This window comes from Blautia sp. OF03-15BH, assembly GCF_003463065.1.
Classification (GTDB): Bacteria; Bacillota; Clostridia; order Lachnospirales; family Lachnospiraceae; genus Limivivens.
This window is the reverse complement of the sequence record NZ_QSCM01000003.1, coordinates 1-115343: the sequence shown is the minus strand read 5'-3', so window position 1 is coordinate 115343 and position 115343 is coordinate 1. Positions and strand designations below refer to the sequence as shown.

Genomic DNA, 115343 nt, shown 5'->3' with positions numbered 1-115343 from the left:
GAGCTTTTCTGGATACCAACGGTGCTCATCAGGAGACAGACGTATATGTAGAGATCCCGTCAAAGAAAAATTCCTTCTTCAAGCGGGAAGAAGTAGCAGATGTGAAAGCAAAATGGCTGGAGACCCTGAAAGATCTGAATTGCTGTTCTCAGAAGGGACTGGTGGAAATGTTCGACAGTTCCATCGGTGCCGGAAGTGTTCTGATGCCTTATGGAGGAAAGTATCAGCTGACAGAGACACAGGCGATGGTGGCAAAACTTCCGGTTCTCAAAGGAAAAACAGATACCGTTACCATGATGAGCTATGGCTTTGATCCGTATCTTTCCAGCTGGAGCCCCTATCACGGAGCTGTTTATGCAGTTCTGGAATCCGTATCCCGCATTGTGGCCGGAGGTGGAGATTACAGTAAGATCCGGTTCACCTTCCAGGAGTATTTCCGTCGTATGACAGAAGATCCCAAACGCTGGAGTCAGCCTTTTGCGGCTCTTCTTGGTGCCTACAGTGCACAGCTTGGTTTCGGGCTTCCGTCTATCGGTGGTAAAGACAGCATGTCCGGAAGCTTTAATGAGATCGACGTTCCGCCGACACTGGTATCTTTTGCTGTGGATGTGGCAAGTGATAAGAATATTGTGACGCCCGAATTGAAAAAAGCAGGTAATAAGCTGGTTCTTGTGAAGATCCAGAAAGATGAGTACGATCTGCCGGATTATGCACAGGTTATGGATCAGTACGGAAAATTCCACGAGGATATCAAGGCTGGAAGAATCGTATCTTCCTATGCGCTGGATGCCAAAGGTCTGGCAGCAGCTGTGAGCAAGATGGCATTCGGAAACGGACTTGGCGTGAAAATCGAGCATTCTGTGGATAAGAGAGATCTCTTTGAAGAAGGATTTGGCTGCATCGTGGCTGAAGTTCCGGCTGAGAAGGTTGGTGAACTGGCAGTAACCTATACCCTGGTCGGCGAAGTACTTGCAGAGCCGGTTCTTTGCTACAGCGACATGAAACTGACGCTTGCGGATGCAGAGACGGCATGGAAGAGCACACTGGAAAAAGTCTTCAAGACCGTATCCGGTGAAGGAACAAAGGGCGAAGAGTATCCGGATACCTGTTATCAGGCAGAGAAGGTATATGTTTGCAAGAATAAAATTGCGAGACCGCGTGTATTTATCCCGGTATTCCCCGGAACCAACTGTGAGTATGACAGTACCAAGGCATTTGAGCGTGCAGGTGCCGATGTGGATGTCAAGGTATTCAAAAACCTGACTGCAGAAGACATCCGGGATTCTGTAAATATCTTTGAAAAATCCATAGATCAGGCTCAGATCATCATGTTCCCGGGTGGATTCTCCGCAGGTGATGAGCCGGATGGTTCGGCAAAATTCTTTGCAACTGCTTTCCAGAATGCAAAGATCAAAGAAGCAGTTATGCGTCTTCTGAATGAAAGAGACGGACTGGCCCTTGGTGTCTGCAATGGTTTCCAGGCACTGATCAAACTGGGACTGGTTCCCTATGGCGAGATCCGTGGCCAGAAAGAGGACTCTCCGACACTGACATTCAATACCATTGGCCGTCACATTTCCAAAATGGTTTATACGAAGGTGGTCAGCAACAAATCTCCGTGGCTGGCACTGGCTGAACTTGGAAAGACCTATGCGATTCCTGCTTCTCACGGAGAAGGCCGTTTTGTAGCGGATGAAGAATGGCTGAAAAAGCTTTTCGCAAATGGCCAGGTTGCTACCCGTTATGTGGATGCAGATGGCAATCTTTGTGTAGAGAACGAAGAGTGGAATGTAAACGGTTCTTATGCAGCCATTGAGGGTATCACGAGTCCGGATGGCCGTGTATTCGGAAAAATGGGACATGCAGAGAGACGTGGCGATTCTGTAGCTATCAATATTTACGGCGACCAGGATATGAAGATCTTTGAGTCTGGTGTTGCTTACTTCAAATAAGAATAATTTCCAGTGAGGCCTGGGCTTCACGGAAACGAAACAGCCCCTTAGCTGGATAGATCCGGCGAGGGGCTGTTTTTTGCTTTATAATTATGCAACAAAATGAAGCATTTTTAATAAATAATGTCTGTTTTTGACGCACTTTCATAAGAAAAATATTTTGTGCAACATATTGTTGCATATGCAATAAATTTCTTGAATATTCTAAAAATATACATTATAATCAACTATTATAAAAAGAATGATTTTGACTCGTAGTTTTCTGCAATCGGGACAAAACAAGAAGGAGCAAGTGTATGGATAAGATAAAAGTTTATCACGACGTCCTGTGGGCAGAAAAACAGCCTTTCGCAGACGAACGGGATAAGAAAAAACTTCTGGAACTGGTGGCGGAACAGAAAAAAGAGAGAAAACTGGATATTTTTGCTTTTTGTGTTACAGATGAAGAATGTCACTTTCTGGTGTCCGGTGACTCTGAAAGTGACTTGAACCAGGCGGCCGTAAGCGTGATAGATCAATTTTCCACTTATTATGAAACCTGTCATAACGGAGAAAACATGTGCCTTGTACGGGAAAACAGAAGCCAGAAGCTGATGGATCTGGAGGAACTCATAGAAGACTGCTGCAGGATCCATAAAATTGCTACAGAACAGAAGCTGGCAGAGAAACCGGAGGATTACTGGTGGAGCAGTCTTGGAGAATACCGGAGAAGCTATCCGATCTGGGAGAGTGTTGTAAATCCACATTTTGTATTGGATTATCTGGATGGAAACAGGACAAGAGCTCTTGGAAAATTCCTGAAGCTCCATCGTTCTACTAAATAAAACGCTGAAAAGTCCCGGATATGACGCAGGAAAGAGAAAAATTGTAAATAATGGTAACTATTCAGACCCCATCTCGATTCCGCTTCGCTACATCTCGATGTGGCTTCTCGCCAAATAGATTTTCAATCAAAAGTGTTCATTCATGCGAGCATGACTCACACTTTTGACAGAAAATCTGCTTGGCTCTGAATAGTTACAAATAATAACACAAAACAGGCCGGAAGTGTTATACTAAGAGTCAAAGAAACGGCAGAAAGGGGAAGGTGTATGAGTCTGGATAATGAGATAACAGGAGTCGATCATCTGGGGATACTGACAGGAGATCTGAAAAGAGATGTGGCCTGGTATGAGGAAAAGCTTGGTTTTGAAAAGCTGCAGCAGAGGATCGTGGTGATGAACGGGAGAACGGAGATCGCTCTTCTCAGAAAAGGAGATCTGGTGCTGGAACTGGTGGAGCCGGCAGGAAGGCTGAAAGAAGAGGCAAAGCTTCGGGGAGCCGGAAAATGGGACCATTTTGCAATGGAAGCACCGGAGCTTGCGAAAGAGGCGGCGCTGGCAGAAGAGAAAGGATTGAAGGTTCATCCATCGACACCAGATGGTCTTACCTGGTATGAGCATCTGGGAGAAAAAGGAGTACGAGGGATCAATTTTTATGGACCGGGCGGGGAAGTTCTGGAGCTCTGTCGGGAGGAAGCAGTTGACTATCATGGAAAGACGGGGCTTTCAGGCTGGTCCCATCTGGCTTTGAAGGTGGAAAATCTGGAACGAACAGAGGCTTTTTACGGAAAAATGGGTTTTCAGGTCAGGAGCAAAGGCTATCTTCCGACACCGGAAGGTGACATTCGGATCCATTATCTGGAAAAATGTGGTTTTGTCATGGAAGTGCTTGAGATGACAGGTTCTGGTCTGGAAGAATTGAAACAACGAAAAGAGGGACGGCTGGATCACATTGCTCTCCGGGTAAGAGATATCAGAGAAGCCTTTGACGGAGCAAGAAAAAATGGTTATCCGCTGTTGAATCACACGATCCAGGAACTGCCTCTTTTGGAAAAAGGAATCCGTTTTTTCTTTGTCATCGGACCCGACGGAGAAAAAGTAGAATTTGTTGAAAAAATTTAAAAAATTCCCTTGACATTTCTAAAAGTCTATAGTATACTGAGTGAGCGTCAGGAAGTGATAAAACGAAATGACAAATGACATGGGGTCTTAGCTCAGCTGGGAGAGCATCTGCCTTACAAGCAGAGGGTCATAGGTTCGAGCCCTATAGGCCCCATGAATCTGGCGGAATAGCTCAGTTGGCTAGAGCACACGGTTCATACCCGTGGTGTCGAGAGTTCAAATCTCCCTTCCGCTACTACAAGATGATGGCAGATCTGTCATCATCTTTTTCAAATTGCAGGTATAGTTCATCGGTAGAACGCTAGCTTCCCAAGCTGGAGAGACGGGTTCGATTCCCGCTACCTGCTTTTGTTATATCATCTATTTAATGAAGGAGTGTGAGTGATACATGGACGACAGTTCCGATGGAGATAATCATAAGGACAGAACAACTGCTTCATGTAGCATTATGAATAATTAAGGGGTATAGTCTGCAGAGAGATCTGGAGGCTATACCTTTTTGTGTATCTGACGGAAAACACGGTGAGTGCAGCCGTCACAAAATTCATGATGTGTAAATGAAAAAGGAGAAATTATGTTTGAAGCAGTTATTTTACAGGCGCTACTTATTTTTATCAATGCCGTTTTCGCCAGTGCGGAGATCGCAGTGATTTCCATGAATGAGACCAGACTGAAGCATATGGTTCAGGAAGGAAACAAACAGGCAGAAAAGCTGTCTGCCCTGATAGAGCAGCCGGCAAAGTTTTTATCAACGATCCAGGTGGCCATTACACTGGCGGGACTTCTCGGTGGTGCTTTTGCGGCGGATCATTTTGCAGATCCACTGGTTTTTAAACTGAAAGAACTGGGAGTGGCTCTTCCGGATCATGTGCTGCGGTCGGTGGTGGTTCTGCTGATCACTTTGATTCTGACGTATTTCAGTCTTGTGTTTGGTGAACTGGTACCAAAAAGGATCGCAATGAAAAAAACAGAAAAAATGGCACTGGAAATGTCAGGCATGCTTTACCTCGTTTCGGTGATCTTTGCACCGTTGGTCTGGCTTTTGACAGCCTCTACAAACCTTGTCCTGAAACTTATGGGGATCAATCCCAATGAAGAAGAGGATGTAGTGACAGAAGAAGATATCCGTATGATGCTGGCAGAAGGAAATGAGCAGGGAACGATCCAGGACGAAGAACGCTGGATGATCAAAAATATTTTTGAGTTTGACGATACGACAGCGGGACAGATCAGCACACATAAACGGGAGACCATCTGTCTTTATATGGAAGACAGCGAAGAGGAATGGGCCGGAGTCATCCAGCAGAGCAGACACACCTACTATCCGATCTGCGGAGAAAATCAGGATGATATTGTTGGAATCCTGAATACCAAGATCTATTTTCGCTCAGAACAGAAAGACCGGGATCTTATTATGAAGCAGGCGGTGGAAAAACCGTTTTTTGTACCGGAGGAAATGAGAGCCAATGCTCTTTTCAACCAGATGAAACAAACCCGTAATTATTTTGCGGTGGTGCTGGATGAATATGGCTGTATGTTCGGTATTGTGACGATCCATGATCTCATTGAGACACTGGTGGGAGAACTGGAGGATGAAAAGGGACCGGCAGAACCGGCAGACATTGAAAGGCTGGATGAAAATACCTGGAGGATCCAGGGAAATACCAGTCTGGAAGATGTGGCGGAGTGTTTTGGCGTGAAACTTCCGACGGAAACCTATGACACGTTCAGCGGTTTTGTTTCAGAGATCATAGGCCGGATACCGGAAGAAGGAGAACACTTTGTATGTGAATCGGAGAGCTTGCAGATTGAAGTGATGAATGTGAAAAATCATATCGTAGATTATGCTCTGGTGAAAAAAAGGCAAGAAGAATAGAAGGAATGATCGATTTTTGTGCAAAACTTAAGAAAACTTAAGAATTTTAAGGAAATTTTCTCCGATATTTTATGGAAAACCCATAGACATTTGAATTTAAAAGTGATAAGATAAGCGACGTAATTTAGATGAAATGGTGCGATTCTTTAAGAAATCGCTAATGAGGAGGAAAAAGACTATGAAGAAAAAAGTTATGGCATTAGTTATGGTTGCAGCTGTTGCATCTATGATGGCAGTTGGTTGCGGAAGCAACAAAAAAGAGACTGAGAAAGCAACTGAGGCAGCTACCACTGCAGCAACCGAGGCAGCTACTGAGAAAGCAACTGAGGCAGCTACCACTGCAGCAACCGAGGCAGCTACCGAGAAAGCAACTGAGGCAGCTACCACTGCAGCAACCGAGGCTGCTACTGAGGCAGCAACCGAAGCAGCTACTACTGAGGCAGCAACTGAGGCTTAATAAAAATACGAAAAGACCTTCCGGGAGACCGGGAGGTCTTTTTTTGGTGCGCCTTGTGGCGGAAAAGCGGGGATTCTTTTACGGAAGAGAAAAAAGGATTGACAAAACCGGAGGGAATGAATAAACTGATTATTGAGAGGAAAAGGCAGAGAACGGAAAGAGTAGGAAAAAAGATATCCAATCAGAGAGAGACTGTCGCTGGCTGAAAGCAGTCTTGGAGGATCATTTTCTGAAGTGCATCCGGGAGCTGACCGGGAGAACGGTAAAGGCCCAACCCCGGTACGTTGAGCATACGTTACATGCAAAGAGTGAAAATCTTTTGATTTTCAGTAGAGTGGAACCGCGGATCATTTCGTCTCTAAAGAGATGGAGTGGTCTTTTTTGATTACAGGAAAGGAGCGAAATCATGCGGGTAGGAATGGGATATGATGTCCATCGATTGGTGGAAGGCAGAAAGCTGATCCTGGGAGGTGTGGAAATCCCCTATGAAAAAGGTCTTCTGGGTCATTCAGATGCAGATGTCCTGATCCATGCGATCATGGATGCTCTTCTGGGAGCAGCAGCCCTTGGGGATATCGGTAAACATTTTCCGGATACAGATCCCAGATATAAAGGGATCTCCAGTGTGGAACTGTTAAAACAGGTGGCAGAGCTTCTGGATGAGAACAATTATGTCATTGAGAACATCGATGCTACAGTGATCGCCCAGAGACCAAAACTTCGTCCCTATATGGAAGAGATGACCAAAAACATTGCAGGAGCACTGGGGATCGAGGAAAACAGACTGAACCTGAAGGCGACAACGGAAGAGGGGTTAGGCTTTACCGGAAACGGTGAAGGAATGGCTTCCCAGGCCATTTGTTCTCTGGTGGGGCTTATGGATTATGCCGGTTCAGACCGTGATGCGCTTTCGGGCTGCAGCGGCTGTACGAACTGTAGAAAATAAAAGTATAAAAACCCTGAAAGGGCACAATCGAAAATATCGTTGAAAAGAGGAAATGGAGCATGAAATTATACAACACACTGACCAAAAAGAAAGAAGAATTTGTTCCCCTGGAGCCGGGCAAAGTGAAAATGTATGTCTGCGGACCTACGGTTTATAACTTTATCCACATTGGAAATGCCCGCCCCATGATCGTTTTTGATACAGCACGCCGTTACATGGAGCACAAGGGCTATGAAGTCAATTATGTATCCAACTTTACCGATGTAGATGACAAGATCATTGCGAAAGCCAATGAAGAAGGAGTTTCTTCCAAAGAGATTTCAGAGCGCTATATCGCAGAGTGCAAAAAAGATATGGAAGGCATGAATGTAAAACCGGCGACTACGCATCCAAAGGCGACAGAAGAGATCGGCGGGATGATCGATATGATTTCTACATTGGTAGAAAAAGGATATGCCTATAATGTAAACGGGACCGTTTATTTCCGTACCCGTAAATTCTCCGAATACGGAAAGCTTTCTCACAAAAATCTGGATGATTTAAGAAGCGGCGGACGTTCTCTTCTGGTGACTGGTGAAGATCAGAAGGAAGATCCGCTGGATTTCGTTCTCTGGAAACCGAAAAAAGAAGGAGAGCCCTCCTGGCCCTCTCCCTGGAGCGACGGCCGTCCCGGATGGCATATCGAGTGCTCCGTGATGTCCAAAAAATATCTGGGAGAAGAGATCGATATTCATGCCGGCGGTGAGGATCTGATCTTCCCGCATCATGAAAATGAGATCGCCCAGAGTGAGTGCTGCAATGGAGTTCCCTTTGCACGCTACTGGCTGCACAATGCGTTCCTGAATATTGATAACCGGAAAATGAGTAAATCTCTTGGAAACTTCTTTACTGTCCGTGAGATCGGCGAGAAATATGATCTTCAGGTGCTGCGTTTCTTCATGCTGAGCGCACACTACAGAAGTCCCTTAAACTTCAGCGCAGAGCTTATGGAAGCTTCCAGAAACTCTCTGGAGCGTATCCAGAACGCAGTAGGCAACCTGAACCATCTGCTGGAAAATGCCGCTGTTGAAGAGCTGACAGGAGAAGAAAAAGAACTGACGGCACAGCTTTCCTCCTACGAAGAAAAATTTGATGCTGCCATGGATGACGATCTGAATACGGCAGATGCCCTGGCTGCTATTTTTGAACTGGTGCGTTTTGCCAATTCTCATGCAGAGGAAGGAAGCTCCAAGGCATTCCTGCGTGCTCTGAAGGAAAAAATCGTTTCCCTTGCAGATGTACTGGGAGTGATCGTAGAGAAGAAAGAAGAAATGCTGGATGCAGACATCGAGGCGCTCATTGAGGAACGTCAGGCAGCCAGAAAGGCAAAGAATTTCGCAAGGGCAGATGAGATCCGGAACGAGCTGCTTTCCAAAGGGATCGTGCTGGAAGATACACGGGAAGGTGTCAAATGGAAAAGAGCGTAATGGATCTTCCTGAGATCCTGAAAATGCAGTTTGGAGGCGAGATCGCGGATATCCGCACATACTCGCCTCTGGCCCTGGCCTATATCGGAGACGGCATTTACGATCTGGTGATCCGGACCCTGATCGTTCGTCATGGCAGCTGCCAGCCAAACAAGCTTCATAAAAGAACCAGTGCCCTGGTAAAGGCTTCTGCCCAGTCTGCTTTGATCGACAAACTGATGGATAAGCTGACAGAAGAAGAACTAGCTGTCTATAAAAGAGGGAGAAATGCAAAATCCTATACCATGGCGAAAAATGCAACCATGAAGGATTACCGGAAGGCAACCGGTTTTGAGGCTCTGATGGGATATCTCTATCTTCAGGGTGAGACCGAACGGCTGGTATCCCTGGTCAGAGAGGGATTAGGAAACGACTGGACAGAGGAAAAGAAAGAAGAGGACAGAGTATGAGATATGAAGAACTGACCATTGAAGGAAGAAATGCGGTTCTGGAAGCATTTCGCTCCGGAAAAACGATCGACAAGCTGTTTGTGCAGGATGGCTGCAAGGATGGCCCGATCTTAAGCATTACAAGAGAAGCGAGAAAGCATGATACCCTGATCAAATATGTGACGAAAGAGCGGCTGGATCAGCTTTCAGAGACCGGTAAACACCAGGGCGTGATCGCTTATGCGGCGGCTTATGAATATGCTGAGGTGGAGGATATCCTGAAAAACGCCAGAGAAAAGGGAGAAGAGCCGTTTATTTTCCTTCTGGATAATATTGAAGATCCTCATAACCTGGGAGCAATCATCCGTACGGCAAATCTGGCCGGGGCTCACGGAGTCATCATTCCCAAAAGAAGAGCAGTTGGCCTTACCGCTACCGTGGCAAAAACCTCTGCAGGGGCACTGAACTATACGCCGGTGGCAAAGGTGACAAATCTGGCTGCAACGATCGAAGAACTGAAAAAAGAAGGCCTCTGGTTCGTCTGTGCGGATATGGGCGGAGAGAGCATGTACCGTCTGAATCTGAAGGGGCCCATTGGTCTGGTGATCGGAAACGAAGGAGAGGGTGTCAGCCGTCTGGTAAAAGAGAAGTGCGATTACATTGCTTCCATTCCCATGAAAGGTGATATCGATTCTCTGAATGCTTCTGTGGCAGCAGGTGTTCTGGCTTATGAAATTGTACGTCAAAGACTGAATTGAACGTACTAATTAAAAAACAAAAAAAATTTGAAAAAAGTAGTTGACATTTTCGGAGAGTTATAGTAGTATACTTAACTGTAGCGAGCAATCGCAAACAACTAAATAAGCTGCTGTAGCACAGTCGGTAGTGCGTCGCATTGGTAGTGCGGAGGTCACGGGTCCGATTCCCGTCAGCAGCTTTGTAAATTGTTTGTGACGCTTTATACAAGCTGCTGTAGCACAGTCGGTAGTGCGTCGCATTGGTAGTGCGGAGGTCACGGGTCCGATTCCCGTCAGCAGCTTTTTTCATATATAAAAATAAAAGCAGAGAGCTGTCTGGAGAAACCAGGCAGCTTTTTTGGCAGAAAGGAAACCGTATGAATTATCGTTTGATCCTGCAATACGACGGAAGCCGTTATGATGGCTGGCAGAGGCAGGGAAACACAGAAAAGACTGTTCAGGGAAAAGTAGAAGAAGTATTGTCAAGACTTCTGGAAGAACCGGTAGAAATTGACGGGGCAGGAAGAACGGATGCCGGTGTTCATGCGCTTGGACAGACGGCTAATTTCCACACAGAGCGAAAGCTTGACCCGGAAGAACTGAAGGCAGCACTGAATCAGTTCCTGCCGGAGGACATCGGTGTACTCCGGGCGGAAGAGGTGCCGGAACGCTTTCACAGCCGCCTCAATGCACGCGGGAAAACATATCGTTACCGGGTAGCGACAGGAGAAGAGAAAAACGTCTTTGAGCGGAAACAGATCTATCCGTTGGATCAGCCGCTTGATGTGGATGCCATGCGTCGGGGAGCAGCTCTTATGATCGGAGAAAAAGACTTCCGGGGCTTTTCTTCCATGAAAAAAACGAAAAAATCCACGGTCCGTCGTCTGGAATCCATAGAAATCCGGGAAGTATCAGGAGAAGTGCGTCTGGAATTTACCGGGAACGGTTTCCTTTACAATATGGTACGGATCCTTACAGGCACCCTTCTGGAGATCGGAATGGGAAAAAGAGAGCCGGAAAGTGTGGAAACGATCTTCCGGGAAAAGGATCGAAACCTGGCCGGTTTTACCGCTCCGGCAAGAGGACTTACTCTGGTGGAGGTTTTTTACCAGAAAAATAGTTGAAAATCCTGGTTTGACAGGCTATAATGAAATGATTGCGGGAATGTCCGTGTGCATGATACGGGCGATTCGGTGCGCATGAACGGAAAACAAGCAAAAAGAAAAGGAGAAATACATGCAGAAAATTCTGAATTTGATCACAGAAGAAATGATCCAGGCTTTTCAGAAGGCAGGCTATGACGAGAAATTTGCAAAAGTTACCCTGTCCAACCGGCCTGATTTATGCGAATATCAGTGCAATGGAGCTATGGCAGCTGCCAAGACCTATAAGAAAGCCCCCATCATGATCGCAAATGCGGTCGTAGAGGCTCTTTCCGGATCTGAGATCTTTTCTGATATCCAGGCAGTGAATCCGGGCTTTATCAACCTGAAGCTGGATCCGGAATTCCTTGCTTCTTATCTTGATAAGATGCAGGCAGATGAAAATCTTTCTGTGGAAAAAGCAAAAGAACCGAAAAAGATCATCATTGATTACGGCGGGCCGAATGTGGCAAAGCCTCTTCATGTAGGTCATTTAAGATCTGCCATCATTGGCGAAAGCATTAAGAGAATGGGACGTTTCCTGGGCCATGAAGTCATTGGAGATGTCCATCTTGGTGACTGGGGGCTGCAGATGGGTCTGATCATTGTAGAGCTGAAGAAGAGAAAACCGGAGCTGGTCTATTTTGATGAGAGCTATACCGGAGAATATCCGAAGGAAGCTCCCTTTACCATTGGTGAGCTGGAGGAAATCTATCCTGCAGCCAGTGCTTATTCAAAAGAACATCCGGAATACAAAGAAGCAGCCATGCAGGCAACCTACCTTCTGCAGCACGGACACAGAGGTTATCAGGCCATTCTGAAACACATCATGGAAGTTTCCGTGACAGATCTGAAGAGAAACTATGCAAACCTGAACGTTTCCTTTGATCTCTGGAAGGGTGAGTCGGATGCGCAGCCGTACATTCCAGCGATGGTGGAGAAAATGAAAGAACAGGGTCTGGCATACGAAGATCAGGGAGCACTGGTCGTGGATGTCAAGGAAGAGACCGATACAAAAGAGGTTCCGCCCTGTATGATCCTGAAATCGGACGGAGCATCCCTTTATACCACCACAGACCTGGCTACCATCGTCCAGCGTATGGAGGACTATCAGCCGGATGAGATCCTTTACGTTGTGGATAAGCGTCAGGAAATGCACTTCATCCAGGTATTCCGCTGTGCGAGAAAAGCGGGTATCGTAGATGAGAACACCAGACTTTCCTTCCTTGGCTTCGGTACCATGAACGGAAAGGACGGCAAGCCCTTCAAGACAAGAGAGGGCGGCGTCATGCGTCTGGAGAACCTGATCCGCGATATTGATGAGGAAATGTATCATAAGATCATGGATAACCACGAGATCGATCCGGAAGAAGCAAAGGAAACGGCGAAGATCGTAGGTCTTTCCGCTATCAAATACGGTGACCTGTCCAATCAGGCCAGCAAGGACTATGTCTTTGACCTTGACCGCTTCACTTCCTTTGAGGGAAATACCGGTCCTTATATTCTTTATACCATTGTCCGGATCAAATCCATCCTGAATAAGTATCAGCAGGCAGGAAACAGTCTGGAAGGAATTTCCATCCATAAGGCTGCCAACGACAGTGAGAAAGCGCTGATGCTGGAGGTTTCCCGTTTCAACAGCGTGATGGAGAATGCGTTTGATGAGATCGCACCGCACAAGATCTGCTCCTATATCTATGATCTTGCGAATGCCTTTAACCGTTTCTACCATGAGACAAAGATCCTTTCTGAGGAAAAGGAAGAGCAGAAAGCTTCCTGGATCGCTCTTCTGAAGCTGACCAGAGACGTTCTTGAGAAATGCATCGATGTTCTTGGTTTCTCAGCACCGGAGAGAATGTAAGCAACCGGGTGTTATGTCTGGGTACCTTATCCCGTTTTTCGGGGTAGGGTACTTTTTTTGCTTTTTGTGCAAATTCACGAAATATTTTATCTGGATGTAAAAATGCAAATGGTTGAAAACAGCAGGATTCGTTCAGTCTGCGAATGGACAAAACATACGCATTGCGATAAAATAAAAACAGAAAAAGGGAGGTGGGAGGATGAAAAGGGGAACCATGATCGGCGGAACCTATCAGGTGATGAAAACGCTGGGAGCCGGCGGTCAGTCTGATGTCTGGCTGGTGCTGCATAAAAGAACCTGCGCCCTTATGGCTTTGAAAAGGATTCCTCTGAAAGCGCAATGGCCCAGGGGAGAGCTGGACTATGCCAGACACCTGGAACATCCCGGACTCCCAAAGATCTATGATATTTTTCTGGCAGAAGGCTGTGTCTGGATTGCCATGGAGTATCTGGAAGGAAAAACGTTGGAACAGCTGAAGCAGGAAAGGGGGCGTTTTTCGGAAAAAGAGCTTCTGCAATGGCTGAAACAGCTGGCGGAGATCCTGGCTTATCTTCATTCACGGACGCCGCCTTTGATCCATGGGGATATTAAGCCGTCAAACCTCATGATCGATCCGGAAGGAAAGCTGATCCTTCTGGATTTCGGCGCCTGCCTGACTGCGGAAGGAAAAAAGAAGGAACGATACGGGACACGGATCTTTGCTGCCCCGGAGCAGCTGGATGGGACATCGGAAATGGATATCCGCAGTGATTTCTACAGTTGCGGGAAAACCTTCCGTTTTTTGAGCGGAGGAAAAGAAAGCAGGAGTTTTCGGCGTTTTCTGGATGTCTGCATGGAAGCAGACAGGGAGAAGCGTTTTCTGAATGATCAGAAGCTGCGGCGAAGGCTTGATCAAGTCTGCCGGAGAGGAAAGAGGATCAGCCTTTTGTTTTCCCTGCTCGCGGTTTTCTGTCTGTTTTTTGGGAGTATCAGTCATTTTCGCCGCCGGAGTGAGGCGGCAGAAGAACAATATCAAATCTTAATGGAGAGCAGCCGGACAAAAGAGCTGGTGTCTGCGATCCGTCTGTTTCCCGGTCGGGAAGCAGCTTATCGGAAATTATTGGAAATGGATCTTCTGGATCAGGAATTTACAAGAGAAGAAAGCCAGTTGCTGGAAGAGACCCTGGAAGCATGCGGATCCAAGCTGGAAAAAGAGGCTTACGGAGCTTTGGCTTATGAGCTCGGCATTGCCTACTGGTATTATTTTCAGCAGGCGGAAGGAAGGAGCTATGCCGGGATCTGGTTTGAACGGGCGTTAGCGGGAGAACTGGATACGGATAAACGGAAAAAAGCGGAAATTTACCGGGAACTGGGGGCATACTGTGAAAAAAAGACACGACAGGAGCTTTCGGGGGAAGGAGAGATGGACTGGAACCGTTTTTTTGATGCCATACGGGAATGCTGTGAAGGAAATAGTCAGGATGAAGTGCCGCTGGTTTTACGGGAGCGGCTTCAGGAGGAACTACTGGCATTGACATATGAGGGACTTTTGCATTTCCGTAATGCCGGAGTTTCAGAAGAAAGCGTGAATGTCCTGATCGAAGCTTTGAAAAATATGGCGGATGGAAAAGAAGAGGCTTTTTCTGCTGCCGAGGCGAGTGTTCGAAGTATTTACGGAAACAGCGGAGCGGAAGCAGATGTGTGTCAATGAAGAAGAGCGATCGAGGAGGCGGAACATATATGAAAAATAAAAAGTGGATGACAGCGGCCTGTACAGCGGCACTTCTGGGAGCACCGCTGCAAAACCTGTCTTTTCTTGGAGAAAATTATTTTCTGGAGAGCAAAGGAAGTGAAAATCAGGAAAAGATGGAAGAAACAGAAGGGGAAGAGAAAACGGAGATCCTGTGCGAAACGGAACCTGAGTCAGAAAGTGAGACCGAGAGTGAAACCGAGAGCGAATCAGAAAGCGAAACAGAGACCGAGACAGAAAGCGAAACAGAGAGAATCAGTGAAGGTGAGACAGCGTCTGAAGAAGAAACGGTGACAGAGTCCGAGGCGGAAAGTACAGCTGCCGAAGAGCAGCAGACGGAGCAAGAGACAGAGCCGGGGGAAACAGAAGTCATGACGGAGCCGGGATCTGAGGTGGAATCGGGAACAGAAACAGGATCAGAAACGGAAGTATGGACGGAAGTTCCAGAGTCAGAGGAAATAACGGAAGCGACGGAACAGGGATCCGAACTTGTGACGGAATCAACAACAGAAGCCGTGACCGAACCGGGAACTGAGATGGAAACGGAAGCCGTGACTGAGCCGGGAACTGAGATGGAAACGGAAATGGAAACAGAGTCGGAAACCGAATCAGAACCGCAGACGGAATGCAGCACAGAGCCTGTAGAGACAGAAACCGGGACAGAGACAATGACGGAAGCCCCGGAAACGGAGCCGCCTACGGAAGCAGAAACGGAGCCACCTGCGACCGAATTGCCAACGGAAGCCCCGGAAACGGAGCCACCGGAGACTGAACTGCAGACGGAAACCCCAGAAACGGAGCCACCGGAGACGGAGTTGCCAACGGAAGCCCCGGAGACGGAGCCACCGGAGACTGAATTGCCGACGGAAGCCCCGGAAACGGAGCCACCGACGACCGAGCCATCGCCTGTCCCACCGGAAACCGAACCGGAGACCGAACCTCCGCGCCGGCTGATCGTTGAACAGATCACGGTAAATCTTTCCGGTGGAGAGAAAATTTACGATGGGACAAGTCGGATCCCTCTTTCTGTGAAAACCAGACAGGAAGGGAAGGGAAATGTGAACCTGGAAATCCATGGAGAAGCGGAATCGGCTGACGCAGGTGTCTGGAAAGTCCGGCCGATAGCTGCTCTTCTGGGAAAAGATGCAGGGAAATTTCAACTGGAGCTTCCTAAGGGAGAACTGACCGTCCGTATAAAGAAACGTCCATTGACGATTCAGATCAGCGATGCAGTGAAAACCTATGGTTCCCCTTTCAGCATCCAGGGACTTGAATTCACAGAGGGAGCGCCTGTGCAGGTCAGCGGATTTATGAAGGATGGAAGTCCGACATCTGAAGTTCCGACGGGGTTTGAACTTCCGGAGATCGATTTTGACCGTTCTGTCATTCAGACGGACAGCCCGATGTATCAGAACGGTGAACGGTGTTCTTATGCGGGCGCACTGGTTCCGTCTGTCCGGGGAGACGGAACGGTTTCCGGAAATCCTACCGGAAATTATTACTTTGATCTTTCGCTCTGTAAAAAAGGAACCATTACTCTTCTGGAAGGAAAAAATCCTTCCTATCAGGTGGAAGTCCGGAATGGAAAAGGCTTTTATGACAAGGAAGGGATCTTCTGGGTATCAAAAGGAAGCGTGCTTCTTGCCAGACCGGATAAAGGAAGCGGATTTAATCAGACCGCTTTTTCTGATGCCGTGACGGAAAACGGAGAATGGGTCTTTTCACTGGAACAGAGAGACCGGGCTGGAAATCTTCTTGCAAATTCTGAAAAGAATGGCTTTCGCTACCGCATCGATGACAGACCTCCGGATATAAAGCTTACCGGAGAAACAGGAGTGGCAGGAAACCGCATCTTTCGGAAAAACTGCACATTTTCCGCAGAAGAGATCCGTGATGAAGAAAGTGGTCTGGACACGGTGGAATACTGTATTCTCTCTCTTGAAAATAAAGGGAAAAAACAGGGTTATGCGACTTATGCTCCGGGTTCTGCCATCTGCGTAGACCAGGAAGGAATCTGGCAGGTCCGTTTCCGGCTTCGGGACCGGGTGGGAAATGAAAGGAAGCTCCATTCCGCTGCGGTGGTGATCGACCGTACAGATCCCCGAATCTCGGTCCGGGGGCTTGAGGAAGGAAAATCTTATCAGAAAGAGGAAAGGTTTCAGGCTGTTGTAGAGGACAAACATCTTTTTTCAGAAAAAACAGTCTGCGAGGTGAAAAACCAGCAGGGAAAAACTGTGCTTACACCGGGACAGGAAACGGCAGAAAACAAACAGACACTTTCTTATGATTTTTCCACAGGCCGGCTGGCTGACGGAAACTATACGCTTTGCGTACAGGCAGAGGATCAGGCAGGAAATCAGGTAAAAAAGACGGTGCCTTTCCGAATCAACCGTTCCGGTTCTGCTTATATGCTTTCTTCGGCAGCCGAACAGATCAGAAAGACCTACTACATCCGTTCGGCAGAGAATCTGTTGGTGACAGAACGAAACAGAGACCGGCTTTCGGCAAAAGCGATCGTTTGTGTAAAAGATGGAAGCTTTCGGGTCCTTCAGGAAGGGAGAGACTATCAGACCGCGATCCGCAAGGATGGAGACCGCTGGATCTATCAGTATCAGATCTTCCGGAAATGCTTTCTGGAGGAAGGCGTTTACACCCTGGCTTTTCAGTCCGTGGATCAGGCAGGAAACCAGAGCGACAGCAGAGAGAAAAGCACCTTTCTGGAGTTCTGTGTGGATAAAACCGCTCCTGTAAGCTATTTGACAGGGCTTTCGGAGGAGATGGAAGCAGGAGAGGCAGAGTTTACCATACAGGCCAGAGACAACGGGAAACTGGCTTATATGGAACTCTGGAGAAATGGAAAAAGGCTCTTCTGGACGACGGAGGAGAAAGAAGAGGTGGTGGTAAGGCTTTCAGACGGAATCACCGATTTCCGGATTTTTGCCGTAGATCAGGCGGGTAATGAAAGCTGGTCAGAGAACTATCGGGTCTATGTAGGTGCGGAAGGAAAAAAACAGAAAACAGAAGATTCGGGAAAAAGAGAAACAGAAGTCTGGGGGCAGAAGAGGCAGACAGAAAGCATTCAGAAAAGAGAAGCAATAAAAAAACAGATCCGGAGAAAACAGGCAGAATGGCTGAGAAAAAAACAGGTGAGCAAAAGTGCATGGAGAGAAGAAGCAGGAGAACCATGTTCCGGTGATGACTGGTACCTGAAAAAGAAGGAAGATGGAGAGGAAACCATTACGGATACACTTTTTTCGGAAGAAAATGAGAAGGATGAGAAAGAAAAATCCGGGATGAAAAAAGGAGCATGGATCATAGGGCTTCTTACGATATGGATGGGAGGTGTCTCCTGGATCATACGGAAATTTCAGTAAATGGATTTTTAGGGAAATTTGTGATATGATAGGCAGAAAATGAAAGGATTTACAAAAGTGAAAAAAATATCTGCTTATCAAGTGCTGGATGTGATTTTTCCGGTAGCCCTTCACTACGGGATCATGCTTTTGACGGCGATGCTTACCGGGAATGATCTGGATGCGGCAGCACAGACAACGCTGGCGGCTCTTGCGGCATTTCCTCTTTTGTGGCGGCTGTATAAAAAAGAACCGCGGTCAAAGGGAAGCTATACCTTCCGTTCTTTATGGGTGCTGCCCTTTCTCGGAATGGCCGGAAATCTCCTGTTTTCCTTCCTTTTGAGAGCCATTCATCTGACGGAACATTTTTCCAATGCTTTTCAGGAAGCTCTTTTCCAGAGTGATCTGCTGATCCAGGTGATCGGAATCGGGATTTTTGTTCCTTTTGTGGAAGAAGTGATCTTTCGCGGACTGGTGTACGGAAAGCTGAGACGTCGTTTTTCCTGGTGGGCGGCAGCAGCAGTCAGCGCAGGCTTTTTTGCATTTTATCATGGGAATGTGATACAGATCGTTTATGCGTTTCCCATGGGACTTCTTCTGGCCTGGGCTTATGAACGCTGGGGCTGTCTTCTGGCACCGGTACTCATTCATGTCGGAGCCAATCTTCTGGGGATTCTGGAAACAGTAAGAAATGCATAAGTATGGATCAAAAAAGAAGCGGCCATCAGAATCTGTCTGAGTGGCCGTTTCTTCTTTTAGCAGTATTATGAGCCGGATTCGGTAACATGTTCCATGCCCTGGCTTAAGATGCTGTGGACATGTTCATCAAGGAGAGAATAAAAGATGGTTTTCCCTTCCCGGCGGAATTTTACAAGACGGCTCTGTTTTAAAATCCGGAGCTGGTGGGAAATGGCGCTCTGCGTCATATTCAGAAGCTGTGCCAGATCACAGACACACATTTCATGTTCCAGGAGAACATAGAGAATACGGATCCTGGTGGAGTCGGCAAAGATCTTAAAAAGTTCAGACAAGTCGTATAGTTCTTCTTCTGCAGGCATACTTTCCTGCACTGCTTTTATGGTTTCAGGATGAGCATGGATAAATTCACATCTTGGAACATCATCCTGGAGTTCTTCTTTTGCTGCCATGGAAATCCTCCTTTCAAAGCTGCAACTGTTTTTATTATAAGAAAAAAAAGGGATTCTGTAAAGAGATGATTCATTGCCCTTTTTCAGGCAGTATGCTAAAATAAAAAGAACAGCTGTAACTGTTCCATACCTTTACAGTTACGAATAACCGCGAAAACAAGGAGAAGAAAAATGAATGTTGTAGATATGCATTGTGACACCATCGGACGGTTTTATTTTTCTGGAGAAAAAGGGGAAACAAAAGAGGGACTTCTTGAAAATTCCTTTCAGGTAGATTTGAAAAAAATGAAAAAGGGAGAGTATCTTTTACAGAATTTTGCCATGTTCGTGCCATTTGGCGAAGTAGAAGATCCCTTTAAAACGGCAATGGAAATGGCAGATCTCTATTACTGTGAACTGGAGAAAAACAGCAGTCTGATCGCACCGGTATTTTCTTTCCAGGATATTGTGAAAAACAGGGAAGCAGGGAAAATGAGTGCTCTTCTGACCATCGAAGAAGGGGAAACAGTGCTTGGAAAACTTTCCTATCTGAGAGATTTTTATCGTTTAGGTGTGCGGATGATCGCACTGACCTGGAATTTTGCCAATCAGATCGGCTGTCCGAATATGCATCCCGAATGTGAGAAGACCGGAAAAGGCATAGAACTTCGGACAGAAAAAGGCCTGACGCCTTTTGGGATCGAGATGATCCAGGAGATGGAACGTTTGGGAATGATCGTGGATGTTTCTCATCTTTCTGACGGAGGTTTCTGGGATGTGTACCGGCATACGGCGAAGCCTTTTGTGGCCAGTCATTCCAATGCTGCCTCCGTGCAGAATGTCTGCCGGAACCTGACAGATGAAATGATAAAAGCGCTGGGAGAGCGAGGCGGTGTCTGCGGTCTCAATTACTGTATGGATTTCCTGAGCTGGGAAGCAAAACAGATGGATACGGAGCAGCTCCTTGGCGTGATGGCAGAGCATGTCCGCCATACAGCAGATATCGGAGGTGTGGAGGTCTGTGCACTTGGCGGTGATATGGACGGGATCGATCCGAATCCGGCCATTCCGGATGTGTCCTTTGTTCAGCGGCTGGTACCTGCACTGAAAAAGAAAGGCTTCCATGAGAGTGAGATCGAGAAAATCTTCAGCGGAAACGTCCTGAGAGTTTATCAGGAGATCCTGAAGTAAGGGGGCAGCAATGAAAACACAGGCAAAAGATATGACAAAAGGGCATCCCGGCAGACTTCTGCTTCAGTTTGCACTGCCGTTGATGCTTGGAAATATATTTCAGCAGACATATACCATGGTAGATACGGCGGTTGTTGGCCAGCTGGTGGGAGTGCATGCGCTGGCGGCCCTGGGCTCGGTGGACTGGTTTAACTGGATGAGCCTTGGGATCTGCTCCGGCTTAAGCCAGGGCTTTTCGATCATGATCGCCCAGCAGTTCGGAGCAAAAGAGTACGAAAAAATGAAAAAGACAGTGGGAGTCTCTCTGATCCTGGCAGTGCTTTCTGCGATCGTGGTGACAGTTGTCTTTCTGCTCTCTGCAGCTCCTGTGCTGCGTCTTATGGGAACGAGAGAAGAGATCCTTGGCGATGCGCTTCTTTATGTATCCATTATGTTCAGTGGGATCCTCATTGTGATGATCTATAACTGGATGTCCTCTGTACTCCGGGCCATAGGAGACAGTACGACGCCATTGATCGCCATGGGAGTGGCTTCTTCCAGTAATGTAGTACTGGATCTTCTTTTTGTGGCAGTTTTCCACTGGGGGATCGCAGGTGCGGCGGCAGCAACGCTGATCGCGCAGGGGATTTCCTGCGTTTACTGTTTTTCGAGGATGCGGAAGGTTTCTCTCCTTCGTCTTTGCCGGGATGATTTTTCCGTGAAACCGGAGCAGGCGAAAGAACTTTTCTGTCTGGGTATGCCTATGGCTGTCCAGAATATGATCATTTCCATTGGCGGCATGATCCTTCAGTCGATCGTCAATGGCTTTGGTGTGGTGTTTGTGGCAGGCTTTACGGCGACCAACAAGCTTTACGGACTCCTGGAGATCGCAGCCGTTTCCATGGGATTTGCGGTTTCTACTTATGCAGGACAGAATCTGGGAGCAGGAGAACATGAACGCATTAAAATCGGTGTACGAAAAGGTGCTGCCATGGCGGCAGTGATCTCTGTGGTGATCAGTATGGTGATGCTCCTTCTCGGCAGGAAGATCACAGGGCTTTTTGTGGATCATTCCAGTCCGGACGCAGGTGAAGTGCTGAACTATGCTTACCATTATCTGGTGGTGCTTTCTTTGTTTCTGGTGATCCTTTATTGCCTGCATATTTACCGTTCGGCCCTGCAGGGAATGGGAAATACCATCATTCCGTTAATCTCCGGTTTTGTAGAGCTTACCATGAGACTGCTGACAGCCGTTTTTCTGCCGCGGTTTGTTGGAGAATATGGAATTTATTTTGCTGAGGTGGCAGCCTGGACAGGAGCAGCCGTGCTTCTGGTCATTGCTTATCAGAAGCAGATACACAGCCTTCCTGCGAAAAATATCCGTATAAACGAGGGAGAGTTGTAATGTTTTTGGATGCTTATATTCTGTTATCGATCTTGATCGCACTTATGGATCTGTATCTGGGAGTATTATCCATACGGAAAAACCGGACGACTGGGCGTTATCTGGGGCTTGCCTGCATCGGAGCTGCCATCGTTGATCTGAGTTATCTCATCAGTATTTTAAACAGCAGTTATTTTTGCATGTCAGTGACGTCCAGCATTTATTTTATAAACATAGATTTTATGTTGTTGAATCTTGTGGCTTTTACCGTGTATTTTACAAAAGGAAGCTTTGTGAACTGGGGGAAAAAAGCAATGCGTCTGGCGGTATTCTATGCCGTTTTTGAGGTGATCGTTTTTTCCATTAATCCGTTTTGTGAAATCGCGGTTCATTATGTGAAAAGAAATACACAGATCGCACACTATGCTTATCAGATGCTGCCTCTTTACTGGATGCACCTGCTTTTTTCCTATGCCATGGTTGCGGTCGTCCTGCTTCTGCTGTTAAAAAAAATGTGGCAGACGCCCAGAGAATACCGGTCACAGTATAAGTATGTGATTCTGGGAATTGCGGGTATTGTATTGGTGAACGCCGTGTTTTTATTTTTACCTGGTGAATCCGTTTATAATCTTCTGGATTATTCCATCTGTGCATACAGCCTGACATCGTTCCTTTTGTACTGGAGCTGTTTCGATTATTCTACGCATGGGATGCTGAATTCTCTGAAAAACAGTATTTTTGAAAACATCGGTCAGGGGATCGTACTGTTTGATTATGAAGACCGGCTGATCCTGCATAATAAAAGAGCAGAAGATCTGCTTGGAAAGATGCAGGAAAAGGATGGGATCGCTTTGCAGGATTTCCTGGAGCACTATCAGATGGAACTCCATCTGGAGGAAAACGAAAGCAGTTCTCTTCAGTTTTATGTAAAGGACGGTGAAGAAGAACGGCCGCTCCGATGTGACATTCGCAGACTGAAGAATGAAAAAGGACAGCATTTGGGACAGCTGTTTGTATTTTCCGATGCAGCACTGGAGACAGATCTTCTCACCGGTTTCCAGGAATGGGAAAGTTTCCAGCGTTTTGTGAAGGAAAGAAAGGATTCCTTTCCTCCTTCTACAGGGATCGCCATGTGTGATATCAATGGGCTGTCTGTTATCAACAGCACCATGGGAACACAGTCGGGGGACCAGAAGATCCGGCAGCTGGCAGAAAGTATGAGAAAATGTTTTCCGAAACAGACGTATTATGTGCGTGGAACAGAGGCGGCACTGATCGCCTTATGCAGTCACAGCAGCGAAGAGGAAATGAAAAGCTGCATAGCGAAAATGAAAGAAAATTTTTCGGGAAAGTTTCAATATGCGGTCACGGTGGTTTCAGATGAAAAATCCGATATCCTGCAGGCGATAAAAGAGACGGCAGTCGCCATGCGTGCAAAAAAACTGCTGGATCTGGAAGCAGTCCATTCAGAAATGCTCAATTCCCTGATCCGGGCGCTTCAGGAATGTGACAGTGATACAGAGCATCATGTGCGCCGCACCCAGCAGATGGGAGCAGAGCTGGGAAAAAGGATCGGACTTACCGACATCCAGCAAAGCAAGCTCTCCCTGCTCTGTCTTTTGCATGATATCGGAAAAATAGGGGTTCCTCTGGAAATTTTAAACAAGCCGGGAAAGCTTTCTGATGAAGAGTGGAAAATCCTGCAGTCCCATGCCAGAAAAGGATACGAGATCGCAAACAGTAACTATGAATTAAAAGAGATTGCGGAAGAAATTTTCCATCATCATGAACGGTGGGACGGAAAAGGATATCCGGATGGTCTGTCAAGGGAAAGCATTCCGCTTTTATCCAGGGTGATCGCGGTGGTGGATGCATATGATGCCATGACAAATGACCGGTCTTACCGACCGGCTATGTCTGTTTCTGCTGCACGGAAAGAACTCAGAAGATGTGCAGGAACTCAGTTTGATCCATACATCGTAGCAGAATTTCTGCAGCTTTTAAAGGAAAAAGAAGACGTGGAGAAACCGTCTGCTGAAAACGATATCCAGAAGGAAAAAGAGGAAATGCGGAGCCTTTTGGCGGAGGTGGAAAAAACGGAAAATGAGGTTCATTCTGTCTTTTACAGCAGCTATCGACTGGATGAAGACATGAAGATCCTGTCTGTGGATGATGCTTTTGAAACGATCACCGGTTACAGCAAAGATGATATCCGGAAAAAGCAGTTCTTTCAGGTTGATCTGATACCGGAGGAAGAAAGGACCGAGTATCTTTGTAAAGTAAATGCAGAGCTGGCAAAGTGCCCGGTGGTTTATCTGGAACATAAGATCCGGCGGAAAGACGGAACGGATAGTTTTGTCTTCTGTTATGGCAGGGTTTACTATGATTCTGCTGCCCGCTCTCAGCGTTCTGAGATCACGATTGCGGATATCAGGCAAACGTATTCCATGAAGCGCTTGCTGGATGCGGAGCAGAACCGGGCCAAGATCCGTCTGCATTACTGGGAGAGGACTTATCGAAAGGATTCCTTGACCGGGCTTCTGAACCATGCGGCTTTCCGCAGTGATCTGGAACTGAAGCTTCTCCAGGGAAAATGCAGGATCGTGATGCTGATGATGGATATGGATCATTTTAAGGAGTATAACGATACCTACGGTCATCACAATGGAGATAAATATCTGATCCTGATGGCACAGACTCTGGAAGCGGCACTCAGAAAAGAGGATCGTGCCTGCCGTATGGGAGGAGACGAGTTTGCGGCTGCGCTTCTGTTTCAACCGGATGTCAGCGAAGAAAAGATCCAGGAGCGGGTACGGATGATCTTCGATAAGATCAATCTGACTCTGAAAGCGGTCGAAGGCGGCAGCGGACTGTCCATGGGTGTTGCTTTTGCAGAACCGGAGATCACCTTTAACCAACTCTATGAACTGGCAGACAAAGCCCTTTATCAGGCAAAAGAGAGTGGGCGGGGACGCTGTGTTTTTTATGAAACGAGGGGATAGACAGGGGGAGAGAAGATGATTCGGATAGCAGTCTGTGATGATGATAAAAATACCATAATGACGATCGAAGAGATGCTGCTTGAACTGTCAGCAAAAGGAAATAGTAAGGTCAGGATCGAGACTTATTCCGATGGAGCTTTTCTGCTTAATGATATCAGAAGAGGGGTGGAATTTGATCTTTTATATCTGGATATCGAGATGGAGCAGCTGGACGGTTTGTCCCTGGCAAGGGAATTTCGTAAAGATCATCCCAATGCGGTTCTGATCTATATATCCAATCATGAAAGCTATCTGAAGGAACTGTTTGAGGTGGATACCTTCCGTTTTTTAAGCAAACCGATCGATTCTGAAAAATTTGAAGCGTATTTCAGAAATGCGGTGGAAAAAATTCAGCTCCAGCAGGAAGAACTCTTTTTTTCTTATTCCTATGACAGACAGTTTTTCAAGGTGTTGTTAAGTGATATTGTGTACTTTGAGAGCCAGAAGCGAAGCATCCGGCTTTATAAGAAAGATGGAACGGAAGGAAGCTTTTATGGGAAACTGAATGAAGTGGAGAAGCAGCTGAAAGAAGCGGCGGTTCCTTTCCTGCGGATCCATCAGTCGTATCTGGTTAATTACAACTATATAAAGCAGTTCGGCAATACGGAGCTGGAATTATCGAATGGAAAATGCCTTCCGATCAGTGAAGACCGACGAAAGGCGGCAGAGCAGAAATATGGCGGGCTTTTGCGAAAGGAGCTTTTCTATGAGTGAACTGCTGATTTATTTTTTTATGGAATGTTGTACCCTACCGGTCATAAAAGGTTTTTTTGATGTTTTTCTGGATAAAAGAAACCTGGGGAAAAAGGTCTGGATCTGGAATCTTCTCTTCTGTCTGGTGGGGACTTTTTCTGATCTTGGTTTTATGCCGCCATATTTGAATATTTTCTACGGGGCTTTGACTTATGAGCTGATTGCGATCACCTTTTTTGAAGGTGCCTTTTCCAGAAAAACTTTTGTGAATGTTATTTTTGTGGCAGTCTGGATGCTGGATGAAGCGATTGTCGGACTGGTTTTTGGAGTGTTTGGAATCTCTTATCAAGAGCAGTTTCTTCTGGGAGCAATCCTGACCAGACTGGTCATTTTTCTACTAGAAAAAATCATTCAGTATTTTTATGTGAAGAAAAATGACATCCCTGTGGAGAGAAAAGAAGGGGCGGCCCTGCTGGTCTTTCCGGTCGTCAGTATCATCCTGATGTTTTGTATCTTTGTTTTATGCCAGACCTGCACGAACCGTAGCCTGCGGTTGGGGATAACAGTTGTGAGCCTGTTGCTGATTCCCATGAATATTTTTCAGTTCCGGATTTATGACAAGATCAAAGAAAAAGCAAAAGTGGAAAAAAGAAATCTGATTTATCAGCAAATGGTGGATCTCTACGAAAAACAGATTGCAGAACGGGAAGAGACAACGAGGAAAATCCGGCAGTTCCGGCATGACATGAAACTGCATTTATCGGCGGTGCGGGAACTTGCGGAGGAAAAAGACACGGATGGCATTATTTCTTACATAGATGAGCTGTCAAACGGTTCCGGAATGGGAAAGAGTGATCTCGCAAACAGTGGAAATCTTTTGCTGGATGGTTTGCTGAATCAGGCCTATGAGCGGGCTGTAAAGGCAAAGATACAGATGAAATTACGGTTGGAAATCCCTTACAAGTTAAATATTTCCGGTGCAGATTTATATGTGATCCTTGGAAATGCACTGGAAAACGCTCTGGAAGCCTCAGAAAAAGTCCCCCGGGAAGAAGGACGCCTGATAGAACTTTCCCTTGTCTACAAAAATGGGGATCTTCGCATTGGAATCAGAAACCGCTATGCGGAAGAACCGCGAAAAGATTCCAAGGGAACCTTCCTCTCATCGAAAAACAATTCCGAATATCATGGAATCGGCCTCTATTCCATCCGCGAAACGGTAAAAAAGTATCACGGGTTTATGGATATCCATACGGAAAACAAAATATTTTCTCTGGTTATTGTAATCAGAGAGGAAAAGAGCTGTTGACGAAAGGTCAATGGTTCTTTTTTTATGGGCACTTAAGGGAAAAGTTACATGAAACACCGGGATAATTACATGATCCGGCACAGAAAGAAATTATGTGGTAATATACAGAAAAATGAATGGAGGAGGCCTAATTAAATGAAAAAAATAGGACAAATGATAAAAAAATATGTTACACCAACGTATTTTAGCAATAATGTAAGGTACTTTGCAGCAAGCTTTAGACTAAAAACACATAGCCAGTATGGAGTGGATATTGGACTGACAAAGGCAAATACAAATGTAACACATACAGGACAATATTATATTACGCCACCAGAAGAGGAATATTACTATTTGTATGGGACTTATGACGCAGCGGTTTCATCTGGACCGGCTATTCATGTAGAGGGACGCTTTACGCCGTAAGATGTAAGGGAAAGGCGCACATTGCTGAAAAGGCGTGTGCGCCTTTTGAAAAATTAGAATAGAGGAGGGCAGGTTTGTATGAAATTTAGAAAATGGAAAAGCTGTTTTTTAGTATTCGTATGCTGGAGTTTGATCGGATGCAGCAATAATACAAAAGAAGAGAAATTATCAGAAGAAGTATCGGACCAAGTAGAATCAAAAGATGCATCGGAGATTAGTCAGAATGAAGGGAATAAAAGAGATCTTTTTGACAGCCTGCCATTTCATATAGAGGAAAAATATAGTGATATAATTCAAATAAATGCAGATGTAATAGTATCAGCCGAAGTTCGTGAAAATGGTCTACTTTCTATAAAAACGAAGCTATTAAGTTTAGATCCAGAAAAAGTGAAAGAAAAATTGGAAGAAGTTTCTGGAGAAAAATTTGGTGAGATAGAAGAGAGAGAGGATAGAAATTATAAAAATGAAATAGTTTGTGATTATTTTTGTAACAGTACGGAAGGAAATCATATGTCCGTGAGCCAGTCGGCGGAAGATAGCAGTCTTTTTTACAGAACGCAAGTGACTTCACATTATGAAGCAGCTTTTCGACTGGCCAATGATCTGGATTACAATGGTGAAAAATATCAAAAGCCGCAGGAATTTCCTTTTGCAACAGAGGAAGAAATATATAAAAAATTTGCAGAATTTGGAGAGTCCTTGGGAATTTCCATTAATGACGAGCATACAACTTATTATCTGGATTATGAAACTTTGGCAGGAGAAGAAGAACAGCAGGTGAATCAGGGGAATATTCAACCGAAAAATTGGACAGAAGCAGATAATGCATACTATTTTTGTACAAGTCAAGAAAGCCAAGGGATTCCTCTCTATGTGCCTCTTTATGGAATATATATGGATGCGATTGATTATAATGCATCCATGCAGGCCAGATGGGGGAAATCAGGATTGGGCTATATTATGGCAGGGAGTCTTTATACAATAGAAACAAATTCAGAATATGTAAAACTGGAATCATTGGAAACGATATTTGAAAATTTACAAAAGAAATATGATCTTTTGATTATGAACGATACCGTAACAATTACAAAAATAAAATTGTATTGGATGCCGGAATTGAATAAGGAGGCGGCAAGACCAGTATGGATCTTAACTGGAAAGCAAAATGAATCCGGTAAGGAAATTCAACATGTTTTTGATGCGGAGACGGGAAAGGAGCAGATTGGTGCAAAGATATAAAAATACACATTATTTAAAAATGGATTTTTTCCGTGCCTTTGTAAATAAAACATTTTTTTTGACGGTATTTGGGATTACGCTGTTTCTTTTATTGATGGAGAGAACACAGTTACATTTTCGGACAGATGTTGTTTATATTTATGATATGTTGAAAATGCAGAGATCCTATTTATTGCTGTTTGTTTTTTGTGTGATTCCTTACGGGGGATGCTTTTGCGAAGATGCAGAAAAACGTTTTTTCTATCCGGAACTGATTCGTGGAAATTGCAAAAATTATGTATGGTCTAAGATTATAAGCAGTTTTACAAGTGGATTTTTAGTGGGTTTTTTTGGAGTTTTATTGTTTTTCTGGATTGAAAGTTTGAAGTATCCAGTATTTTTAAACGGTAATTATAACAGTTTCTTTTTGGAAAAAGGAGTGGGTTGGCTTTTTCTTGTAGAAGCACTTGTAAGAGAAAGTCTTCTGAGAGGAACATTATGTGCAGTAACAGCAGCATTTTCTTTATGTCTGAAAAATAAGATGTTTACAATGACCTTTCCAATGATGTTTTACTATTTTTTTGTGAATTACATATCTAATTGGTTCTCGTTTCCTTCTTATATGAATTTATATGCAGTGTACAGTATTTTTTATGAGGTATGGGGAAACGAATGGCTGGATTTCTTTTATGCATTCTTTTTCAGTACAGTAAGTTTGATCTTCACAGGAATATGGGCAGAGATTTTGATGAAAAGGGAAGAGAGGCGCAGGTAGATGAAATATTTTGCAGTAATTTTTCGCGAAAGAATCTGGAAAATGAAAACAATAGTGTTTATTTTGCTGAATCTGTTTTTTATGGATATTTATTTAGCTCCTTTAAGAAAAATGGCGGAAAATACAGGTTATCAGGTAGAGGCGGGGGTAATTGGTTTTTTACTGTCTGATGTTTATTATCTTTCTGTTTTTTTGCTGAGTGTACTGTATTTTTTCTCTGATATTCCGTTTTTTGGAAGGAATCAAATGTTTTATATGATTCGTTTGGGCAGGAAAAAATGGGCTTTTTATAATTGTTTATATCTTATGCTAGCTGGCTTTCTTCTGATAACAATAGAAAGTGTTTTATGTGTGATCTTATTATTTCCTGTTCTGAGTGTGGGAAATAACTGGGGGAAAGTGTTGGGGACGCTTTCTATGACAAATGCAGGAGTACAGACAGGGCAGGCCTTTGCTGTAAATTATGGAACAATATTGGAATTGAAACCATGGGAACTTTTTGGTCTGACTTATATCAATGGGGCTTTGGCAATTGCTTGCATGGGGATGTTGGTTTATGGTATTTCCTTGCTGATGTCGAGAACAGCAGGGGCTCTGACCGGAGGACTCCTTATCGTGCTCCCGGGAATGGGAGAATATTTTCTTGATATTCCATGGAATTATATTTCTCCTCTTTCCTGGATGAGAACAGGAATTTTTTTCAGCGGAAAAATTATGAGAATGCCAACAGTTACCTATATGTTATGTGGGTTCGGAATTATATGTGTAACGACAGGGATTCTTATTATTTTAAAGATAAGAAATGTCGATATTAACTGGATTGCAGATAATCGGGAATAGAGGGTGCCATATGGAAAATACAAAAGTTTCTATCAGAATAAAAGAAATAGAAAAGAGTTTTGGAAAAAATAAGATACTAGATAAGATTTCACTTGAGATGGAAAGTGGAAAAATTTATGGAATTGTTGGTTATAATGGATCTGGAAAAACGGTTCTTTTTAAATGTATCTGTGGTTTTCTGAAAACGGATGCTGGTGAAATATGGATTAATCAGGATTGTATGCACCAGACGACAGATCTGTTAAATAATGCAGGAATCATTATTGAGGAACCTTCCTTTTTAGAGAGAAAGAGTGCTTATCAGAATCTGAAATGTCTCTATATGATAAGAAATAAAGTTGACAAAAAATGGCTGTACGAGGTTTTGGAAAAAGTTGACTTAAATCCGGAATCAGCAAAAAGAGTAGGGAAATATTCTATGGGAATGAAACAACGTTTGGCTATTGCACAGGCAATTATGGAGAAACCGGAAATTTTGATTTTGGATGAACCATTTAACGGGTTGGATAAAGAGGGCGTAAAAGAGATGCGAGAATTGTTTCTAGAATTAAAACAGCAAGGGACACTTATGATTTTGGCAAGTCATAATAAAGATGATATAGATATTCTTTGTGATGAAGTGTATGAAATGGAAAAAGGAAAATTAAACAAGATTAGATAAAAGTAATGTGGGAAAAAGCATGGAAAAAATAGCAAAAAAATTAACCGATTATTATATGCGAACAGGACTTATCAATGAAAAAGATGCTGCAATATATCAATTTGGCTGGCAGGTAAGTATAGAAATACTTATAAGCATAATAGCAAGTATAGGCATTGCTTTGTATCTTAAAATGTTTCTGGAAATGATATTTTTGGGCGGTATTTTTATTCCTCTTCGAACATGGGCCGGAGGTGTTCATCTGGACAGATACTGGAAATGTTTCGTTTGCTCTGTGATGGTCATGGTGGTGGGACTTGTTTCTTCAAAGTATATACACTGTGATGAAACATATAGTTTCGTCTGTATTTGTGGACTGCTTCTTATTATTTCGGGTTTTGGAGTGTGTAAAAATTCCAATGTAAAGGAAAGATATAAAGAAAGCCTTTCGAAGAAGCTTCGGGTCTTTGAATTGGGAACTGCTATTATGGCTGTGATTTTAAAGTTGAGAGAAAATGGTCAATATCTTTTTCTGACAATGTATACGCTTGCAGTTGTTTTGATTAGTTTACTGCTAAAGGATGTGAGAATAAAAAGAGATGGAAGTATTAGTCTTTTCGGAAAAAATCGGGTATCCGGATTGCTCAAAGAGAGAGTTGCTGCATCAAAGTGCTTATATAGATATCTATCCTTTGAAAAGGATAGAGGAAGCTTTAATAAAAAAGCGGGATTTGATAATTTTGGATGTACCGGATCAGAAATTAAAGGCAGGAGAACTGGAATTTATAATAAAAATTCATTGCAAAAGTAAGGCACCAATATTGGCGATCGTGGATTCATGCTGTGAAAATGATTATTGGATGCTGGAAGAAATGGGAATTACGGAGTATATAAACAGACCATTGAAGGAAGAAGAATTTAACAAAAAACTAGCTTACCTGTTGAAAAAATAACCTTGCAAACCTCCCGTTCTTCTCTATAATAAGAATAGAAAAGAACGGGAGGTTTTTTCAATGAGCGAAGACAAAATTTTCTGCAAAGGCGGTGGCTGTACGGCGAAGCTTGGCCCGGAAGTGCTGGACCGGATCTTACCGATGCTTCCGAGAAAGCAGGACAAAGATCTTCTGGTAGGGTACGACCATGCAGATGATGCGGCCATCTACCGGCTGACGGATGATCTGGCTATCGTACAGACGTTGGATTTCTTTCCTCCGATGGTAGAGGATCCCTATGTATTTGGACAGATCGCCGCGGCCAATGCTTTGAGTGATATTTATGCCATGGGCGGCATGGCGAAAACAGCCCTCAATATTGTCTGTTTTCCGGAGAGTATGGATCTCAACATTCTGGGAAAGATCCTTACCGGGGGAGCGGAAAAAGTGGAAGAGGCAGGAGCTGTCCTGGCCGGTGGCCATTCCATTCAGGATACCGATATCAAATACGGTCTTTCTGTCACCGGTGTGATCCATCCGGATAAAGTACTGGCCAATCAGAACTGCTGTCCAGGTGACCGACTGATTCTCACAAAACCGTTGGGAGTCGGCATCGTATGTACAGCTTCCCGGATGAAGGATGTACGGGAAGCAGATTATGATCTGGCGGTCAGATCTATGACTACGCTGAACAAATATGCGTCGGCTCTGGCTGGAGCTTATGAGACCCATGCCTGTACGGATGTGACGGGTTTCGGTTTCCTTGTCCATTTGAATGAGCTTCTGGGAGAAAACAGTTCCGCCCGTATCTACAGCAGCGCTGTGCCGTATATACCGGGCTGTCCTTCTTATGTGGAAGAGTTTTACCTTACCGGGGCAGGGCAGAGGAACCGGAATCATATGAAAGGGAAAGTAGAATTTTTAAAGGAGTCTTTTTTTATGGAAGAGCTTCTTTTTGACCCGCAGACTTCCGGCGGTCTGCTTTTGTCTGTAAAAAAAGAGGATGCAGAAGGACTTCTTTCTGAAATTCTGGATCTTGGGCTTCCAGCCGCCATTGTAGGAGAAGTGACAGGACCAGAAAAAAGGAAAATTTTTGTCGAATCCTAAAAGGGAAATAGGTTCAATGGAAATCTTATAAAGAATAGTATGAGAAAGTGAGAAAATAAAAAATGCAGACATATACGTATGTTTCTGAAGGAAAATTTGAGTTAATGGAAAAACCAAAACCGGTGCTTATGCACGAACGGGATGCGATTGTAAAGGTAACACTTGCCAGTATCTGTTCCAGTGATCTGCACATCAAGCACGGAAGTGTTCCGCGTGCAGTTCCGGGGATAACGGTCGGTCATGAGATGGTAGGTATTGTGGAAGCAGTTGGCAAAGAGGTAACGCATGTAAAACCGGGAGACCGAGTAACGGTAAATGTAGAGACTTTTTGTGGGGAATGCTTTTTCTGCAAAAAAGGCTATGTAAACAACTGTACAGATAAAAATGGCGGCTGGGCGTTGGGATGTCGTATCGATGGCGGTCAGGCGGAATATGTGCGAGTACCTTTTGCCGATCAGGGACTGAATAAGATCCCGGAGGGAGTCACGGACAGAAAGGCTTTGCTGGTAGGGGATGTTCTTGCTACCGGTTATTGGGCTGCACGCATTTCTGAGATCACAGAAGAGGATACGGTACTGATCATCGGAGCCGGTCCGACAGGCATCTGCACACTGCTTTGCGTTATGCTGAAGAAACCGAAGCGTATCATTGTATGTGAAAAAGATGAAAACCGTATTCGTTTTATTCAGGAGCATTATCCGGATGTGCTTACCGTTTCGCCGGAAGACTGTGAAGACTTTGTTCAAAAGAACAGCGAGCATGGAGGAGCGGATGTCGTTCTTGAAGTTGCGGGCGCGGAAGCTACTTTTCGCCTGGCCTGGCAATGTGCAAGACCAAATGCGATCGTGACAGTGGTTGCGCTTTATGATAAAGCACAGATCCTGCCGCTTCCGGATATGTACGGCAAGAATCTTACATTCAAAACCGGCGGCGTCGATGGCTGTGACTGCGAGGAAACTTTAAAGCTGATCGCAGAAGGCAAGATCAATACAGAGCCGCTGATCACCCATACATATCCACTGGACAGGATCGAAGAAGCGTATGAGCTTTTTGAGAATAAGAGAGACGGTGTGATCAAAGTAGCCGTGGAATGTTGAGCATGATATGAACAGGCCAGAGAAAATGCAGCGATGCTGATGAGCCGGGAGGGGCGCAAAGGGATTTTTCATGATCGTGGTCTGCAGACAGGAACGAGAAACTGTGAGTTTTGTCCGCATTCTGGTTATTGCATGGATCGTATCAGCCCCTTCTCGAAGTGGCAGGGGGCCGGCAGGAGCCGGAGATGTCGAAGAACCTTTATCTGAAGAGGATCCGTGGGGGAAAACATCGAAGGAACGACCGGTGGAACCATCACCGGAACCATTGCCGGTCACACCGTCCAGGCCGGTACTCGATGTTGAAAAATTTGAAGAGTGGATGGATCAGCGGACCTTAAACGGGTATGTGGAGAAATCAGATGGTACTGGCATTAGAGATTGAGCATACGACAAGGGCTCTTAATGCGCAGAGCGCAGTTGATGAGATGACAAATGAGATGTTCAGACGAAATGCCGAAACATTGAAGCAGGGAGCCATGGATGCTGCGTTGGCTTCCGAAAGAGGAATCGTGGATGTGGAAACTCTTCGAAAAGTAAATGCAGATATCATTCTTTCGATCAATGAAGTGGTGAAGATCCATGAAGAAGGATCGAAACGCCGTGCAGAGGCACAGGAGGAACTTGCCAGGATCGAAGATGAATTGAAACAGGCATTGCTGGAAGCCGGCAACAGATAAAAGAGAGGAGAATACGTTTTCGAGCGGCCGTTTTACAAAACAGCCGCTCATTTTCGTTACAAAGTTGTGACTTGAGTGATCATTTCGCTGAAAGAAGGATGAGGACGGATCACAGAAGCCATTTCTTCCAGAGTGAGCTTTTGAGCAATCGCGACAGCAAACTCGCTGATCATATCTGTGGCTCTGGCACAGAGAAGCTGTGCACCGATGATCACATGAGTTTCTTCCAAATAGATCACTTTCATAAAACCGCGTTCCTGCAAGGATAATACAGACTTTCCATTGGCAGAACTCAGGATCTTGTGGCTTTTGGCAGCAAGTCCCTGTTCTTTCGCCTGATCCAGTGTCAGACCTACCGAAGCGATCTCCGGAGATGAATAGATACAGGACGGAACGAGATCAAGGACCGGATCGCTCACACAGGAGCCGTTCTTTCCGGCGGAATCAGCGGCTAATGCCGCAGCGATACGATGGACTGCATGAAAACCCTGAGCGGTGGCAGCATGTGCCAGCTGCAGTTTTCCATTCACATCGCCGATGGCATAGATGCCGGGAATGTTGGTCTGAAAATGTTCATCTGTCAGGATACGGCCACGTTCCATGGAAGGAGCAAGACCGTCAGCGAACAGACCATCCGTATAAGGTTTTCGGCCGGTAGCAATCAGAACTGCCTGTGCGGTACAGGTGCAGACCGTGTCTTTTTCCGTGTAAGTACATAAGATGCCATCATCGGCAGCTTCCAGAGACTGTACCTTGGCACCGGTATGGATATCGGCGCCTTTTTTCTTCAGAGACTGCTTCAGGCTCTGTCCCAGTTCCTTGTCCATGTTGGTGATCAAAGAAGGAAGCGCCTCCAGGATCGTAACTTTTGTTCCAAGTGCCTGCCAGATTCCGGCAAATTCCACACCGATCACACCGCCGCCGATGATCAGCAGAGAAGAAAACGGTTCCTGATCCCAGGAGAGCAGTTCGTCACTGGTCATCACACCGGGCAGATCATGTCCGGGAATCGGCGGAACAGAAGGAACACTGCCGGATGCCAGCAGGATCTGGCGTGTTTCGATGGTGACAGGATCTGCTCCATCGGATGTGATCTGTACCTGCTTGATCCCTTCATTGCCGGAAGCATCTGTGCCTGTATCAATGACGGTTCCCAGTCCCTGATAAACCGTAACTTTAGCAGCTTTCAGAAGAGCGGCAATGCCCTTTTGCAGAGTGGTGATGGTTGCCTGCTTGTGCGTCTGGATTTTGGACAGATCGGGCAGGACATGCTCTGCGGAGATACCGAAACGTTCTGCATCGCAGATCTTTGTATAGAGTTCTGAAGAGTGGAGCAATGTTTTGGTAGGGATACATCCCCGGTTCAGGCAGGTCCCTCCCAGAGAATCCTTTTCGATCAGAGCGGTGCGAAGACCAAGCTTTGCTGCTTCCAGAGCTGCTTCATATCCGCCTGGACCGGCACCGATGACAGTCAGGTCATAAATAGTTGTTGTCAGTTCTGCCATGGATCAATTCTCTCCTTTTCGTTAAATTTGTTCTTGTACCATCCGACACAGATCCGCGCGGATATTTTCCGGAACCAGATGTTGTTCCAGTGAATGATCTAATGCTTTGCAAAGAATATCGGTACGATAGGGAAGACCCTGAAATTCCGTACCAATATCAGAAAACCAGTCTGCTTCCATGGAATCGGAAGAAAGCAGTGCTTCGGTGATCATTCCTTCATTTACATGAAGGTCAAGATTGACCTCACCCCATGAAAAACGTTGTTCCAGCCGGTTGGTAAATGGAATCTTTGGTCCGTATTTCCAACGTTCAGAGGAAAAACGTTCTCTGCCGTCCTGAATGGCAGTCTGTTCCAGACGTTCTGCACACAGAGGTACAGCAGGCAAGCCGTATACCTTGGAAAATGCGGTAAACATCGCCTGCTTCATGGTGTCAACTGTGATCTCAGGACAAAGCGAAGACAGATTTACCACCCGGGAGCGGACGGAGTCTACACCTTTTGACTGTAATTTTGCTTTGGAAGGATTCAGAAAACGGGACATGGAAGCGGTATCTACATTCAGCAGCAGCGTTCCATGATGGTAATAACATCCTTTGGAGTCAAAAAACGCATTTCCGGAAAACTTCTGCCCGTTGATCGCCACATCGTTCCGACCGGTCTTCTCAGCGGTCAGTCCAAAGGAAGCCACCGCTTCTATGATCACCTGGAGCTGGCGGTCCACATCCGCATCTTCTTTGCGCATACAGAAAGTAAAATTCAGATTTCCGAGATCATGGTAGACGGCTCCCCCGCCGGAGAGGCGGCGGACCAGATGTCCGCCCTCTGCTTCCAGCTCCGATACACGGCACTCCTTCCAACAATTCTGATTTCGCCCGATCACAACGGTATGTGCATTTTGCCATAAGTATAAAATGCACTCTCCGGGTTCTGTATGAAAGGTAAGGTATTCTTCCACGGCAAGATTTTGGTAAGGATCGGTCGTTATGCTTTCATATGTGGTCAGAGTCTGTATCATCGTGGCTTCCTCCTACTAGAGATTATTCGGGGTTATAGAGGTAACGTACCACAGGTTTTCGTGCAGCGCCGACTTCGTCTAACCTGCGGACTGGTGTTTCAAAGGGATATTCGTGCATTTTTTCCGGATGAGCTTCGGACTCTGCCAGTACATCCAGGAAGATCTGTACTGCTTCATCCAGTGTCTCTCTGCTCTCGGTTTCTGTTGGCTCGATCATCAAAGCTTCATGGACGATCAGCGGGAAGTACATGGTAGGCGGATGGATACCGTGATCCAGCAATGCCTTGGCGATATCAAGGGCTGAGACATTCCGCTCATGTTTTTCCTGTTCCAGTGTCATGACAAACTCATGCATGCAGGTGTGGTCATATGCCATCTTGTAGTGGCCGGCCAGTTTGTGCATCATATAGTTGGCGTTCAGCACTGCAGTGGTGGATGCTTCCGGAATACCTTCCCGGCCAAGGGTCAGGATATAGCAGAAGGCACGGACAACAACCAGGAAATTGGAAGAGAAGCTGCGGACATTTCCAATGGTATGAGCAGCGGTCTCTTCTGTGAAAGTGCCGTCTGTCTGTTTGTCAATACGAAGTCCCGGAAGGAAGGGGGCCAGAAAATCTTTGCAGGCAACAGGTCCGCTTCCCGGTCCGCCTCCACCGTGAGGAGTAGAAAAGGTTTTATGCAGATTCAGATGCATGACATCAAAGCCCATGTCGCCGGGACGGGTAACGCCCATGACTGCGTTTAAGTTTGCTCCGTCGTAATAGCATAAGCCGCCGGCTTCATGAACGATCCGTGTGATCTCTGCGATATTTGGATCAAACAGACCAACGGTGTTCGGGTTTGTGAGCATCAGTCCGGCAGTGTCATCGCCGACAGCGGCTTTTAATGCCTCCAGATCTACACAGCCATGCTCATCGGAAGCGATATTGACCACATCGAAGTCAGCCATGGCAGCACTGGCAGGGTTGGTGCCGTGAGCAGAATCCGGAACGATGATCTTTGTCCGTTTGCTGCCGCCGCGGCTGTTGTGCCATGCTTTGATCAGAAGAAGACCGGTAAACTCACCATGGGCACCGGCTGCCGGCTGAAGTGTACATGCCTGCATTCCGGTGATCTCACACAATGCTTTCTCAATAGAAGAGAGTACTTCCAGACAACCCTGGATATCCTTCGTATCCTGCAAAGGATGGATGTTGGTAAATCCGGGGAGAAGAGAAGCAGCATCGTTGATCTTCGGATTGTATTTCATGGTACAGGAGCCTAATGGATAAAAACCATCGTTGACTCCATGGGTCTGTTTTGCCAGATCGGTATAATGACGGCTGAGTTCTGTTTCAGATACCTCCGGAAGATGCGGTGCTTTTTTACGCATCGGCACTTTGACAGTTACTTCAGGGGTTGTACAGGGCGGGATCAGGTCGCAGCCTCTTCCAGGTGCCCCCATTTCAAATATCAGTTTCATGCAAGCACCTCCTTTATCACAGCGATCAGACCATCGATCTCAGATTTCGTGTTCATTTCCGTAGTGCACCAGAGCATTTCTGTCTGTCCTGTCACAAGTCCTGATAAATATCCGTGTGCAGCCAGTTTTTCAGAGAGAACAGCTGCATCGCAGGGACAGATGGTTACAAATTCATGGAAAAATTCTCCCGTATATTTTCTGGTAAATCCGAGAGCAGTCAGTTCTTCCAGCAGATAGCGGGCATTTGCCATACAGGAAGCAGCCACTTTTTCAAGTCCGGCACTACCCATAGCTGACAGATAGACAGCGGCAGTCATAGCGCACAGTGCTTCATTGGAACAGATATTGGAACTTGCTTTTTCCCGGCGGATATGCTGTTCACGCGCCTGAAGAGTAAGGACATAAGCCCGTTTTCCGTCCACATCGGCAGTCTGGCCTACGATCCGGCCCGGAAGCTTTCTCATCATGTCTTTGGTAGAAGCCATGAATCCAAGATATGGTCCGCCAAATCCCATAGGAAGTCCCAGCGGCTGGCCTTCACCGACTGCAACATCGGCACCAAATTCTCCCGGGGTTTCCAGAAGACCAAGAGCGATGGGGTTACAGCTGGCGATCAGCTTGGCGCCGGAATTATGTACCGCATTTGCAATGGAAGCTCCATCTTCGATCAGTCCATGATAGTTTGGAGTCTGAATGATCAGACAGGCGATGGAGGAAGTATCCATAGCATTCCAGCTTTCCATGTCTGTAAGACCATTTTTCTCAGGAAGGATCACAAGGGGGGCTCCGGAACCGAAACAGTAGGTACGGATCACGGAGATCGTTTTGGGATCCACGGAAGCACTGACACAGATGGTTCCGCGTTTCCGGTCACGGCACATAGCGGCAGCCTCTGCGGCAGCAGTTGCACCGTCGTAAACAGATGCATTGGAAACATCCATTCCGGTCAGTTCACAGATCATGGTCTGATATTCAAAGATCGACTGCAGCAATCCCTGGCTGATCTCTGCCTGATAAGGCGTATATGCAGTGACAAACTCTTCTTTTGAAGTGACTTGTTTTACAATAGCCGGAATATAATGCTGATAGGATCCGGCACCTCTGAAAATGTGAGAAAAGCGGGTGTTTTTCCCTGCGATTTCCTCAATCTTTTGAGCGACTTCCAGTTCAGAAAGTCCGGATGGTAAAGACAGACCGTCTTTTAAACGAAGTGCTTCAGGAATATCGGCATACAGTTCATCAAAAGAATGCATGCCGATGGATTCCAGCATAGCGAGACGTTCTTCTCTGGTACTTGGTATGTAAGAACCCATGACAGTTACCTCCTGTAGATAAATTCCGGCAGATCAGCCGTTGCTTTCTGACTGACAGTGAGTTTCATACTCAGCAGCAGTGATCAGCTCTTCTTCATCCGTGACATCTTTTACTTTGATGAGCCATGCGTCATACGGTGCTTCGTTGATCAGTTCCGGGTGATCCAGAAGCTCTTCATTGATCTCGCAGACAGTTCCGGATACCGGGGAGAAAATATCGGATACGGCTTTGACAGACTCTACATCGCCCAGTGCTTCTCCGGCAGTAACCGTATCATCTACCTCCGGCAGATTGACAAATACAAGATCGCCGAGCTCGCTCTGTGCAAAGTCGGTAAGACCGATCACAACCATTCCTTCTTCGTTTTTTACCCACTCATGTGATTTGGAATAACGTAATGTTTCTGGATAGTTCATAATAAAGATCCTCCGTGATTTTATTTTTATGAATAGTTATTTCTTTGTTTTGGAATAGAATGGAAGAGAGACCACTTCCATTTCTACTTTTCGGCCGCGTACATCTGCGGCAAGTCTGGTTCCGACAGCAGCATATGCTTTGTCCACCAGTGCCATGGCGATTGGGTATCCGAGATAGGGTGCATGGGTGCCGGAAGTAGTCATGCCGACCTGGGTGTCACCGGAGAAGACAGGCATGTGTTCTCTTACAATGCCGCGGCCGGTGATCTTCAGTCCTACGCGTGTCCGTGTCGGTTCGCTTGCTTCCAGAGCTTCTTTTCCGATAAATTCTTCTTTGGAAAATTTCACGCAGAAGCCAAGTCCGCTCTCCAGAGGAGTAACGGTTTCATCCATCTCATGTCCATATAAAGGCATACCGGCTTCCAGGCGCAATGTGTCGCGGGCTCCGAGTCCGCAGCAGATCAGACCTTCTTCTTTTCCGTTCTCCAGCAGAAGCTCCCACATGGCAGCAGCATCTTCGGCTGCAAGATAAAGCTCATATCCTGCGGATCCGGTATAGCCGGTCTTGGATACGATGCAGCGCATACCGCCGATGGTACGGTCAAAGCAGGCACTATAGTATTTTACCGGAAATTCGTCTTCCGGAAGAAGTTTTGCCAGGATCTCATGGGCTTTCGGTCCCTGTACGGCGATCTGGGCAACGGAATCGGAAATGTCTGTGAGAGTGGTTCCTTCCACATCCTGCTCATGGGCTTTCATCCATGCAAAGTCTTTATCTTTGTTGGCTGCGTTCACTACGATAAAATAATGCTCATCACGGACCTTATAAACGATCAGATCGTCCACACAGTTTCCATTTTCATAGCACATGAGGCTGTATCTTGCCTGACCGTCATACATATTTGTGAAATCATTGGTCAGCAGATGATTGAGCAGCTTCAGTGCTCCGGGGCCTTCACAAAGAATTTCTCCCATATGAGATACATCAAAGAGACCACAGGATTCCCGGACTGCCATATGCTCTGTGATCACACCAGTCTGGTACTGGACGGGAAGAAGATATCCTGCAAAAGGAACGATCTTGCCCCCGTGTGCCTGATGGGTGGCATAGAGCGGTGTTGTTTTTTCCATAGGTGATTCCTCCTTATCTGACATCCGAATGACAAGATGTCTGGGGCAAAAGTTTTTTACCCCCAACGGACGATGAACTTCAGGGTTGAAAGATTTATCATGCAGATACAATGCTGTGTTTTGCTCATCATACACATAAAAAAGCGCAGAACAACTAGATCCTTGTTCTGCGCTCTGTCATCTTAACCTGAAAGATTACCCGAAATTCTTTTATCGGTTGCTTCTTCGGTGCAACTTTGTCGTTGCTTTCCAGAGGTTCGTCGGAAACTGGTCCTTTTGCCTGAGAGTTCTTCAGCCCCTTCGGCGCACAATTCTGTGTCTCTCCCAGTTTCGTCATTCGATGTCTTGAATTGCCCTTATGCTAACACAAAATGACGAAGATGTCAATGGAAAACATATATTTTTATGGGAAAATAACCAAAAGAATAAAAACATATTTTTACATATTGGGTAAATTGAACAGTATAATGTCAAAAATAAAATGATTTTTAATAGGTATGCTGTTTTGTGTACATAGCGTGCAGAATCAGTAGGAGAAACATACCCAGACGAGTTAATACTTTACAAACCTGATGTGAAAACATATAATAAAATAGAATTTCTGAAACAGGTTAATTTTTTTCACAGGTGATAGTATGAAAATAACTTACATGAACCACAGTGGCTTTTTGGTCGAGACCCGGGACTGTTACTATATTTTTGACTATTATAAGGGCGAAATTCCCCCTCTTGATAAAAAAAAAGAAGTGATCGTCTTTTGCAGCCATTTCCATGAGGATCATTTTAATCCGAAGGTCTTTGAGATTCTTGATGATATGGGTATGACTTACCAGGCAGTTCTGGCAGAAGATATACGCAGCAGGAATCATCAGCCAGATAGGAAGATCATATATGTTGCTCATGATAAAATGTATGATCTGGATAACGGTACTCAGATTGCCACGTTGCTTTCCAACGACAGCGGTGTCGCATTTATTGTCAGAACAAGAGAAGGAACGGTTTACCATGCCGGTGATCTGAATGACTGGTATTGGGAAGGCGAGCCGGAGGCTGACAACCAGAGACTCACTTCGGCATATCGTGCAGAGATCAAGAAAATCAAGGGCATGCATTTTGATGCTGCATTCGTTCCTGTTGATCCAAGGCAGGAAGAACACTACGCTGACGGTATTCTGTATTTTCTTGAAAATGTAGATTGCAATGCAATCTTTCCAATGCATTATTGGGATGATGCCAGTGTGATTAAGCGGTTTGTTACGGAATACCCGCAGTATAAGTCACGTATCAAAAACACAGAAGGTGCGAAAGGAGAAGCAGTATGAAATTTAAGATGATTCACGAAAACTATAACGTATCAGATCTGGACCGATCTATTCAGTTTTACAACGAGGCCCTCGACTTGCATGAAGTGAGACGAAAGACTACCAATGATTTTATTATTGTGTATTTGAGCAATGATGTAAGTGACTTTGAGTTGGAACTTACCTGGCTTAAAGATCATCCACAGCCATATAATCTGGGTGAATGCGAGTTTCACCTGGCATTTCAGGCAGATGATTATGAAGCAGCACACAAAAAGCATAAAGAGATGGGGTGCATTTGCTTTGAAAATAAAGCGATGGGCATCTATTTCATCGAAGATCCGGATGGTTACTGGCTTGAGATTGTGCCGTAAATCTGTTTATCATGAAACCGTTGCAGTTATTTACTACAACGGTTTTTCTGTAACGATTTTTAAAGTTTAAAAGGATGAAATGAAAAATTATGTACGTATGACTGACGACAACGCAGCAGATGAAAAATCAGACAAGTCAAAGTGGCTTACTTAATATTCACTGTACTAGGATGATGCAATTAATGGAGAATATGTAAAATGATGAATTGTATTATAGTTGGAATGGGAGGATTCCTCGGAGCGGTAGCGCGTTATCTGATTGGATTGATCCCGATAAATCCGCAAAGTGGATTTCCGGTAAAGACATTATTGATCAATATTACCGGAGCATTTGTGATAGGACTTGTTGTAGCTCTTGGTGCAAAGAAAGACTGGAATCCGCAATTGACCTTATTTTTAAAGGTAGGCATTTGTGGAGGATTTACGACATTTTCTTCTTTTGCACTGGAAACAAATCAACTAATGGAGCGAGGCGCAGGCTGGTGGGCGATGCTTTATGTCGCACTAAGCGTAGTAGGAGCATTGGCCGCAGTGTATGCGGCACAGTATCTAATCGCAAGATAAGATAGTGGGTGCAAGCTTAAAGAAAAGCTGATCGGAGATACATGAGCATGAAAAAAGTATCTGCGATAGGCACAGGAAGATAAATGAAGATACATCCGGTGCGCGGAGCGTTAGGCTGTGGATTAGAGAAAAAGAAAATATTTACAGAAAGAACTTGCCAATTATGAAAAACTAGTATATGATTGTTCAGGCGAAACCTGGTTTTTGTTTTTTTCAAAACAGTCGTTGCATTATCCGATGAAAAAGTATTCGTGTGATTTTGGCATATTCATGCCAAAACACCTCGCGGGACAGTGGCTGCTGAATAGTTACAAGTATTCTCAATCGACAGGGAAAACAAAGATCCGCATCCATGATCTCTGGAACCTTCCCATGTTGCATTGTTGATAGAGAATAACTGTTCATTTGTGGTAATCGGCAAAGACGCGGTCATGAAAAAATCTCATTGCGCATTTTGGAAAAGCGGTATCCTGTACATCATTTGCGTATCACAAGATCTGACAAAGTGCGGTAAATCCAGTGTTTCAGCTGCTTTTTAACTGAGTGTTCGAAACCTTCCACTCATAAAACAAAACTAAAGGAGAAAACAGAATATGAGAGACAAGAAAGTACAGTTTATTGTTGAGGCCGCTGCGATTGCGGCAATCTATGTGGTGCTGACCGTGGTATTTTCCGCCATTTCCTTTGGCGAAGTGCAGCTGCGGTTTTCCGAGGCACTGACGATCCTTCCCTACTTTACACCGGCAGCCATTCCGGGACTTTTTGTAGGATGTCTGATCGGAAACCTGTTCGGAGGAGCCATTCCTCTGGATATCATCTTCGGAAGCCTGGCTACCCTGATCGGTGCCTGCGGAACCTATGCACTCCGGAAAAACAAATTCCTTGCACCGGTATCCCCCATTGTGGCAAATACCATTGTTGTGCCCCTGGTGCTGTTTTACGGTTACGGTGTGAATGTTCCCATTCCGCTTCAGATGCTTACCGTAGGCCTGGGAGAGGTGTTATCCTGCGGCGTACTCGGCATGATCCTGCTTTTTGCTCTGGAAAAATATCGTGGTGTGATTTTCAAAAGACACACTGCATAAAAAAAGAACCCCTTCGGTCCTGCAACAGCCGAAGGGGTTCTTTTTTATGATCTTATGAATTTTTCTGGTTTTTCTCCACTTCCTGGAGCATCATTGCACGAACCTTTAAGGGCAGGCCGAACAGAGTGATGAAGCCGTCTGCATCGTGATGGTCATAAAGATCACCGGTGGTGAAGGATGCCAGAGACTCATTGTAGAGGCTGTACGGAGATGTGGTTCCGGCTTTGATGATGTTGCCTTTGTAAAGCTTCATCTTTACTTCACCGGTCACATATTTCTGAGTGGACTCTACGAATGCCTGGATGGCCTCTCTTAAAGGAGTGAACCATTTTCCTTCGTATACGACCTGAGCGAACTGGCTGCCCAGTTTCTTTTTCGTTTCCATGGTGTCACGGTCCAGAGTCAGTTCCTCCAGCTGCTCATGAGCTGCCATGAGGATGGTTCCGCCCGGTGTCTCGTACACACCACGGGATTTCATGCCAACAACACGGTTCTCAACAATATCCACGATACCGATGCCGTTTTCCCCGCCGATGCGGTTCAACTCAGTGATGATCTCGGAAACCTTCATAGCTTTGCCGTTCAGAGTCTTCGGAACGCCGTGCTCAAAAGTCATGGTGAGTTCTGTCTCTTTATCCGGAGCTTTTTCCGGAGTAACGCTTAATACCAGCATGTTGTCATAGTTGGGGGCAAGGGAGGGATCCTCAAGCTCCAGACCTTCGTGGCTGATATGCCAGAGGTTCCGGTCACGGCTGTAGCTGTGGCTGTCATCAAAGGGAAGATGGATGCCGTGAGCCTTGCAGTATGCGATCTCATCCTCACGGGACTGCATTTTCCAGATGTCGGTCATACGCCAGGGAGCGATGATCTTCAGATCCGGAGCCAGGGCTTTGATCCCCAGTTCAAAACGGATCTGGTCGTTTCCTTTACCGGTGGCACCGTGACAGATCGCGGTAGCACCCTCTTTACGTGCGATCTCAACCAGTTTCTTTGCGATCGCAGGACGGGCCATGGAAGTGCCGAGGAGATATTTATGCTCATATACAGCACCGGCTTCTACGCAGGGCATGATGTAATTATCGCAGAAATCATCGATGATATCTTCAATATATAATTTGGAAGCTCCGGAAAGCTTGGCTCTCTCATCCAGACCGTCCAGCTCATTTCCCTGTCCGCAGTTTACGCAGCAGCAGATTACGTCATAATTGAAATTTTCCTTCAGCCAGGGAATCAGGGTTGTGGTATCCAGACCGCCGGAATAAGCTAATACAACTTTTTCTTTCATAATAGAAGACCTCCTGAAAATAAATATCCGGGCAGTAAAAGGATCTGCCCAAGCTTTTTTCAATATGGCTTACTATACAACAAAAATTATAATTATGCAATAGGGAATTGAAAAAAATCGAGAAAGTGTGAGCAGGAGTGCTTTTTGAAAAAATAAAAAATAATACTTGAATAATATACAACGCCGTTGTATAATTACTCATCATTGTTGCGGGAAAAGATTTCTTGCCCCAACGGATACCTGCGAATGTCCGCTTTACAAACAGAAACTGTTATTTTCAAAGATATGTCAGCAGATGCTGGCAAAGAGATAAAAGAGGAGAGAAGAACATGATCAAGGCAGGAATTATCGGAGCTACCGGTTATGCCGGCGGTGAACTGGTACGGATTTTACTGGCACACAAGGATGTGGAGATCAAATGGTATGGATCGAGAAGTTATATTGATAAGAAATACAGCAGTGTCTATCAGAACATGTTCCAGCTGGTAGAGGATGTCTGTAAGGATGATAACCTGGAAGCGCTGGCAGATCAGGTGGATGTGATCTTTACCGCCACACCGCAGGGCTTCTGTGCTTCTTTAATTAATGAAAAGATTCTTTCCAAGGCCAAAGTCATTGACCTGAGTGCGGATTTCCGGATTAAAAATGTAAAAATATACGAAGAATGGTATAAAATCGAACACAAAGCACCTCAGTTTATTGAGGAAGCTGTTTACGGACTGCCGGAGCTGAACCGGGAAAAGATCAAAGGTGCACGCCTTATTGCCAATCCGGGCTGTTATCCGACCTGCAGTACGCTTTCTATCTATCCCTTATTAAAAGAAGGGCTCATTGATCCGGATACCATCATCATCGATGCAAAATCCGGTACTTCCGGAGCGGGAAGAGGAGCTAAGGTCGATAATCTTTACTGTGAAGTCAACGAGAACATCAAAGCATACGGTGTGGCAGGCCACCGTCATACACCGGAGATTGAGGAGCAGCTTGGTTATGCGGCAGGAAAAGAAATTCTTTTAAACTTTACTCCGCATCTGGTGCCTATGAACCGGGGAATCCTGATCACGGCATACGCATCTCTGAAAAAAGAGGTTTCTTATGAGGAAGTAAAGGCTGCTTATGATAAATATTATGAAAAGGAAACGTTTGTCCGTGTACTGGACCGGGATGTCTGCCCGCAGACCAAATGGGTGGAAGGCAGCAATTATGTGGATGTAAACTTTAAGATCGATCCCAGAACACACCGTATCATCATGATGGGGGCAATGGACAATCTGGTAAAAGGAGCCGCAGGACAGGCTGTACAGAATATGAACCTGCTCTTCGGACTTCCGGAAAATGAAGGGCTGCAGCTGGTTCCCATGTTTCCCTGATCTTTGATACAGGGGAAGTTACCTGTTTTACGGCAGAGATCGGATAAGAGGAAAAATCACAGGCAGTAGTAAAGAAGAATGGCGGTCAGAGGACTGACGGCAGAATGGAGAACATATGAAAGTGATCGAAGGCGGCGTGACCGCTCCAAAAGGATTTCAGGCGGCCGGTATTTTTGCCGGCATCAAAAAAGAGAAAAAGGATATGGCCATGGTATATAGTGAGGTCCCCTGCGCAGTAGCAGGAACCTTTACCACCAATGTAGTGAAAGCGGCTCCTGTCAAATGGGATCAGCATGTGGTTTATGAAGTCGGTCAGGCAAGTGCCATTGTGGTAAACAGCGGTATTGCCAACGCCTGCACCGGTGAGGAAGGCTATGGCTATTGCCGGGAAACGGCTGCAAAAACGGCAGAACTTCTGCATGTCTCTGAGGATCAGATCCTGGTGGCTTCCACCGGTGTTATCGGGCGTCAGCTTCCGATGGACAAGATCAAAGGAGGCGTGGAGAAAATGATCCCGCTCCTTTCCGACACAAAAGCAGCAGGTACGCTGGCAGCAGAATCCATCATGACCACGGATACGATCAAAAAAGAGGCGGCTGTGGAGTTTACGCTGGGCGGAAAAACCGTTACCATCGGAGCTATGAGTAAGGGTTCCGGCATGATCCATCCCAATATGTGCACCATGCTGGCTTTTATCATGACCGATGCAGCGATCTCCAGAGAACTTCTTCAGAAAGCCTTAAGCTCCGTGGTAAAAGATACCTATAATATGATCTCCGTGGATGGCGATACCTCCACCAATGACACGGCACTTCTGCTGGCCAACGGACTGGCAGGCAATCCCGTGATCACAGAGGAAAATGAAGATTATGAAACCTTCGTAAAGGCTCTCTATCAGGTGAATGAGACGCTGGCAAAGACAATGGCAGGTGACGGAGAAGGGGCGACGGCTCTTTTTGAATGTAAAGTCATCCACGCAAAGACCAAAGAGGATGCGGTGATCTTAAGTAAATCTGTGATTACATCCAGCCTGACCAAGGCGGCTATCTTCGGCCATGATGCCAACTGGGGCCGTATTCTTTGCGCACTGGGCTATTCCGGTGTTATCTTTGATCCGGAAAAAGTGGATCTTTATTTTGAAAGTGCAGCCGGCAGGCTGAAGATCATCGAGAATGGTGTGGATACCGGTTACAGCGAGGAAGAGGCGACAAAGATCCTCTCAGAAAAAGCAGTCACTGCCATTGCCGATATGAAAATGGGGGAAGCTTCTGCAACTGCCTGGGGCTGTGATCTCACTTATGACTATGTCAAGATCAATGCGGATTACCGCTCCTGAATACATTGCCGGACAGGAAAAATGAAGACCGCCGTTCAGACGGCAGAATGGAGAAAAAAATGGAAGAAAACAATATGATAAACTGGTTTGAAAAAGCAGGCGTTCTCATTGAGGCACTTCCCTATATCAGAGAATTCCGGGGAAAGACCATCGTTGTGAAATACGGCGGAAGCGCCATGGTGGATCATGAACTGAAAAAGAACGTGGTCCGCGATGTGGCACTGCTGAAGCTGGTCGGTTTCCATCCGATCATTGTCCATGGCGGCGGAAAAGAGATCACCAAATGGGTGAACAAAGCCGGTCTTGAGACGAACTTTGTAAACGGTCTTCGTGTGACGGACAAGGATACGATGGAGATCGCGGAAATGGTCTTAAATAAGATCAACAAAGGGCTTGCTTCCATGATGGAAAAGGTCGGCGTCAAGGCAGTTGGTATCAGTGGAAAAGACGGAAGCCTTCTCCGTGTGGAGAAAAAGCTTTCCAAGGGCCAGGACATCGGTTATGTAGGAGAGGTGACAGAGGTCAATACGGATATTCTGAATACCCTCATCGATCATGACTTTGTTCCGGTGGTCTGCCCCATCGGCTCCGGCAGTGACTATCATTCTTATAATGTCAACGCAGATGATGCAGCCTGTGCGATCGCGAGAGCGATGAAAGCAAGCAAACTGGCCTTTCTTACGGATATTGAAGGTGTTTACCGTGATCCGCTGGATCGTAGCAGCCTGATTTCTTCTCTGACGATCTCAGAGGCGGAAGCTCTTCTGGAGAGCGGAAATGTGGGCGGCGGTATGCTTCCCAAGATCCAGAACTGTGTGGATGCCGTAAAAGCAGGCGTAGGAAAAGTACATATCCTGGATGGCAGAATGGAACACAGCCTTCTGCTGGAATTCTTTACAAAAACCGGTATCGGTACGGTGATCACCGGGGAAAAGGAGGAAACTCATGAGTAAGACAGAAGAATATATCAGCCGGTCGGAACAGGTGATCCTTCATACCTACAACCGCTTCCCGGTGGTCCTGGAAAAAGGAGATGGCGTTTATCTTACAGACGTGGAAGGAAAAAAATATCTGGATTTTGGCGCCGGTATCGCTGTGTTTGCACTTGGCTATCATTACCAGGACTATGATGAAGCGCTGAAAAAGCAGATCGATGAGCTGATCCATACTTCCAATCTTTATTACCATGTACCGCTGATGAAGGCCGGAGAAGCTGTGGTCAAAGCAAGCGGCCTTTCCAAGGTTTTCTTCACAAACAGCGGAACAGAGGCGATCGAGGGAGCCATCAAGGCGGCAAGAAAATATGCCTGGAATAAGGATGGCTGTACGGATCATGAGATCATTGCCATGAAACATTCCTTCCACGGAAGAAGCATGGGTGCACTTTCTGTTACCGGAAACAGCCATTACCAGGAGCCCTTCAAACCGCTCATCGGCGGCATCCGTTTTGCAGACTTTAATGATCTGGAGAGCGTGAAGGCGCAGATCACGCCCAAAACCTGTGCCATCATTCTGGAAACCGTTCAGGGAGAAGGCGGCATTTACCCGGCAACCAAGGAATTCCTCAGCGGGGTAAAGGAGCTTTGTGAGGAGAATGACATCCTTCTGATCCTGGATGAGATCCAGTGCGGTATGGGACGTACCGGCTCCATGTATGCCTGGCAGGAATACGGTGTAGAACCGGATATCATGACCACGGCGAAAGCGCTTGGTTGTGGTGTTCCCGTAGGAGCCTTTGTGCTCAATGAAAAGACTGCCAATGCCACGCTGGTTCCGGGAGACCATGGAACCACCTATGGAGGCAATCCCTTTGCCTGTGCGGCAGTGTCCAAGGTATTTGAACTCTTTGAGAAAAATCATATCGTGGATCATGTCAGAGAGTTGACGCCTTATCTGGAAAAGCGGCTGGATGAACTGGTGGAGAAATACGATTTCTTAAGCTGCCGCCGGGGAAAAGGCTTCATGCAGGGACTGGTGGTCACCGGCCGTCCGGTGGGTGAGATCCTGAAAAAAGCCCTGGAAAACGATCTTATCATCCTTTCCGCAGGAAACGATGTGATCCGTCTTGTTCCACCGCTTGTCATCGAGAAAGAACACATTGATGAAATGATCGAGAAGCTGGAAAAGAGTTTCTGAAAAAGGAATAAAGAGCACTCCCTTTGCACATACTGTGAAAAAGCAAAGGGAGTTTTTTTATGTCAGGAATCATGATCGCACTGATCTCAGGAGCCCTGATGAGCATTCAGGGAGTTTTCAACACGGAGGTGACAAAGGCAACAAGTCTCTGGGTCTCCACCTCTTTTGTACAGCTGACGGCACTGATCGTCTGTCTTCTGGCCTGGGCCTTTAAAGACGGGCAGAGTTTTCTGACGCTGCTGGAGGTACCAGACAAATGGGCACTCCTGGGAGGCGTCATCGGAGCCTTTATCACGGTGACTGTCATCCGAAGTATGGCAGATCTCGGACCGGCCAGAGCAGCCATGCTCATCGTGATCTCGCAGCTTATCGTAGCCTGGCTCATCGAGCTTTTTGGCTGGTTTGGTGTGGAACAAACACCTTTTGAATGGAAAAAACTGGCAGGGATGGGGCTTGCTGTTATCGGGATCGTCCTCTTCAAATGGTAAAAAAGTTTTAAAAATGTGTTGTAAAAATGTGAAATTTCCGCTACAATAATATTGTCTGTGTAAGGGGCCTTTCATCGGAGGATGAAAGGAGATACAGAAAAAATGAAACATGTCTGGCAGATTTTTCTTTTTCTGGCGGTTCTGGTAAGCGTATGCTGTACCGGCTGTGAGAGAAAGCAGGCGATGGAAATAGAAGAGGAAACTTTTCCGGTTGTCTCATCCGTGGCGGAGGAGAGCGGAGAAGCATATACAGAGATTTCCCGCATGACTTTGTTTGTAGATGTCCGGGGAGCCGTGGCAGTTCCGGGAGTGTATGAACTTCCGGAGAAAAGTCGGGTTTTTCAGGCAGTGGAAGCGGCAGGAGGCCTTCTTCCGGAAGCGAAAGACGAGCTGGTGAACCAGGCGGCAGAGCTAACGGACGGACAGCAGGTCTATATCCCCTTTAAGGGAGAGGCAGTACAGGAGGCTGCTGATCAGGCGGAGACGGACGGCAGAGTCAACATCAACACGGCAGGGGCAGAAGAACTTATGACCCTTCCGGGGGTCGGAGAGGCGAAAGCAGCGGATATCATTGCCTATCGTGAGGCAAACGGCGGTTTTTCCTCGCCGGAGGACATCATGCAGGTGAGCGGGATCAAGGATGCCATGTTTCAGAAGATCAGGGATAAGATTAAGATTTAGTAAGGAGAATGGCCCATGGCAAAGAAAGTACTGGTAGTGGATGATGAAAAACTGATCGTGAAAGGAATCCGTTTCAGTCTGGAGCAGGATGGAATGGAGGTGGACTGTGCCTATGATGGTGAGGAAGCCCTGAATATGGTCAGAGAGAAGGATTATGATATCGTTCTTCTGGATGTGATGCTGCCCAGGCTTACCGGTTTTGAGGTATGCCAGGCGATCCGGGAATTTTCATCGGTGCCGGTCGTAATGCTGACTGCCAAGGGTGATGATATGGATAAGATCCTGGGACTGGAGTACGGTGCGGATGATTACATCACCAAGCCGTTCAATATCCTGGAGGTCAAGGCAAGGCTGAAGGCCATTATGCGCCGTACCGCCAGAAAGGCGCCGGAAGAGAGCAAAAGCAAAGTGGTGGAAGCCGGAGATCTTCGTCTGGACTGCGAAGGGCGCCGTGTGAGCATTGCCGGAAAGGAAGTCAACCTTACAGCGAAGGAATTTGATGTCCTGGAGCTTCTTGTTTTCAACCCGAACAAGGTGTACAGCCGGGAAAATCTTTTGAATATCGTGTGGGGTTACGAATATCCGGGTGATGTGCGTACCGTGGATGTACATATCCGCCGCTTAAGAGAGAAGATCGAAGCGAATCCCAGCGAGCCGAGATACGTTCATACCAAATGGGGCGTAGGCTATTATTTCCAGCAGACCTGACAGACAAGGAAAAAAGACAGGTCGCCTGACGGCGGCATCACCATAAAGAAAGGTCGGCGTTTTTTGCGCCGGCCTTTTGTTGACAGGGGAATGACAGTGAAAAAATTTTTTAAGGGAAAATGGATCCGGCAGTACGGAAAAAGCCTGCAGTTCCGCATTTTTGTCATTTTTATGCTGGTGGGTATCATTCCCATCATGCTGATCAAGCAGGGAATTTTAAGAAGCTTTGAGGAACAGAGCATCACGCAGAGAGGCTCGCTTGTGCAGAACCAGTGTATCAGCCTGGCAGAAGAACTGGTCCGTTCCGGCTATCTTCTGGGAAACACCTCTGAAGTGGCAGAGATGGAGCTTTCCCAGCTGGCCGGGCTTTATAATGGCCGCATCGTCATTGTGAACAACGGTTTCCGGATCATTAAGGATACATACGGCCTGGATGAAAACAAACTCATCATTTCAGAAGAGCTTCTGAAGTGTTTTCAGGGCGCCAGGACCATGCGTTACGATGAGACCAGCGGGTTTATTGAAATGACGATCCCGCTGGAAAATGACGCGGATGAGGTGGAAGGTGTGCTGGTCATCAGTACGCCTACCAATGATATCCAGGAGAGCCGGTCGGCTTTAAGCCACAGGGTACTTCTTCTTCAGATCGGTATGGCGGCGCTTGTTTTTCTGGTAGCTCTTTATACCTCCAGGCTTCTGATTCGTCCGTTCGGAAAAGTCACACAGTCTTTGGATGAGATGACGGGCGGCTTTCTGGATGAGGATATTTCCATTCCGGACTATACGGAGACGCAGCTTCTTTCCGAAGCGTATAACCGGATGCTGAAACGGCTCCGTGTGCTGGAGGATTCCAGACAGGAGTTTGTATCCAACGTATCCCATGAACTGAAAACGCCGATCACCTCCGTGAAGGTGCTGGCGGACTCCCTGATCGCCCAGGACGATGTGCCGGTAGAGCTTTATAAGGAATTCATGACGGATATCGGTGAGGAGATCGACCGGGAAAACAAGATCATCAACGATCTTTTGTCTTTGGTGAAGCTGGATAAAAAGGCGGCGGACCTTCAGATCGAGGATAAGAACATCAACGAGCTTCTGGAACAGCTCATCAAGCGGCTGAAACCCATCGCTGATAAGAAAAAAGTGGAACTGGTACTGGAAAGCTTCAAGCCTGTGGTAGCGCAGGTGGATGAGACAAAACTGAGCCTGGCTCTTTCTAATCTGGTGGAAAATGCCATCAAGTATAACAAAGAAGAGGGATGGGTCCGTGTTTCACTGAATGTGGACCACAAATATTTTTATGTAAAAGTGGAGGATTCCGGTATTGGTATTCCGGAGGAATCACAGGAACATATTTTTGAACGTTTTTACCGGGTGGACAAATCCCATTCCAGAGAGATCGGAGGCACGGGACTTGGTCTTGCCATTACCAGAAGTGCCGTTCTTATGCACCGGGGAGCCATCAAAGTATACAGTAAACTGGGTGAGGGTACGACCTTTACGGTCCGTATTCCTCTGATCCATGCAGATTGAGGAGGCCTGATATGAAAAAAACAGTATCGTTTCTGGGTATTTTTCTTCTTGCCCTTCTTCTGGCCGGCTGTTCGGAAAATAACGGCAGCTCCATGCAGTATCAGGTGTATTATGTAAGCACCTCCGGAACAAAACTGATAGAGGAGAGTTATACGCCGGAGAACTCGGCTTCTCCCAGAGAGGTGACGGAAGAGCTTCTGGAAAAAATGGGGCGTCCCCAGGTGGGAAGCGACCATGTGAAAGCACTGCCGGATGAAGTCCGGGTCGATCATTGTCTTCTGAAAGCCAGGGAAGTAGATGTGGATTTTAATGAGGCATACAACGATATGGATCCGGTCCGTGAGATCCTGGTCCGTGCAGCGTTTGTCAATACACTGATCCAGGTATCCAACGTGGAGCAGGTGGTGATCACGGTCAACGGGGAACCACTTGTGGATGAGGCCGGCGATGTGGTAGGTGCCATGACGGCAGAATCTTTTATCAATACCGGAGGCAATGGGATCAACTCTTATCAGAATGCGACCTTGTCCCTGTATTTTGCAGACAGTGACGGCAGTCTGATGGAGCGGGAAATGAGAAATGTCCATTACTCTTCCAATTCCACGCTGGAAAAAGTCGTGCTGGAGGAACTGATCAAGGGTCCGGTAAATTCCAGACTGCAGGCTGTGCTGCCGCCGGAGACCAAGGTGCTGTCTGTCCAGAAGGATGGCAGTGTCTGTACCGTTAATTTTGATGCTGCTTTTAATGCGGCCCCTTCCGCAGAGTCCAATGTGTCCGCAGAGACCAGTCTTTATGCGGTGGTGGATGCACTTACGGATGCGGTCGGTGTCAGGGAAGTGATCATACAGATCGAAGGCTCCCGGGAGATCCGTTATCGGGATGAGATCGATCTGAATCAGTCCTTTAGCAGACGGGAGGATCTCATCCGTCAGGTCGTTTCCAGTGAAAGTGATGTGCTGGAGCCTTCGGTAGGTGTCGATTCACTCTGGAAGAATTTTTTTTGATGGAAAGGCGCATATATGACGAAACGTCCCCTTCTTCTGGCGTTTCTGCTGGCGGCTTTTCTGATCCTGGTGCTGGGGGAGCGGGGGCTTCCCGCTTCCCGGCAGCCGGAGCTTTCCGATGGGGAAACGGTCACGCTGACCGGCATCGTGGAAGAAATCGCGGAAAAAGAAAACAGCCGGCAGATCCGTCTGTCTCATATTTATCTATCATCTGATCTATCTTATCAAAGACAGGTTCTTGTCTACGAAAATCAGCAAACAACATTAAAAATCGGATACAAAGTAAAAGCAGCAGGAAGCTATGCGCCTCTGGAGGAGGCTTCCAATCCCGGTCAGTTTGACCAGAAGGCCTATTATGAAGCCAGGGGCATCGGTATGGTTCTGAAAAAAGCAAAGCTTACCGTGATCGAGGCAAAGGAAAATATCTTTTTTCAGAAGCTTTATGAACTGCGCTCTTTCTGGGCGCAAAATCTGGAAAAGATCACAGGAAAAGAAGAAGCCGCTCTTCTCAAGGCCATGCTTCTGGGAGAAAAAAGCGGTCTGAAAAAGGAACAGAAGGAGCTTTACCAGTCTGGCGGGATCTCGCATATCCTGGCGATCTCCGGCTTGCATATTTCACTTGTTGGCATGCTTCTTTATCGCTTTTTACGGAAGAAAAAGAGAAGCTATCCTTTTTCTGCCCTGGTGAGTGGGAGTTGTATGGTGGTTTATGGTTTTCTCACCGGCTTTGGAGTATCGGCCAAAAGAGCTGTTTTTATGTTTCTTGTTTATTTGGGAGCGGAACTTCTGGGAGAAACCTATGATGTGGTTTCCGCTCTGGCACTTTCCGGGCTTCTGATCCTGGCAGAGCAGCCCTTGCAGCTGTTTCAGTGCGGCTTTCAGCTCTCGTTTCTCTCGGTGGGGGCGGTGGCCCTGGTTTATCCGGCCCTTCAAAAAAGGCTGGGCTGGAAGAAAAAAGCGGCAATGAGCCTGCTTTCCGTGCTTTCTGTGACGCTTTTTACGCTGCCGTGTACCCTTTACTGGTTTTACGAGTGGATGCCTTATGCGGTTTTTCTGAATCTTATCGTGATCCCTCTGGTGCCGGTGGTGTTTCTTTCCGGAGCGGCCGGGATGCTGACGGGAGGCGTTTCTGTGGCAGCGGGCATGTTTCTCGCCGGGGCTTCCGCGGGTGTTCTGAGGTTTTTCCAGACACTGCTGGAGCGGACAGAGGTGCTGCCGGGAAGCAGGGCGGTCATCGGGCAGCCGGAGCTGTGGCGGATCGCACTGTATTATGTGCTGGTGGGAGCAGCAGTGTGGGGAGGGAGATGTAGAGCGAGAAAAAAGAATCAACACAGAATAGAGGTCAGAATATTTTTTATCATTTTCGCTCTTTGTATTCTCTGTCTTCCATTCCACCGTCCCGTCGAAGTCACTTTCCTGGACGTCGGTCAGGGAGATGCGGGTTTTCTTCGCACGGAAGCAGGTACTACCTGTCTCATTGACGGCGGCAGTACGACGGTTTCCGATGTGGGGACCTACCGCCTTTTGCCATTTCTGAAATCGAGGGGAGTTTCTTCTCTGGATTATCTCTTTCTTTCGCATATGGATGCCGATCATATCAACGGGGCGGAGGAACTTCTGAAGGATCAGTTCCGTGGGATCCCCATCCGCCATCTTTGTCTGTCAGCACTTCCGGGGGATGAGACCAGGGAACGGCTGGAGAAAGAAGCCCGCCTCTTTGGTACAGAACTTTGTTACATCAGCCGCGGGACGGTTTTTCGGGAAAAAGGGGCAGAGATCCGCTGCCTTTCTCCTGTGAAAGATCAGAAAAAAGAAGATGAGAATGAAAACTCGGAGGTTCTCATGGTGGAAATAAGCGGTCTTCGCATTCTTTTTACGGGGGATCTGGGCGAAGAGGGCGAACAGGAGCTTTTGGAAGCAGGAACGGATCTTCGGGCGGCTGTTCTGAAGGTGGGACACCACGGTTCCCGTTTCTCCACCGGGGAAGACTTTCTGGAGGCGATTTCTCCGGGATTTGCTGTGATCTCCTGTGCAGAGGACAACCGGTACGGACACCCGGCGCCGGAAACGGTCGAAAGGCTGGAACGGGCAGGCTGCCGTATCTTCTATACCATGAAAAGCGGCGCCGTCACACTTTATCCGGTCAACGGAAAAAAGGGGTGGAAATTGGAACAGAAATTCGATAGAATAGAGAGAGGTGATTCATATGAACATTCGTGAGATGGCAGAACAGCGGGAGGCGGATTATCTTAGTATCTATGCCTCCCTGAGCAGAGAATCCAGAGGAAGAGAGCGGGAAGAGCCGCCCTGCGATATCCGGCCGGTCTATCAGAGAGACCGGGACAGGATCCTTCACAGCAAGGCATTCCGGCGGCTGAAGCATAAAACCCAGGTTTTTCTTCTTCCGCAGGGAGACCATTACCGGACGAGACTTACGCATACACTGGAGGTAGCGCAGACAGCCCGGACGATCACCAGGGCACTGCGGCTCAATGAAGACCTGGCGGAGGCCATTGCCCTTGGTCATGATCTTGGCCATACACCCTTCGGCCATGCGGGAGAGGGAGCCTTAAATGAGATCTGTCCCTTAGGCTTTGCCCATTACGAGCAGAGTGTCCGGGTGGTGGAGCTTCTGGAGAAAAAAGGCGAAGGGTTGAATCTGACCTGGGAGGTACGGGACGGGATCCGGAACCACCGGACAGCGGGACATCCTTCCACGATGGAAGGAAAAGTTGTGCGGCTTTCCGACAAGATCGCCTATATCAATCATGATATCGATGATGCAGAACGGGCAGGGATCCTTTCCGAGGCGGAGCTTCCGGAGGCGTTTTGCCGGGCGTTGGGGCACAGTACCAGAGAACGGCTCAACACGCTGATCCATGATATTGTAAAGAACAGCTATGAAAAACCGGACATTTATATGTCACAGGAGATCGAAGAGGCCATGCAGGGGCTTCGGAGTTTCCTTTTTGAACATGTATATTACAATCCCGAGGCCAAGCAGGAAGAGCGAAAGGCCCGTGAGATGATCCAGGAGCTTTACCGGTATTACAACCGCCATGCGGATCGGATGCCGAAGGAATATCTGGAACTGATTTATAAGAAAAACCAGCCTCAGGAACGGGTGGTCTGCGATTACATTGCAGGAATGACCGACCAGTATGCGATCGACCGGTTTGCGGAGATCTTTATTCCGAAGGCTTGGAGAGGATAGAACTGCTACGGATGCAGCGGAAGGAGTGTAAAGATATGTATTATGCAGAAGATGTGATCGAGGAGGTGCGCTCAAGAAATGACATCGTCAGTGTCATTTCAGACTATGTGAAACTTCAGCGGAAGGGAAGTTCCTACTTTGGCCTCTGTCCGTTCCATAATGAAAAATCCCCTTCTTTTTCCGTGAGTCCGGATAAACAGATGTATTACTGTTTTGGCTGCGGGGCAGGTGGAAACGTATTTACCTTCATTCAGGAATACGAGAATTATTCCTTTCCGGAGGCTTTGAAATTTCTGGCAGAGCGGGCAGGCATTACGCTTCCGGAAAAAGAATACTCCCAGGAGGAGCGGCAGGCACAGGATCTTCGGACACGGATCCTGAATGTAAATAAAATGGCGGCAAAATACTATTATTACCAGCTTCGGAGCGAGAATGGCCGTCAGGCGATGGAATATCTGAAAAACAGACGGCTTTCCGATGAGACCATCCGGAGCTTCGGTCTTGGCTATTCCAATAAATACAGCAATGACCTGTATCTTTATCTGAAAAAACAGAACATTTCCGATGAGCTTCTCAGGGAGTCCGGTCTGATGAATGTGGATGAGAGAAATGGCATGTATGATAAATTCTGGAACCGTGTCATTTTTCCGATCATGGACGTCAATAACCGTGTCATCGGTTTCGGCGGCCGTGTCATGGGAGACGGAAAGCCGAAATATCTGAATTCCCCGGAGACGCGGGTTTTCGACAAGAGCCGGAATCTCTACGGCCTGAATGTAGCCAGGACTGCCCGGAAAAAGAACCTGCTGGTCTGCGAGGGCTATATGGACGTGATCTCCATGCACCAGGCGGGGTTTAAGAATTCAGTAGCATCTCTGGGAACCGCCCTGACGACGCAGCATGCCAGCCTTTTGAAGCGTTATACGGATGAGGTCATCCTGACCTACGACAGCGACGGAGCCGGCGTGAAGGCGGCACTCCGGGCCATTCCCATGCTGAAGGCGGCAGGGATTTCCACGAGAGTTCTTCATATGGATCCTTATAAGGATCCGGATGAATTTATCAAGACACTGGGAGCGGAGGCTTTTCAGGAACGGATCGATCAGGCGGAAAACAGCTTTCTTTTTGAAATCTCCATTCTGGAACGGGATTTTGACATGCGCGATCCGGAAGGAAAAACCGGTTTTTATCAGGCGGCTGCCCGGAAGCTCATGGAATTTGAACAGGAACTGGAGCGGGAAAACTATATCCAGGCGGTGGCGGAACGGTACCATATCAGCTTTGATTCCCTGCGGAAAATGGTAAACCGGGAAGCCATGCGCGGAACCGCTCCCAGGCGGGAACGGGAAGAGGTCATCCGGCCTCAGAAAAAGAAGGAAAAAGAGGATGGGAAAAAAACGTCCCAGCGTCTTCTCCTGACCTGGCTCATCGAGCAGAAGGGGCTGTATGAAAAGATCAGCGCCTACCTGGCACCGGAGGACTTTACGGACCCTCTTTACCGGGAAGTGGCGGAAAAGCTTTTTGAACAGTTAAAGAACGGAGAAGTGAATCCGGCCCGGATCTTAAGCGCTTATGAGGATGCGGAGCAGCAGCGGGAGGTGGCGGCACTTTTCAATGCCACGGTACCGGTGGAGACAAAGGCAGAGCTGGAAAAGGCTCTGAATGAAACGCTTCTTCGGGTGCTGCGGGGAAGCATCGAGTACCGGACCGCACATCTGGATCCGGCAGATATGGCAGGACTTCAGAAGATCGTGGCGGATAAGAGAAGAGTGGAAGCCATCGGAAGGCTGCATATTTCTCTGGACTGAGGGAAAAATACAAAAATAAGGAGGATTTGCGTGCAGTTATCACAGCGTTTACTGGCAGTGGCCGATCTGGCTTCTGCCGGCCATTGTCTGGCGGATGTAGGTACAGACCATGGATACATACCGATTTATTTGATGGAAAAAGGAAAATATGAGAGAGCCATTGCCATGGATGTGAAAAAAGGACCTCTCCTCCGGGCGGAGGAAAACAGGAGGATCCATGGCTTCGAGGAGCGGATGGAGCTTCGTTTAAGTGATGGTGTCCAGGCTCTGAAGGATGGTGAGGCGGATACGGTAGTCATTGCAGGCATGGGCGGAGGCCTGGTGATCCACATTCTGACAGAAGGGGAAAAAGTGCTCCGGAGTGTGGAGACCCTGGTACTCCAGCCGCAGTCGGAATTCGGCCGTGTCCGGGATTTCCTGGAGAAAAAGGAATATCGCATCGAAGAAGAACATATGCTTTGTGAAGATGGCAAATATTATGCCATGATGCGGGTGAAGCATGGGAAAATGGCTCCGCTGACAGAGGTGGAAAAGAAATACGGTCCGGTGCTTTTACGAAAAAAAGATCCGGTCCTGAAAGAATTTCTGGAAAGAGAAGAGAGGAAGTTTGAGGAGATCCGGGAGCACCTTGGAGTGATGGAGGGAGAGAAGTCGGCTCTCCGGAAAAAAGAAGTGGAAAAGGAACTGGAAGACATTCGTGCAGCAAAAGAAAGGTTGGACTGAAAAATGGATGAAACAAAACTGACAGTTACTATAGAAGGAAAAGAATACACTTACGAAAAGGGAACTTCCTACCGCAGGATCGCGGAGGATTTCAAAAACTCCAAAGACCATGATATCGTGCTGGTGACCGTGGACGGACGGCTGCGGGAGCTTCATCACACCCTGAAAAAGGACTGTGTGCTTGATTTTGTGACCACAGCGGATAAGATCGGTGACAACGCCTACCGCCGGAGCATGCTTCTCATGATGCTGAAAGCTATCTATCATACAGCCGGTCATGAAAACGTAGAGCATGTCCGGGTCCAGTTTGCCGTGGGGAACGGTCTTTACTGTACAATTTCCGGAAATGTGGAACCGGATGCGGCTTTTCTGAAAAAAGTAGAAGAGAAAATGCACGAACTGGTCAGGTGTGCCATTCCCCTGGAGAAAAAGAACATCCAGACGGATGAAGCCATTGCCCTGTTCAGCCAGTACGGCATGAAGGATAAGGAAAAGCTCTTCCATTACCGGAGAGTTTCCCGGGTAAATATCTATAACCTGGATGGTTTTGAGGATTATTACTATGGTTATATGGTGCCGGATACCGGATATCTCCGCTATTTCAGGCTTCAGCCCTTTGATGAAGGCTTTGTCCTGGAGTTTCCGGACCGGAAACAGCCGGAGATCATCGGTGAATTCCGACCGCAGCCAAAGCTTTTTGCCGTGCAGAAAGAAACGCTTCACTGGAGCCGTCTTCTTGGTATCACAACCGTAGGGGATATGAATGACTACTTTGTGAAAAAGGACGCAGGAGAGCTGATCCTGACGCAGGAGGCCTACCAGGAAGGGAAGATTGCTGAGATCGCAGCGGAGATTGCAGCAAATCCGAAAAAGAAGCTTGTGATGATCGCCGGACCTTCTTCGTCCGGAAAGACTACGTTTTCTCACCGCCTTTCCATTCAGCTGGCGGCCCACGGCCTGAAACCTCATCCCATTCCTGTGGATGATTATTTCAAAAACAGAGAAGAAACGCCGAAGGATGAGAATGGAAACTACAATTTTGAGTGTCTGGAAGCCATTGATACGGAGCTTTTCAATCACGATATGAACGCCCTGCTTCGCGGGGAACGGGTGGAAATGCCCTGCTTTAACTTTGTTACCGGAAAACGGGAATACAGAGGGAAAGTCCGTCAGCTTGGAGAAAATGACATTCTGGTCATTGAAGGTATCCACTGTCTCAATGATGCATTGAGCTATTCTCTTCCGAAGGAGAATAAATTTAAGATTTACATCAGCGCGCTGACGTCTCTGAATATTGATGAACACAATCGGATCCCTACCACAGACGGACGGCTGATCCGCCGGATCGTCCGGGATGCCAGAACAAGAGGAACTTCGGCAAAACAGACCATTGCCATGTGGCCTTCTGTGCGAAGGGGAGAGGAAAACTACATTTTCCCTTATCAGGAGGATGCGGATGTCATGTTCAATTCTGCCCTGATCTATGAACTGGCAGTTCTGAAAATGTACGCAGAGCCGCTGCTTTTCGGCATTGGAAAGGACGAGCCGGAATATCAGGAGGCAAAACGCCTGCTGAAATTCCTGGATTACTTTGTAGGCATTCCGAACGACAGCGTACCGGTCAACTCCCTTTTAAGAGAATTTATCGGAGGCGGCTGTTTCAACGTATAAGAAGACAAGAAAATGCCGGTCAGGCAGAGGTCTTGAAAAACCTCGCCCGACCGGCATTTTTCTGTAAAATCATTTCTTTCTGGAATGACGATATTTCTCTTCGCAGTACTGGCAACGGTAGATCTCTTTTTCCTCATCTGCCAGGAAAAAGACCTGATCCAGACCCTGCTCGATGGATGTGATACAGCGTGGATTCTTGCAGCGGATCACGTTGGTGATCTTTTTCGGAAGGGAGAGCGGTTTCTTCTCTACGATCTTGCCGTCACGGACGATGTTGACGGTGATGCTGTGGTCGATAAAGCCCAGAACATCCAGATCCAGCATTTCTGGAGAACACTCCACTTTAATGATATCCTTTTTGCCCATCTTATCGCTGCGGGCATTCTTGATGATGGCTACGCAGCAGTCCAGCTGATCCAGCTTCAGATAACGATAGATCTCCATGCTTTTTCCTGCCTGGATGTGATCCAGGACAAAACCTTCACTTAACTGTCCTACACTTAACATACTTTTACCTCCAGAAGAGTCAGAATCAATGCCATACGGACGTAAACGCCGTACTGTACCTGTTTAAAATAAACGGCTCTGGGATCATCGTCCACTTCCACGGCGATCTCATTGACACGGGGAAGTGGATGAAGGATCAGCATATCAGAGGGAGCCAGTTCCAGCTTTGTTTTGTCCAGAATATAGAAATCCTTCATGCGTACATAATCCTCTTCATTGAAGAAACGCTCTTTCTGTACACGGGTCATGTAAAGGACGTCAAGCTCAGGCAGTGCATCCTCCAGACGGACTTCTTCTTTGTACTCAATGTGATTCTTATCCAGGACATCCTCACGGATATAGCTGGGAAGACGAAGCTCTTCCGGAGAGATCAGCACAAAACGGATGCCGGTGTAACGGACCAGTGCATTGATAAGGGAATGAACGGTACGGCCGAACTTCAGATCACCGCAAAGACCGATGGTCAGATTGTTGAGACGGCCCTTTAAAGAGCGGATCGTCATCAGGTCGGTCAGTGTCTGGGTGGGATGCTGGTGACCGCCGTCGCCGGCATTGATCACCGGGATCCGGGACTTGGAAGCGGCTACCATAGGAGCACCCTCCTTGGGATGACGCATGGCAACAATATCAGCATAACAGGAAACGACACGGATGGTATCGGCCACGCTCTCTCCTTTGGAGGCGGAACTGGAATCGGCCGAAGAAAAACCAAGTACAGACCCCCCGAGATTGAGCATTGCTGCTTCAAAACTTAAGCGGGTTCGTGTGCTTGGTTCATAAAAAAGAGTAGCGATCTTTTTACCATCACAGGCATGTGCGTATTTCTTTGGATTCATTTCAATGTCTTTTGCCAGGTCGAGGACTTTTTCCAGCTCTTCCACGGAAAAGTCCAGGGGACTCATTAAATGTCTCATAGATATCTCCTTTGCTGTTTTGACTCCGGGCACTACGCCCGGATGCGTTTTTACTATCATATACCAAAGGGAAAAGAATTTCAAGAATTGTTTTGGAATTTTCTTTTGTGTGTGCTATACTGATTTTAAATCAGGGTAATACTTAAACTTGATGCAAAGGTTTGTGCCTGCAGGAGCAGGCTCCGGATGCGGAAAAACTGAGCAGGTATCATAGAAAAACAGGAGGCGTGTCTATGAAATTTCAGGAACGGAAAAGATGGCTGTTTTTCGGCCTTCCTTTTACTTTTACAACGTATCATGTGACAGAAGAATTTATTACGGTAAAAAGCGGTCTGCTCCGCCAGAAAGAGGACGACTGTTATATGTACAAGATCGTGGATACCCGGCTGGTGCGTTCTCTGGCGGAACGGATCTTCGGCCTCGGTACAGTGGAGTGCTTCGGAGGAGATGCGACAGATCCGGTGCTTCATCTGAAGCATATCCGTCATTCCAAGGAGATAAAGAACTTCATCCTGGCAGCTTCGGAAGAACAGCGTGCCAGAAAGAGGACGCTTCAGACGCAGAACATCGGAAACAGAGGACCGGTGCCTGTGGACCTGGATGGTGACGGAATTCCGGACCTTCCGCCGGGGCATTCTTGTGACTGTGACCATTAAAATAAAAACATCCGCTGGCTCCTGTCAGAAATGGCAGGACAGCGGATGTTTTTGTATATGCTCGAAGAAGAGTCCGGCCAGGAGCCAGAGCGGAGCGTAATCCAGACGGATCACACCATGGATGTTCAGCGGGCTGTCGCTGTAATCCCAGGGACACCAGTCTTTTCTTTTTAAGAGCAGACCGGTGGAAAATTCCACCAGAAAGATCCCGAGCATATAGAGATTTCCGCGAAAAAGCGGATGTTTCTTTTGGAGAAGCCGGGATAAAGGGCCAATGAAGGCGGCACAGCCGTAGATGGGAAACATCCACAGGGAGGAATGACCGGTGAGTTTATAATCCCGGCGCCGGAAGGAGTCAAGCCCGGTCCACAGGATCTCCATGCCCCAGCCCAAGATGCCGCATTGAATGAATGTTTTTCTCATATAAAACAGGATTCCCGGATACGGTAAAATTATTCAGGATGTTCCGATCAGCAGACCGCAGATCTGTGCGTGGAACGGCCGGATGTACTTTCTTTAATACAATGACTCCGCCCTTGAAAAAACGGGGCTTTTATACTATAATACATGTTTAACGAGGGAATAAGAAAAAGTCCCTCGGAAGGAAGAATGGAGACAAATGAATTACGAAGAGGCAAGAGTATATTTAGACAATGTGGCTAAATACGGAAGTGTACTTGGCCTGGATGCCATGAGAGAGCTTTTGAGACGCCTGGGGAATCCGGAAAAGGGACTGAAGATCGTCCACATTGCGGGGACTAACGGAAAAGGCTCTGTCCTGGCTTTCCTTTCCACTGTGCTGACAGAGAGCGGCTATCGGGTGGGACGGTACATTTCACCGACACTGTTTTCCTACCGGGAAAGGATCCAGGTGGATGGAGAATACATAGAGAAGGAGCCGCTGGCAAGACTGGTCACAAGGATCCGGGAAGCATCGGAAGCCATGGACCGGGACGGACTTCGGACGCCTACGGCTTTTGAGATCGAGACAGCACTTGGGCTTTTGTATTTTGCAGAGAAAAAATGTGACATTGTGGTTCTGGAGACAGGCATGGGCGGAAGAGATGATGCCACCAATGCCATCGCTGAGGTGATGATGGAGATTTTTGCATCCATCAGCCTGGATCATCTGGGCGTTCTGGGAAATGATCTGACAGAGATCGCGGAGTGTAAGGCAGATATCATCCGGAAAAACTCCCTGGTGATCTCCGCGTTTCAGAAGGAAGAGGCGGCAGAGGTGCTGAAGCGCACAGCAGCAGAACGGAATGCGAAGCTTATTACCGTCGATCCGGGACAGATCTCTGATGTGAAATACGGATATGAAGAGCAGAGCTTTTCCTATGGAGCGGAAAAAAACATCCGGATCCATCTGGCAGGCGCTTATCAGATCGAAAATGCAGCGCTGGCCTGGGAAGCTGTGCAGGGACTTCGAAGCCTTGGCTTTCGAATCTCTGACGAAGCATTTCGAAGAGGCATGGAAAAGACCGTCTGGAGAGGCCGCTTTACCTGCATTCACAGGGAACCTCTGGTCATTATGGACGGAGCGCACAATGAGGATGCGGCAAAGAAACTGGCAGCTTCGATAGAAACTTACTTCCCCGGAAGGAAGATTTCCTATATCATGGGAGTGTTCAAGGACAAAGAATATGAGAAAGTCATCCGTATCACAGCCCCCTATGCGGCGAAAGTGACAGCGGTGGAAACACCGGGCAATCCGAGGGCTCTTCCGAAGGAAGAGCTGAAAAAGGTCTGGGAGACCTTTGGCGTACCGGTGACAACGGCAGATACCATTGCGGAAGCGGTCAAAGAGAATATCACATCTGCAGAAAAAGAGGAGATCATCCTCGTGTTTGGCTCCCTGTCGTTTTTGGGAGAAGCGGAAAAAGCAGTGAAGGAACTTGGCTGAAAGGCAGCCGGAAGAAGGAGATTTGAAATGGATCAGGAAAAAATCAGAGAAGGCGTTAAATTAATCCTGGAGGGGATCGGAGAAGATCCGCAAAGAGAGGGACTTTTGGAGACTCCGGACCGGATCGCCCGGATGTACGAGGAGATCGCCGGCGGAATGTATGAGGATGCAGGCGTGCATCTTTCCAAGCGCTTTCATGTGGATAATAATGAGATGGTAGTAGAGAAAGACATCACCTTTTATTCTCTCTGCGAGCATCACATGCTTCCGTTTTACGGAAAAGTGCATGTGGCGTATGTTCCCGATGGAACGGTAGTGGGCCTGAGCAAGATCGCAAGGACCGTAGAGGTGTTTGCCAGAAGACTGCAGCTCCAGGAGCGTCTGACGGCTCAGATCGCAGATGCTTTTATGGAACACTTGAATCCGCAGGGTGTGATGGTCATGATCGAAGCGGAGCATCTGTGCATGACCATGAGAGGCATCAAGAAACCGGGAGCACAGACCGTTACGGTCACTACCCGTGGTGTTTTTGAAAACAATGAAAAGCTTCAGAATACTTTCTATCGGATGATCGGAAGATGATGGAGCGGGTGAATGAGATCCTTCAGGATCCCTTATATCGGACCTGTCTCTCGAAGATCGCTTTCTTCGAGAGAGACAGGATCTTCTGTGGCCATGACATGGCACATTTTCTGGATGTGGCACGCTTGGCCTATCTTTTTAATCTGGAAGAGAATCTGAAACTTGAAAAAGAAGAGATCTATACGGCGGCCCTTCTTCATGATGTGGGCCGTTTTGTGCAATATGAAGACGGGACACCGCATCAGCTGGCGAGCCTTCCGCTGGCAGAAAAACTCATGGACCGGCATGGCTATACGGAAGAAGAGAAAGCACGTATTCTGAGAGCCATTGAAAATCACCGGAACCGGGAGATCCGAGATGAAAAAAGTCTGACAGGCATTCTTTACCGGGCGGATAAAATGTCCCGGAGCTGCTTTGGCTGCAAGGCAGAGAAGGAATGTGACTGGAGTGCAGAAAAGAAAAATCTGATCATAGAGTACTGAAGTGATGGAGGAAACAGTTTATGAAAATCGGAAATAGAGAGTTTGATCTTAAAAATCACTGTTATGTTATGGGAATCCTGAATGTGACACCGGATTCTTTCTCTGACGGAGGCAGATGGAATCAGCTGGATGCGGCAAAGAAGCATACGGAGGATATGATCCGGGAGGGGGCAGCCATCATTGATATCGGCGGAGAATCCACCAGACCCGGTTATGAAAAGATTTCCGACGAAGAGGAGATCAGCCGTGTGGTCCCCATGATCGAGATGGTAAAAAAAGAATTCGGCGTACCCGTTTCCGTTGATACGTATAAAAGCGGTGTGGCAGAGGCTGCCCTTCAGGCAGGAGCTGATCTGGTCAACGATATCTGGGGACTGAAGGCAGATGAAAAACTGGCTGGTGTCATTGCAAAATACGATGCATCCTGCTGTCTGATGCACAACCGGGACAATACCGATTATCAGGATTTCCGGAAAGAGCTTCTGGACGATCTGAGAGAGACCATCGCCATTGCGAAAAAAGCAGGCATTAAAGAAGATAAAATCATTCTGGATCCGGGTGTCGGTTTCGGAAAGACCTATGAACACAACCTCATTGCGATTCACCATATGGATGATCTGAAAGAGCTGGGATATCCCATTCTACTTGGAACCTCCAGAAAATCCGTTGTAGGACTGACACTGGATCTTCCGGCCTCCGAGCGTGTGGAAGGTACCATGGTGACGACAGTTTTCGGTGTGATGCAGGGAGCCGCTTTTGTCCGTGTTCATGACGTGAAAGAGAATTTCCGTGCCATTCAGATGACAGAAGCCATTCTCCATGAGAAAAAGTGGATCGTAGAGTAAGGAGGTTTATATGGATAAGATACATATCAGAGATCTGGAGCTTTACTGCAACCACGGTGTTTATCCGGAAGAAACCTTTCTGGGACAGAAATTCCTCTTTGACGTGACCCTTTACACCAATACAAGACCGGCAGGGCTGACGGATGATCTGGAAAAATCCATCAATTACGGCGAGATCAGCCATCAGATCAAGGATTATATGAGCAGCCATACCTATAAGCTTCTGGAAGCGGCAGCCGAGAATCTGTGCCGGGAGCTTCTTCTGCAAACAAAAGGCCTGGAAAAGATCCATCTGGAGATCAAGAAGCCCTGGGCACCGGTCAATCTTCCGTTAGATACCGTTTCCGTAGAGATCGAGCGGAGCTGGCATACAGCTTACATCGCTGTTGGAGCGAATATGGGAGAAACGGAAAAGACAGTACGGGAGGCCATTCAGGAGGTAGGCACCATCAAAGACACCACAGTGACCAGAGTCTCCAGCCTCATTGTGACCAAGCCGTATGGTGTTGTGGAGCAGGATGATTTCCTCAACGGAGCCATGGAGGTGCGGACCCTTCTCACTCCAGAAGAACTTCTTGAGGAGCTCCACCGCATAGAAGCGGAGCATGGAAGGGAACGGGTGCTTCGATGGGGACCGAGAACGCTGGATCTGGATATCATTTTTTATGACGATCTGGTGATGGATTCCGAGGAACTGACCATTCCGCATATCGATATGCAGAACCGTGATTTTGTGGTGGATCCCATGGCAGAGATCGCACCCTATAAACGTCATCCCATTTACGGAAAAACAATGAAAGAGCTAAAAGGAGAATTACATGGAGAACTTATTGGAGCTGCGAAATGAGATCGATGCTATTGACAGGGAGATCGTAGATCTTTTTCAGAAACGGATGAAGATCAGTTCCGAGGTGGCAGAATACAAGATCAGCACAGGAAAAAAGGTGTTTGACCGCACCAGGGAAGCACAGAAGATCCAGGCAGTGACAGAACTGGCAGACAATGATTTCAACCGTCACGGGATTGAAGAACTTTTTCAGCAGATCATGTCCATGAGCCGGAAACTGCAGTATCAGCTTCTGGCGAAAAATGGTGTGGTAGGACGCCTTCCCTTTATTGCTGTTGAAGGAATTGAAAAATCACGGGTGCGTGTGGTTTTCCAGGGGGTAGAGGGAGCCTACAGTGAGGCAGCCATGAAAGCATTTTTCCAGGAGGATATCACCTCCTTCCATGTGGAACACTGGCGGGATGCCATGGAGGCCATTGCGGAAGGATCCGCAGATTTTGCTGTCCTTCCGATTGAAAATTCCACTGCGGGAAGTGTCAGCGATATGTACGATCTCCTCATGGAGTTTGAAAACTATATCGTGGGCGAGCAGGTGATCCGCTGCCAGCACAACCTTCTGGGTCTTCCGGATGCGGAGCTTTCTGACATCCAGACGGTTTATTCGCACAGCCAGGCACTTTCGCAGTGTAAGGAATATCTGGGAAGCCACAGAGACTGGAAGCAGATCCCCATGGTAAATACCGCCATGGCGGCCAAAAAGGTAAAAGAAGACGGAGACAGAACCCAGGCGGCCATTGCCAGTGCTTTTGCCGGTGAGAAATTCGGGCTGAAGATACTGGCAGACAAGATCTACGACAATGAGGCCAATTCTACACGGTTCATCATTGTGACCAATCAGCGGATCTTCCGGTGGGATGCCAAAAAGATCAGCATTTCTTTTGAAGTACCGCATGTCAGCGGAAGCCTTTATAACATCCTGTCCCATTTTATCTACAACAACCTGAACATGACGAAGATCGAGTCCAGACCTATTCCGGGAAGAAACTGGGAGTATCGTTTCTTTGTGGATTTTGAGGGAAATTTAAACGACGGCGGCGTGAAAAACGCACTCCGCGGCATCCGTGAGGAAGCAAATAACATGCGGATTCTTGGAAACTACTGACACCGGACTGAAAAAGCTGCCAGGCAGCAGAGCGGTTCACAGGGATAAGACAAAAAGAGGAGTTTGAAAAAATTTATGACAAGGATACATGAACTGATCGTATACCGAAATTTTGAACAGGGACAGATCCTGGAGGATATGGCCTGGATCTTTGACCACGCAGGCAGTGAATATTACAACGAGGAGGATCTTCGAAGCCTTTACTATGAGTGCATTCACGGTCTGGTGGATCTGGCAGGCACGTATGGATTTGAAGGAAATCTCTGGCATACCTATCTGACCTACCTTCTGGTGAACAATGAAAATGTATTCAGTACAGCCAGTGAGATCCGTGGAGAGATCAGCGGCAGCATCAATGAACTTGCCTACCATGACTTTGAGATTTTTAAAGAACTGTATGATTTTGATTTTGCAGTTGTGGAAAAAGCACTGGAAACCTCCTGCTATGCCATGATTGCAGATTACCGGGGGTCTGACGACCAGGGAAAAATGTTCAACAAGCGCATCCGGGACCGGATCTGTGAGCTGAGCCGCCGTCTGGGAAACACAGCCTCCATTGATGAATTTAAAAAAGATATGAGCGGTTTTTATAAGGATTTTGGTGTGGGAAAATTAGGCCTGCACAAAGCCTTCCGTGTAGCCCATGATGAAGAGGGCGTCCATATCGTACCGGTCACCAAGATCGCCCATGTACATCTGGATGATCTGGTGGGCTACGAGGCAGCAAAGAAAAAGCTCATTGACAATACAGAAGCCTTTGTGGAGGGCCGTCCGGCAAACAACTGTCTTCTCTTTGGAGATGCAGGAACCGGAAAATCCACGAGTATCAAGGGAATTCTGAACGAATATTATGACAGAGGGCTTCGGATCATCGAGGTCTATAAGCATCAGTTCCAGGATCTGAACGAGGTGATCGCTCAGATCAAGAACAGAAATTACCGTTTTATCATTTATATGGATGATCTTTCTTTTGAAGAATTTGAGATCGAATACAAATATCTGAAGGCAGTTATTGAAGGAGGTCTGGAGAGAAAGCCGGACAATATCCTGATCTATGCCACCAGCAACCGGCGTCATCTGGTAAGAGAAACCTTTAAGGATAAAGAAGACAGGGACGAGGAGCTTCATACAAATGACACCGTTCAGGAAAAGCTTTCTCTGGTATACCGCTTCGGTGTGACGATTTACTTCGGGGCACCGGATAAGAAGGCATTTCAGAATATCGTGCGGACTCTGGCGGAAAAATATCACATCGATCTGCCGGAGAAGGAGCTTCTTCTTCAGGCAAATCAGTGGGAACTGAGTCATGGCGGCCTCTCCGGACGTACCGCCCAGCAGTTTATTGATTACCTCTGCGGACAGAAGAAGGAAAACTGAAAAACCTGCCGCTTTCAGAGAAAGGGGGATTTATATGCAGTATACATTGTTTGGAGCCATAGATATCGGCTCATCGGAAATGGAATTAAAGATTTTTGAGCTTTCCAGAGGAAAAGGCATGCGAGAGATCGACTGCATCCGCAGCCGGCTGGAGCTTGGAAAAGACACGTATGCCACCGGAAAGATCAGCACAGAAAAGCTGGAAGAGCTCTGTCTGGTGCTGAATGATTTCATTTCCATCATGAAAAGCTACAAGGTAGATGCCTACCGGGCTTATACCACCAGTGCCATTCGGGAGGCGAAAAACCGGACGATCCTTCTGGATTATCTGGAGAAAAAGACAGGCCTGAAGATCGAAGTACTGGATAACGCAGAGCAGCGTTTTCTGGATTACAAGTCCATCGCAGCCCAGGCCAATGAGTTTAACCGGATCATTGAAAAAGGCACAGCAATCCTCGATGTGGGAGGCGGCAGTGTTCAGGTTTCTCTTTTTGACAAGGACAGCCTGGTAGCGACCCAGAATATCCGGATCGGAAATCTCCGTATCCGGGAGCGGGTGGCGGCTATGGAGCATATGTATGGCCATTTCGAAGAACTGGTTCAGGAAATGACCCGCAGTGAGCTTCAGAATTTTAAAAAAATGTACGTCAAAGACAGAGAGATCTCCAATGTGATCCTGGTGGGAGATTATCTGGGGGGGCTTTCCAAGGCTGCATCCCTTTCCATTGAAGAGTTTCAGAAGATCTACGACGGTGTGATCCATGCGGAGCCGTCTGCTGCGGCGAAGCAGTTTGATCTGCCGGAGGAGAGCATTTCTCTGATCGTGCCCACGCTCATCATCTGCAGCGAATTTATTTCTGCCATGGGAGCAGAGAGCATCTGGATGCCCGGCCTGAACCTGAATGACGGAAATGCATATGATTACGCACAGAGAAACCGGATTATCCGGGCCGGCCATAATTTTGATGATGACATCTTGGCCTCTGCCAGAAATATCGCCAAACGCTACCAGTGCAGCAAGAGCCATGTAAAAATCATGGAAAATCTGGGTTTGCAGATCTTTGACCGGATGAAAAAGGTTCATGGTCTGGGAAGCCGGGAACGCCTCCTGCTTCAGATCGCCGTGATCCTTCACGGCTGCGGCAAGTACATTTCTCTCAGTGATCCGGCAGACTGCTCCTACCAGATCATCATGGCGACCGAGATCATCGGGCTTTCCAGAAAAGAGAGAGAGATCATTGCTTATGCGGTCAAGTTCAATACCATGGAATTTCCGTATTATGAGGAACTGAGCCGTGAGACCGATCTGGACCGTTCGGAATATCTGACGGTAGCCAAGCTGACGGCCATTCTTCGGGTGGCCAATGCCTGTGACCGGAGCCATAAGCAGAAATTTGAAAACGTGAAAGTCAGCTTAAAGGAGAAGGAACTGATCATTCAGGTGGATACGCCGGAAGACATCATTCTGGAGATGGGGCTCTTTGCAGAAAAAGCAGCTTTCTTCGAAGAGGTGTTCAGCATTCGTACCTCGATCCACCAGAAAAAACGGATGTAAGAGGAGGCAAAACAAATGGAAAAAGAATTAAGCATGTATATGGATCCTGCGTATTATACCAACCGGGAACTGAGCTGGATCAAATTCAATGAGAGAGTCTTAAGCGAAGCCAGAGACAAAAACCTGCCCCTTTTTGAACGCTTGAAATTTTTAAGCATTACAGAATCCAACCTGGATGAATTTTTCATGATCCGTGTCGCCTCTTTGAAAGATATGGTCCATGCGGGCTATACAAAAAAGGATCTGGCAGGGCTTACGGCTTCTGAACAGCTGGAACTGATCCTGAAGCAGGCACATGAACTGGTAAACCAGCAATATTCCACCTACAGCCGTTCCCTGCTTCCGGCACTGAAACAGAACGGACTGGAGGTTGTGGTAAGCCATGAAGACCTGACGAAAGAGCAGGGAGATTTTGCAGACCGGTATTTTGAGGAGAATGTCTATCCGGTGCTGACACCGATGGCTGTGGATTCTTCCCGTCCGTTCCCACTGATCCGGAATAAATCCCTGAATATCGGCGCTCTGATCGCCAAGAAAGACGATCCGGAGAAAAAGGTCGATTTTGCGACCGTACAGGTTCCTTCTGTACTGCCCCGTTTGGTACATCTGCCGGATGGAAAGGATGGCGGAAAACGGGTGATCCTTCTTGAAGAGATCATTGAGCGGAACATCGGTCAGCTTTTCCTGAACTATGATGTGATCTGTGCGGATCCTTACCGGATCATCCGGAATGCGGATCTGACCATCGATGAGGATGAGGCAGCGGATCTTTTAAACGAGATCCAGAAACAGCTGAAGATGAGAAAATGGGGAGAAGTCATCCGTCTGGGCGTACAGGACAGCATGGATCCCCGGCTCTTAAAGATCCTGAAAAAAGAATTCCATATCCAGGGGGAGGATATTTTCCGTGTAGGCGGTCCGCTGGACCTGACATTTCTTATGAAAATGTACGGAATGGAAGGCTTCGACCATCTGAAGCATCCTTCCTATAAGCCGCAGCCCGTGCCGGCTATGATGAATGACGACGATATCTTTACACAGATCCGAAAAGGAGATATTTTCCTTCATCATCCGTATATGACCTTTGATCCGGTGGTAAATTTCGTGAAACAGGCAGCTAAGGATCCGGATGTCCTGGCGATCAAGCAGACCCTTTACCGCGTCAGCGGCAATTCACCGATCATAGCGGCTCTGGCGCAGGCGGCAGAGAATGGCAAGCAGGTTTCCGTTCTCGTAGAACTGAAGGCCCGTTTCGATGAGGAAAACAACATCATCTGGGCGAAGATGCTGGAGAAGGCCGGCTGTCATGTTATCTATGGTCTGGTGGGATTAAAGACACACAGTAAGATCACGCTGGTGGTCCGCCGGGAGGAGGATGGCATCCGCCGTTATGTACATCTGGGTACCGGAAACTACAACGATTCCACGGCAAAACTCTATACAGACTGTGGTCTTCTGACCTGCTCAGAGCCGATCGGAGAGGATGCCACAGCAGTCTTTAACATGCTGTCCGGTTATTCCGAGCCGAGAAAATGGAACAAGCTGAGTCTGGCGCCTCTCTGGCTCCGGAATAAATTCATCAGCCTGATCCGCAGGGAAACCAGTAATGCAAAACAGGGAAAACCGGCGCATATCATTGCAAAGATGAATTCTCTTTGTGATAAGGAAGTCATCGCGGCTCTTTATGAGGCTTCCGCAGCAGGGGTAAAAACAGAACTCATCATTCGCGGTATCTGCTGTCTGAAGGTGGGAATCCCAGGGATCAGTGAAAATATCAGCGTTCGTTCCCTGGTAGGAAATTTCCTGGAGCATGCCCGGATCTTCTATTTCCTGAACAACGGACAGGAAGAGATCTATATGGGAAGTGCGGACTGGATGCCCAGAAACCTGGATAAACGGGTAGAGATCCTCTTCCCGGTGGAAGATGCTTCTATTATGAAAGAGATCCGTCATATTCTTGATATCCAGCTGGCAGATAATGTGAAAGCGCAGATCCTTCAGCCGGATGGAACGTATGTGAAGATCGACAAACGTGGAAAGAATCTCGTCTGCGCGCAGGAATATTTCTGTGAAGAGGCGATGGAAAGAGCAAAGGAACAGATGCCCGCAGAGGTGCACTCCGAGAGAGTGTTTGTGCCGGCAGAACCGATGGATTGAGTGAAAGAACGATAAAATAGCAGTGCCTCGTATCTGAAAATCAGAGTTTTCGGATACGGGGCATATTTTTATGCTTTAAAGACCAAGATTAAAAAACAGATCCTGCAAGCACGAACGGCTCTTTGGCCTTTTTCCATGGTATCGTTGTACTAATATTAGTATAGGCACGGTCCCTTGAACGGGATACAATAGAAAAAAAGTAGAAGTATGCGAATCCGGCAGACGGAAAAGCGACAAGGGAAAGGGGGACGTGCAAAGGAGGTCTGCCACAGGTCAAAGCTGACAAGACAGGAAAAAGAAGGAGGAGAGGTTTATGAAGAGAAAGACAAAAATAGTTGGACTGTTCCTGATGATCGCCTTGCTGTTTTTTGCAATACCAGGCTTTGGTAAGGTTCAGGCATCCAGACAGGATGATGAATTCAACGGATGGGGAGACATAGAAGACGAAATAAAGAAAGAAGAAGAGCTGGATGCCTTGGCGAATCAGACACTGGAGATCAGTAAATCCGGAGAATATACGGTATCCTTTAGAAATGCAGAGCTCAAAGGACGCGAAGGTTCTCTGGCGATCGTAAACAAGACGGGCAAACCGATGCGTCTGGAGATTACGGAAACGCTTGCACGGACATCCGTAAGCAGTCCGGACAACAAGCTGACGGACCTGCAGTGGAATCATAACCAGGGAAATAAAACGCTTTCCGGCGGTGGATATTTAAATCCGCTCGCAAGTACGAGACTGGATCTGAAATTCCGCAGTGATTATCAGGGCGGAACGTACTTTGTGGTGAAAGCGACGATCTCTGAGGTAAAGGATCTGGGAGGAAAGAGCTTTGCGCAGGCGCAGCTCATCGAGAATACCGGAAAATACACGGGAAGCCTGTTAAACAATACTTCCGACAATCCGGGCGCCAAAAGATATTTCCGTTTCCATGTAGAGAAAAGACGTTTTGTGAACATACAGCTTTCCAGAGGAGAAGGATCCTGTGCATGTAACCAGACTCTGTACCTGTATTCCAGTGCGGCAGAGAAGGATGCTCTGATTCGGATGTATATCTATGATGCAATCAAGAGAGAGCAGATCCTGCTGGAGCCGGGTGACTATGTCATCGCTCTGTGGGCAACAAACTTCTACGGCGGTTCTACTGCTGTTTATGATCTGGAGCTTAGTGGAAGAGACTATATCTTTGCAACCGGCGTGAAGCTGACCTGCAGGGAGAAGACGAGAACTTTTACGGACGCGATCGGCAGAAAACCGGCGAAATTACATCTGACAGCAACGACGATCCCGGCAAATGCAGATGACAAGCTGAAAGAATTTGTGATCAAAGGTCCTTCAGCTTCACACTTCCACTATAATGACAGTTTAGACCAATATGCCACTGGCCTGAACAGCAAGACGGTTACTGTGACAGCAACTTCAAGAGCTGTAAATTATAAAACGGGCGGTTATTATCCCGGTTATGCAAAGGTCTATGCTACCTCATCAAACGGAAAAGCATCCAAACCGTTAGATTTCACCTTTAAAGCGGCACCGCCTGATGTTTCAAACTATCAGATTTATCACAATTATGTGTTGTTCAATGGCGGATATTCCAGCAAAGCACCGGTTCGCTTCTATCAGAAGGTCGGAAATAAGTGGAAACTGAAAACCACCATTAAAAAACCGGACCGTTTTAAGTTAAAAGGTTTGAAAGCGAACACCGCTTATAAGTTTAAACTGGTCGCACTGTCGAAAAACAGCAAAGGAAAATGGCTGGAAGGAAGTCCGAAATATCTGAACTTCCGCACCGGACGGGGAGAAAGACCGGATATCCGTTCCATTCAGGTCAGCAATGTAAAACTGAATAAAAAGCGTAAATGGGAACGGGAATCCTTTGGTAAATGGGCTTGGCATACGTATTATTCTACCGGCTATACGATCACGATCAATCTGAACAGAACGCTGCCGGGAACCCTTGGTCTGTCCCTGGGCTGGGGCCAGGAGCTTCCGGGAAGAGGAACCCGCTTTGTTCTCAGAACAGGCGTGGAAGGAAACTGGGTCGGTGACAGTATGAAGATCAGGATCCGCTCATACAACCAGAAGGGATACAAAGCAGGCTATGGTCCTATTGTAGAACGAAGGATCACCATCAGATAACAAATTCCCCTTTCATAAAAAACGACTCCGAAGCAAATGCTTCGGAGTTGTTTTTTTGCTATTTACGAAGAAGAAAGCGATGGATGACTTCCGCCACCCCGCTGTGGTTGTTATCGTTTGTGGTCACATAATCCGCAAAAGACAAGGTGTGGGCTTCTCCGTTACACATCACGGCGCCGATACCGGCGGCCCGGATCATGGGGATATCATTCTCGGCATCCCCGACAGCTACAGCTTCGGAAATGGGGATCCCAAGATAGTCACAGAGGATTCCGATGGCAGCTCCTTTTGAGACACCGGTCGGTACCAGTTCCAGGAGCATCGGATGGGAGAAGAAAAGATCCAGCTTCCCTTCTGCCCAGGGGAGCAGTTCCTTCTGGAAACGGACCAGATTTTCGTGGTTTTCTTCATCGATCGCCAGCATTTTACAGGGCTCCTCCGGGAGACAGGAGATCACGTCGGGAACGATCTTTGCCGGAAGTCCGTAAACAGAGGAATAATCAAAGATCTCCTTGCGGTTTTCTTCTCCGATCACATGGTTCCTGTCGTAAGTCTGGATATGCAGGCCTCTTTTATGCGCGAGGTCAAAGACATAACGGACCTCATCAAAGGGAACGCATTTCCGGTAAAGGCTTTTCCGGGCTGCACAGTCATAGATTTCTCCGCCGTTGAAGCAGATGATGTAACAGCCCTTTCCGTCAAGATGGAGGGCATGGGCCTGCGCGGTGGCCCCGGCAAGCGGCCGGCCGGTGCTGATGACGACCTTGTGTCCGGCTTCGATCGCTTCCCGGATCGCGTCCTGGTTTTCTTTTGTCAGTTCTTTGGAATCCGTCAGGAGCGTTCCGTCCAGATCAGTGAAAAGGATCATTTCTTTCTAGCCTCCCGTAAATTTGTCAGAATATCATAAGAAATCTTCAGGTTTCCTCTTCCTGTGCCAAGAGAGATCGCTGGCTTGTTGGAACCGTGGAAATCAGAACCGCCGGAGATCAGGATGCCTTCGGTCCGGGCCAGACGCCGCACATAGCTTTCATCCATCTGCGTATGGGTGGAGTAAAGGGCTTCGACACCAATAAGTCCGTCCTTTTTCAGGGTGCGGACCAGATGCCGCAGCTCTTCATCAGAGAGATGGTATTGAAGCGGGTGGGCGAGAACGGGGATTCCTCCGGTTTTCCGGATCAGACGGACGGCCTGTCCCGGAGTGACCTTTTCCCGCGGGACAAAGTAAGGACAGGTATCTCCTACATAGCGTGTGAAAGCTTCCTGCATGGTCTTGATGTAATGATGATCCAGAAGATAGCGGGCAAAATGGGCTCTGGTCCATACTGCCTCGCCGAAGGCTTCCTGCATCTGTTCCCAGGAAATATCGATTCCGCCCTCGTCGTGGAGCTTTTCGATCATTTTCCGGTTGCGTAACAGTCGGGAATCCTGAAAATGCCGGATCTCCGTAAGAAAAACAGGATTGTCGGGATCAAACTCAAGTCCTACGATATGAATATCTTTTCCCTTGTATTCCGTGGAAAATTCAATGCCGGGAAGGACCTCGATGCCTTCTTTTTTTCCGGCTTCCATTGCTTCCGGAAGTCCTTTCACCGTATCGTGATCGGTCAGGGCAAATGCAGAAAGGCCGGTCTTTTTGGCAAGTGAAACCAGTTCCGAAGGAGTCAGTGTTCCGTCAGAACAGGTGGAATGGACATGAAGATCAACCAGTTTCATAAAAAAACCTCCTTAAAAAATGCCTTTGCTTCTCAGTATAATGGAAAATGCCGGAGATTGCAAATGGAAAGCATATCTTTTCAGAAAGCGATCCGGACGGTAAAAGGCTTGTTATGCAAAGGAAAATATGACATAATAGAAAAAGACAGATCATGCAGATGAAAAAAGAGGTCTGTTGCGAAAAGCAGTTGTGAAAGGGGAAGACAATGGAACAGATCCTAGCGTATTTAAGAGAACAGAACCTTCCGGAAAGCCTGATCCGGGATGTGGAAGGATTTCGGGCTGCCTACCCGGTGGAGGAACGGGTACAGCGGCGGGTGGGAGCTCCGCAAATGCATTTCTTTGGCTCCGATATTCTCCAGATGGCGGTGGCAGGAATCCTTGCAGGAGAAAACATCCTGCTCTGCGGTCCGAAAGCCACCGGAAAAAATATCCTGGCGGAAAATCTGGCCTGGATCTTTGGCCGTCCGGTTTATAATGTATCGTTCCATGTAAATACAGACAGCAGTACGCTCATTGGTACCGATACCTTCCGGGATAACGAAGTGACGCTCAGGAAAGGACCCGTCTACCAATGCGCGGCATATGGCGGCTTTGGGATCCTTGATGAGATCAATATGGCAAAAAATGATGCTGTGGCTGTTCTTCATGCGACACTGGACTACCGGCGGATCATCGATGTGCCGGGTTATGAGAAGATCGATCTTCACCCGGCAACCCGTTTTATTGGTACGATGAACTATGGCTATGCCGGCACAAAGGAACTGAATGAGGCACTGGTTTCCAGATTTCTCGTCATTTATATGCCGGCTCTTACAGAAGACACGCTCTCACAGATCTTTCATTCCGCCTTTCCGCGGCTTAAACAAGAAGCAGAAAAACAGTTTTCCGGTCTTTTTCTGGATCTCCAGAAAAAAGCGGATAACAGTGAGATTTCGACGAAAGCCATTGACCTTCGCGGCATGCTGGCGGCTTTGAAGCTGATCAGCGGCGGTTTAAAACCTTCACTGGCAGTTGCTATGGGAATCACAAATAAAAACTTTGACCTTTTTGAGCGGGAGATGGTAGAGGATATTGTCCGGACCCGTATCCCGGAAAGCTGGAGTGCATCTGAGGTATTTTGATATGGATAAGGAAGAACTTTATGGAGAAGACCGTCTGGCAGCAGAGACACGGATCCGTAATCTTCTCTGGACGGTCAGCGGTGATTATGATCTTTCCTGCGAACTGGATATTGATTCTTTTCAGAAAGCGAAAGAAATCTCCCTTTATGATGCCATCAAACAGGGAGCCTTTGCCCGTTTCTTTGATACGGAGGCATTTGGTCTTTACCTGGTGAAAAAGATCTATCTTGGTGCGGACGAAGGTCAGCTTATGGGGATCGCTCAGCTTTGCCTGGATGAGGCTTCTTTTTCAAAAGTGGCAGCGGAACGACCCGGGGTGCCCGATATCCGGAAAAGAGCCTTTGAGGAGATCCTGGAACGGGATTTTGGCAGATTGAATGCATCTTTTGCCGGCAGGCTGAAGCTTGCCTATCTTCGCAGGGCTCTGACCGGAGATCCGGCAGGGGAACAAAAGATCCGCCGGGAGCTGGATCGGGTTGAGGCTTTAAAGGATACGAAAGATACGCTGGAGATCATTCGCTGTGTGGACGGTATTTATAACTCGGCCGTGGATCGGAAGTTTGAACAGGAGCATGGGACTCTGGCGGAGGTGCTGGCAGTTTCCATGGCAGATCTGAAGAAATACGACTGGCAGGATTATCTGAAGGAAGAGGCAGAAGAGGCCCGGCTGGAGGAATACTTAAGGCAGATGCAGAATCAGCTTACCAGTCTTTCGGAAGAGGAGGAACAGGAAAAAGAAAAAACCAGGGGCGGAGTGGTGCTCCTGGATGAAGAGGCTGTGGAAAAAATGTATTCCTATATGGAATTGAACTATGGCCGTTCTTATCTTAATGAGCTTGAGCAGCAGCGGATCGATCAGAAGCTTTGCCGGGGGGCGCATGCGGACTGCAGTCTGTATTTTACGGACGGGATCCTTGCGGAACCGGTAAAGGTCAATGCCCAGTACGAGCTTGCGAAGCGGACGGCAGAGATGAACCGCCGCTTTCTGCATCAGAACCGGAGAGTGACACGCCAGAATATTGAAGTTCTGACAGAGATCCTGAATCATGCCCTGATGACGCGGAATGAAGAGGAGATCTATGCTTCGGAATATGGCAGGATTGTGCCGAACCGTCTCTGGAAGGTTGGAAGAACTTCAGGAGGGAAACTCTTTGATCTGGAGATCAAAAAGGAAAATTCGGATTTTGTTGTGGAAGTCCTTATCGATGCCAGTGGTTCCCAGCGGGACCGTACCAGCCGGGTGGCACTTCAGGGGTATATCCTGAGTGAAGCGCTGAGTCAGGCGGGGATCCCTCACAGTGTATTCGGTTTCTGCAGCTTCTGGGATTATACGGTGATGCGCCGTTTCCGGGATTTTGATGAGGGACGGGAGGCAAACAGCCGGATTTTTGAATTTTATGCGTCAGCAAACAACAGGGACGGACTGGCTGTCCGCACGGCTGGGAATGCCCTGTTGAACCGGCCGGAGGATCAGAAGATCCTCATCGTTTTAAGTGACGGCCGCCCCAACGATATCATTGTCAACCGTCCGGGCAGCAAAAATCCGACGCCGTATTTCGGAGATTATGCCATCAAAGATACGGCGACAGAGATCCGGAAGCTTCGTAACCAGGGGATCGCAGTCCTTGGTGTCTTTGCAGGGACGGAGAAAGATCTTCTGGCAGAGCAGAAGATTTTCGGAAAAGATTTTGCCTACATCAAAGACATCCGGAATTTCTCCCGCGTGACAGGGGTTTATCTCAAAAAACAGGTGCTGAATGCATAAGAAAGAGGGGGGAGGCAGTGGAAAACAGAAAAATCAGGCTCAATCAATCCGTAGGGAGCCTATGTGTGGTTTTATGTCTCCTGGTGTATGCCTATTATGCCAGGGAATGGGAACGCCGGATCTACGATCCGCTGGGAAAAACCGTTCTGAGTCTCAGCAGGCATCTGGTACATGCCGGGCTGATTTTCTGCTGGATCCTTTCGGTGAACGCACGTATCATACAGGACAGGATCCGCGGTTATCTGATGGCGATCGGGGGGCTTTTGATCTTCTGGCTGTATATCCGCACCGTAAAATGGATGTTTTTTTTCGAAGACAGCTGGCAGAACCAGTATCTCTGGTATGCCTATTACATTCCGATGATCCTGATCCCTCTGCTCGGCGTTTTTCTGGTGCAGTATCTGGGAAAAAAAGAGACATACCGTCTTCCGGGAATGTGGAGGCTCCTTTATCTTCCGGCCTTTTTTCTGATCGGTCTTGTGTTCAGCAATGGATTTCATCAGCAGGTATTTTCTTTCCCGGAGGGAAGATATTCCGGAAGTGTTTATTCCTATGAGACCGGTTACTATTTTGTTATGGCATGGTGTCTGCTCCTCAGCCTGTATTTTATCGTGATGCTGCTTTTTAAATGCCGGGCTCCCGGGAAACGGTGGCTTCAGAAACTGCCTCTTTTTGTGCTGCTGGCCAATGTTTTTCTTTCAGTTTTGTACTGCCTTAAGATCATCCGGATGGATCTGGTTGCGGTAGACTGTATGTTTATCGTGGTTCTTCTGGAAGCCTGCATCCAAAGCGGTCTGATCCGTTCCAATTCCGGTTATGGAATGTTGTTTGCATCGGCACTGATGGAAGCACAGATCCTGGATAAAAACGGGATGGTCTGTTATACTTCCCGTCAGGTGGAAAAAATGGATGAAAATGCCAGAAGCCGGATGGAGGATCCGGAAAATAAAGGGATTATCCTGGAAAACAGAAGGCTGAACTGTGCGGATATTGCCAACGGCAGGATTTTCTGGTGGGAAAATGTCGAGGAAGTGCTCAGGTATACGCACAAACTGGAAGAAACCAATGACCGTCTCAGAGAAGAGAACGATCTTCTGGATGCCGAGATGAAGCTTCGTGAAGCACAGCTCCAGATCGATGAACAGAACCGTCTTTACGATCAGCTTACCTGTGATATGAAAGAACAGCTGGATCTTTTGGAAGGGCTTTTGAAAAGTGACCGGGTGACAGGCAGACAGCGGATCGCGAAGATCTGTGTGCTGAGTGCCTATATGAAACGGCGGAGTAATCTGTGTCTTCTGGCAGAAAGTGAAAAGCAGACTTCGACAAAGGAGCTGGAATTTTGTATTTCAGAATCGCTGGAAAGTATGCGGCTGTGCAATCTGTTCTGTTCTTTTGAAAGCCATTGCAGCGGAAAAACAGCTGCCGGGGAACTGATCCTTTTATACGATGTGGTGCAGCAGATCTTTCAGCAGCTTCTGGCTGATGCAGGAGCGGTGATGATCTGGCTGCGGGCGGAAAATGACAGTCTTTTTTTGAAACTTCAGTCGGATGGCAGGATCTGTACGGAATTCCTGGCTATGGAACGCTGGAGCGATGCGGGCGGCTGCTTTTCCGTTTCCTGTGGACCGGATGCTGACTGGCTGATCCTGCAAAAGGAGGGAGGAAAAGGATGACAAGACCACTTTTTTCTTTATCTTATGGTGCGTTCGGCGGGATCCTGATGGTTTTGTACAGTCTTTTCCTGATCCAGCTTGGCGGTCTTCTGTTGGCAAAGGAAAAGAGACGGAAAAAGAAAACACTGTTCTGGTCCCGCTGGTTTCTTTTTCTGGTTACCGGGATTGTTCTGATCCTTTTAGCTGCCTTCAGTAAACAGCGGGAAATGAGGCTTTTTTCTACGGTAGAACAGAGGGAGAGGGAGATCAAGATCAGCCAGCTGCCCTTATGGAGTGCTCTTCTGGGGCTGACACTTCTTGGAACTGTGACTGTTGTGCTCATATGGAAAACGCTCGCTTATCGCCGTACTACACTGAACCGTCTGGCAATCAAAGAAAGCTTTGATAATCTTCCCACCGGTCTTTGTTTTTCCAGACCGGAAGGGTTTGTGCTGCTGGCGAACCGTAAAATGGAGCAGCTTTGTTTTGAACTGACGGGAGAGGATCTTCAGGATGCCGGGCATTTCTGGGAACAGCTCACAAAAAAGACAGGGCAGATACAGGCAAGAGCGGTCGTATATGGTGAACAGCCCTGTTTTTGCCTGGAAAATCAGGAAATATGGACGTTTCAGAGGGATGTTTTAAATACGGACCGCAGACAGCTCATTCAGCTGACGGCTGTGAATATCACAGAGCTTTATCACCTGTTAGAGCAGCTGGATCAGAAACATCTGGAGCTGAAGAGGATGAACGGGCGTCTGCGGCAGTACAGTGAGAATATGGAGAGTTATGTGCGGAGCAGGGAGCTCCTGGAGACAAAGATGCGGATCCATAAAGAAATCGGACAGGCGCTGCTGGCTTCCCGGGTGTATATTTGCCAGAAGGTACCGGAGCTTACCGAACAGGATATTTTAAAGCGCTGGGAATCGGTTGTTCTGGTCCTGAAAAAAGAAGCGGAGCCGGAAGTGCCGGAAAATAAGTGGCTGCAGTTTGTCCGTGCAGCAGGGGATGCCGGCGTGCAGGTGATCACTTCCGGATCGATACCGGCGGATCCGGTACGACAGGAATATCTTCTGATGGCTGCCGTGGAAGCTTTGACAAATGCCGTCCGCCACGGAGAAGCGGATCGGCTGAAGATCGTGCTTACAGAAGAAAATGGGTACATACGGGTCTGTTTTTTCAACAACGGGAAAAATCCCACGCTTCCTGTCCGGGAGGGCGGGGGACTTGGTGCCTTGCGTATCCGTCTGGAAGAAGCCGGCGGCAGCATGCAGATCCTGACGACTCCGGAATTTTGTCTGTCTGTTTTACTGCCGAAAAAAGGGGGGAGAGAGGTATGTTACCGATACAGGTCCTGATCGTGGAAGACGATCCGATGGCCAGGACATTATTTGAAATTTATCTGAAAAACAGTGAAAAATATAAGGTGGCAGGTTCTGTGGAAAGTGCGGCAATGGCGGAGCTCTACTGCCTGACAAAGCAGATAGACCTGATCCTTATGGATGTGTGTACGGCTTTGCATGCCAGCGGTCTGGATGCAGCGGAAAAAATCAAAAAGAATCATCCGGGGATAAAAATCCTGATCGTGACCAGTCAGCCGGAATGTGATTTTATCGAACGCGCCCGTCGGGCAGGGGTGGACAGCTTCTGGTACAAGGAACCATCCGAAGAAAAAATCATGTCTGTGATCAACAGAACCATGGAAGGGGAACAGGTTTATCCGGATTCTCCGGCGAAGCAGAAGATCGGCAATTGTTTCAGTACAGAATTTACAAAACAGGAATTGAGCATTTTGCGGGAACTGACGGCAGGAGACACCGATGAGGAGATTGGAAAGAATCTTCATCTTTCTGTCTGGACGGTCCGGAAATATATCAAACAGATGCTGGAGAAAACGGGATTCAAATCCCGGACCCAGCTGGCTGTTGTGGCAAGAGAAAGCGGGATCGTGATAAAAGGGTATTGAGATATCGCGATCCCGAAGCCGGGATGATACAAAAAAAGCATCCGAAATGCTCGGATGCTTTTTCAAACAGTTCGTAGGAGAATCGAACTCCTGTTTCCGCCGTGAGAGGGCGGCGTCTTAACCGCTTGACCAACGAACCATAATAACAAAATAATATTCAGATAAAGAGCAGTTCGTAGGAGAATCGAACTCCTGTTTCCGCCGTGAGAGGGCGGCGTCTTAACCGCTTGACCAACGAACCATAATAACAAAATAATATTCAGATAAAGAGCAGTTCGTAGGAGAATCGAACTCCTGTTTCCGCCGTGAGAGGGCGGCGTCTTAACCGCTTGACCAACGAACCTTACTGCCATATCCTAACCTATGGACTGAAAAATGTCAAGCACTTTTTTGAAAATTTTTGAATTTTTTTTGAAAGTCGCATTTTTATGAAAATTCCGTAACAGTTCAGAACCAATGTCACTTAGTTAAGCTTATCATGAATAGTAAAAATTGTGTATATATTTAAGAAAAGGATGTGATAATCAAAGGAAAACAAAAATATACCATGTTCAAAAAAATTTATATTAACTGTCAGGCGCGACTTTAAGACAGACTTTCGTCTGCCTTAAAATTAGTGTACACTAGGATATTTATGTAAATTATTTCTGATCCAGTACGGACTGAATCTGCTTCATCAGCTGATCGTAGTTTGACTGATCGTCAATGCCACCCATGAAAGGTTCCCCAACGATATTTCCGTCTTTATCTACAAGAACGGTTGTAGGAAATGCCATGATGTTTCCATTTCCAGCATAGTCTCCAACTGTTGAATTAGAATCGAAAGTCAGGTTCTTGTAGGAAGCACCCTGAGCTTTCAGGATTTCTTTTGCCTCTTTGATTCCGGCTTCATTGTTGTCTAAAGTATCCATGTTGATACCAACAACTTCGCCACCCATTTCTTTGAGTTTCTCATTTAATTCATTCAGCTTAGAGAGCTCTTCGACACATGGCTTGCATCCACTGAACCAGAAATTTACAACTGTAACTTTATTTTTAGCGAAAAGACTGTCATCTACATCGTTTCCATCCAGATCTTTTCCTTTGAAACCTTTGAATACAGCTGTGGATTCGTTTGATTTGGAGGAAGAGCTGTCAGAGGAATCGGATGCAGCAATCTCTTTCTCAAGCTTGGCAATTTCTTCTTCAATTCCGCGGATTGTCTCGATGTCTTTGCACAGAGTTTCATATTCTTCTTTAGAGAAAGAGTCTTTGTTAGATTCCACTGTGCTTGCGAGGGTATCAGCATAGTTTCCGCTCTTGTCATCACCGGCAGCGTTCTTGTTCATAAGACCAAAGGCTTTGTCCCATGCATCTTTGTGATCAGCAAAAAGCTGGTTTTCCTGCTGGTAAAGGTCATTCCGTTTTTCGTTCAGCTCGTCTGCGCTGCCCGTTTCTGTTGTGGAAGAAGATTCCTGTTTTGTGTTTGTATTGTCTGTTGTGGAGGAATTTCCGCAGCCTGTAAACGCAAAAAGTACAGAAATGGCAAGGGATGCAGCAATTACCTTTTTTAATTTCATTGAGTTTGTTCTAAGTGTTTTGTTTTTCATGATTTTAAATCTCCTTTAAATTACGTTTTATTAGTTTTTATTTTCAGCCTGTTTCTTAGTTGAAAATCCGTAATGATAGCAGATTGCATCAGTCGGACAGGCTTTCATACATTCTCCGCATCGGATACATTCCGGATGGTTTGGTGTGTCTACTACATTGACATCCATCTTACAGACACGACTACATTTCTGGCAGCCAACACATTTCTCATGATCAACCTGAATCTTAAGAAAAGATACCTTGTTAAACAGTGAGTAAATAGCACCCAGCGGGCAGATCCATTTACAAAATGGGCGGTAAAACAAGATGCTCAGGATGATGAAAAGCGCAAGGATTGTGAACTTAAATGTAAATAAATGTCCGAGTGCGGCACGGATTCCTGAGTTGGCAAGTGCCAGCGGAATTGCGCCTTCAAGTACGCCCTGTGGGCAAATGTATTTGCAGAAGAAAGGATCTCCCATACCAAGTGAATTGGTTACAAATGCCGGAAGTAGTATAACAAAGACGACCAGAATCACATATTTCAGATACCGCAGAGGCTTCAGTTTTGCGGTGGAAAGTTTCTTGCCCGGAATCTTATGCAGCAGATCCTGGAACCATCCAAACGGACAGAGGAATCCACAGATAAACCGTCCTAACAGAACACCTAACAGGATGAAAAATCCGGTGATGTAGTAGGTAAATTTGAATTTTGAAGAACCGACCACGGCTTGAAATGCTCCGATCGGACATGCTCCGGTAGCGGCAGGACAAGAGTAACAGTTTAGTCCCGGGACGCACATCGTTTTTACATTTCCCTGATAAATTTTCCCTTTAAACAGATTCGGGATGTGAATGTTGGTCAGCAGTGTAGCAGCTGCCTGAATCCATCCGCGGAAACGGGCCAGAAAGTTTTTGTTTGATTTCATTTTCTTATCCAATTCCGACACACTCCATACATAATTTTATTGCCTTACTAAGTACAACCGCTGCTTCTCCGCGGAAAATCCCGACAAGGAAAAACACCAAACCGGCTGCAAGTAAAAGAATTTGTGTTGCTTTTTCAGATTTCATTAAAATACTCCTTTCAATGTTTAAAGTCCGTTTATTGACCTTTCGATGTTTGCATTATACAATAGAGGGTGTAAAATTCCTGTTAAGAAAATGGAGAAAAATAAATTGAGATTATTGGTTGTTGAAGATGAGAAGAAATTGTGTGATATGATTGCGAAAAGTCTGCACCAGGCAGGTTATGAGGTAGACACGTGTAATGACGGAGAGGAAGCACTGGATATGATCTATGCGGAAATGTATGATTTGATCGTGCTTGATCTTAACCTTCCGGGGATGGATGGGATGGATATTCTCCGGGAACTTCGAAAGGAAAATGAAGAGACAAAGGTATTGATTCTGTCTGCGAGAAGTCAGATCGCTGATAAGGTTGACGGTCTTGATGCGGGGGCAAATGATTATATGGAAAAACCCTTTCATCTGCAAGAGCTGGAAGCCCGTGTGCGAAGTCTGACAAGAAGAAAGTTTGTACAAAAAAATGTCTGTCTGGAATGTGGCAGTCTTCGTTTTGATACAAGAGAAAGGACTGCATATGCAAAAGACAAGCCGGTTGCATTGACAAGAAAAGAGAATGGAATTCTAGAGTATCTTCTTTTGAATCAGGGAAGACCGGTCAGTCAGGAAGAACTGATCGAGCATGTCTGGGATTCTTCTGTGGATAGTTTCAGCGGCTCGATCCGAGTGCATATGTCTTCTCTGAGAAAGAAACTGAAAGCCGGGCTTGGTTATGATCCGATCGTGAATAAGATTGGTGAGGGGTATAAGATAGGAGGTGGTGGTAAAGCATGAAAAAAATATCACTCCAGTGGAGACTGACGATTCTTACGACGGTGTTGATTACCGTATTGTGTGGATGTCTTACATTCTTCTTATATAAAAACGGAATTTATTATTTCGATACGCTTCAGGAGACTGTTACGGATCAAAGCGCCGTACCGGAGGCAATGTATATTGATATTCCGGATAATGAGTGGGATGACTTTGCAGCGCAGTTTGCTACGAAGGTTTATAATTCGAAATCAGATTATAGAAACAGAAGTCTTTTGATTACTGCTGTCGTGGCACTGATTGGTGGTGCAGTTACATTTTTTGTCAGCGGCAGGGCATTAAAACCACTCAAAGAATTTTCAGAGACAGTAGAAAAGGTTCAGGCACAGAATCTGGCGGATTATACGATTGAAGAGAATAGAATCGCAGAATTAGACCGACTTCGTACTTCTTATAACAAGATGCTTTTGCGACTTTCGGAATCATTTGAGACACAGCGTCAGTTTACAGGAAATGCAGCACATGAGCTACGAACTCCTTTAGCATTAATCCAAGCACAACTAGATCTTTATCATACAACAGAACATCCGGAGAGTGGAGATGCGGCAGAAGAAACCATCCAGATGGTGACGGAGCAGAATGAACGTCTTAGCAAGCTTGTCAGAACACTCTTGGATATGAGTGAATTACAAACGGTGGCACGTAATGAAAAGATCGAGATTCAGGGATTGATAGAGGAAGTGCTGACGGATCTGGAACCACTGGCACAGGAAAAGAATATTGAACTGTTACAGAAGGCACAGAATTCGTCGGATGGAAGATCAGATGGAACAGAAGAGTCGTTGCTGGTCGCATGTAGTGTGAACAATAACGAAAAGCCAGAGGATGAACTGATTCTGACAGGAAGTGATATTCTGATCTATCGGATGATTTATAATCTCGTTGAAAATGCGATTAAATATAATCGAACAGATGGAAGGGTTACGGTATCGGCAAAGAGAGAGAAGGATGAAGTTGTCCTGACAGTTGCGGATACAGGGAATGGAATTGACGAGTCATTCCGGGAACAGATCTTTGAACCGTTTTTCCGGGTAGATAAGTCCAGAAGCCGTGAGCTTGGAGGGGTAGGTCTTGGACTTGCGATGGTGCGTGAAATCGTGCGGGTGCATGACGGAAAGATTGAGGTTCGCGGAAATGAGCAGGGCGGAACAACATTTGAAGTGAGAATGGGGATAGAATAGAAGAATAAAAATACTTTATCATTACTTAACCTGAATTATTCATGAGCATATAAAAATGCTCAATACTGTAAAGCCTTGAAACAGTTTCCTTGAATTCAATCGAATCATCCCCTGATCCTTTTGAGTGGCTTGGTACAAATCTTCCTCTTTATCTGAAGCCAGGGCAATGAGTGCGGGATTCTGTTTTAAACGGATAGCATAGGAGCAGCCATTACTCTCACAGGTTTCATAAAGTTTTGGGGAAGAGAATCCGTTGTCCCCACGAAGATAAGTTTTAATGCCCCTTTCCAGGTATTCCTGAAAAATAGATTCCATAAATTTATCTGCCCCATTGCTACAATGGAGCGTTCCATCGCGGAGTTTCGCTTTTATCAGATCTCCAGTCAGTCCGTCATAGCATAGGAATGGATGATATCCATGTGCCTGGTAATGAAAGTTGAATCCTTCGCCTTCCTGCCTGCCATAAGTGTCAAACAGAGTGCTGTCCAAATCCAGAAGCACATGCTCCGGACGTTTTATGGAATAGATGGTATCCCTGAGATTTTTATCAATGTCATCAAACTGTATCAGTGTATCTTCATCCATACGGTTGAAAAATCTTGATAATGTTGGCTGCGATGCTAGACTTTCTTTATCAAGAATGATATTGAAAACAGGATCCAGAGTCAGTTCATCCGCACAGTCATCATGAAAATATGCAGAGATGACCTGATAGATCATCTGTAATAGATTTTCATAGTCCTTGTGGAACCGGATAGACTTATCGTTGGTTTTAAACTTTTTTTCGATCAGCTTTGTAAAGCCGATCTTTGCGGCGAATTCTTTTATCAAAAGGAGTCCTGCATCGGAGGAAAGATCGCCTCCATCAAAATTTATTTTAATTTGCCTATTGCTTTGAAGTGAAAAGGTGTTTACAATACTCATAAAGGGCTCCTTTGTTGGTATTATTTGAGATTCGACACCTTAATTTTACCACAAATGGATGCTCTTTTTTTATTCACTTAATAGGTGAAAAGCAAAATGCAGTTAAAATACAGTAACTATGTGGCTTTCAGCCACTTTCACGGTAAAGCCGTGAATAATTCAGGTTAAATTCTCTTAAAAGATGACGGAAAGCAGAAACTGACAGTTTCGAACGTTGCTGATAAAATGCAGAACTTGTAGGGGCAGAAAAATCATAGTTAAAAAATTTAAGAAGTTCATGATTCATACTGCCGCTTTCCATAGAAATGATTAAACGCATCATTTTTTTGAAATCAAGCTTGCGTCTGCGTAAAAAATCCTTGTCAGGATTATTTACAAAAGAAGAAATTGAGAGGGACATCTCATCAATAATGTCCCAAAGTGTAGTTTTGACTGTTTCAGGAAAAGTCATAGTTAAACCTCCTTGAATTAGAATGAAACATAGTTCTAATTCAAGGACCGCTCTCGTTACCTCATGAATTTATCAGCAACGAGAGCGGCCACACATTTTAGCTGCTTTGTCAACTACATATTAAAATATTTTTGTTAGAGGTTCAAATTGACTTGAACCGATAAGCCTAACTAAGTGACATTGGTTCAGAACATCAGCGAAACAAAAAAATCAGACTATGCAAACTTGTTTGCAATAGGATGAATTTTTTGTTTCGGAATGGGCGGAACGGTGCTGAGTTCCAGTGGGACTCGGTGAGCGCGGACCGAAATGGAATGTAGATCCATTGGCCTCAGACAAAAGCTGCGAATGCAGCGAGAGCGCATGCAATGCACGGGGTGCTGAGTTCCAGTGGGACTCGGTGAGCACCGACCGAAGCAGTGCGTAGACCTGAGGCCTGTTGTTCTCAGTCAGCGAAGACAGGATCTGATACGCTGGAAGCTTCGTAAACGCAGCACGCAGACCTTCAAAAGAAATGGCAAAAACAGCGTTGTCTTTAAATCAACGACACTTGTGCGTGTATCTGAGAGAAAAACAAAACAAGAAAAAATGTACGCAAGACACGGAAAAATGCTTGCTTTTTTTTCTTCTATCTGTTATGATGAAATTACCTTAAACAGTAAGGAAAAGAAGACGTGTAAGGGGACTTCGTTATAGGTACACCGGGAATTTCGGGGGATTTTCAGAACGGTGGAAAACGAAGTACTGCAGGAGAAAAAAGAAGAAACGGAAACCTTTCCTGCGCGTACGATAAGCACCCCTTCCGGAAGCTAAGGAGGAAAAGGTAATGGGTGAAATGATGTGGGCACTGGTAAAAGAAAAAGCAGACGTAGGTCTCTGGATGAAAAAAGTACCGGTACCGATGGTGGGGAAAAATGATGTGAAGATTAAAATTCACAAAACGGCGATCTGTGGAACAGACGTACATATTTATAACTGGAATGACTGGGCACAGCACACGATTCCGGTTGGTCTGACTGCAGGTCATGAGTATGTGGGAGAGATTGTAGAGGTTGGAGAGAACGTGGAAGGCTTCAAAGTAGGCGATCTGGTATCCGGCGAGGGTCATATCGTCTGCGGAAAATGCCGGAACTGTCTGGCAGGTATGAAGCACCTCTGCAAAAACACTCAGGGTGTAGGCGTGAACAGAAACGGTGCTTTTGCTGAGTATCTGGTGATTCCGGCAGCAAACGCATGGCACTGCGACCCCTCTATCCGTGAGGAGCTCTATTCCATTTTCGATCCGCTGGGAAATGCGGTTCATACAGCACTTTCTTTCGATATGACAGGTGAGGATGTCCTGATCACAGGAGCCGGCCCGATCGGTATCATGGCAGCAGCGATCTCCCGTCATGTGGGAGCCCGTCATGTTGTGATCACAGACATGAACGATTATCGTCTGGATCTGGCAAAGAAAATGGGTGCGACCAGAACAGTCAACGTGGCAAAAGAGAATCTGACCGATGTGATGAAAGAGATCGGCATGAAGGAAGGCTTTGACGTAGGACTGGAGATGTCCGGAAGCCAGCCTGGTTTCAACAACATGATCGATAACATGAAGAATGGTGGAAAGATCGCTCTTCTGGGACTGCAGAGAGCAGATGCCCGTATCAACTGGGAGAAAGTAATCTTTAATGGCCTGACGATCCGTGGTATCTACGGACGTAAGGTATGGGAGACTTGGTACAAGATGTCTACCATGCTTCAGAGCGGACTGAATGTGGATGATATCATCACACACCGTTTTGATGTACGTGACTTTGAAAAAGGCTTTGAAGCTATGAACAGCGGTATGTCCGGAAAAGTGATCCTTGACTGGACGAAACTGGAAGAGGAAGCTTAAGGTTAGGAGGCAAAGGAAAATGGCAGTAAAACAGGATATTTTGGATATTTACGCAAAAGAAGTAGAAGGTATCAAAGAGGCAGGTCTTTTCAAAGGTGAGGCCCCCATCGCTTCTCCCCAGGGAGCAAAGGTAAAACTGGAGGACGGAAGAGAAGTGATCAATATGTGTGCCAACAACTATCTGGGTCTTGGAGATGACAAACGCCTGATCGAGGCAGCCAAAAAGACTTATGATGAGAAGGGCTACGGACTGGCATCTGTTCGTTTCATCTGCGGAACCCAGGACATTCACAAACAGCTGGAGAAACGGATCTCATCCTTCCTTGGAATGGATGACACCATCCTTTACTCTTCCTGTTTTGATGCCAACGGCGGTCTTTTCGAGACCATCCTTACTGCAGAGGATGCGGTGATCAGTGACGAGCTGAACCATGCCAGCATCATCGACGGTGTTCGTCTGTGTAAAGCAAAACGTTATCGTTACCACAACAACGATATGGCTGATTTAAGAGCAAAACTGGAAGAGGCAGATGCAGCAGGAGCAAGAATCAAACTCATCGCTACAGACGGTGTCTTCTCCATGGATGGTATCATTGCAGATCTGAAGGGTATCTGTGATCTGGCAGATGAGTTCCATGCACTGGTAATGGTGGACGATAGCCATGCAGCCGGCTTTGTAGGAAAAACCGGTCGTGGAACTGCGGAATACTGTGGCGTACAGGGCAGAGTGGATATCATCACCGGTACACTCGGAAAAGCTCTTGGCGGAGCCAGCGGCGGATTCACCAGCGCACGGAAAGAGATCGTAGACCTTCTTCGTCAGAGAAGCCGTCCTTATCTTTTCTCCAACACTCTGGCTCCGGCTATTGCAGGCGCCAGCATGGAAGTGTTCAATATCCTTGAGAAGGATACCAGCCTTCGTGACCATCTGGAAGAGACCACAGCTTACTACAGAAATCAGCTGACAGAAGCCGGCTTTGATATCATCCCGGGTGTACATCCCATCGTTCCGGTCATGCTTTATGAAGAGCGTCTGGCCGGCGAATACGCAAAACGCATGATGGAAAAAGGCGTTTATGTGGTAGCTTTCTCCTATCCGGTAGTTCCCAAGGGAAAAGCAAGGATCCGTACCCAGGTTTGTGCGACCCACACCAAAGAAGATATCGATTACATCGTAAAATGCTTCAAAGAAGTTCGTGACGAACTGTCAAAATAATAGCAATAAGCATTGAAAAATACTCTCCCTTTCGTGTATAATGAAATTATGCAGAACCTTGCAGATTTCCGGCTTGGAACAGGGGCCGGAACCCTGCAGGAACCAAGGTTTTCTGCTGGAAGCCCGCATGATTTCTATAATGGAAGGGAGAGTTTTTATGAGTGAAAAAAAGAAATGCTGCAGCCGTCTGCTGATCTTTGTGAGTCTGCTGTTTCTGCTGGCCTGTCTGCCGCAGAACGCCTTACATACGAAAGCAGCGGTAAAATTAAGCCGGACCAAACTGGTCCTGACAGAGAAACAGAAGCTGCGGCTTCGTGTATATGGTCTGCCGAAGGGAGTCTCCCTTGTCTGGAAATCCAGCAGACCTTCCGTAGCGACCGTATCAAGGGGAACGGTTACCGCGAGAAGACGCGGAAATGCCGTCATCAGTGTCAATGTATTGAAAAACGGAAAACGTCTGGCAAGACGGGTGTGCAAGCTCCGGGTGGCAGAGGCTCCGGTGGTAGTCGCTTCACTTGGCGTGAGTGGAGAGGAATCCGAGCACATTGCGGAGGTTGGATTTACGGTTATTGGAAAGAGAAGCGCACTTCTGACCAACAAGATCGTTCTGCAGACGCCGGGGCAGAGCTGGCAGAACCTCTATCTTCTTGATGTGGATAAGATCAACAGCAGCAATGGAAATCAGCTTGGCTGGCTGAAGGGCAAAACCATACCTCCGTATAACAACAATGACCGGAATATTGTAGTTGCCTATTATGCGAGAAAGGATTACCGTCCTTTCCGGGTGACCTCTTCTTCGAAAGCGGTCTTTTATTTCTATTATGACGGTATCCGGTATAAAGCTTCAGCAAAGGATCTGGACAGTGCAGTGGATCCCCGGCCCTGTAAGCTTATCCGCCTGACTCCGCTGAGTCCGGCATAAGGAAGTGTTTTCACAGCAGATCATGAAAGCGGAACGTGAATGTCCGCAGAAATCAGAAGGCGAACAGCCGGATCTCTTTTGAGGTCCGGCTGAATTTTCGCTTGCTTTTTTCGGGAAAATGTAGTTAGATAGTAAGTGCGCTTTTTGAAAAAACGAAAGTATGTTTGGAAAGGAAATGACTATGGCAAAGACGACCACTTATGACGCCAGCAGTATCTCGGTCCTGGAAGGCCTGGAGGCAGTGCGGAAGCGTCCGGGTATGTATATAGGCAGCGTGTCCACCAAGGGACTGAATCATCTGATCTATGAGATCGTGGATAACGCGGTGGATGAACATCTGGCCGGTTTCTGTGACCGGATCGAGGTAACGCTGGAGGCGGACGGCTCTGCCACAGTGAATGATAACGGCCGTGGTATCCCGGTGGGAATGCATGAAAAGGGAATGTCGGCAGCCCGGCTGGTATTTACGACACTCCATGCCGGAGGAAAATTTGACAATGCGGCATATAAGACCAGCGGAGGCCTGCATGGCGTAGGCTCCTCTGTTGTCAATGCGCTGTCTACCTATCTGGAGATCAAGGTCAGCCGGGACGGGCAGATCAGTTATGATAAGTACGAGAGAGGAATTCCGGTGGTGGAACTGGAAGACGGTCTGCTTCCGGTGATCGGAAAGACACGGAAGACCGGTACCTGGGTCCATTTTCTGCCGGATCCGGAAATTTTCGAGAAAACCCGTTTTTCTGCCACGGAGGTAAAAAGCCGGCTCCATGAGACTGCTTACCTGAATCCGAACCTTACCATTGCATTTACTGATAAAAGAGACGGGAAAAACGAGACGGAAGAATTTCACGAACCGGAAGGACTTTCCGGCTTTGTCCGTGATATGAATAAAAACAAAGAGACCGTGACGGAGATCATCCATTTTACAGGTGAGGCTGACGGTATCACCGTGGAATGTGCGCTGCAGTATGTCAATGAGTTCCATGAGACGGTCTTAGGCTTCTGTAATAACATCTACAATGCAGAAGGCGGAACGCATCTTACCGGTTTTAAGACCACGTTTACCACTCTGATGAATACGTATGCCAGAGAACTGGGAATCCTGAAAGAAAAAGATGATAACTTCACCGGTACGGATATCCGCAACGGCATGACGGCGGTGGTTTCCATCAAGCATCCGGATCCCCGTTTCGAAGGTCAGACCAAGACCAAGCTGGATAACCAGGATGCTGCCAAGGCTGCCGGAAAGGTGACCGGTGAGGAACTGGTTCTTTATTTTGACCGGAACCTGGAAACGTTAAAGAGTGTCCTTGCCTGTGCGGAAAAAGCAGCCAAGATCCGTAAGACCGAGGAAAAAGCAAAGACCAATATGCTGACAAAGCAGAAATATTCCTTTGATTCCAACGGAAAACTGGCAAACTGTGAGAGCCGTGATCCTTCGATCTGCGAGATCTTTATCGTAGAGGGAGATTCTGCCGGCGGCTCTGCAAAAACTGCCCGGAACCGGAATTTCCAGGCGATCCTTCCGATCCGCGGAAAGATCCTGAATGTGGAAAAAGCCAGCATTGACAAGGTGCTGGCCAATGCGGAGATCAAAACGATGATCAATGCGTTTGGCTGTGGCTTTTCTGAAGGGTATGGAAATGACTTTGATATCACAAAGCTCCGTTATGATAAGATCATCATTATGGCAGATGCCGATGTGGACGGAGCCCATATCAGCACGTTGCTGCTGACTCTGTTTTACCGCTTTATGCCGGATCTGATCTATGAAGGTCACGTGTATCTTGCCATGCCGCCTCTTTACAAGGCAATCCCCAGTAAAGGGGAAGAAGAGTATCTTTACGATGACAAAGCACTGGAACGTTACCGGAAGACGCATAAGGGTTCTTTTATCCTCCAGCGATATAAAGGTCTGGGAGAAATGGATCCGGAGCAGCTCTGGGAAACCACACTGGATCCTGCTACCCGTATTCTGAAACGGGTGGAGATCGAGGATGGAAGAATGGCTTCTGATGTAACGGAAATGCTGATGGGAACAGAAGTGCCGCCTCGTAAGGCATTTATTTATGAGCATGCGCAGGATGCGGAACTGGATATCTAAGGAGGCGGAACGGAAGAATGGAAAAAGAACAGATCATCCGAACAGAATATTCGGATATTATGCAGAAATCTTATATTGATTATGCCATGAGTGTTATCGTTGCCAGGGCTCTGCCGGATGTGCGGGATGGACTGAAGCCGGTACAGCGGCGTACGCTGTATGATATGTATGAGCTTGGCATCCGCTATGACAGACCCTACCGGAAATGCGCCCGTATCGTCGGCGATACCATGGGTAAGTATCATCCGCACGGAGATTCCTCCATTTATGAGGCTCTGGTAGTCATGGCTCAGGAATTCAAAAAAGGCCTGCCTCTGGTGGACGGCCACGGAAACTTCGGCTCGATCGAAGGAGACGGAGCTGCAGCCATGCGATATACCGAGGCACGGCTTCAGAAGATCACACAGGAGATTTTTCTTGGGGATCTGGATAAGGATGTGGTAGACTTTGTGCCGAATTTTGATGAGACGGAGAAAGAACCGTCAGTGCTTCCGGTACGGGTACCGAACATCCTGGTAAATGGTTCTGACGGAATTGCTGTCGGTATGGTTACCAGCATCCCTCCCCACAATCTTGGTGAGGTCATTGATGCAGTAAAGGCGGTGATCCGGAATAACCAGATCACAAACAGAGAACTGATGGAGTATATCAAAGGTCCGGATTTTCCGACCGGCGGTATCGTGGTAAACAAAGATGACCTCCTTTCGATCTATGAGACCGGTACCGGCAAGATCCGTCTGCGCGGCCGGGTGGAAGTGGAAAAAGGAAAGGGCGGAAAGGACCGCCTTGTTATTACCGAGATCCCCTATACGATGATGGGAGCCAATATCGGTAAATTTTTAAATGATGTGGCGAATCTGGTGGAAAATAAGGTCACGACAGATATCGTGGATATTTCCAACCAGTCCTCCAAGGAGGGCATCCGCATCGTTCTGGAGCTCAGGAAAAACGCCGATGTGGACAATCTCATCAACATGCTTTATAAGAAGACACGCCTGGAAGATACCTTCGGTGTGAACATGCTGGCGGTAGCCGGTGGAAAACCGGAGACTTTAAGCCTGAAATCGATCATTGACTACCATGTGGATTTCCAGTTTGAGCTGGCTACGAGAAAATACCGTACGCTTTTGAATAAAGAACTGGCCAAAAAAGAGATCCAGGAGGGACTGATCAAGGCCTGTGACTGTATCGACCTGATCATTGAGATCCTGCGGGGAAGCAAGAACCAGAAACAGGTAAAAGAGTGTCTGGTAAACGGTGTCACGGAAGGAATCCGGTTTAAGACAAAAGCTTCTGAGAAAGCGGCAAAAACACTTCGTTTTACCGAAAACCAGGCAACAGCCATTCTGGAGATGCGTCTTTATAAGCTCATCGGGCTGGAGATCGAAGCCCTGATGAAGGAGCATGAAGCGACTCTGGCAAACATTGACAGGTATCAGGATATCCTGAACAATTACAAATCCATGGCCCGGGTCATCATCAAAGAACTGGATGCGGTGAAAAAAGAGTATGCCGTCCCCAGGAAGACGGACGTTGAGAATGCGGCGGAGGCTGTTTTCGAGGAGAAAAAGGTCGAGGAGATGGAAGTGGTCTTCCTTATGGACCGTTTCGGTTATGCGAGAACGGTGGATAAGTCTGTTTATGAACGGAATAGGGAAGCGGCAGATGCAGAGAGCAAATATGTGCTTTCCGTTATGAATACGGATAAGATCTCCATTCTCACGGACAGCGGCAGACAGCATCTGATCAAGGTGCTGGATCTTCCATACGGAAAATTCCGGGATAAAGGAAAGCCCATCGACAATCTCTGTAATTACGACAGCAGCAGTGAGCAGGTGGTGGCAGTGGAGAGCCTGCAGAAGCTGAAATACGCGGTGCTTCTTCTGGCTACGAAAAAGGGAATGCTCAAACAGATGGAGGGCATTGAACTGGATGTGGCGAAACGCTGTATTGCGGCGACCAAGCTGAATGAGGACGATACACTGATCTCCGTGGAACTTCTGGGAGAATATGAGCAGATCGTGCTTCAGACCCATCAGGGCTTTTTCCTGCGCTTCCCGATAGGAGAGATCCCAATGAAAAAGAAAAATGCGGTAGGTGTCCGCGGAATGAAGCTGGCGGATGATGATTTTATTGAAAATGTATATTATCTTACAGCTGGCGGTGATGCGGTTGCTCTTTACAAAGAAAAAGAAGTGCATTTGAACCGTCTCCGCATCGGAAAAAGAGATACAAAGGGAGTAAAAACCCGGGTTTAATGCGGATTTTCCTTTTTTTGCACTTGCTTTTTCTTTTACAGGGTGTTATAATGCAATTGATAATATTGTAACTAGAGTTGAGTGGGCGTTTCGTCCACTCTCTTTTTACTGTCAAAGGAGAGTTTTCCATATGACAGGGCAGGAAAGGTGGCGCAGATGACAAAAAGAGAGACGTATGAGAAAAAGGCGGAGGAACTCTTGCTTCCCATGATGGAGGAGAACGGGTTTGAGCTGGTAGACGTGGAGTATGTGAAGGAAGGCGGAAGCTGGTACCTTCGGGCGTATATCGATAAACCGGGCGGCATTGCCATCAATGACTGCGAGCTGATAAGCCGTGCTTTGAGTGACAAACTGGATGAAGAGGATTTTATTGAAGATTCCTATATCCTGGAAGTCAGCTCTCCGGGACTTGGCCGTCCCCTGAAAAAGGAAAAAGATTTCCAGAGAAATCTTGGAGAGGAAGTAGAAGTGCGTACCTTCCGTGCCATAGAGGGACAGAAGGAATTTACCGGTGTCCTGAAAGCATATGATAAAGAATCCGTGACCATTGAATTAGAAGAGACAGAAATGAAATTTGCCAGGACGGATATCGCGCTGATTCGGCAGGCTTTCGATTTCTGAGTGAAGGAGGAATTTTCAAAATGAATAATGAATTGTTGGAGGCGCTGACACTTCTGGAGAAAGAGAAAAACATCAGCAAAGATACGCTGCTGGAAGCGATTGAGCAGTCCCTGATCCAGGCATGTAAGAATAATTTCGGCAAAGCTGACAACGTAAAAGTAAGCATCAATCCGGAGACCTGTGAGTTTCATGTATGGGCTGAGAAGACCGTTGTGGAAGAGGTTACCGATGATGTGACAGAGATCGCCCTTTCCAAGGCAAAAATGATCCGTTCCACTTATGAACTCGGAGATACGGTGAATGTGGAGATCCATTCCAAAGAGTTTGGCCGTATCGCAACCCAGAATGCAAAGAACGTGATTCTTCAGAAGATCCGCGAGGAAGAGCGCAAAGTGCTTTATAATGAGTATTACGCAAAAGAACGTGACGTTGTGACCGGTATCGTACAGCGTTACCTTGGAAAGAATGTCAGCGTAAACTTAGGTAAAGTAGATGCGATCCTCAATGAAAACGAGATGGTAAAGGGCGAGGTATTCCGTCCCACTGAGAGGATCAAGGTTTACATCCTTGAGGTAAAAGACACCTCCAAAGGACCGAAGATCCTGGTATCCAGAACACATCCGGAGCTGGTAAAACGCCTCTTTGAGTCTGAGGTTACCGAGGTCCGTGACGGCACAGTAGAGATCAAATGTATCGCCCGTGAGGCAGGCAGCCGTACAAAAATGGCTGTTTATTCCAATAACCCGGATGTAGATCCCGTAGGAGCCTGCGTTGGTATCAACGGTGCCAGAGTCAATGCCATCGTAAATGAACTGCGCGGTGAGAAGATCGATATCATCAACTGGAACGAGAACAATGCGATTCTTATCGAGAATGCACTGAGCCCGGCAAAAGTTATTTCTGTTATTGCAGATGATGACGAAAAGACCGCAAAAGTTATCGTTCCGGATTACCAGCTGTCTCTGGCAATCGGTAAAGAAGGACAGAATGCCCGTCTGGCAGCCCGTCTGACCGGTTTCAAGATCGATATCAAGAGTGAGACCCAGGCAAAAGAGTCCGGCGAATTTGATGATCTTTTCGGAGATAACGGTGAGTATGAGGAGTCCGCAGATTACGAGGACGATTATACCGATAAGAACTATACCAGCGATGATTACGAGGAAGAGGCAGCGGCTGAAAGCACACCGGAGAATGAAGAAGGGGATGCAGAGTAAATCCTGCCGCCCGGAGGTGAGAAAATGAGTCAGGTCCGCAAGGTTCCCATGCGTCAGTGTATCGGCTGCAGGGAAATGAAAAGCAAGAAAGAAATGATCCGTATTCTCAAGACCACGGAAGATGAAGTGATCATCGATACCACCGGAAAGAAAAACGGGAGAGGGGCATATATCTGTCCCAGCCGGGAATGCTTTCAGAAGGCGGTAAAAAACAAAGGGATCGAACGTTCCCTGAAAATGGCGATTCCGAAAGAGGTCTATGAGACGCTGGAAAAGGAGATAGAACCGATTGAAACAGAATAAGATCCTGTCCCTGGTGGGGCTTGCCACGAAGGCGGGCAAAACAGCCAGCGGAGAGTTTTCCACGGAGAAATCCGTCAAAGAAGGAAAAGCGTGCCTGGTGATCGTTTCTGTTGAGAGCTCGGACAACACGAAGAAAAAATTTACAAATATGTGTACTTTTTATAAAGTACCCATGTATCTGTACGGAACAAAGGATGAATTGGGCGCAGCCATGGGAAAAGAATTCAGAGCTTCCCTGGCTGTGAATGACAGAGGCCTTGCAGAAGCGATCCGGAAGCAGCTGGATGCGCTGGAAGCATAAGATCCGTAACAGGTATGGCAGGTTCCGCCTGTTGCACCAGAAAAAGAGCAGGAGGCGGTCGTTATCGTGAGAATGAGAGTTTATGAGCTTGGCAGAAGCTTAGGCAGATCCAATCAGGAAATCATGAAGATATTAACACAGAACGGATGCAGAGTGACCAGTCACATGGCCGTTCTGGAAGAAAAACAGATAGAAATGGTGAGGAAAAAAGTGGAAGCAAACGAAAAATCCAAGATGGAAAATCAGAAGAATACCGAGGGAGAAGCACCCAAGAAAAAGAATATCACACAGGTGTTCCATCCTCAGAACAGCCGGAGCGGAATCAGCCGTCCGGCAGGGCAGAAGAGCCAGAAACCGGCACGTCCGGCAGGCGGACAGTCTCAGGAAAAGAGAACAGCAGGAGACCGTCCGGCAGCACAGGGCGGCGAGAGACGTCCGCAGGGTCAGAACACCGGAAACGGCGGAGAAAGAAGACCTCAGAATGGTGAGAGACGTCCGCAGGGCCAGAATGGCGAAAGAAGAAGCCAGGGTCAGAACGGTGAGAGAAGAGGAAATTACCAGGGCCAGGGCGGCGAGAGACGTCCGCAGGGTCAGAATGGTGAGAGAAGAGGAAATTACCAGGGCCAGGGCGGCGAGAGACGTCCGCAGGGTCAGAATGGTGAAAGAAGAGGAAATTATCAGGGCCAGGGCGGCGAGAGACGTCCGCAGGGTCAGAATGGTGAGAGAAGAGGCGGCTATCAGGGCCAGGGCGGCGGACGTCCGCAGGGCCAGAATGGCGAGAGAAGAGGCGGCTACCAGGGGCAGGACGGCGAGAGACGTCCGCAGAACGGAGACAGAAGAGGCGGCCAGAGAGGTGGCTCTTCTATTCCTAAGGCTCCCATGGAGAGCAAACCGCTGACAAAAGAATCCAGAACCCGTACCGACCGTAACAACGACCGGAACAGAAAGAACAGTGGTGAGGATAAATTTGACCGTCTGGAGAAGAAAAATGTATCCAGAGGCAACAATGCAGGAAAGAATCAGAAGAACAGCAAGCCGCAGACCGTAAAACCGGCACCGGCTCCGGAGAAGAAGGAAGATGAGATCAAAAACATCATTCTTCCGGAGACCATGACCATCCGTGAACTGGCGGATAAGATGAAAATCCAGGCGGCTGCCATCGTGAAGAAACTTTTCCTGCAGGGCAAGATCGTGACCGTAAACCATGAGATCGATTATGAGACAGCAGAAGAAATTGCTCTGGAGTTTAACTGCATCGCAGAACCGGAGGAAAAGGTAGATGTGATCGCTGAACTTCTGAAAGAGGACGAAGAGGACGAAAGCAAAATGGTTCCCAGACCGCCTGTTGTCTGCGTAATGGGTCATGTTGACCATGGTAAGACTTCTCTTCTGGATGCGATTCGTCATACCCATGTCATCGCAAAAGAGGCAGGTGGAATCACCCAGCATATCGGTGCTTACATGGTAACTATCAATGGTCAGAAGATCACATTCCTGGATACTCCGGGACATGAGGCATTTACCGCTATGCGTATGCGTGGAGCAAACGCTACAGATATCGCAATCCTTGTTGTAGCTGCAGATGACGGTGTGATGCCGCAGACCATTGAGGCGATCAACCATGCGAAAGCGGCAGGTATTGAGATCATTGTTGCCATCAATAAAATCGATAAGCCGAGTGCTAATATCGAGCGTGTAAAACAGGAACTTTCCGAATATGAACTGATCCCCGAGGACTGGGGCGGAAGCACCATCTGTGTACCGGTATCCGCACACACCGGAGAGGGTATGGATACGCTTCTTGAGATGATCCTTCTGACAGCAGAGGTCGATGAGCTGAAAGCAAACCCGAACCGTAAAGCAAGAGGTCTTGTTATCGAGGCTCAGCTGGATAAAGGAAAAGGTCCGGTTGCTACCGTTCTGGTACAGAAAGGTACACTTCATGTGGGAGATCCCATCGCAGCAGGTTCCTGTTTTGGAAAAGTCCGCGCCATGATCGATGACAAGGGACGCCGTGTCAAAGAGGCAGGACCCTCTGTTCCGGTTGAAATTCTGGGACTTTCTGATGTCCCGAATGCAGGTGAGATCTTTGTTCAGACTGATTCTGAGAAGGAAGCAAGAAGCTTTGCAGAGACCTTCATCAGTGAAAATAAAGAGAGACTTCTGGAGGAGACCCGTTCCAAGATGTCTCTGGATGATCTCTTCAGTCAGATCCAGGCAGGAAATCTGAAAGAACTGAACATCATTGTAAAAGCCGATGTACAGGGTTCTGTAGAGGCAGTAAAACAGAGCCTTCTCAAGCTTTCCAACGATGAAGTTGTGGTTAAGATCATCCACGGCGGTGTAGGTGCCATAAATGAGTCTGATGTTACTCTGGCAGCAACCTCCAACGCCATCATCATCGGCTTTAACGTACGTCCGGACAGCACGGCAAAAGCAACAGCAGAGCGTGAGGGCGTCGACCTTCGTCTCTACCGTGTCATCTACGATGCCATCGCCGATGTGGAAGCTGCCATGAAGGGTATGCTGGATCCGATCTACGAAGAGAAGGTGATTGGTCATGCAGAGGTCCGTCAGACCTTCAAGGCATCCGGAGTCGGAACCATTGCCGGTTCTTATGTTCTGGATGGTGTTTTCCAGAGAAACTGCAAAGTCCGCATTTCCAGAGAAGGCAAACAGATCTACGAGGGTGCGCTTGCTTCTCTGAAGAGATTCAAAGACGACGTAAAAGAAGTAAAGGCCGGCTACGAGTGTGGTCTTGTATTTGATAAATTCAATGACCTGCAGGAGTTCGACCAGGTAGAAGCTTATATCATGGTAGAGGTGCCGAGATAATATGAGAAAAAACAGTATCAAAAATACAAGGATCAACGGAGAGGTACAGCGAGAGCTGGCCAACATTATCCGCGGCGGGATCAAGGATCCGAGGATCAGCCCGCTGACCTCTGTGGTCGCTGTAGAAGTAGCACCGGATCTGAAGACCTGTAAAGCATATATCAGTGTTCTTGGTGACAGTGAAGCACAGAAAGCGACTCTGGAGGGACTGAAAAGTGCAGAAGGCTATATCCGCCGCGAGCTGGCGCATACCGTTAATCTGAGAAACACACCGGAGATCCGTTTTATTCTGGATCAGTCCATTGAATATGGTGTGCATATGTCAAAGATCATTGACGAGGTCACTGTGAAGGATGATGAAAATGTTTGATCTTGATCAGGAATTGAAGGGTGTAAAACGCATCGCTGTTGCCGGTCATATACGGCCGGACGGCGACTGCGTCGGTTCCTGCCTGGGGCTGGGGCTCTATCTCAGGGAAAATTATCCGGCACTGGAGGCTGTGGATCTTTATCTGGAGTCTGTGCCGGAAAGATTCCGGGTACTGGAAGGAACGGAGACGATCCGTACCTCTTACCCGAAGGAAACCTATGATGTGTTCTTTTCTCTGGACTGCGGAGATATCGGGCGGCTGGGAAACGCAGCGGAGTATCTCCATACAGCAGGAAAAGTGATCTGCGTGGATCACCACATCAGCAATCATGGCTTTGGTGACGTGCAGTTTATCGAGCCGGAAGCCAGCTCCGCTTCGGAGCTTGTTTACCTTTTGCTGGATGATAAGAAGCTCTCTGTAAATGCAGCCAAAGCTCTTTATATGGGAATTGCCCATGACACCGGTGTCTTTCAGTATTCCTGCACCAGCAGCCGTACGATGGAAATTGCCGGAAAGCTGATAGACAAAGGATTTGATTTCAATGAACTTCTGGATCAGACTTTTTTCCAGAAGACCTATCTGCAGAACCAGATCCTGGGACGTGCACTTCTGGAGAGCATGCTTCTGATGGATGGAAAATGCATCATCAGCGCTCTTCGGAAAAAAGACCTGGACTTCTATGGTGTGACCGGCGAGGATCTGGAGGGCATCGTAAGCCAGCTCCGCAACACCGCAGGTGTGGAAGTGGCTATTTTCCTTTATGAAACAGCCATTCAGGAGTTTAAGGTAAGTCTGCGTTCCAACGGAAAGGTGGATGTGAGCCGTGTGGCTTCCTATTTCGGAGGAGGCGGTCATGTCCGGGCAGCCGGCTGTACCATGCAGGGCAGTGTTTATGATGTACTCAACAATCTGACACTGCATATCGAGAAACAGCTGAAAGCAGCAGAAAACTGAGACAGGGAGCAAATTTGTGATTCACGGAGTAATCAATATTTATAAAGAACGGGGTTATACTTCTCACGATGTGGTGGGAAAGCTCCGTGGGATTTTAAAACAGAAAAAGATTGGTCACACAGGGACTCTGGATCCGGATGCGGAAGGAGTCCTTCCTGTCTGCCTGGGGAAAGCAACAAAGCTCTGCGATCTTCTGACAGACAAAGAGAAGACCTATCGGGCGGTGCTGCTTTTAGGAAAGAATACGGATACACAGGATGTTTCCGGTACGGTTCTTTCTGAACAGCCTGTAACGGCAGATGAAGAAACTGTCCGGGGGGCAGTGATGTCTTTTGTGGGAGCGTATGATCAGATTCCTCCGATGTATTCCGCACTGAAGGTCAACGGACAGAAACTCTGTGATCTGGCCCGGGCCGGAAAAGAAGTGGAACGCAAGCCCAGAAGAGTGACCATACGGGAGATCCGTGTGGAGCAGGTGGAACTTCCACGGGTGACTATGGAAGTGACCTGTTCCAAGGGAACCTATATCCGGACGCTTTGTCAGGATATTGGTGAAAAACTGGGCTGCGGCGGCTGTATGGAAAGTCTTCTTCGGACCCGTGTAGACCGCTTCTGTCTGGAGGAAGCCATCAAGCTGGGCGAGGTGGAAGCACTTAAAACAGAAAAAGGTCTGGAAGGTCTTATGGAAAAAATCCTTCCGATCGACGGGATGTTTGCTGCCGCACCGAAGGCTGTGGTTTTGGAGGAAGGAATAAAAGCTCTGGTCAATGGAAACACGCTCAGAGCGGCTTCTGTACAGACGGAGCAGCCGGTGCCCGATGGCGAAAGGCTCCGGGTATATGATGCAGATGGAAGGTTTTATGCACTCTATCGCTACGAAGAGTCTGAAAAACAGTACCGTCTGGAAAAAATGTTTTATGACCGGGAGAATGGCTGAATATCCGGGAGTCCACGGAAACATTCCGTGGACTTTTGTATATCCGTACAGAGAAGGACAGGAGGAAACAGATGGAATACATACAGGGCCTTGAAGGGCTTTATATCAATGATGAGACAGCTGTCACCCTTGGAAAATTTGACGGGCTTCACCGGGGACATCAGAAGCTGATCCGCCGTACCCGGGAATTTTCCAGACAGGGCTTGAAAAGTGTGGTTTTTACGCTGGATTTTAACCGGAAAGGCATGCTCCTGACCCGGGAAGAACGGCGTGCTATGCTGGAAAAGCAGAAAGTCGACTATCTGGTGGAATGCCCTTTTGTTCCGGAGGTGGCGCATATGGAGCCGGAAGAATTTATCCGGGGGATCGTGGCAGAAAAGCTTCATGCCCGGAAGGTTATCGTAGGAGAGGACTTCCACTTTGGTTATGAGAGAAAAGGAGATGCTTCTCTTTTACTGGAGCTGCAGAAGATTTATGGCTATCAGGCGGAGATTATAAAGAAGGAAGCTTATAAGGGAAGAGAGATCAGCAGTACCTATATCCGGGAAGCCCTGGAAAAAGGAGAAATGGAGTTGGCGGAAGAACTTCTCGGTTATCCGTATTTTGTCTCCGGAGAAGTGCTCCATGGAAGACATATGGGAGGCAGACTGCTTTTTCCGACAATTAATCTGATTCCAACGACCAGGAAACTTTTGCCTCCTAATGGTGTTTACGTGTCCAGAACGTATCTGGAGGATGGAAGGATCTTGGGCGGTATGACAAATATCGGTTACAAACCTACGGTGGGAGAAAAGTTCCGGGGAGTGGAGACTTATCTTTATGATGTGGATGAGGATCTTTATGGAGCGGATCTTCGCGTGGAGCTTCTTCATTTTACCCGTCCGGAGAAAAAGTTTGAGTCTCTGGATGCACTCCGGGAGCAGCTGGAAAGAGACATCGCCTATGGAAAGGAGTTTCTTCGATGAGCAGGATGCTGGAAAATGCCAGCGAGGTCTTCTTTGTACTGGGGATTCTCCTTACCATAGCGGGAGTTATTTTCCGTGAGATCCGCAGGGCCAAGGATCCTTACAAAGGCAGGGCGGTGGCGACTGTGGTGGAACTGTCCCCGGGAAAACCGGACAAGGCGGGAAAAGAGGCAGGTGTTCATGACTATTATTATCCGGTCATGAGCTTTTATGCCTCCAGCGGCCGTCTGATCCGGGAGCGTTACCGGAAGGGCAGCAATCCGCCTGCTTTCCGTGTGGGAGAAAAGGTCCCGATTCGCTATGATGTACAAAAGCCGGAACGCTTCACTTTGAATCATCCGGGAAGGGAAGAACGCATGGAATATCTTCTTTATATGGCGGGGCTTTTTTTTCTGCTGGCAGGTGGCAGTTGTTACCTTCTTTTCGGACTGCGGATCCTTGGCTGAGACTTCGCAAAATATCAGGAAAATGAGTTGACGGAAAGAAAAACTTCTGTTATACTGATGCAGTATGAGTTTAGCCGTCACTAAGGTTGCGGACACTCCGACCCCGTCTTAAGTGACAGGCGGTTATCTATTATTTATTTTATTATTTCAGGAGGATTTAACTATGATTTCCAAAGAGAAGAAAACAGCAATCATCAACGAGTATGCAAGAAAAGCTGGCGATACCGGTTCACCGGAGGTTCAGATCGCTATCCTGACCGCTCGTATCCAGGAGCTTACCGCTCATCTGCAGGAGAACCCGAAGGATCATCATTCCAGAAGAGGTCTTCTGAAAATGGTTGGTCAGAGACGTGGACTCCTTGCATATCTGAAAAAGTCAGATCTGGAAGGCTATCGTGCTCTGATTGCAAAACTTGGTATCAGAAAATAATCAGAAACAAAAACGGGGACGGGTCTTCCGTCCCCACTTTGCGTTAAGAAAACAAATGAGGCAGCAGGAGCCGCCGAGACCACTGAAAAGCAGATTTTCCCGAAAAGTCTTTTTTTCAGTTGTTTCGGATGGAAGGCTGCCGGAAAAGGAGAAAAACATATGTATAAGACGTTTTCCATGGAACTTGCCGGAAGAACGCTGAGCGTTGACATCGGCAGAGTTGCAAAACAGGCAAACGGTGCAGCTTTCATGCACTATGGTGACACCACCATCCTCAGCACCGCAACCGCATCCGACAAACCCCGTGAGGGCATTGATTTCTTCCCTTTAAGTGTGGAATATGAAGAGAAAATGTACGCTGTAGGAAAGATCCCGGGCGGCTTTAACAAGAGAGAGGGAAAAGCAAGCGAGCATGCGATCCTGACATCCCGTGTCATCGACCGTCCCATGCGTCCGCTGTTTCCGAAGGATTACCGCAATGACGTAACTTTGAACAACCTGGTTATGGCTGTAGATCCCGAGTGCAATCCGGAAGTGGTTGCTATGCTGGGTTCCTCTATTGCCACTTGCATTTCTGACATTCCTTTTGACGGCCCCTGTGCAGCGACTCAGATCGGTATGATCGATGGCGAGCTCATTGTAAACCCGACCCTGGCTCAGAAGGATGTTTCCGACCTGCAGCTGACCGTTGCTTCCACCCGTGAAAAGGTTATCATGATCGAGGCCGGAGCAAAAGAGATCCCGGAAGCTAAAATGATTGAGGCAATCTTCAAAGCACATGAAGTAAACCAGGAGATCATTAAATTCATTGATACCATCGTAGCAGAGTGCGGAAAAGAAAAGCACTCCTATGAGAGCTGTGCGGTTCCTGAGGAACTCTTTGAGGCAATCAAGAAGATTGTTACTCCGGAAGAGATGGAAGTTGCCGTATTTACCGATGACAAACAGACAAGAGAAGAAAATATCCGTCAGATCACTGAAAAACTGGAAGCAGAGTTTGCTGACAATGAGGACTGGCTGGCAATCCTTGGAGAGGCTATTTATCAGTATCAGAAAAAGACCGTCCGCAAGATGATTCTCAAAGATCACAAACGTCCGGATGGCCGTGCAATCACAGAGATCCGGCCGCTGGCAGCAGAGGTTGATATTATTCCGAGAGTGCATGGTTCTGCCATGTTTACCCGTGGACAGACACAGATCTGCAACGTCTGCACCCTGGCACCGCTTTCTGAGGCACAGCGTCTGGATGGTCTGGATGAGACAGAAGTGACTAAGAGATATATGCATCACTATAACTTCCCCAGCTATTCTGTTGGTGAGACAAAACCGAGCCGTGGACCGGGACGTCGTGAGATCGGTCACGGAGCTCTGGCAGAGCGTGCGTTGGTTCCGGTACTTCCAAGCGAGGCTGAGTTCCCGTATGCCATCCGTACCGTATCTGAGACTTTTGAATCTAACGGTTCTACCTCTCAGGCAAGTATTTGTGCTTCCAGTATGTCCCTGATGGCAGCTGGTGTACCGATCAAATCTGCAGTAGCAGGTATCTCCTGTGGACTGGTGACCGGTGACACCGATGATGATTACATTGTACTGACGGATATCCAGGGTCTGGAGGACTTCTTTGGCGATATGGACTTTAAGGTGGCTGGTACTCATGAAGGTATCACTGCTATCCAGATGGATATCAAGATCCACGGTCTGACCCGTCCGATCATTGAGGAGGCCATTGCAAGAACCCGTGAGGCAAGAATCTACATCATGGATGAGGTTATGGCAAAAGCGATCGCAGAGCCGAGAAAAGAAGTAGGCGAGTATGCACCGAAGATCGTTCAGATCCGCATCAATCCGGATAAGATCGGTGATGTGGTAGGTCAGAAGGGTAAGACCATCAATGCGATCATCGATGAGACCGGCGTGAAGATTGATATCACCGATGACGGTGCAGTTTCTGTATGCGGAACGGATATGGCAATGATCCAGAAAGCCATCGACCTGATCAAGATCATCGTAACCGATTTTGAGGCAGGTCAGCTTCTGACCGGTAAAGTTGTCAGCATCAAGGAATTTGGTGCATTCGTTGAGTTTGCTCCGGGTAAAGAGGGTATGGTCCACATCTCCAAGATTGCCAAAGAGCGTATCAACCGTGTAGAGGATGTGCTGACTCTCGGTGATGTCGTGAAGGTTGTATGCCTTGGAAAAGACAAGATGGGCAGAATGAGCTTCAGTATGAAAGATGTAAAAGAAGACTGATAGATAAAAATGAGAGCCGCCTTTTTGGGCGGCTCTTGTTGATTTTGTGCCTATAAAGAGGATGTTGCTTCCTGACGGATGACAAAAACAGGAATCGGCGGATGGTTGGGTCGGTTAAAATAATCTGTTTTCAACACCAGATAGCTCTTTGGATCCAGAGTCTGTAAAAATTGCAGGAGTACATCTCTTTCTTCAAAGCCCGTATCCTGACCGCTGTAAATGCAAAGGCTTAAAAGGCCACCGGCTTTCAGAAGCGGAAGAGCCGCTTTTACGGCGGCAAGGCTTGTCTCAGGATGTGTGGCCTTTGCGTGGTCACCTCCCGGAAGATAGCCAAAATTAAAAGTGATGCAGGAAACGCTGCCTGGGAGGGCATGTTTTCCGATTTCTGTGTGACTTTCAAGAAAAAGCGTAGTATTGTCCGGGCAGTTTTCATTTCTCAGTCTTTTCCGGGTATTTGAAAGAGCGATTTCCTGAATGTCAAAAGCGAGGACCTGGCCTTCGGTTCCTGCCAGGGAAGAGAGAAATGCGGTATCGTGACCGTTTCCCATAGTGGCATCCATGCAGAGATCACCGGGAGAAACAAAGTCCCGGATCATCCGATGACACCATTCGGTGATTTGATATGAAGTCATAAAAAAGTTCCTTTCTGTGTTTCATCAGGCTTGTGCTCCGATCAGAAAAAGCATAGATCATTTTCCGGTACTTGTCAATTTTTTTACAAACTGCTAGAATGAGGATAACGGCAAAAAAAGTTTAGTGGCAAGTGTCTGTTTTCACAGAACCTACATAAAGCTGTGTTAAGATAAGAAAAAGTAAAAAGCTGCGGAAGTATTGGCTGCAGCAGTGGAAAGATAAAAAAGACCTGAGGTGAAGATTTATGGAAAAACTGAAAGTAATGGTAGTCGATGACGAAAGCAGAATGCGCAAACTGGTGCGGGATTTTCTGGTCCGTCAGGATTTTGAGGTACTTGAGGCCGGAGATGGAGAACAGGCAGTGGATCTTTTCTTTGAAGAAAAAGACATTGCGCTGATCATTCTGGATGTCATGATGCCAAAGATGGACGGCTGGCAGGTCTGTCGCGAGATCCGGAAACATTCCAAGGTGCCTATCATCATGCTGACAGCCAGAGGAGATGAACAGGATGAACTCCTTGGCTTTGAACTGGGAGTGGATGAGTATATTTCAAAACCCTTCAGTCCCAAGATCCTGGTGGCCCGTGTGGAGGCGATCCTTCGAAGAACAAATGCTATTTCTTCTGACAGTGTGATCACTGCCGGGATCCTTTCTCTTGACAAGGCAGCTCATCAGGTAAAAGTGGATGGCCAGGAGGTGGAACTGAGCTTCAAGGAATTTGAACTTCTTTCTTATTTTATGGAAAATCAGGGACTGGCTCTTTCCCGGGAAAAGATCCTGAATAATGTCTGGAACTATGATTATTTCGGGGATGCCAGAACCATTGATACCCATGTAAAGAAGCTTCGGAGCAAACTTGGAAAAGCAGGGGATTATATCCGGACAATCTGGGGAATGGGATATAAATTCGAGGTGGAAGGATAAATGAAACATTCCATACGAAACAGGATCGCAGTGGCGATCGTTGCTCTGCTGCTATTTGTTCTGGGCACCAGTTTTCTTGTGAACAATGTTTTTCTGGAAAAATACTATATGGTGCAGAAGGAACGGGCCCTGATCAAGGTCTATTCTCTGATCAATGCCTATGATCTTCCCAATTCCTATCAGGAGGATGATTTCCAGAGAAATCTGGAACTTCTCTGTAATCGCTATAATATCCGACTGGTCATCAGTGACGAAGAGATGAACCCGGAGCTCTGGTGTGTGAGCTCTGACCAGGACAAATCTCTGCTGGCAGGACGGTTGTTTGCCTATAATTATGGTGTGAGCTCTTTTGAAAAGGATGTGCTGATCCATACGGATCATTATACAGTACAAAAGATCAGGGATCCTTTTAATGAACAGTATTATCTGGAGATCTGGGGCGGTCTGGACAATGGCTATAACTTTATCATGCGTCTGGCATTGGACAGCATCTGGGACAGTGTGAAAATCTCCAATGAGTTTTTCAGCTATTTTGCTTTGGCAGGCATACTCTTTGGTGTTATTCTTGCCGTATGGCTGTCCAAACAGATCACCAAACCCATTCAGGAGCTGACAGAGCTTTCCAAAAGGATGGCAGAACTGGATTTTGAAGCAAAATATACCAGGGGCGGAAGTGATGAGATCGCCCAGCTGGGGGATCACTTCAATCAGATGTCCGATAAGCTTCAGGAAACGATCTCTGAGCTGAAAACGGCTAATAATGAGCTTCAGAGCGATATCCGGAAGAAAGAACAGATCGATGAAATGAGAAAAGAATTTCTTTCAAACGTCTCGCACGAATTAAAAACCCCTATCGCTTTGATCCAGGGCTATGCAGAAGGGCTAAAGGAGTGTATCAACGATGATCCGGAAAGCAGGGAGTTTTACTGTGAAGTGATCATGGATGAATCTTCCAAGATGAATCAGATGGTGAAAAAACTTCTGACGCTGAATCAGCTGGAGTTTGGAAATGATGTAGTGACGATGGAACGGTTTGATCTGGTAAGCCTGGTGAAAGGTGTGATACAGTCTGCTTCCATTCTGGCACAGCAGAAAGAGGCAAAGATCCTGTTTGAGGAGGAAGAGCCGGTTTATGTCTGGGCAGATGAATTCAAGGTAGAAGAGGTTGTGACAAACTATATCAGCAATGCCCTCAATCACCTGGAGGGAGACAAGGTCATCGATGTCAAACTGATCCGGAAGCCGGGGAATGTGATCCGCACGACTGTCTTCAATACGGGCAAACCGATTCCGGCAGAGGATCTGGATAAGATCTGGATCAAATTTTATAAAGTGGATAAAGCCAGGACCCGGGAATACGGTGGAAGCGGTATCGGTCTTTCCATTGTAAAAGCTATCATGGATTCTTTCCATCAGAAATGTGGTGTCAAGAACTATGATAACGGTGTAGAATTCTGGTTTGAACTGGATGGAGGCGAAAAATGTGGAAATACAGGAAAAGATGATCAGCGGTTACTGCCGGGCCCAGAACAGGTCTAATACCGTCTGCTGCGAATATGAAGAAAGTACGGAAGGCTTGGTTTTGACCTTTGCAGACTGTAATTTCAGACATTGTATCCATTTTGAAACCTGCCTTCTTATGAAAGAAGCACGGGAAGGGACAATAGAAGAGAACTGAAGAAAGAAACGATTGAAAAATGCTGCGTGGAACAAATTTCATGCAGTATTTTTTTGCCTGTAAGTGTTGATTTGTCCAATGATTGCGCAATCGTCCAATGGAAAATGAAAAAACTTGAAAAAAGTAGTTGACAATCCCGTCTCATTGGTGTATTATACTCCATGTCGCCGATGAAATTGATTGAACTGCTCAAACAATTCAAACAATTCAAACTTTTAAATCTTCAAAAAAGATAAAAAAGTGGTTGACAAAAGAAACAGAACCTGATATAGTATAAAAGTTGCTGCTGAGACGGCAACAAACCAAGAACCTTGATAACTGAACAGTGACATATCCTTGAAAGTTCAAAAGAA

At 47.1% G+C, this 115343-nt stretch carries 102 protein-coding genes, 8 tRNA genes, 1 pseudogene, 1 riboswitch and 1 other annotated feature (1 of these 113 running past the window's edge); of the genes and pseudogenes, 89 read left to right on the top strand and 22 right to left on the bottom strand.

What is annotated here, in order from left to right:
* From DXA57_RS04835 to DXA57_RS04740, 19 genes are all read left to right on the top strand, one after another.
* A protein-coding gene (locus DXA57_RS04835; RefSeq protein WP_117765181.1) for a phosphoribosylformylglycinamidine synthase crosses the window boundary here: on the top strand, positions 1-1952 show its 3' portion. The gene continues 1810 nt to the left of window position 1, outside the view; the window shows 1952 of its 3762 coding nt (coding positions 1811-3762); the start codon falls outside the window, past its left edge; the stop codon is at positions 1950-1952.
* Between the two features lie 296 nt (positions 1953-2248).
* Positions 2249-2776, top strand: coding sequence for a hypothetical protein (locus DXA57_RS04825; protein ID WP_117765177.1), 528 nt, complete (start codon positions 2249-2251; stop codon positions 2774-2776).
* Positions 2777-3043: 267 nt separating this feature from the next.
* Positions 3044-3895, top strand: a complete 852-nt coding sequence (locus DXA57_RS04820; RefSeq protein ID WP_117765175.1) for a VOC family protein — start codon at positions 3044-3046, stop codon at positions 3893-3895.
* Positions 3896-3976: 81 nt separating this feature from the next.
* A tRNA-Val gene (locus DXA57_RS04815) sits at positions 3977-4049 on the top strand.
* A 7-nt stretch (positions 4050-4056) separates the two neighbouring features.
* Positions 4057-4130, top strand: a tRNA-Met gene (locus DXA57_RS04810).
* Positions 4131-4171: 41 nt separating this feature from the next.
* Positions 4172-4242 (top strand) — tRNA-Gly (locus tag DXA57_RS04805).
* Between the two features lie 227 nt (positions 4243-4469).
* The gene (locus tag DXA57_RS04800) at positions 4470-5771 is read left to right on the top strand and encodes a hemolysin family protein (RefSeq protein ID WP_117765173.1); all 1302 of its coding nucleotides are present in this window, start codon (positions 4470-4472) and stop codon (positions 5769-5771) included.
* A 178-nt stretch (positions 5772-5949) separates the two neighbouring features.
* A complete protein-coding gene (locus tag DXA57_RS04795; protein ID WP_117765171.1) occupies positions 5950-6228 on the top strand; it encodes a hypothetical protein in 279 nt (92 codons plus the stop codon).
* A gap of 139 nt (positions 6229-6367) precedes the next feature.
* Positions 6368-6591 (top strand) — a binding site (T-box leader).
* 43 nt (positions 6592-6634) lie between these two features.
* Positions 6635-7174, top strand: coding sequence for a 2-C-methyl-D-erythritol 2,4-cyclodiphosphate synthase (gene ispF / locus DXA57_RS04790; protein WP_117765169.1), 540 nt, complete (start codon positions 6635-6637; stop codon positions 7172-7174).
* Positions 7175-7233: 59 nt separating this feature from the next.
* On the top strand, positions 7234-8640 hold the full coding sequence (gene cysS / locus DXA57_RS04785) for a cysteine--tRNA ligase (RefSeq protein WP_117765167.1): 1407 nt from the start codon (positions 7234-7236) through the stop codon (positions 8638-8640).
* The gene (locus DXA57_RS04780; protein WP_117765165.1) at positions 8625-9089 is read left to right on the top strand and encodes a Mini-ribonuclease 3; all 465 of its coding nucleotides are present in this window, start codon (positions 8625-8627) and stop codon (positions 9087-9089) included. Before cysS ends, DXA57_RS04780 begins: the two co-directional genes overlap by 16 nt.
* Positions 9086-9826: a 23S rRNA (guanosine(2251)-2'-O)-methyltransferase RlmB gene (gene rlmB, locus DXA57_RS04775; protein ID WP_117765163.1), complete on the top strand. Its 741-nt coding sequence runs from the start codon at positions 9086-9088 to the stop codon at positions 9824-9826. Before DXA57_RS04780 ends, rlmB begins: the two co-directional genes overlap by 4 nt.
* 106 nt (positions 9827-9932) lie before the next feature.
* Positions 9933-10005 (top strand) — tRNA-Thr (locus DXA57_RS04770).
* A 29-nt stretch (positions 10006-10034) separates the two neighbouring features.
* Positions 10035-10107: transfer RNA gene (locus DXA57_RS04765), tRNA-Thr, on the top strand.
* A 75-nt stretch (positions 10108-10182) separates the two neighbouring features.
* On the top strand, positions 10183-10929 hold the full coding sequence (truA, locus tag DXA57_RS04760; protein WP_117765161.1) for a tRNA pseudouridine(38-40) synthase TruA: 747 nt from the start codon (positions 10183-10185) through the stop codon (positions 10927-10929).
* A 112-nt stretch (positions 10930-11041) separates the two neighbouring features.
* Positions 11042-12808 (top strand): arginine--tRNA ligase, encoded by a 1767-nt coding sequence (argS, locus tag DXA57_RS04755; protein WP_117765159.1) that lies wholly within the window; start codon positions 11042-11044, stop codon positions 12806-12808.
* Positions 12809-13007: 199 nt separating this feature from the next.
* On the top strand, positions 13008-14498 hold the full coding sequence (locus DXA57_RS04750; RefSeq protein ID WP_117765157.1) for a serine/threonine protein kinase: 1491 nt from the start codon (positions 13008-13010) through the stop codon (positions 14496-14498).
* A 29-nt stretch (positions 14499-14527) separates the two neighbouring features.
* Positions 14528-17911 carry a hypothetical protein gene (locus DXA57_RS04745; RefSeq protein WP_117765155.1) on the top strand — a complete coding sequence of 1128 codons (3384 nt, stop codon included), beginning with the start codon at positions 14528-14530 and terminating at the stop codon, positions 17909-17911.
* Between the two features lie 57 nt (positions 17912-17968).
* Complete coding sequence (locus tag DXA57_RS04740) at positions 17969-18589, top strand: CPBP family intramembrane glutamic endopeptidase (RefSeq protein WP_158571234.1); 621 nt, start codon at positions 17969-17971, stop codon at positions 18587-18589.
* Positions 18590-18654: 65 nt separating this feature from the next.
* On the opposite strand, the gene DXA57_RS04735 is transcribed toward DXA57_RS04740, so the two are convergent.
* Positions 18655-19038 carry an ArsR/SmtB family transcription factor gene (locus DXA57_RS04735; protein ID WP_117765151.1) on the bottom strand — a complete coding sequence of 128 codons (384 nt, stop codon included), beginning with the start codon at positions 19036-19038 and terminating at the stop codon, positions 18655-18657.
* A gap of 171 nt (positions 19039-19209) precedes the next feature.
* Here DXA57_RS04735 and DXA57_RS04730 point away from each other — a divergent pair, with 171 nt between their 5' ends.
* The 15 genes from DXA57_RS04730 (at position 19210) to DXA57_RS04660 (ending at position 34305) form a co-directional block, all read left to right on the top strand.
* On the top strand, positions 19210-20208 hold the full coding sequence (locus DXA57_RS04730) for a dipeptidase (protein ID WP_117765149.1): 999 nt from the start codon (positions 19210-19212) through the stop codon (positions 20206-20208).
* Positions 20209-20218: 10 nt separating this feature from the next.
* Entirely contained in the window at positions 20219-21592 is a 1374-nt protein-coding gene (locus DXA57_RS04725) for an MATE family efflux transporter (RefSeq protein WP_117765147.1), read from the top strand.
* Complete coding sequence (locus DXA57_RS04720) at positions 21592-24573, top strand: diguanylate cyclase domain-containing protein (RefSeq protein ID WP_117765145.1); 2982 nt, start codon at positions 21592-21594, stop codon at positions 24571-24573. The genes DXA57_RS04725 and DXA57_RS04720 overlap by 1 nt, the downstream gene beginning before the upstream one ends.
* A 15-nt stretch (positions 24574-24588) precedes the next feature.
* Entirely contained in the window at positions 24589-25326 is a 738-nt protein-coding gene (locus DXA57_RS04715) for a LytR/AlgR family response regulator transcription factor (protein WP_117765143.1), read from the top strand.
* The gene (locus DXA57_RS04710) at positions 25319-26614 is read left to right on the top strand and encodes a sensor histidine kinase (RefSeq protein WP_158571233.1); all 1296 of its coding nucleotides are present in this window, start codon (positions 25319-25321) and stop codon (positions 26612-26614) included. The genes DXA57_RS04715 and DXA57_RS04710 overlap by 8 nt, the downstream gene beginning before the upstream one ends.
* 135 nt (positions 26615-26749) lie before the next feature.
* The gene (locus tag DXA57_RS04705) at positions 26750-27019 is read left to right on the top strand and encodes a hypothetical protein (protein WP_117765139.1); all 270 of its coding nucleotides are present in this window, start codon (positions 26750-26752) and stop codon (positions 27017-27019) included.
* Positions 27020-27097: 78 nt separating this feature from the next.
* Positions 27098-28258, top strand: a complete 1161-nt coding sequence (locus DXA57_RS04700) for a hypothetical protein (RefSeq protein ID WP_117765137.1) — start codon at positions 27098-27100, stop codon at positions 28256-28258.
* Positions 28245-29012, top strand: coding sequence for a hypothetical protein (locus tag DXA57_RS04695; RefSeq protein ID WP_117765135.1), 768 nt, complete (start codon positions 28245-28247; stop codon positions 29010-29012). Before DXA57_RS04700 ends, DXA57_RS04695 begins: the two co-directional genes overlap by 14 nt.
* On the top strand, positions 29013-29852 hold the full coding sequence (locus tag DXA57_RS04690; protein WP_117765133.1) for a hypothetical protein: 840 nt from the start codon (positions 29013-29015) through the stop codon (positions 29850-29852).
* Positions 29853-29862: 10 nt separating this feature from the next.
* Positions 29863-30513, top strand: coding sequence for an ABC transporter ATP-binding protein (locus DXA57_RS04685; RefSeq protein WP_117765131.1), 651 nt, complete (start codon positions 29863-29865; stop codon positions 30511-30513).
* Positions 30514-30532: 19 nt separating this feature from the next.
* Entirely contained in the window at positions 30533-31303 is a 771-nt protein-coding gene (locus DXA57_RS04680) for an accessory gene regulator B family protein (RefSeq protein ID WP_117765129.1), read from the top strand.
* A 202-nt stretch (positions 31304-31505) separates the two neighbouring features.
* Positions 31506-32531, top strand: coding sequence for a selenide, water dikinase SelD (gene selD, locus DXA57_RS04675; protein ID WP_117765127.1), 1026 nt, complete (start codon positions 31506-31508; stop codon positions 32529-32531).
* Positions 32532-32593: 62 nt separating this feature from the next.
* Positions 32594-33628 (top strand): alcohol dehydrogenase, encoded by a 1035-nt coding sequence (locus tag DXA57_RS04670; protein WP_117765125.1) that lies wholly within the window; start codon positions 32594-32596, stop codon positions 33626-33628.
* A 103-nt stretch (positions 33629-33731) separates the two neighbouring features.
* Positions 33732-34010, top strand: a complete 279-nt coding sequence (locus tag DXA57_RS04665; RefSeq protein WP_147345656.1) for a hypothetical protein — start codon at positions 33732-33734, stop codon at positions 34008-34010.
* Entirely contained in the window at positions 33988-34305 is a 318-nt protein-coding gene (locus DXA57_RS04660) for a toxic anion resistance protein (protein WP_158571232.1), read from the top strand. The genes DXA57_RS04665 and DXA57_RS04660 overlap by 23 nt, the downstream gene beginning before the upstream one ends.
* Positions 34306-34361: 56 nt before the next feature.
* On the opposite strand, the gene lpdA is transcribed toward DXA57_RS04660, so the two are convergent.
* From lpdA to gcvT, 6 genes are read right to left on the bottom strand one after another with little or no spacing between them, the layout of a single operon-like run.
* Complete coding sequence (lpdA, locus tag DXA57_RS04655) at positions 34362-35810, bottom strand: dihydrolipoyl dehydrogenase (RefSeq protein WP_117765119.1); 1449 nt, start codon at positions 35808-35810, stop codon at positions 34362-34364.
* A gap of 21 nt (positions 35811-35831) precedes the next feature.
* Positions 35832-36827 carry a lipoate--protein ligase gene (locus DXA57_RS04650; RefSeq protein ID WP_117765117.1) on the bottom strand — a complete coding sequence of 332 codons (996 nt, stop codon included), beginning with the start codon at positions 36825-36827 and terminating at the stop codon, positions 35832-35834.
* 22 nt (positions 36828-36849) lie between these two features.
* Entirely contained in the window at positions 36850-38289 is a 1440-nt protein-coding gene (gene gcvPB, locus DXA57_RS04645) for an aminomethyl-transferring glycine dehydrogenase subunit GcvPB (protein WP_117765115.1), read from the bottom strand.
* Complete coding sequence (gene gcvPA, locus DXA57_RS04640) at positions 38286-39602, bottom strand: aminomethyl-transferring glycine dehydrogenase subunit GcvPA (RefSeq protein ID WP_117765113.1); 1317 nt, start codon at positions 39600-39602, stop codon at positions 38286-38288. Before gcvPA ends, gcvPB begins: the two co-directional genes overlap by 4 nt.
* 33 nt (positions 39603-39635) lie before the next feature.
* The gene (gene gcvH / locus DXA57_RS04635; protein WP_117765111.1) at positions 39636-40019 is read right to left on the bottom strand and encodes a glycine cleavage system protein GcvH; all 384 of its coding nucleotides are present in this window, start codon (positions 40017-40019) and stop codon (positions 39636-39638) included.
* Between the two features lie 36 nt (positions 40020-40055).
* Positions 40056-41150 carry a glycine cleavage system aminomethyltransferase GcvT gene (gene gcvT, locus DXA57_RS04630; RefSeq protein WP_117765109.1) on the bottom strand — a complete coding sequence of 365 codons (1095 nt, stop codon included), beginning with the start codon at positions 41148-41150 and terminating at the stop codon, positions 40056-40058.
* 258 nt (positions 41151-41408) lie between these two features.
* A riboswitch (glycine riboswitch) is annotated at positions 41409-41487 on the bottom strand.
* 298 nt (positions 41488-41785) lie between these two features.
* On the opposite strand from gcvT, the gene DXA57_RS04625 reads away from it, so the two are divergent.
* The 4 genes from DXA57_RS04625 (at position 41786) to DXA57_RS04610 (ending at position 44474) form a co-directional block, all read left to right on the top strand.
* Positions 41786-42472, top strand: a complete 687-nt coding sequence (locus tag DXA57_RS04625) for an MBL fold metallo-hydrolase (protein WP_117765107.1) — start codon at positions 41786-41788, stop codon at positions 42470-42472.
* Entirely contained in the window at positions 42469-42825 is a 357-nt protein-coding gene (locus DXA57_RS04620; protein ID WP_117765105.1) for a VOC family protein, read from the top strand. Before DXA57_RS04625 ends, DXA57_RS04620 begins: the two co-directional genes overlap by 4 nt.
* 198 nt (positions 42826-43023) lie before the next feature.
* A complete protein-coding gene (gene crcB / locus DXA57_RS04615; RefSeq protein WP_117765103.1) occupies positions 43024-43389 on the top strand; it encodes a fluoride efflux transporter CrcB in 366 nt (121 codons plus the stop codon).
* Positions 43390-43982: 593 nt separating this feature from the next.
* Complete coding sequence (locus DXA57_RS04610; protein ID WP_117765101.1) at positions 43983-44474, top strand: QueT transporter family protein; 492 nt, start codon at positions 43983-43985, stop codon at positions 44472-44474.
* A gap of 52 nt (positions 44475-44526) precedes the next feature.
* Here the strand turns inward: DXA57_RS04610 and DXA57_RS04605 are convergent, their stop codons facing one another.
* On the bottom strand, positions 44527-45759 hold the full coding sequence (locus DXA57_RS04605) for an argininosuccinate synthase (protein ID WP_117765099.1): 1233 nt from the start codon (positions 45757-45759) through the stop codon (positions 44527-44529).
* 329 nt (positions 45760-46088) lie between these two features.
* Between DXA57_RS04605 and argC the strand changes: the two genes are divergently transcribed.
* From argC to DXA57_RS04535, 14 genes are all read left to right on the top strand, one after another.
* On the top strand, positions 46089-47129 hold the full coding sequence (gene argC, locus DXA57_RS04600) for an N-acetyl-gamma-glutamyl-phosphate reductase (protein ID WP_117765097.1): 1041 nt from the start codon (positions 46089-46091) through the stop codon (positions 47127-47129).
* A 115-nt stretch (positions 47130-47244) separates the two neighbouring features.
* Entirely contained in the window at positions 47245-48465 is a 1221-nt protein-coding gene (argJ, locus tag DXA57_RS04595) for a bifunctional ornithine acetyltransferase/N-acetylglutamate synthase (RefSeq protein WP_117765095.1), read from the top strand.
* Between the two features lie 59 nt (positions 48466-48524).
* Positions 48525-49418, top strand: coding sequence for an acetylglutamate kinase (gene argB / locus DXA57_RS04590; protein ID WP_117765463.1), 894 nt, complete (start codon positions 48525-48527; stop codon positions 49416-49418).
* Positions 49411-50601, top strand: coding sequence for an aspartate aminotransferase family protein (locus tag DXA57_RS04585; protein ID WP_117765093.1), 1191 nt, complete (start codon positions 49411-49413; stop codon positions 50599-50601). Before argB ends, DXA57_RS04585 begins: the two co-directional genes overlap by 8 nt.
* Before the next feature lie 59 nt (positions 50602-50660).
* Positions 50661-51089 carry a DMT family transporter gene (locus DXA57_RS04580; RefSeq protein WP_117765091.1) on the top strand — a complete coding sequence of 143 codons (429 nt, stop codon included), beginning with the start codon at positions 50661-50663 and terminating at the stop codon, positions 51087-51089.
* Positions 51090-51191: 102 nt separating this feature from the next.
* Entirely contained in the window at positions 51192-51770 is a 579-nt protein-coding gene (locus tag DXA57_RS04575) for a ComEA family DNA-binding protein (RefSeq protein WP_158571231.1), read from the top strand.
* Positions 51771-51785: 15 nt separating this feature from the next.
* Complete coding sequence (locus tag DXA57_RS04570; RefSeq protein ID WP_117765087.1) at positions 51786-52478, top strand: response regulator transcription factor; 693 nt, start codon at positions 51786-51788, stop codon at positions 52476-52478.
* Between the two features lie 96 nt (positions 52479-52574).
* Positions 52575-54011: an ATP-binding protein gene (locus DXA57_RS04565; protein WP_330423193.1), complete on the top strand. Its 1437-nt coding sequence runs from the start codon at positions 52575-52577 to the stop codon at positions 54009-54011.
* Between the two features lie 11 nt (positions 54012-54022).
* On the top strand, positions 54023-55015 hold the full coding sequence (locus DXA57_RS04560; protein ID WP_117765085.1) for a GerMN domain-containing protein: 993 nt from the start codon (positions 54023-54025) through the stop codon (positions 55013-55015).
* Between the two features lie 15 nt (positions 55016-55030).
* Positions 55031-57235, top strand: a complete 2205-nt coding sequence (locus DXA57_RS04555) for a DNA internalization-related competence protein ComEC/Rec2 (protein WP_117765083.1) — start codon at positions 55031-55033, stop codon at positions 57233-57235.
* Entirely contained in the window at positions 57222-58229 is a 1008-nt protein-coding gene (locus tag DXA57_RS04550) for a deoxyguanosinetriphosphate triphosphohydrolase (RefSeq protein ID WP_117765081.1), read from the top strand. Before DXA57_RS04555 ends, DXA57_RS04550 begins: the two co-directional genes overlap by 14 nt.
* Positions 58230-58264: 35 nt before the next feature.
* Complete coding sequence (gene dnaG / locus DXA57_RS04545; RefSeq protein ID WP_117765079.1) at positions 58265-60037, top strand: DNA primase; 1773 nt, start codon at positions 58265-58267, stop codon at positions 60035-60037.
* A 30-nt stretch (positions 60038-60067) separates the two neighbouring features.
* The gene (locus DXA57_RS04540) at positions 60068-60760 is read left to right on the top strand and encodes a tRNA (adenine(22)-N(1))-methyltransferase (RefSeq protein WP_117765077.1); all 693 of its coding nucleotides are present in this window, start codon (positions 60068-60070) and stop codon (positions 60758-60760) included.
* Positions 60761-60763: 3 nt separating this feature from the next.
* Entirely contained in the window at positions 60764-62431 is a 1668-nt protein-coding gene (locus DXA57_RS04535; RefSeq protein ID WP_117765075.1) for a nucleoside kinase, read from the top strand.
* Between the two features lie 69 nt (positions 62432-62500).
* On the opposite strand, the gene DXA57_RS04530 is transcribed toward DXA57_RS04535, so the two are convergent.
* Both DXA57_RS04530 and pyrB read right to left on the bottom strand, forming a co-directional pair.
* On the bottom strand, positions 62501-62938 hold the full coding sequence (locus tag DXA57_RS04530; protein ID WP_117765073.1) for an aspartate carbamoyltransferase regulatory subunit: 438 nt from the start codon (positions 62936-62938) through the stop codon (positions 62501-62503).
* Positions 62932-63852 carry an aspartate carbamoyltransferase gene (gene pyrB / locus DXA57_RS04525; RefSeq protein WP_117765071.1) on the bottom strand — a complete coding sequence of 307 codons (921 nt, stop codon included), beginning with the start codon at positions 63850-63852 and terminating at the stop codon, positions 62932-62934. The genes DXA57_RS04530 and pyrB overlap by 7 nt, the downstream gene beginning before the upstream one ends.
* Positions 63853-64085: 233 nt before the next feature.
* Between pyrB and DXA57_RS04520 the strand changes: the two genes are divergently transcribed.
* Positions 64086-64508, top strand: a complete 423-nt coding sequence (locus DXA57_RS04520) for a PH domain-containing protein (RefSeq protein WP_117765069.1) — start codon at positions 64086-64088, stop codon at positions 64506-64508.
* 24 nt (positions 64509-64532) lie between these two features.
* Here DXA57_RS04520 and DXA57_RS04515 read toward each other — a convergent pair whose 3' ends face one another.
* A complete protein-coding gene (locus tag DXA57_RS04515; protein WP_117765067.1) occupies positions 64533-64931 on the bottom strand; it encodes a putative ABC transporter permease in 399 nt (132 codons plus the stop codon).
* 196 nt (positions 64932-65127) lie between these two features.
* On the opposite strand from DXA57_RS04515, the gene DXA57_RS04510 reads away from it, so the two are divergent.
* The 10 genes from DXA57_RS04510 to DXA57_RS04465 all read left to right on the top strand — a co-directional run bounded on the left by DXA57_RS04510 (position 65128) and on the right by DXA57_RS04465 (position 77498).
* Positions 65128-66414 (top strand): bifunctional folylpolyglutamate synthase/dihydrofolate synthase, encoded by a 1287-nt coding sequence (locus DXA57_RS04510; protein WP_117765065.1) that lies wholly within the window; start codon positions 65128-65130, stop codon positions 66412-66414.
* A 27-nt stretch (positions 66415-66441) separates the two neighbouring features.
* The gene (folE, locus tag DXA57_RS04505) at positions 66442-66996 is read left to right on the top strand and encodes a GTP cyclohydrolase I FolE (RefSeq protein ID WP_117765063.1); all 555 of its coding nucleotides are present in this window, start codon (positions 66442-66444) and stop codon (positions 66994-66996) included.
* Positions 66993-67478: an HD domain-containing protein gene (locus tag DXA57_RS04500; protein ID WP_330423192.1), complete on the top strand. Its 486-nt coding sequence runs from the start codon at positions 66993-66995 to the stop codon at positions 67476-67478. Before folE ends, DXA57_RS04500 begins: the two co-directional genes overlap by 4 nt.
* Positions 67479-67498: 20 nt before the next feature.
* The gene (gene folP, locus DXA57_RS04495; protein ID WP_117765061.1) at positions 67499-68323 is read left to right on the top strand and encodes a dihydropteroate synthase; all 825 of its coding nucleotides are present in this window, start codon (positions 67499-67501) and stop codon (positions 68321-68323) included.
* A 10-nt stretch (positions 68324-68333) separates the two neighbouring features.
* A complete protein-coding gene (folK, locus tag DXA57_RS04490) occupies positions 68334-69170 on the top strand; it encodes a 2-amino-4-hydroxy-6-hydroxymethyldihydropteridine diphosphokinase (RefSeq protein ID WP_117765059.1) in 837 nt (278 codons plus the stop codon).
* Positions 69142-70272, top strand: a complete 1131-nt coding sequence (pheA, locus tag DXA57_RS04485) for a prephenate dehydratase (RefSeq protein WP_117765057.1) — start codon at positions 69142-69144, stop codon at positions 70270-70272. Before folK ends, pheA begins: the two co-directional genes overlap by 29 nt.
* Positions 70273-70347: 75 nt before the next feature.
* Positions 70348-71649 carry an ATP-binding protein gene (locus tag DXA57_RS04480; RefSeq protein WP_117765055.1) on the top strand — a complete coding sequence of 434 codons (1302 nt, stop codon included), beginning with the start codon at positions 70348-70350 and terminating at the stop codon, positions 71647-71649.
* Positions 71650-71683: 34 nt separating this feature from the next.
* The gene (locus DXA57_RS04475; RefSeq protein WP_117765053.1) at positions 71684-73204 is read left to right on the top strand and encodes a Ppx/GppA phosphatase family protein; all 1521 of its coding nucleotides are present in this window, start codon (positions 71684-71686) and stop codon (positions 73202-73204) included.
* Positions 73205-73219: 15 nt separating this feature from the next.
* Entirely contained in the window at positions 73220-75361 is a 2142-nt protein-coding gene (locus DXA57_RS04470) for an RNA degradosome polyphosphate kinase (RefSeq protein WP_117765051.1), read from the top strand.
* 313 nt (positions 75362-75674) lie between these two features.
* Positions 75675-77498, top strand: a complete 1824-nt coding sequence (locus DXA57_RS04465; RefSeq protein ID WP_117765049.1) for a fibronectin type III domain-containing protein — start codon at positions 75675-75677, stop codon at positions 77496-77498.
* Between the two features lie 58 nt (positions 77499-77556).
* Here DXA57_RS04465 and DXA57_RS04460 read toward each other — a convergent pair whose 3' ends face one another.
* Entirely contained in the window at positions 77557-78366 is an 810-nt protein-coding gene (locus DXA57_RS04460; RefSeq protein WP_117765047.1) for a Cof-type HAD-IIB family hydrolase, read from the bottom strand.
* Positions 78363-79211, bottom strand: coding sequence for a PHP domain-containing protein (locus tag DXA57_RS04455; RefSeq protein WP_117765045.1), 849 nt, complete (start codon positions 79209-79211; stop codon positions 78363-78365). Before DXA57_RS04455 ends, DXA57_RS04460 begins: the two co-directional genes overlap by 4 nt.
* A gap of 206 nt (positions 79212-79417) precedes the next feature.
* On the opposite strand from DXA57_RS04455, the gene DXA57_RS04450 reads away from it, so the two are divergent.
* From DXA57_RS04450 to DXA57_RS04430, 5 genes are read left to right on the top strand one after another with little or no spacing between them, the layout of a single operon-like run.
* Complete coding sequence (locus DXA57_RS04450; RefSeq protein WP_117765043.1) at positions 79418-80335, top strand: AAA family ATPase; 918 nt, start codon at positions 79418-79420, stop codon at positions 80333-80335.
* 1 nt (position 80336) lies between these two features.
* A complete protein-coding gene (locus DXA57_RS04445) occupies positions 80337-82100 on the top strand; it encodes a cobaltochelatase CobT-related protein (RefSeq protein WP_117765041.1) in 1764 nt (587 codons plus the stop codon).
* Between the two features lie 17 nt (positions 82101-82117).
* Positions 82118-83776: a hypothetical protein gene (locus tag DXA57_RS04440; protein WP_147345655.1), complete on the top strand. Its 1659-nt coding sequence runs from the start codon at positions 82118-82120 to the stop codon at positions 83774-83776.
* Positions 83773-85113 (top strand): hypothetical protein, encoded by a 1341-nt coding sequence (locus DXA57_RS04435; RefSeq protein ID WP_117765037.1) that lies wholly within the window; start codon positions 83773-83775, stop codon positions 85111-85113. Before DXA57_RS04440 ends, DXA57_RS04435 begins: the two co-directional genes overlap by 4 nt.
* Positions 85092-85721 carry a response regulator transcription factor gene (locus DXA57_RS04430; RefSeq protein ID WP_117765035.1) on the top strand — a complete coding sequence of 210 codons (630 nt, stop codon included), beginning with the start codon at positions 85092-85094 and terminating at the stop codon, positions 85719-85721. The genes DXA57_RS04435 and DXA57_RS04430 overlap by 22 nt, the downstream gene beginning before the upstream one ends.
* 67 nt (positions 85722-85788) lie before the next feature.
* Here the strand turns inward: DXA57_RS04430 and DXA57_RS04425 are convergent.
* From DXA57_RS04425 to DXA57_RS04400, 6 genes are all read right to left on the bottom strand, one after another.
* Positions 85789-85860: transfer RNA gene (locus tag DXA57_RS04425), tRNA-Glu, on the bottom strand.
* Between the two features lie 30 nt (positions 85861-85890).
* Positions 85891-85962 (bottom strand) — tRNA-Glu (locus tag DXA57_RS04420).
* Positions 85963-85992: 30 nt separating this feature from the next.
* Positions 85993-86064 (bottom strand) — tRNA-Glu (locus DXA57_RS04415).
* 298 nt (positions 86065-86362) lie between these two features.
* Positions 86363-87310, bottom strand: coding sequence for a TlpA disulfide reductase family protein (locus tag DXA57_RS04410; protein WP_117765033.1), 948 nt, complete (start codon positions 87308-87310; stop codon positions 86363-86365).
* Between the two features lie 30 nt (positions 87311-87340).
* The gene (locus DXA57_RS04405) at positions 87341-88231 is read right to left on the bottom strand and encodes a 4Fe-4S binding protein (protein WP_055228228.1); all 891 of its coding nucleotides are present in this window, start codon (positions 88229-88231) and stop codon (positions 87341-87343) included.
* Positions 88224-88364, bottom strand: a complete 141-nt coding sequence (locus tag DXA57_RS04400; RefSeq protein ID WP_020435933.1) for a CD1871A family CXXC motif-containing protein — start codon at positions 88362-88364, stop codon at positions 88224-88226. The genes DXA57_RS04405 and DXA57_RS04400 overlap by 8 nt, the downstream gene beginning before the upstream one ends.
* A 45-nt stretch (positions 88365-88409) precedes the next feature.
* Here DXA57_RS04400 and DXA57_RS04395 point away from each other — a divergent pair, with 45 nt between their 5' ends.
* Both DXA57_RS04395 and DXA57_RS04390 read left to right on the top strand, forming a co-directional pair.
* Positions 88410-89150: a response regulator transcription factor gene (locus DXA57_RS04395; RefSeq protein WP_117765031.1), complete on the top strand. Its 741-nt coding sequence runs from the start codon at positions 88410-88412 to the stop codon at positions 89148-89150.
* The gene (locus tag DXA57_RS04390) at positions 89147-90370 is read left to right on the top strand and encodes a sensor histidine kinase (protein ID WP_117765029.1); all 1224 of its coding nucleotides are present in this window, start codon (positions 89147-89149) and stop codon (positions 90368-90370) included. The genes DXA57_RS04395 and DXA57_RS04390 overlap by 4 nt, the downstream gene beginning before the upstream one ends.
* A gap of 111 nt (positions 90371-90481) precedes the next feature.
* On the opposite strand, the pseudogene DXA57_RS04385 reads toward DXA57_RS04390, so the two are convergent.
* Together DXA57_RS04385 and DXA57_RS04380 are read right to left on the bottom strand one after the other, a co-directional pair.
* Positions 90482-91294 (bottom strand): annotated as a pseudogene (locus DXA57_RS04385) (IS1380 family transposase); the annotation flags it as partial.
* A 127-nt stretch (positions 91295-91421) separates the two neighbouring features.
* Positions 91422-91745 carry a hypothetical protein gene (locus tag DXA57_RS04380; RefSeq protein ID WP_117765025.1) on the bottom strand — a complete coding sequence of 108 codons (324 nt, stop codon included), beginning with the start codon at positions 91743-91745 and terminating at the stop codon, positions 91422-91424.
* An 826-nt stretch (positions 91746-92571) separates the two neighbouring features.
* Here DXA57_RS04380 and tdh point away from each other — a divergent pair.
* The 17 genes from tdh (at position 92572) to DXA57_RS04295 (ending at position 111754) form a co-directional block, all read left to right on the top strand.
* Positions 92572-93627 carry an L-threonine 3-dehydrogenase gene (gene tdh / locus DXA57_RS04375; protein WP_117765023.1) on the top strand — a complete coding sequence of 352 codons (1056 nt, stop codon included), beginning with the start codon at positions 92572-92574 and terminating at the stop codon, positions 93625-93627.
* A 19-nt stretch (positions 93628-93646) separates the two neighbouring features.
* On the top strand, positions 93647-94843 hold the full coding sequence (locus DXA57_RS04370; protein ID WP_117765021.1) for a glycine C-acetyltransferase: 1197 nt from the start codon (positions 93647-93649) through the stop codon (positions 94841-94843).
* 157 nt (positions 94844-95000) lie between these two features.
* Positions 95001-95765 (top strand): Ig-like domain-containing protein, encoded by a 765-nt coding sequence (locus tag DXA57_RS04365; RefSeq protein ID WP_158571230.1) that lies wholly within the window; start codon positions 95001-95003, stop codon positions 95763-95765.
* A gap of 181 nt (positions 95766-95946) precedes the next feature.
* Positions 95947-97869: a DNA gyrase/topoisomerase IV subunit B gene (locus DXA57_RS04360; RefSeq protein ID WP_117765017.1), complete on the top strand. Its 1923-nt coding sequence runs from the start codon at positions 95947-95949 to the stop codon at positions 97867-97869.
* A gap of 17 nt (positions 97870-97886) precedes the next feature.
* Entirely contained in the window at positions 97887-100127 is a 2241-nt protein-coding gene (locus DXA57_RS04355) for a DNA gyrase/topoisomerase IV subunit A (protein WP_117765015.1), read from the top strand.
* 156 nt (positions 100128-100283) lie between these two features.
* Positions 100284-100748 carry a ribosome maturation factor RimP gene (gene rimP / locus DXA57_RS04350; RefSeq protein ID WP_117765013.1) on the top strand — a complete coding sequence of 155 codons (465 nt, stop codon included), beginning with the start codon at positions 100284-100286 and terminating at the stop codon, positions 100746-100748.
* Between the two features lie 20 nt (positions 100749-100768).
* Positions 100769-101962: a transcription termination factor NusA gene (gene nusA, locus DXA57_RS04345; RefSeq protein WP_117765011.1), complete on the top strand. Its 1194-nt coding sequence runs from the start codon at positions 100769-100771 to the stop codon at positions 101960-101962.
* A gap of 24 nt (positions 101963-101986) precedes the next feature.
* Entirely contained in the window at positions 101987-102265 is a 279-nt protein-coding gene (rnpM, locus tag DXA57_RS04340) for an RNase P modulator RnpM (protein ID WP_117765009.1), read from the top strand.
* A complete protein-coding gene (locus tag DXA57_RS04335) occupies positions 102252-102566 on the top strand; it encodes a L7Ae/L30e/S12e/Gadd45 family ribosomal protein (protein WP_117765007.1) in 315 nt (104 codons plus the stop codon). Before rnpM ends, DXA57_RS04335 begins: the two co-directional genes overlap by 14 nt.
* A gap of 72 nt (positions 102567-102638) precedes the next feature.
* On the top strand, positions 102639-105401 hold the full coding sequence (infB, locus tag DXA57_RS04330) for a translation initiation factor IF-2 (RefSeq protein WP_147345661.1): 2763 nt from the start codon (positions 102639-102641) through the stop codon (positions 105399-105401).
* 1 nt (position 105402) lies between these two features.
* The gene (gene rbfA / locus DXA57_RS04325) at positions 105403-105771 is read left to right on the top strand and encodes a 30S ribosome-binding factor RbfA (RefSeq protein ID WP_117765003.1); all 369 of its coding nucleotides are present in this window, start codon (positions 105403-105405) and stop codon (positions 105769-105771) included.
* Positions 105764-106726 (top strand): DHH family phosphoesterase, encoded by a 963-nt coding sequence (locus DXA57_RS04320; protein ID WP_199612675.1) that lies wholly within the window; start codon positions 105764-105766, stop codon positions 106724-106726. Before rbfA ends, DXA57_RS04320 begins: the two co-directional genes overlap by 8 nt.
* Positions 106727-106742: 16 nt before the next feature.
* Positions 106743-107663: a tRNA pseudouridine(55) synthase TruB gene (gene truB / locus DXA57_RS04315; RefSeq protein ID WP_117765001.1), complete on the top strand. Its 921-nt coding sequence runs from the start codon at positions 106743-106745 to the stop codon at positions 107661-107663.
* 71 nt (positions 107664-107734) lie between these two features.
* On the top strand, positions 107735-108628 hold the full coding sequence (locus DXA57_RS04310; protein WP_117764999.1) for a bifunctional riboflavin kinase/FAD synthetase: 894 nt from the start codon (positions 107735-107737) through the stop codon (positions 108626-108628).
* Positions 108625-109074 carry a DUF3592 domain-containing protein gene (locus DXA57_RS04305; RefSeq protein WP_117764997.1) on the top strand — a complete coding sequence of 150 codons (450 nt, stop codon included), beginning with the start codon at positions 108625-108627 and terminating at the stop codon, positions 109072-109074. Before DXA57_RS04310 ends, DXA57_RS04305 begins: the two co-directional genes overlap by 4 nt.
* A 163-nt stretch (positions 109075-109237) precedes the next feature.
* Positions 109238-109504 (top strand): 30S ribosomal protein S15, encoded by a 267-nt coding sequence (gene rpsO, locus DXA57_RS04300; protein WP_117764995.1) that lies wholly within the window; start codon positions 109238-109240, stop codon positions 109502-109504.
* A gap of 159 nt (positions 109505-109663) precedes the next feature.
* Positions 109664-111754, top strand: coding sequence for a polyribonucleotide nucleotidyltransferase (locus DXA57_RS04295; protein WP_117764993.1), 2091 nt, complete (start codon positions 109664-109666; stop codon positions 111752-111754).
* 50 nt (positions 111755-111804) lie between these two features.
* Here DXA57_RS04295 and DXA57_RS04290 read toward each other — a convergent pair whose 3' ends face one another.
* A complete protein-coding gene (locus tag DXA57_RS04290; protein WP_117764991.1) occupies positions 111805-112386 on the bottom strand; it encodes a tRNA (mnm(5)s(2)U34)-methyltransferase in 582 nt (193 codons plus the stop codon).
* A 245-nt stretch (positions 112387-112631) separates the two neighbouring features.
* Here DXA57_RS04290 and DXA57_RS04285 point away from each other — a divergent pair, with 245 nt between their 5' ends.
* Complete coding sequence (locus DXA57_RS04285; RefSeq protein WP_117764989.1) at positions 112632-113312, top strand: response regulator transcription factor; 681 nt, start codon at positions 112632-112634, stop codon at positions 113310-113312.
* Positions 113313-114851, top strand: coding sequence for a sensor histidine kinase (locus tag DXA57_RS04280; RefSeq protein WP_117764987.1), 1539 nt, complete (start codon positions 113313-113315; stop codon positions 114849-114851). It begins immediately after the preceding gene.
* Positions 114852-115343: the final 492 nt, after the last annotated feature.

What these genes read in the sequence shown, in the direction of transcription:
- DXA57_RS04825 (WP_117765177.1), top strand. Translation starts at nt 2,249, where the DNA reads ATGGATAAGATAAAAGTTTATCACGACGTCCTGTGGGCAGAAAAACAG.
- DXA57_RS04820 (WP_117765175.1), top strand. Translation starts at nt 3,044, where the DNA reads ATGAGTCTGGATAATGAGATAACAGGAGTCGATCATCTGGGGATACTG.
- DXA57_RS04800 (WP_117765173.1), top strand. Translation starts at nt 4,470, where the DNA reads ATGTTTGAAGCAGTTATTTTACAGGCGCTACTTATTTTTATCAATGCC.
- DXA57_RS04795 (WP_117765171.1), top strand. Translation starts at nt 5,950, where the DNA reads ATGAAGAAAAAAGTTATGGCATTAGTTATGGTTGCAGCTGTTGCATCT.
- ispF (WP_117765169.1), top strand. Translation starts at nt 6,635, where the DNA reads ATGCGGGTAGGAATGGGATATGATGTCCATCGATTGGTGGAAGGCAGA.
- cysS (WP_117765167.1), top strand. Translation starts at nt 7,234, where the DNA reads ATGAAATTATACAACACACTGACCAAAAAGAAAGAAGAATTTGTTCCC.
- DXA57_RS04780 (WP_117765165.1), top strand. Translation starts at nt 8,625, where the DNA reads ATGGAAAAGAGCGTAATGGATCTTCCTGAGATCCTGAAAATGCAGTTT.
- rlmB (WP_117765163.1), top strand. Translation starts at nt 9,086, where the DNA reads ATGAGATATGAAGAACTGACCATTGAAGGAAGAAATGCGGTTCTGGAA.
- truA (WP_117765161.1), top strand. Translation starts at nt 10,183, where the DNA reads ATGAATTATCGTTTGATCCTGCAATACGACGGAAGCCGTTATGATGGC.
- argS (WP_117765159.1), top strand. Translation starts at nt 11,042, where the DNA reads ATGCAGAAAATTCTGAATTTGATCACAGAAGAAATGATCCAGGCTTTT.
- DXA57_RS04750 (WP_117765157.1), top strand. Translation starts at nt 13,008, where the DNA reads ATGAAAAGGGGAACCATGATCGGCGGAACCTATCAGGTGATGAAAACG.
- DXA57_RS04745 (WP_117765155.1), top strand. Translation starts at nt 14,528, where the DNA reads ATGAAAAATAAAAAGTGGATGACAGCGGCCTGTACAGCGGCACTTCTG.
- DXA57_RS04735 (WP_117765151.1), bottom strand. Translation starts at nt 19,038, where the DNA reads ATGGCAGCAAAAGAAGAACTCCAGGATGATGTTCCAAGATGTGAATTT.
- DXA57_RS04730 (WP_117765149.1), top strand. Translation starts at nt 19,210, where the DNA reads ATGAATGTTGTAGATATGCATTGTGACACCATCGGACGGTTTTATTTT.
- DXA57_RS04725 (WP_117765147.1), top strand. Translation starts at nt 20,219, where the DNA reads ATGAAAACACAGGCAAAAGATATGACAAAAGGGCATCCCGGCAGACTT.
- DXA57_RS04720 (WP_117765145.1), top strand. Translation starts at nt 21,592, where the DNA reads ATGTTTTTGGATGCTTATATTCTGTTATCGATCTTGATCGCACTTATG.
- DXA57_RS04715 (WP_117765143.1), top strand. Translation starts at nt 24,589, where the DNA reads ATGATTCGGATAGCAGTCTGTGATGATGATAAAAATACCATAATGACG.
- DXA57_RS04710 (WP_158571233.1), top strand. Translation starts at nt 25,319, where the DNA reads ATGAGTGAACTGCTGATTTATTTTTTTATGGAATGTTGTACCCTACCG.
- DXA57_RS04705 (WP_117765139.1), top strand. Translation starts at nt 26,750, where the DNA reads ATGAAAAAAATAGGACAAATGATAAAAAAATATGTTACACCAACGTAT.
- DXA57_RS04700 (WP_117765137.1), top strand. Translation starts at nt 27,098, where the DNA reads ATGAAATTTAGAAAATGGAAAAGCTGTTTTTTAGTATTCGTATGCTGG.
- DXA57_RS04690 (WP_117765133.1), top strand. Translation starts at nt 29,013, where the DNA reads ATGAAATATTTTGCAGTAATTTTTCGCGAAAGAATCTGGAAAATGAAA.
- DXA57_RS04685 (WP_117765131.1), top strand. Translation starts at nt 29,863, where the DNA reads ATGGAAAATACAAAAGTTTCTATCAGAATAAAAGAAATAGAAAAGAGT.
- DXA57_RS04680 (WP_117765129.1), top strand. Translation starts at nt 30,533, where the DNA reads ATGGAAAAAATAGCAAAAAAATTAACCGATTATTATATGCGAACAGGA.
- selD (WP_117765127.1), top strand. Translation starts at nt 31,506, where the DNA reads ATGAGCGAAGACAAAATTTTCTGCAAAGGCGGTGGCTGTACGGCGAAG.
- DXA57_RS04670 (WP_117765125.1), top strand. Translation starts at nt 32,594, where the DNA reads ATGCAGACATATACGTATGTTTCTGAAGGAAAATTTGAGTTAATGGAA.
- DXA57_RS04660 (WP_158571232.1), top strand. Translation starts at nt 33,988, where the DNA reads ATGGTACTGGCATTAGAGATTGAGCATACGACAAGGGCTCTTAATGCG.
- lpdA (WP_117765119.1), bottom strand. Translation starts at nt 35,810, where the DNA reads ATGGCAGAACTGACAACAACTATTTATGACCTGACTGTCATCGGTGCC.
- DXA57_RS04650 (WP_117765117.1), bottom strand. Translation starts at nt 36,827, where the DNA reads ATGATACAGACTCTGACCACATATGAAAGCATAACGACCGATCCTTAC.
- gcvPB (WP_117765115.1), bottom strand. Translation starts at nt 38,289, where the DNA reads ATGAAACTGATATTTGAAATGGGGGCACCTGGAAGAGGCTGCGACCTG.
- gcvPA (WP_117765113.1), bottom strand. Translation starts at nt 39,602, where the DNA reads ATGGGTTCTTACATACCAAGTACCAGAGAAGAACGTCTCGCTATGCTG.
- gcvH (WP_117765111.1), bottom strand. Translation starts at nt 40,019, where the DNA reads ATGAACTATCCAGAAACATTACGTTATTCCAAATCACATGAGTGGGTA.
- gcvT (WP_117765109.1), bottom strand. Translation starts at nt 41,150, where the DNA reads ATGGAAAAAACAACACCGCTCTATGCCACCCATCAGGCACACGGGGGC.
- DXA57_RS04625 (WP_117765107.1), top strand. Translation starts at nt 41,786, where the DNA reads ATGAAAATAACTTACATGAACCACAGTGGCTTTTTGGTCGAGACCCGG.
- DXA57_RS04620 (WP_117765105.1), top strand. Translation starts at nt 42,469, where the DNA reads ATGAAATTTAAGATGATTCACGAAAACTATAACGTATCAGATCTGGAC.
- crcB (WP_117765103.1), top strand. Translation starts at nt 43,024, where the DNA reads ATGATGAATTGTATTATAGTTGGAATGGGAGGATTCCTCGGAGCGGTA.
- DXA57_RS04610 (WP_117765101.1), top strand. Translation starts at nt 43,983, where the DNA reads ATGAGAGACAAGAAAGTACAGTTTATTGTTGAGGCCGCTGCGATTGCG.
- DXA57_RS04605 (WP_117765099.1), bottom strand. Translation starts at nt 45,759, where the DNA reads ATGAAAGAAAAAGTTGTATTAGCTTATTCCGGCGGTCTGGATACCACA.
- argC (WP_117765097.1), top strand. Translation starts at nt 46,089, where the DNA reads ATGATCAAGGCAGGAATTATCGGAGCTACCGGTTATGCCGGCGGTGAA.
- argJ (WP_117765095.1), top strand. Translation starts at nt 47,245, where the DNA reads ATGAAAGTGATCGAAGGCGGCGTGACCGCTCCAAAAGGATTTCAGGCG.
- argB (WP_117765463.1), top strand. Translation starts at nt 48,525, where the DNA reads ATGGAAGAAAACAATATGATAAACTGGTTTGAAAAAGCAGGCGTTCTC.
- DXA57_RS04585 (WP_117765093.1), top strand. Translation starts at nt 49,411, where the DNA reads ATGAGTAAGACAGAAGAATATATCAGCCGGTCGGAACAGGTGATCCTT.
- DXA57_RS04580 (WP_117765091.1), top strand. Translation starts at nt 50,661, where the DNA reads ATGTCAGGAATCATGATCGCACTGATCTCAGGAGCCCTGATGAGCATT.
- DXA57_RS04575 (WP_158571231.1), top strand. Translation starts at nt 51,192, where the DNA reads ATGAAACATGTCTGGCAGATTTTTCTTTTTCTGGCGGTTCTGGTAAGC.
- DXA57_RS04570 (WP_117765087.1), top strand. Translation starts at nt 51,786, where the DNA reads ATGGCAAAGAAAGTACTGGTAGTGGATGATGAAAAACTGATCGTGAAA.
- DXA57_RS04560 (WP_117765085.1), top strand. Translation starts at nt 54,023, where the DNA reads ATGAAAAAAACAGTATCGTTTCTGGGTATTTTTCTTCTTGCCCTTCTT.
- DXA57_RS04555 (WP_117765083.1), top strand. Translation starts at nt 55,031, where the DNA reads ATGACGAAACGTCCCCTTCTTCTGGCGTTTCTGCTGGCGGCTTTTCTG.
- DXA57_RS04550 (WP_117765081.1), top strand. Translation starts at nt 57,222, where the DNA reads ATGAACATTCGTGAGATGGCAGAACAGCGGGAGGCGGATTATCTTAGT.
- dnaG (WP_117765079.1), top strand. Translation starts at nt 58,265, where the DNA reads ATGTATTATGCAGAAGATGTGATCGAGGAGGTGCGCTCAAGAAATGAC.
- DXA57_RS04535 (WP_117765075.1), top strand. Translation starts at nt 60,764, where the DNA reads ATGGATGAAACAAAACTGACAGTTACTATAGAAGGAAAAGAATACACT.
- DXA57_RS04530 (WP_117765073.1), bottom strand. Translation starts at nt 62,938, where the DNA reads ATGTTAAGTGTAGGACAGTTAAGTGAAGGTTTTGTCCTGGATCACATC.
- pyrB (WP_117765071.1), bottom strand. Translation starts at nt 63,852, where the DNA reads ATGAGACATTTAATGAGTCCCCTGGACTTTTCCGTGGAAGAGCTGGAA.
- DXA57_RS04520 (WP_117765069.1), top strand. Translation starts at nt 64,086, where the DNA reads ATGAAATTTCAGGAACGGAAAAGATGGCTGTTTTTCGGCCTTCCTTTT.
- DXA57_RS04515 (WP_117765067.1), bottom strand. Translation starts at nt 64,931, where the DNA reads ATGAGAAAAACATTCATTCAATGCGGCATCTTGGGCTGGGGCATGGAG.
- DXA57_RS04510 (WP_117765065.1), top strand. Translation starts at nt 65,128, where the DNA reads ATGAATTACGAAGAGGCAAGAGTATATTTAGACAATGTGGCTAAATAC.
- folE (WP_117765063.1), top strand. Translation starts at nt 66,442, where the DNA reads ATGGATCAGGAAAAAATCAGAGAAGGCGTTAAATTAATCCTGGAGGGG.
- DXA57_RS04500 (WP_330423192.1), top strand. Translation starts at nt 66,993, where the DNA reads ATGATGGAGCGGGTGAATGAGATCCTTCAGGATCCCTTATATCGGACC.
- folP (WP_117765061.1), top strand. Translation starts at nt 67,499, where the DNA reads ATGAAAATCGGAAATAGAGAGTTTGATCTTAAAAATCACTGTTATGTT.
- folK (WP_117765059.1), top strand. Translation starts at nt 68,334, where the DNA reads ATGGATAAGATACATATCAGAGATCTGGAGCTTTACTGCAACCACGGT.
- pheA (WP_117765057.1), top strand. Translation starts at nt 69,142, where the DNA reads ATGGAGAACTTATTGGAGCTGCGAAATGAGATCGATGCTATTGACAGG.
- DXA57_RS04480 (WP_117765055.1), top strand. Translation starts at nt 70,348, where the DNA reads ATGACAAGGATACATGAACTGATCGTATACCGAAATTTTGAACAGGGA.
- DXA57_RS04475 (WP_117765053.1), top strand. Translation starts at nt 71,684, where the DNA reads ATGCAGTATACATTGTTTGGAGCCATAGATATCGGCTCATCGGAAATG.
- DXA57_RS04470 (WP_117765051.1), top strand. Translation starts at nt 73,220, where the DNA reads ATGGAAAAAGAATTAAGCATGTATATGGATCCTGCGTATTATACCAAC.
- DXA57_RS04465 (WP_117765049.1), top strand. Translation starts at nt 75,675, where the DNA reads ATGAAGAGAAAGACAAAAATAGTTGGACTGTTCCTGATGATCGCCTTG.
- DXA57_RS04460 (WP_117765047.1), bottom strand. Translation starts at nt 78,366, where the DNA reads ATGATCCTTTTCACTGATCTGGACGGAACGCTCCTGACGGATTCCAAA.
- DXA57_RS04455 (WP_117765045.1), bottom strand. Translation starts at nt 79,211, where the DNA reads ATGAAACTGGTTGATCTTCATGTCCATTCCACCTGTTCTGACGGAACA.
- DXA57_RS04450 (WP_117765043.1), top strand. Translation starts at nt 79,418, where the DNA reads ATGGAACAGATCCTAGCGTATTTAAGAGAACAGAACCTTCCGGAAAGC.
- DXA57_RS04445 (WP_117765041.1), top strand. Translation starts at nt 80,337, where the DNA reads ATGGATAAGGAAGAACTTTATGGAGAAGACCGTCTGGCAGCAGAGACA.
- DXA57_RS04435 (WP_117765037.1), top strand. Translation starts at nt 83,773, where the DNA reads ATGACAAGACCACTTTTTTCTTTATCTTATGGTGCGTTCGGCGGGATC.
- DXA57_RS04430 (WP_117765035.1), top strand. Translation starts at nt 85,092, where the DNA reads ATGTTACCGATACAGGTCCTGATCGTGGAAGACGATCCGATGGCCAGG.
- DXA57_RS04410 (WP_117765033.1), bottom strand. Translation starts at nt 87,310, where the DNA reads ATGAAAAACAAAACACTTAGAACAAACTCAATGAAATTAAAAAAGGTA.
- DXA57_RS04400 (WP_020435933.1), bottom strand. Translation starts at nt 88,364, where the DNA reads ATGAAATCTGAAAAAGCAACACAAATTCTTTTACTTGCAGCCGGTTTG.
- DXA57_RS04395 (WP_117765031.1), top strand. Translation starts at nt 88,410, where the DNA reads ATGTTTGCATTATACAATAGAGGGTGTAAAATTCCTGTTAAGAAAATG.
- DXA57_RS04390 (WP_117765029.1), top strand. Translation starts at nt 89,147, where the DNA reads ATGAAAAAAATATCACTCCAGTGGAGACTGACGATTCTTACGACGGTG.
- DXA57_RS04380 (WP_117765025.1), bottom strand. Translation starts at nt 91,745, where the DNA reads ATGACTTTTCCTGAAACAGTCAAAACTACACTTTGGGACATTATTGAT.
- tdh (WP_117765023.1), top strand. Translation starts at nt 92,572, where the DNA reads ATGGGTGAAATGATGTGGGCACTGGTAAAAGAAAAAGCAGACGTAGGT.
- DXA57_RS04370 (WP_117765021.1), top strand. Translation starts at nt 93,647, where the DNA reads ATGGCAGTAAAACAGGATATTTTGGATATTTACGCAAAAGAAGTAGAA.
- DXA57_RS04365 (WP_158571230.1), top strand. Translation starts at nt 95,001, where the DNA reads ATGAGTGAAAAAAAGAAATGCTGCAGCCGTCTGCTGATCTTTGTGAGT.
- DXA57_RS04360 (WP_117765017.1), top strand. Translation starts at nt 95,947, where the DNA reads ATGGCAAAGACGACCACTTATGACGCCAGCAGTATCTCGGTCCTGGAA.
- DXA57_RS04355 (WP_117765015.1), top strand. Translation starts at nt 97,887, where the DNA reads ATGGAAAAAGAACAGATCATCCGAACAGAATATTCGGATATTATGCAG.
- rimP (WP_117765013.1), top strand. Translation starts at nt 100,284, where the DNA reads ATGACAAAAAGAGAGACGTATGAGAAAAAGGCGGAGGAACTCTTGCTT.
- nusA (WP_117765011.1), top strand. Translation starts at nt 100,769, where the DNA reads ATGAATAATGAATTGTTGGAGGCGCTGACACTTCTGGAGAAAGAGAAA.
- rnpM (WP_117765009.1), top strand. Translation starts at nt 101,987, where the DNA reads ATGAGTCAGGTCCGCAAGGTTCCCATGCGTCAGTGTATCGGCTGCAGG.
- infB (WP_147345661.1), top strand. Translation starts at nt 102,639, where the DNA reads ATGAGAGTTTATGAGCTTGGCAGAAGCTTAGGCAGATCCAATCAGGAA.
- rbfA (WP_117765003.1), top strand. Translation starts at nt 105,403, where the DNA reads ATGAGAAAAAACAGTATCAAAAATACAAGGATCAACGGAGAGGTACAG.
- DXA57_RS04320 (WP_199612675.1), top strand. Translation starts at nt 105,764, where the DNA reads ATGTTTGATCTTGATCAGGAATTGAAGGGTGTAAAACGCATCGCTGTT.
- DXA57_RS04310 (WP_117764999.1), top strand. Translation starts at nt 107,735, where the DNA reads ATGGAATACATACAGGGCCTTGAAGGGCTTTATATCAATGATGAGACA.
- DXA57_RS04305 (WP_117764997.1), top strand. Translation starts at nt 108,625, where the DNA reads ATGAGCAGGATGCTGGAAAATGCCAGCGAGGTCTTCTTTGTACTGGGG.
- rpsO (WP_117764995.1), top strand. Translation starts at nt 109,238, where the DNA reads ATGATTTCCAAAGAGAAGAAAACAGCAATCATCAACGAGTATGCAAGA.
- DXA57_RS04295 (WP_117764993.1), top strand. Translation starts at nt 109,664, where the DNA reads ATGTATAAGACGTTTTCCATGGAACTTGCCGGAAGAACGCTGAGCGTT.
- DXA57_RS04290 (WP_117764991.1), bottom strand. Translation starts at nt 112,386, where the DNA reads ATGACTTCATATCAAATCACCGAATGGTGTCATCGGATGATCCGGGAC.
- DXA57_RS04285 (WP_117764989.1), top strand. Translation starts at nt 112,632, where the DNA reads ATGGAAAAACTGAAAGTAATGGTAGTCGATGACGAAAGCAGAATGCGC.
- DXA57_RS04280 (WP_117764987.1), top strand. Translation starts at nt 113,313, where the DNA reads ATGAAACATTCCATACGAAACAGGATCGCAGTGGCGATCGTTGCTCTG.